This is a genomic window from Flavobacterium gelatinilyticum (genome assembly GCF_027111295.1).
Taxonomy (GTDB): domain Bacteria; phylum Bacteroidota; class Bacteroidia; order Flavobacteriales; family Flavobacteriaceae; genus Flavobacterium; species Flavobacterium gelatinilyticum.
Window position 1 is genome coordinate 3,114,260 of record NZ_CP114287.1, and the last position, 115,343, is coordinate 3,229,602.

Here is a 115,343-nt window from a genome sequence, read left to right on the forward strand (position 1 = left end):
CATAAAATGAAATTAGATAGAAAAGAAATTCTAAAGGCTTTAGAAACCATTACTATAGCCGGGGAAGGGAAAAACATGGTTGAAAGCGGTGCAGTTGCTAACGTACTGACTTTTGGCGACGAAGTGGTAGTCGATTTAGTATTACACACGCCGGCCATGCATATCAAAAAAAGAGCAGAAGATGATATTAAAAAAACCATTCATGATTTAATATCTCCTGAAGCTAAAATTAAAGTAAACATTAAAGTTGAAACGCCTGAGAAAGCCGAAATTAAAGGACGTGCTATTCCGGGAATTAAAAATATTATTGCTGTTGCCTCTGGAAAAGGAGGGGTTGGAAAATCTACTGTTACAGCAAACTTAGCCGTTACGCTTGCAAAAATGGGCTTTAAAGTAGGAGTTCTGGATGCTGATATTTACGGTCCTTCAATGCCTATTATGTTTGATGTTGAAAACGAAAAACCGGTTTCGATAACAGTTGACGGAAAATCTAAAATGAAACCAATTGAGAGCTACGAGATCAAAATGCTTTCTATTGGATTTTTTACTGCACCAAGCCAGGCTGTAATCTGGAGAGGTCCTATGGCCGCTAAAGCCTTAAATCAGATGATTTTTGATGCAGACTGGGGCGAACTGGATTTCATGCTTCTTGATTTACCTCCTGGAACAGGTGATATTCACCTTTCTATCATGCAGTCACTTCCTATTACAGGAGCGGTTGTAGTAAGTACACCACAGGCTGTTGCACTTGCCGATGCTAAAAAAGGAGTTTCGATGTTTATGCAGGACAATATCAATGTTCCGGTTTTAGGAATTATTGAGAACATGGCTTATTTTACTCCGGAAGAACTGCCAAATAACAAATATTATATTTTTGGACAGGAAGGTGCAAAAAACCTTGCTGCTGACTTAGATGTACCGTTTTTAGGTGAAGTGCCTATTGTACAGTCAATTCGTGAAGCGGGTGACTACGGACGTCCTGCAGCTTTGCAGACTGCATCGCCAATTGAAGGTGTTTTTGAAGAAATTACACGTAACGTAGTTCAGGAAGTGGTAAACAGAAACGAAAGTCTTCCTGCTACCGAAGCAATTAAAATTACAACAATGGCAGGATGTTCTGCTGTAAAAAAGAATTAGATAATTGAGATAATGTGTCAATTAGATATAATTCAAATTGACACATTCTTTTAAATTGACATAAATATCATGACAACAGAAGAATTAACAAATAATGTTTTATTGGCCTTAGACGAGATCAGGCCATTTTTAAAGTCCGATGGCGGAGATATTACATTAATCTCTATAGATGATGATAAACACGTTAAAGTACGTCTTGAAGGTGCCTGTATAAGCTGCAGTGTAAACCAGATGACGCTTAAAGCGGGTGTTGAAACTACAATAAAAAAATATGCGCCGCAAATTGAAACTGTAGTAAACATAATGTAACAATGCGCGTATAAGGCTTGTATACAAGGGTCATAAAATTAGCAAGAATAATAAGCCTTTTTTTAAATGTTTTCATAAAACAGCAATAAAACAGTTATAATTCCCCTCTTTTTTGAGGATTTCATAAAAAATAACACAAAGATTTAAGAGATTCAGTGAGTATTTTGTTACATTTTTAACTTAAATTTGTGACAAAACCCTTAAATCTTATATTTATGAAAAAATTTTACACTCTGTTTTTATTATTGAGTTTTGTAACTGTGAATTATGCACAAATCAGAACAGTTGTTGTTGATAAAGCGTGGGTAAGCGAATCTGAAGAATGGTCTGACTTTACTTATGCAGGAAAAATCGTATTTTCGATGAATGCGAATGACGAACCGGGAACTTTAAGAATTGGGAATTATGATTTCTTATACGATTTTGTAGAAGGAAGAGGGAAATTTTCAAATAAAGCTACATACAGCTCAGCAGAATTTACACACCCAAGAAAAGTTTCGGCAACGACAGACAAGCAAGGGGTTTTAAACACAACGTACGAAGGAACCTTAATCTTTCAGTCAGACAAAGATTATTTCTCTGTAATTGCAATTGTTACTATTCTTGAAAAAAGTGAAAGTGTTCTTGGTGTAAAAATGCGCTTAAAAGACACTGCCAGAAAAGAATACGCATTTAGTACTAAACCTACTAGCTAATATTAATAAAAAAGGATTTTTTCACGTTATAAAATCCTGCCAAAAAATTCCAATAATTAAAATGGATGTATTAATAAAGATTAAAGATCGAGAAGGAGTTATACACGAGTTACAGGCTCCGACCGATATGGCAATGAACATAATGGAGTTATGCAAAGCATACGAACTTCCTGTTGAAGGAACGTGCGGCGGAATGGCAATGTGCGCTTCCTGCCAGTGTTATGTTTTAAATGATGTCGCATTACCGGAAATGGGCGATGAAGAAGAAGCTATGCTGTCGGAAGCATTTTATGTTAAATCGAACAGTCGTTTAGGCTGCCAGATACCAATTACAGAAGATTTAGAAGGTCTTGAGTTAGAATTAGCTCCGGAATATTAAAAATATAAAAAAGGCGAGAATTAATTTTCCCGCCTTTTTTACGTTTGTTATTAAACCAGACAAGTTTTAAAACCTGCCGGGTTTCTTGTAGGTAGTAGACTTAGATCTCTATTTTTGATATTTATAATCATTAATCTTCAAATTAATTTCTGGATATTGTCTGCAGCCTTCTGTACTTCTCCAGTTTCATGACACCAGAAATAAACAGTATCACCTAGAATTTTATTGTTTTCACAAGGAAGAAGAATCAATTGATCTCCACACCCATTTCCTCCAACAGCAATCGCATTTAAAGGAAAATGACCCCATTCTTTAGCTTGTTTTGTTTCTAAAATAATGTGATTGCAGGTTCTGCTTATTCTCTTTTTATCACTCTTATCAAAAAACGGATAAAGATTCCAATCATAATCTTCTGTTTGAGCTTCTCCTCCATTTTCTTCTATCATTTTTTCTTTAAACAAAGGAGAAAATTTTAACCCTAGCTCTTCTTCTGTTTCTTGTACATATTTTATATCGACTGGAAATGCCATAAATTTTAATTTAAGTGTTCTTGGGGATCAAAAGGCTCAAAGTCTCTTTCTGAAAAGGCTTCTGTTAAAATACCAGACGAACACAACCAGGAAATAGTTTCTTCTAATGTATTTCCGGCTTTGTAAATCATTTCGCTGTATCTCGGCAGGATATAATAGTGATTATTTAGGAGAATAATTTCGTCTCCGTCGAATGTATCGCCTACTCTAATTGATTTTAAGACTTCATCTTTGGTCAAAACGTCTTTTCCTTCATCCCAAAACCAATATTCAGTTATACGGCCCCTCCATTCTTCAAGGGTTAGAATAATCGTTTCCGGAAGAAACATTCTAACGTAAGTACCTCCCAAAATCCCGCTTCCGTATGTCAGAACATATTCTTTATAATCTTCATCAAAAGTAACGTTCAATGTTTTTTCGCAGGCCAGAATATCTTCTTCATCAGCGGTAAACAAGTCGGTTTTATGCGTCTTATAGTTTGGGATTATTTTATAGTTGTCAAAATTCATAAGCTTTAAGTTTATCTGCTAATTTACTTGTTTAGCGGGTAAACTGAAAAGTTTTTAACGCAAAAAAGCCATAATTACTTAATCGCAATTACGGCTTTCTTTATAGCAATTTTCTTTAAATCTCTGGATTACACCAAACCTGCTTTAATTAAATATTCAGCGATTTGGATGGTGTTTGTTGCAGCACCTTTTCTTAAGTTATCAGCAACGATCCACATGTTTAATGTGTTTGGCTGGCTTTCATCGCGACGGATTCTTCCAACAAAAACATCGTTTTTACCTTCTGCATATAATGGCATTGGGTATGTAAATGTATCTAAGTTATCCTGTACCACTACTCCATCTGTATTGTGCAGAATCTCACGAACTTCACTTACATCAAAATCGTTTGTAAACTCAACGTTTACAGCCTCACTGTGTCCGCCAACAACCGGTACACGAACGGCAGTAGCCGTAACTCTGATCGTATTATCGCCAAGGATTTTTTGAGTTTCACGAACCAGTTTCATTTCTTCTTTTGTGTATCCGTTTTCCTCAAAGCTGTCACAATGTGGAATTGCATTACGGTGAATTGGGTATTTGTAAGCCATATCCCCCTGAACACCTGCATATTCATTCTCTAATTGTTTTACCGCTTTTACACCCGTTCCGGTGATCGATTGGTAAGTAGAAACGATGATTCTTTTAATGTTGTATTTTTTATGCAAAGGAGATAATGCCAATACCATTTGAATAGTTGAACAGTTTGGGTTTGCGATGATTTTATCTTCTTTAGTTAAAACGTCGGCATTGATTTCTGGAACTACCAATTTTTTAGTCGGGTCCATTCTCCATGCAGATGAGTTGTCGATTACAGTTGTTCCGGCAGCAGCAAATTTAGGAGCCCATTCTAACGAAGTATCGCCTCCGGCAGAAAAAACCGCGATATCAGCTTTCATATCAACAGCCGTCTGTAATCCTACTACTTTATATTTGGTTCCTTTGTATTCGATTTCTTTTCCTACTGATCTTTCAGATGCAACAGGAATTAATTCTGTAACAGGAAAATTTCTTTCTGCTAATACTTTAAGCATTACTTCGCCAACCATTCCGGTAGCACCTACAACTGCAATTCTCATTTTTATATTTTTAAATAATCAATTAATCTAATTTTACAGGACAAAAATAAGTATAAATAAAGTCTCAGCAAGGTGATTCACAAAAAATAACAAAATGTTATAAATTGAACAAATTTTGAAATTTAGATCCCTGTCTTCCTTTTCTAAAATTCGTTTTCTGCCCAAATCAGCTTTTGCTCAATATTTTCAATATCCAGTTTTTCTGACCGGTTAATTGCTTTAAGTCTTTCAGAAAGAACATGTAAGGATGTATCTGCTAAATCTATAGCAGATTGTAAATCTGATTTTTCAATTTCAAGAACATCAAAAAGACATGGCGGTGCAAAATTTTCTTTAACTTCAATATCAACAAAATCAAATCGGATTTTATTTCCATTTTCGGTTACCCGAGGAAAAGGGTGTCCTGCAAAAAATGAACTTGTTTTTCCGATTATCAAATCTTTCCATTCTTTTATATCAGCCAAAGAACCACAGCATTGCGGAAAATAAACAGCCATATCATCCAATTCTAAAATATACCCGCCGGAAAAAGGCGTAATAAAGTCAATTGCATCTGCTGTATCTGTTTCGTCAGATTCTTCAAAATCTATTTCTTTTTGAATTGCCCGCAGCAAATCAGCATCAGACAATTCATCAATAGCGTAAAAACGAGATGCTTTTTGATACGGTTTTAAATCATCTGAAAAACCAGCCGCTTTATTACATAAGCAATTATATGCTTCCCATTCGTCCTTGTATTCCCAGGAAGGTCCAAAATCAGGTAGTTTTATATTTTCATTACTGTTGAAAATTTCTATAACGGGTACTAATTTTACTTTCATAGTTCATTAAAAAAACCGCCTCTTTAGAAGGCGGTTAAGTTAGACTTAGTGCAGCGGTATTATATCTTATTTATTTTTTAATAAATCTCTAATCTCAGTTAACAATTCTTCCTGAGTTGGCGCTGCAGGCTGATTTGGTGCAGGCTCTTCTTTCTTTTTAAGACTGTTTAACCCTTTAATAAGCACGAACAAAACAAAAGCCACAATAATAAAATTAATTACTGCCGAAAGAAACATTCCGTATTTAACTCCGCCAAAAGCGGTTAAATCTTCAATTCTTGACAAATGAGCCGCATCTAAAGCCGGTTTTAAAACAAGCGGTGTAATTACGTCTTCAATAAATGAACTTACAATTTTACCAAAAGCGGCTCCAATAATTACTGCAACAGCAAGGTCAACTACATTGCCCTTCATTGCAAATGCCTTAAATTCTGAAAAAAATCCCATATCTGATTTGTTTAGTTTTTAATAATGAAGTATCGAAAATACGTAATTTTCCTGATAATTCCTTGCTCTACCTAAAAAACACTCTTTTAACGCGCTGCGAAATACTGGTCATTATTTCGTACGGAATTGTTTTTAAAACTTCTGCCATTTCTACAACTGTCGGGCTTTCGCCGAAAATTATTACCGAATCACCTTCTTTGCAGTCAATATGGGTTACGTTAACCATCAGCATATCCATGCATACGCTCCCAACGATTCTGGCTTTCTGGTTTTTAATCATCACGTATCCTGCTTCATTTCCCCATAATCTCGAAATACCATCAGCATAACCAATTGGGATAGTGGCGATTTTTGTTTCTTTCTCTGCCATAAAACGGCGTCCGTAACCTACGCTGTCGCCTGCAGGAATGGTGCGGACCTGAGAAATAATCGATTTTAATGTTCCTACGTTTTCGAGATATTTTTGTTCTGCCGGATCGTTTGAAACGCCGTATAATCCAATTCCTAAACGTACCATACTGTATTGTGCATCCGGAAAATTACTGATTCCGGAAGTGTTTAAGGTATGTCGGATTGGGTTTATGCTGAGTTCTGACATTAATTTTGACGATAATCTTTCGAACAATGCGATTTGTTTTCTCACGAAATCAAAATGTTTAGGATCATCGCTTGTAGCCAGATGCGATAAAATACTCTGAACTCGAACGGTTGAATTTCCTTTTAAAGTCGCGATGAGTTCGTCGATTGTATTGTCTTCAAACCCTAAACGATGCATTCCGGTGTCTATTTTTATGTGAATTGGATAATCCTGTAAATTCTTTTCTCGGGCAATTTTTAAAAAGGCTTTCAGCCCCTTTAAACTGTAAATTTCAGGTTCTAACTGATATTGAATTATCGAAGGAAAACTGGTTGACTCCGGATTTAAAACCATAATAGGCAGTTTGATACCGCCGTTTTTCAGCGAAATTCCTTCATCGGCGAAAGCCACACCTAAATAATTTACTTTATGATGTTCGAGTAATTTGGCAATTTCCAGTCCGCCGTTTCCGTAACCAAAAGCCTTTACCATCACCATCATTTTAACATCCGGTTTCAGCTTTGATTTAAAGTAATTAAAGTTATGGCTTATAGCATCCAGATTAATTTCCAGAACGGTTTCGTGTGTTTTTTCTTCAAGCAGCGATACGATTTCTTCAAACTGAAAAGATCTTGCTCCTTTTATCAGAATGGTTTCGTTATTAAAATCAAACCTTTCTATTTCGTTGATAAAATCGGCTGTATTTTGAAACATGGTGCTGTTGGCAAATTTATCTTTGAATGAAGAAATTGTCGGGCCAATACCAATTACACGATGTATTTTATTGTCTGAAATAAGCTGGGCTACTTTTGAATATAGCTCTTCGTTTGAAAAACCGCTTTGAAAAATATCAGACAAAATCACGGTTTTTGAGGCGTTCTTTTTCTGGCTTTCCAGAAAGTCCAGAGCAATTTTTAAGGATTGAAAATCGGAGCTGTAACTGTCGTCGATAATGCTGCAGTTTTGGATTCCGTTTTTTACCTCCAAACGCATTTCTACAGGATAAAGTCCTTTTACACGGTTCTGAATGACTTCAAAATCGTATTTAAAATACAACAAAACCAATAAACAGGAGATCGTATTTTCTATTGAAGCCGAATCGCTGAACGGGATTTCTAAATTGAAAATTTCATCATTGTATTGGTACTGAATGGTTGTAATATCATTTTGGGCTTCTTTTTTCAGAATATAAACTGAAGCTGTATCATCTGTAAAACTCCATGAAAAAAGCGTTCTGTCTTCCAGCGGATATTCGGCACTAAAATCAGACAGACAATCATCTACGAGTTTGTTTTTCTGGTAAACAATCACTTTTGATTTTTTGAAAAGCAGCAGCTTTTCTTTGATTTTCTGCTCAAGGTTTTCGAATCCCTCATCGTGCGCGGAACCAATACTGGTTAAAACACCAATATTGGGTTTTATGATTTTTTCGAGATTTGTCATTTCGTTTACGGTCGAAATTCCGGCTTCGAAAATCCCTAAATTGTGTTTTTCATTTATAGCAATTACAGACAACGGTACGCCAACCTGCGAATTGTAGCTTTTAGGGCTTCGGATAATGTTATAATCGGGGCTTAATAAGAAATTAAGCCATTCTTTTACGATGGTTTTTCCGTTGCTTCCGGTTAATCCAATTATCGGAATATTAAATAAATCACGATAATAAGCTGCCAGTTCCTGAAGTGCTTTCAGAGTATTTTTGACTATAAAAAAATTGGCTTTCCCTTTTACTTTTTCAGGAATATGCTGCACGACAAAATTTCGTACTCCTTTGTCTATAAGCTCGGAAATATACAAATGAGCGTCATTATTAACACCCGAAAGGGCAATAAACAATGTCTGCGACCCGTTTTGTAATGAACGGCTGTCAATCGAAATATGATCGACAAAAATGTCGGTTTGAGAACCTGTCCATTCAGCATTAAGTACTGAAACCAGGTTTTTTAAATTTATGCTCATTTTAAAATTACTTTTTGTCAAATTTAAAAAAAGGTTTGCCACGAATCTCTCAAATTTTAGCTAATTTATTTCTAGGATTTATAAAACGTTTAGCCGCAGATTAAAGGATTGTCCGGATTTCTGAATCTGTAAAATACTATATCCATATACAGCTGACGTCTTTTAAAAATAAATTATAATTTGTTGAAATTTGTGTAATGCGCCACGAAGAACATTATTTGACTATATTTGTTTAATACCCACAAAATACTGCGTTTTGAAAAAATTCCTGATCTTATTTTCCTATATATTCCATCCGATTTTTATATCGATGTACGCGACCTTGTTTTATCTGTATTGTAAAGAAGATATTTTTACTACTAACGAGAAATACTTTGTCTTATTTCAGATTCTGGTTATCACCTTTATTGTTCCAATATTGTTTTTTATGCTGCTTCGTTCAACAGGACATGTAAAATCTATGATGCTTCCGGAGACTTCGCAACGATTGATTCCACTGGTTTTACAGTGTTTTTTATATATTCTGCTGGTAAAAAGAAGTATTATAATTCTGCGTTACCCGGAATTGCATTTCTTTTTTCTGGGTGCTTTGTTTACCACTATTGCAGCATTGGTTTTGTCTCTTTTTAAAATCAAGGCCAGTCTTCACGTTGCTGCCATAAGCGGTTTTATGGTTTTTGCTGCGGGATTAAACATTCATCTTCAAATGCATAATCCGTATTGGGCTGCTTTTTTAATTTTAATAACCGGCATTGTAGCTTCTTCGAGATTAGAAATGGAGGCACATACTCCAAAAGAACTCCTTATTGGATTATTCATTGGTATATTTCCTCAGCTTTTGTTTTTATATCTTTGGTTATAAAATGTAGAAAATCAGTCCTGCATTAAGAGTTTTCAATTTAAGTCTTTCATCATCGATCGTAGTGGCTGTAGATTTAAACAACGGATTTACCCCGTAATAGATATACAAATTCCATGTGTTATAACCAGCTGAAAGATACGGACCGTATTGAAATTTATTAATATCGGGATTGTTTTTTATTCTATAAGTATTCTCTCCATCGTCCAGATTTGAGGCGTTTGAAAATACATAACTGAATTTTATTCCTGCATAAATTCTCCAGAATTTGGTGCTTTCGAAAGTCGAATTACGCCATCTGAATTCTATAGGAAGATCAACAGAATATTGTCTGTAACGATTAGAAACGAATTCATTATAACTGTTAACTCCGTAAAGAATTTCGCCTGCCGCGTCATCGTAAATATTAAGGTTCTGATAATAATTTTGATAACTGAATCCAAAACCCGCCGCGATCGCCACTGTTCTTGATTTGTTTACCGGCATGTCGCGCAGGAAACCTCCGGAAAGTCCCAAAGAGAATTTATTCTGTTTGAATTGACTTGGAATATCCGTAAACATATTATAGGTTACCGAAAAATAAAACTGATCTTCTCTGTACAAAGAGTCTATTTTAACTATCGGTTTTATTTCCGGTTTGGCATCGTCCTGCGAGAAAGCATTTAAAAACGAGATTAAAAACAAACAGCTAAAAAGTGATCGCATATATTTTTTTGATTTAAAACGGATTAATTAATGAAACGTTTTTCGGGATGGTTTTATTTCACTTACAAATATAATATAATGCCAGTTCAGGATAAGATTTGAATTTAAATATTCTGATTTTGATGAAGAATAAAGGAATTTACTGCGGTTTTTTCAAATAAAATGCAGCCGAAATCAAAAAATGGATTTGTATTTGCACGATCTTTTATACCTTTGCTTTTCATGAAGAAAAAGCAGCTCATACTTAGTCTTTCTTTTGCTGTTACAATATTGTTCTCGATATTGTTTCAGTCTATACACAGTTATGAGCATATCATAAAACAGCTTTCTGAGAAACAATGCCATCATGATTATAATGATCCAAACGGCGAAATAACGCATCAGCATCATAATTACGAGGTTTGTTTTGTTTGTAATTTTGCTTTTGAGTCCTTTATTCTTCCTCAGGATTTTTCTTTTCAGTTTTATTATTTCAACAGCGATATTCCGTATTTTTTTCCGCTGTCTGAAAAGATTTTTTCAGTTTCAAAAACCACGTATTTATTACGCGGACCTCCTGCTGTAGTTTCTTAAGCACCATTAAAAAAATCAATTTCTTTTTGTTCAAATTCAAAAGAACACTGCGTTTGCTAATCCTCATTCTCTGAATCAGGATCAGAATGCTTTGCTGTTTGTTTTTATTTGATGAAAAAGAAAATCAACAACTATAGCATCATTTTCAAATGAAAAAATTCATATTTGCCCTTATATTAGGGGTCTCGGGCATTCTTTCTGCTCAAAATTCGGTTTCAGGAACAGTAACCGATAATCAAAACCAGCCATTACCGGGCGTTTCTGTTTACGCACCGGAACTTCATAAAGGAACAACAACAGATGTAAACGGAAAGTACGAGTTAAACAACCTGCCAAACGGAAGTTTACGCATTGCTTTTTCGTATGTTGGATATGCCAATCAGAACAAAACTATTGTTAAATTAGTGAAACAAAATACTCTGGACATTGTTCTTGAAGAATCGATTCTGGAAATGGACGAGGTAGTGGTTTCAACTCCTTTTAACAAACTGCAATCGCAAAACGTAATGAAAATTGAGCACGAAAGCATCAAAACATTACAACAAAAAGGAACTTCAACTTTAATCGAAGGTTTAGCCACTATTCCGGGAGTTGCCCAGATTTCTACCGGAACTTCAATCGGGAAACCGGTTATCCGCGGACTCAGCGGGAATCGTGTTTTGGTTTATTCTCAGGGCGTTCGTATCGAAAATCAGCAGTTTGGAGACGAACATGGTTTAGGTTTAAACGATGCCGGAATCGAAAGCGTTGAAGTAATAAAAGGGCCGGCTTCTTTATTGTACGGTTCTGATGCTCTTGGAGGTGTCTTGTATTTCAATCCTGAAAAATTTGCCGATGCTGGTACTTTTAAAGCTAATTTCAGCCAAAAATATTTTACGAATACAGAAGGAAGTAATTCTTCTATAGGATTAAAAACATCTACAGACAATTGGAAATTCCTGGCAAGGGGAAGCTACAACACACATTCTGACTACAAAATCGCCGATGGCGACCGCGTTACAAACTCACGTTACAACGAAACTGATTTTAAAACCGGAATTGGCTACAGTAATTCAACTTTTTCAAGTGTTGTACGATACAATTACAATAAACTGGATATTGGAATTCCGGAAGAAGGAATTGCAGAACAGTCTTCAAGCAAGGACACACAATTTCCGAGACAGGGAATCTTTAATCATTTACTGAGTTTAAACAATGTTATCTTTTTTGAAAACTCAAAACTTGATGTTGATTTAGGGTATATCGCCAATGACCGAAGCGAATTTGAAGACAGCAACGAAGCTTCTTTGCACATGAAACTGAATACTTTCAATTATAATGCAAAATACCATTTCCCTAAATTCGGAAAAATCGAAACTATTTTGGGCGTTCAGGGAATGCATCAAACCAACAAAAATTCGGGTGAAGAATATTTGATTCCGGATGCCACTACAAATGATTTTGGTGTTTTTGGAACTGCTAATTACGAATGGGATAACAGCGTATTGCAGGCCGGATTGCGTTTCGATAACCGAAATATTACTTCAATCGCACACGGAACAGAAGGTGAAGAAGGGTATTTTCTTCCTCTTGACCGATCTTTTGACAGTTTTAATGCTTCTTTAGGGTATAAAACAAAATTAGCCGAGCCTTTAACCCTTCGTTTAAATGTGGCAACCGGATTTAGAGCGCCAAACTTAGCCGAATTAACTTCAAATGGAGTTCACGAAGGAACTAACCGATATGAAATTGGAAACGCTAATTTAAAAACAGAACAAAACGTTCAGACTGATTTGAATTTAGAATACAAAAACACGCATTTTGAATTTTTCGTAAACGGATTCTACAATCATGTAAACAATTACATTTATACGTCGCCAACCGGAGAAGTTTTAGAAGATAATGATGTTTTTGCTTATGTTCAGGATAATGCACAATTATATGGTGGTGAAGTTGGTCTGCACTTTCACCCTCACCCATTAGACTGGTTACATTTTGAAACTAGTTTTGAAACCGTTACAGGTAAAAAAGAAAACAAAGATTATCTGCCTTTAATTCCTGCAAACAACTGGAATAATACACTTAGAACTGAATTTAATATCCAAAACTGGTTAAGCGAAGGTTTTGCTTCTTTGAATGTATCTTCTACTTTTAGTCAGGATAATGTGAGTGGTTTCGAAACAGCTTCTAAAGGATATACTTTAGTAAACTTAGGTTTTGGCGGAACAGTAAAACTAGGAAAAACTGCTTTTGATATTAACTTAAACGGAAACAATTTATTTGATAAAAAATATATTGCACACCTTTCAAGATTAAAAACAGACGGTATTCCGAATATTGGAAGAAACATCGTTTTGGGAGTTAACTTTAATCTGTAACATTTTTAAACCATATAAGTCATATAAGTAAAAATAAGCGACGCTTTAAATTAAATGAACTTATATAACTTATATGGTTTATTTTTTCATCCTAAATTTTCACAACAAAAAGTGCTATTTTTGTTACAACAGAATAAAACTAACTATGAAAAAAACATTTTTATTAATGGCTATAACAACTGCAGGAATTTCATTTGGACAAAATAAAATTCAATATCCGCAAACTAAAAAAGGAGAAACTGTTGATGTGTATTTTGACACCAAAGTAAGCGATCCGTATCGTTGGTTAGAAGACGATAAATCTGCTGAAACGGGTGCATGGGTAAAGGCTGAAAATGAAGTAACTTACGGTTATTTAGATAAAATTCCGTTTAGAAATGAGCTGAAAGCCCGCATGGAAAAGCTATGGAATTTTGAAAAAATAGGCGCTCCGTCTAAAGAGGGAAAATTTACATATTATTCTAAAAATAACGGTCTTCAAAATCAATCTGTTATATACAGAAAAGACGAGAAAGGAAAAGAAGAAGTTTTCCTTGACCCGAATACATTCTCGAAAGACGGAACAACTTCGCTCAGCGGACTGGATTTTTCTAAAGACGGAAGTAAAGCAGCTTATTCTATTTCTGAAGGCGGAAGCGACTGGAGAAAAGTAATTATTATTGATGCTGTTTCTAAAAAAGTACTGGAAGATACTCTTGTTGATGTCAAATTCAGCGGTATTTCATGGCACGGAAATGACGGTTTTTATTATTCAAGTTATGAGAAACCAAAAGGAAGTGAACTGTCTGCCAAAACTGATCAGCATAAATTGTTTTTCCACAAACTGGGAACGGCTCAAAAAGACGATAAAATAATTTTTGGCGCCGATCAAAAAAGAAGATACGTAGGAGGCTATGTTACCGAAGACAATCGTTATTTAGTAATTACAGCTTCAAATTCTACTTACGGAAACGAATTGTACATTAAAGACCTCACGAAACCAAACAGCCCGATTGTTACCATTGTAGACAATTTTAACAGCGACAGTAATATTATTGAAAACGAAGGCAGTAAATTATTTATTGAAACTGATTTCAACGCTCCTAATAAACGCGTTGTAACGGTTGATGCCTCAAACCCGAAACCGGAAAACTGGAAAGATTTTATTAAAGAAACCAAAGATATTTTATCGCCTTCAACAGGTGCAGGTTATTTCTTTGCCAATTACACAAAAGATGCTGTTTCATTTGTACAGCAATACGATTATAACGGAAAATTAGTGCGCGAAATCAAACTTCCTGCTGTTGGAACTGCAGGCGGATTTGGCGGTAAAAAGAACGAAAAACTTCTGTATTACAGCTTTACCAACTACACTACTCCGGGAAGCATTTATTCTTTTGAACCAAAATCCGGTAAGTCTGAAATCTATGAGAAACCAAAAGTAGATTTCAAAAGCGAAGATTACGAATCTAAACAGGTTTTCTACACATCAAAAGATGGTACAAAAGTACCAATGATTATTACCTATAAAAAAGGAACAAAATTAGATGGTAAAAACCCAACAATCCTTTATGGTTACGGCGGATTCAACATCAGCTTAACACCAAGTTTCAGTATCGCAAATGCGGTTTGGATGGAAAACGGCGGTGTTTATGCTGTTGCCAACTTAAGAGGAGGCGGTGAATACGGAAAAAAATGGCACGATGCAGGAACAAAATTGCAAAAGCAAAATGTATTTGACGATTTTATCGCTGCTGCCGAATATCTAATCGCTCAAAAATATACCTCATCTGATTATTTGGCAATCCGCGGCGGATCTAATGGAGGTTTGCTGGTTGGTGCAGCTATGACACAGCGTCCTGAATTAATGAAAGTAGCTTTACCGGCTGTGGGCGTTATGGATATGCTCCGTTACAACGCTTTTACAGCGGGCGCAGGCTGGGCTTTTGATTACGGAACGGCTCAGGACAGCAAAGAAATGTTCGAGTATTTAAAAGGATATTCTCCTGTTCACAATGTTAAACAAGGAACGCATTATCCTGCTACAATGGTAACTACAGGAGATCATGATGATCGTGTTGTTCCGGCACATAGTTTTAAATTTGCATCTGAATTACAGGAAAAACAAGCCGGAGATAATCCTGTTTTAATTAGAATTGATGTTAAAGCCGGACACGGAGCAGGAAAATCTGTTGCAGCGTCTATTCAAGAAAATGTAGACATTCAAGCGTTTACGCTTTACAATATGGGTTTTACTTCTTTACCGAAAAAGTAAGACTTTAAGCTGAAATTTTTTAGCCGCGAATTCACGAATCTATTTTGTGAATCTCGTGGCTTTTTTATTTCACGCAGATTCAGCAGATTTTGGCAGATTTAAGATAATTTATTTTAAAAAATCTGTATGTATCTGCTCAAATCATCTTTAATCTGCGTGAAATAAATTCGTCCAATTCAACAAAACATCTTTAACCACGTAGATTAAAAATAAATTCGTGACTCGAGGACGAAGGATGAAAAGACGAAGTAATTCGTGGCTAACTTTTTTAAACAAAGCTTTTATACTAAATTTGAGAAACTTAAAACTTAAACAATGGAAATTATAAAATGGGGAATTATTGGCTGCGGAAATGTAACCGAAGTTAAAAGCGGACCTGCTTTTCAGAAGGCTCCAAACTCTGCTTTAGTTGCTGTTATGCGAAGAGATGCATCGCTTGCCGAAGATTACGCAAAACGACACAATGTTCCGAAATGGTATTCTAATGCTGAAGATTTAATTAATGATCCAGAAGTTGATGCCGTTTATATTGCCACTCCTCCATCTTCTCATAAAGAATATACCATTTTATGCGCCAAAGCAGGAAAACCTGTTTATGTTGAAAAACCAATGGCTTTAACTTTTGAAGAATGCAGCGAAATGATCAGCGCCTGCAAAGAACACAATGTTCCGTTATTTGTTGCTTATTACAGAAGAGCTCTGCCTCGCTTTTTAAAAATTAAAGAAATAATTGACGAAGGAAAATTAGGGAATATCAGGCACGTAAACTGTGTTTTATATCATCCTTTTGAGGAGCGCTACGATGACGAAATCAATCTTCCGTGGACTGTTTTACCGCATATTTCCGGAGGCGGTATTTTTGTTGATCTGGCCTGTCATACTTTGGATTTCCTGGATTTTGTTTTAGGTCCGATAAAGTCTGTTCGCGGACATGCAACTTCTCAACTTAAAGCGTATCCTGCTGAAGATGCCGTTTCGATGTCTTTTTTATTCGAAAACGGAATCCACGGATCGGGTATCTGGAATTTTGCAAGTTTTGAACGTTATGACAATACTGAAATTACAGGAGACAAAGGAAAAATTTCTTTCTCTACTTTTGGAAATGATCCTATTCACATTCAATATACAAATGGAGAAAAAGAAACAATTACAATAGAAAATCCGCTTCATATTCAGCAGCCATTTATTGAAACTGTTATTTCTGAACTTTTAGGCAGCGAAGGTGCTTCTCCATCAAAAGGAGTTTCTGGAGCAAGAACAACTTGGGTTATTGATGAAGTTTTAAAGGAGTTTAGAAATTCTAAATAAAGCTTGTGGATCTGAGCAAAGCGCTTAGAATAAGCACAATATTTATCATTTCGACCGAAGGGAGAAACCACACACGGGAATCTACATAGGGATTGACAATCTTTGCTGAATTACTAGTGTGATTTCTCCCTTCGGTCGAAATTGTAAAAGTTAGATAATTCGGTAACAAAATTTAACTTTAATAAATTTTGTTGGGATGAGAAACAATAGTCAGGATTCAACATTGGAAAGAAACTATTTAGAGAAGTACCGTTTTCTAATTAAAGAATATGAACAAGTTAAAAACAAGACCCATCCCTTGTACAAGAAGGCAATGGATTTTTATACGGCCAATGATACTTGCAGAAAGAGTTTTTTAAAGTATTATAATCGATATAAACAAAGTGGAAAGTCAGTAGATTTACTGCCTCAAAAACGTGGCCCAAAATATAAAACCAGACGCCCTTTGCCGTTCATAGAACAAAAAGTGGTTGAATTACGGGAAAAGGGAAACAATAAATATGAAATTGTTAGTATCTTAAATCCCAAATTGGGAAAATACACACCCTCATATTCTGGAGTTTACAATATTTTAAAGCGGCATAAAATAAACAGATTAACTCCGAAGATCAAAAAGAATCATCAGAAAATAATCAAAGAAAGAATGGGACAGCTGGGTCATATTGATTGTCATTATTTAAGCAAAAGCGTAATTCGCGGAGAAAACAAAAAACTCTATTTAGTCTGTGTAATTGATGATTACAGCCGTATTGCCTGGGCAGAATTAGTTCCGGACATCACGAGTTTAACAGTAATGTTTGCCTCATTAAAGTGCTTGAATATCTTAAGCAGTCATTATGAAATAAAATTTGAAGAGATATTGTCTGATAATGGGGCTGAATTTGGAATCAAAACAAGCAAGGTAAAAAATCAGCATCCATTTGAAAGAATGCTCATGGAATTAGGAATAGTTCACAGGTACACAAGACCTTACCGTCCGCAGACAAATGGCAAGGTTGAACGTTTTTGGAGAACTCTCGAAGAGGATTTATTACGGGATACTGATTTTGATTCGCAAGAAGAACTGAAAGAGGAATTATTACAATATTTGTATTATTACAATCATGAAAGACCACATCAGGGAATTGATGGAAAAAAGCCAATTGAAATGATAAATCCGTTACCGAAATAAGTAACCTTTACAGAAATGACAAAACTGCACACAAAAAAAAAGGATATCCTTCTGAATATCCTCTTTTTTTAAAACTGTAAAATTGTAAAAATTATAGGCTGTATTTTAAACCTACAGTTAGTCCAATACCTGAAATTCCAACAAAAGAACTTATATCATCAGTAGCTTTAGTATCATCAAAACCAGCTGCATTAGTTACTTTACTATTTGAACTTGTAGTTAATTGACTTACATAATTAGTATGAATAGCAGAATATGAAGCATCTTGTCTAAAAGTAGATGGAGTATGTAATTTATCTACTCCGTTTTCAGTGAAAACAGTAGTCTCTTTCGTTTTCCCATGAACAGTAAAGTTTCTGTATTCAATTTCAGCAAATACAGCGATCTTTTTCCCTAATTTATAAGAAGTTCCTACTGCTGCCATAAAACCAATAGTTGGATTAGGTTTTACAACGTCTTCAGAATATGTTTTAGCCATCACTCCTGCTGCTGTAGAATATTCACGATTTGTTTCAATTGTTAAGTCCCCATGTATCGGAACAATAACTCCAACTTTTGTATAAGGTTCAAAACCTTTAGATTCACCTAAAAACAACACTAATGAAGGTGATAAATCCCATGCTCTAATTTTTCCTACAGCATCACCTGTTACAAAAATATTTGTTGGAGCAGTTGCTACTAAACGATTTGTAGTCTCAACCATCAATTTATCAGCACTAGAATAATAGTTGATTCCCATCTCAACACCTACACGAGTTGAAAAACGGTAACCAGCAGTTAATCCAGAACGGAAACCTTCCCCAAAGGAACCGTGATTTGTTTTTCTCGAAATTAAAGTAGTTCCATTAGGTCCATAAACATCTGTATTTGGTAATTGACCATTTACAATTGGAAATTCGGTAGCTGCTGTCTGAAGGAAATATGATCCACCCAATTTAAAATACCAGGTTTCCGGCTTCTCTCCACTTGTTGTTTGCGCCATTGCAGTCATAGAGCAAACTAATAATCCTAATAAAAATAGGTTCTTTTTCATAATTCTGATTTAATTGATTTATACAAACTTAGAGTATTTTAACATATTCTTATAATTTGTATTGTTAGACTTGGTACGAAAACGTTGTAATTTCAGACAATATTACTAAAAAACTATTATGCGTGCATATTTTTAACATTAAAAATTAACAATCGTTTAAATTTTAACTGTTAATTTTTTAGTTCAGTTTAAAATTAATCTGCATTTTCTCCAATTCTGCCAACAATTCAGCTGAAATTCTTACTTTTAACCTTCGGCTTGGCATGGCTAATTTTGTTACCACTTTTATTTCCTCCACTTCTTTCATTTCCTGCATTTTAGCCTCACCAGAGACTGCTTCGCCTTCATCATTGTCATCTTCAAACACAGCATCGGATTCTTCGAACTCGCTTGTAGTTTCGACCTCAACTAATCGCTTGACGTTTTCGATTTCCATGATTTCAAAACTAACAGAATTCTCTCCTTTATTTTCATTGAATAAGTGACTCAGTCTATGAATAAATTCGGCTTGCAAATCTTTTATATCCAGCAGCAGAATCAGTTTTTTTGCAAATGCTTCCAGAATATCCTGTAATTGTCTTACCTCGACAAACTGCATTCTTGGATCTGATTTTTTACCTGTATCGTGATTTACCCATCCGTCCTTGATCAATATTTTCATGAAGGCAAAATTGTTCTGAATTAAAAAGTGGCGGAATTTCAAATATTCTTCACCAAAAATCTTAAACTCAAAACTTTCATCATATCCTTCTAAGTTAAATGCGGCCCAGCCTTTCCCGTTTTTCGCTACACGATGCTGTACGTTATTGATAATTCCGGCAACGGTAAGGTTTTTTCCAACATAATCATTCATATTTTTCAGTGCTTCCAGTCGGGCGTTGCAGAAATATTTCATTTCAAACCTGAAATCATCCAGCGGATGTCCGGAAATATAAATCCCTACAACCTCTTTTTCTTTTGCGAGTTTTTCCATTGTACTCCAGTCTTCACATGGCGGTACAATAGGTTCTGCAATCTGCACTTCACTGGTTTCTCCAAATAAACTTACCTGAGAGGAGTTTTCATTTTCCTGAAATTTCGACCCATAACGCATTGCTTTTTCGTAGAATGTAATTCCGTCGCCATCATCATGGAAATATTGCGCACGGCTTGTTCCTTCAAAAGAATCAAAACCGCCGGCCAATGCTAAGTTTTCTATCGCTTTTTTGTTGGCTGCACGAAGGTCAATTCGCTTCGCTAAATCAAAAATCGATTTATATCTTCCGTCTTTTCTGTTTTCTACAATTGTTTCTACCGCTCCAGAACCCACTCCTTTAATCGCTCCCATTCCGAAACGAACGGCGTAATCATCGTTTACGGTAAATTTATAGTACGACTCATTTACGTCTGGACCAAGAACTTGTAAGCCCATACGTTTACATTCTTCCATAAAGAACGAAACTTGTTTGATATCGTTCATGTTATTCGAAAGTACCGCTGCCATATATTCTGCAGGATAATGGGCTTTCAAATATGCTGTTTGATACGCAATCCAGGCATAACACGTCGAGTGCGATTTGTTGAAGGCGTAACTCGCAAAGGCTTCCCAGTCTTTCCAGATTTTCTCCAGAATTTTGGCATCGTGGCCTTTTGCTGCCGCTTGTTCAACAAACTTCGGCTTCATTTTATCCAGTACGTCTTTTTGTTTCTTACCCATCGCTTTACGCAAGACGTCGGCCTCACCCTTTGTAAATCCTGCCAAAGACTGAGACAAAAGCATTACCTGCTCCTGGTAAACTGTAATTCCGTAGGTTTCTGATAAATATTCGGCACAGGCATCTAAATCGTATTTAATTTCCTCGTCACCATTTTTTCTTCGAACGAAAGACGGAATGTACTCCAAAGGTCCCGGACGATACAAGGCGTTCATAGCAATTAAATCCCCGAATACCGTTGGTTTCAGATCTTTCATGTATTTCTGCATCCCAGGCGACTCGTATTGGAAGATTCCAACAGTTTCACCTCTTTGGAAAAGTGCATACGTTTCTTCATCATCAATTGGAAAAGTATCTGGATTTAGTTCAATTCCTGTTCTGTATTTTACCAGTTTTACGGTATCTTTTATCAGCGTAAGGGTCTTCAGACCCAAGAAGTCCATTTTCAGCAATCCGGCACTTTCTGCAACCGAGTTATCGAACTGTGTTACATATAAGTCCGAATCTTTTGCGGTTGTTACAGGAACGTAATTCGTAATATCCGACGGTGTAATAATTACCCCGCAGGCGTGAATACCCGTATTACGCATCGATCCTTCAAGGATTTTTGCCTGCTGAATGGTTTCTCCTGCCAAATCATCTTCATTGGCAATCGCGATTAGTTCTTTTACATTGTCAAATTCATCCGAACGAAGTGCTTTTTTAACCTCATCTTCACTTTCTGAAATAAAACGCGCCAAATTCCATTTTGACGGCATCATTCCCGGAATCAGTTTGGCAATCCTGTCGGCTTCAAATAATGGTAAATCCAGTACACGCGCCGTATCACGAATTGCCGATTTGGTTGCCATTTTACCATACGTGATAATCTGCGCCACCTGTTTTTGACCGTATTTGTTGATTACGTATTCCATTACACGTCCACGACCTTCGTCATCAAAGTCGATATCAATATCGGGCATCGATACACGGTCAGGATTTAGGAAACGCTCAAAAAGTAAGTCGTATTTAATTGGGTCAATATTGGTAATTCCTAGACAGTACGCAACGGCTGAACCCGCTGCAGAACCACGCCCAGGTCCTACCGAAACGTCCATATTTCTGGCTTCGGCGATGAAATCCTGTACAATCAGGAAATAACCCGGATATCCTGAATTTGAAATCGTCATTAATTCAAAATCCAAACGTTCCTGAATCGATTCGGTAATTTCGCCGTATCTTCTTTTCGCACCTTCCATTGTAAGATGACGTAAGTATTTATTTTCTCCACGAACACCGCCATCTTCCTCATCTTCGGGCACCATAAATTCGTCTGGAATTTCGAATTTCGGAAGTAATACATCACGATAAAGCGAATACCCTTCAACCTTATCTATAATTTCCTGAATGTTGATAATCGCTTCCGGCAGATCCGCAAAAAGCTTTTTCATCTCGTCTTGCGACTTGAAATAATATTCCTGATTTGGAAGTCCGTAACGGTAACCACGACCACGACCAATTGGCGTTGCTTGTTTTTCACCGTCTTTTACGCACAATAAAATGTCGTGTGCATTGGCATCTTCTTTATTTAAATAATAGGTATTGTTTGTCGCAATTAATTTGACATTGTGCTTTTGAGAAAACTCAATCAGGGTTTTGTTTACACGATTTTCATCTTCCTGATTATGGCGCATTACTTCCAAATAGAAATCCTCGCCAAATTGTTCCTTCCACCAAATCAAAGCTTCTTCGGCTTGGTTTTCACCAATATTCAGGATTTTACTCGGAATTTCTCCGTATAAATTCCCGGATAAAACCATAATATCTCCTTTGTATTGCTCAACAATTTTTCTGTCAATTCTCGGAACGTAATAAAATCCTTCTGTATAAGCAATCGAAGCCATTTTAGCCAGGTTGTGATAACCGGCTTTATTTTTAGCCATTAAAACAACCTGATAACCGTTGTCTTTTTTGCTTTTATCTAAATGATTGTCGCAGATATTAAATTCGCAGCCCACAATAGGTTTAACCTCTGTTTCTGTTGGTTCTTCGCCTGCTTCAACTAGGGCTTTGTTTTTTCCAGAAGCTGCTTTATTGTGATTCATAACAGCACTCACAAAATGGAAAGCTCCCATCATGTTTCCAGTATCGGTCATGGCCACGGCCGGCATTCCGTTTTTAGCGGCAGCAGCCACAATATTTCCGACTCCAATAGTCGACTGTAGAACCGAAAACTGTGTATGATTGTGCAAATGAGCAAATTTTGCTGCTTTAAAATCAGCTTTATCTTCTTCTGAAACAACAGTCTCTTTGCCTTCTCCGGCTAAAGCTTTAAGCTGTTCTCTAATTTTATCAGAAGCCGCTTTTAAGTTGATGTGTTTTAAACCAATTAACTTAAATGGCTCCGCATTTCTTTCCTGAAATTCTTTGAAATACTCTTTTGGAACATCCAGTTCTTCTTTGGTAAAAACTTCTCTTCTAACCAATTCCAAGAAACAACGCGTAGTTGCCTCAACGTCGGCAGTTGCGTTGTGCGCTTCAGCAAAAGGCTGGTCGAAAAGATAGCTGTGTAGTTCAGTCAAAGTTGGAAGCTTGAATTTTCCTCCACGACCTCCGGGAAGCTGCAATAACGAAGCCGTAACTTCGGTACAAGTATCCAGAACCGGGATTGAAGCCATAGTAGACTCTACGCCCATTCTATGGAATTCGGCTCCCATAATGTTAACGTCGAATCCTAAATTCTGACCTACAATAAACTTGGTTTTTCCTAATGCAATATTGAATTTCTCTAAAACTTCGGCCAGAGTGATTCCATCGGCTTCTGCCAATTCAGTCGAAATTCCGTGAATACGTTCAGCATCGTACGGAATATTAAATCCTTCCGGTTTTACCAAATAATCCTGATGTTCGACAAGCTGTCCCATTTCGTCATGAAGCTGCCACGCGATTTGTATACAGCGCGGCCAGTTATCAGAATCAGTTATCGGGGCGTCCCATCGTTTTGGTAATCCGGTGGTTTCGGTATCGAATATTAAATACATAGAATTATAAAAAAGTCAAATTTTAAAGTTCCAAATTTCAAAGCTTTCCTGTTGCAAAACATTGACAACATGAAACATAACAAAATGCGATATGAAAAATGGAGGAAGTTCAAATTTACGCTTTTTTTGTAGAAATTAAAGTCTGAAATTGTTAAACAAAACAACTTCTTTTGATAAAATAATATTAGTTTTAAACATTTTAACAATCTAATTTAGACAACAATTTACAATCAGACCTGATACTGAGGATTTAATTACATTTAAATCATAAAACTTGAATCAAGATTCTATGAAAAAACACTTTTTCTTTTTTCTAATATTATTGTTGACCGGATGTTCCGGAAAGAATCCAATTGAAAAAACATTAATCTCAAATTCAGATGAATACTGGACATACTACAGTTCTACTTCCAATCTGGTTACCTATTTTAAATTTAAAGATGATCAATTAAGTTATCGCTGTTACAGAGACCCGGACAGCAGTAAATTTTACGAATATTCAAAAAATACAGAACCACCACGAAAATGGTCTGTAACAAAAGACAGTGTATTGACCTGGAATGACTTTAATTATGATGTTGTAAGCTATAATGATAAAGCTGTTGTATTATTATACTTTACCAAAGAAGAACCGTATACATCTTATATTTTTTTAATTAAAGAAGATACAAAACCCAGAGAAACTGTTAGCGATTTTGACCAAAAAAGAATATTCAATCCCGAAAAATATCCTTTTTCAAAATAGTTAGAGTTAAGATGAAAAATAGTATAGTTAAAATAACCGGCTTCTTTTTCCTTTTACTTTCTATAAATGGCTGTGAGAAAAATATTGAATCCAAAATAAATCATTCCATTAACGCTTTGAACGAAAAATTCCCTCAGTTAAAAACAGGAAAAAAAAGACCTCAAAGTCAGTTTACATTTGAAAAGAGTGTCCGAAACGGAAAATACAATTTTGAGATTCTGCTTTATTCTCAACCTGAAGGTTATCCGGAAAGGAATCAAATAATTGTAATCAAAAATGCTAAAAACGAAGTTTATTCTCTTCCTCTTTTTAATAATAAATACAAGAATTACTGGCAGTTTCCTTTTGACAAACCAATACCAGGAGTTTCTAAAATTACCGCAACATTTACAGAACAAATGAATACCGCAATTGATACTTTAGTCCCTAATAATGATCGAAAGAAACGAATGAAGCAATATCATATAATTAATGAATTATTGACGTCTGTCTTAAATTGTAAAAACATTCAAGAAAAAGATTCTACGTTATTTTTTAACATCATAAGAGGAAACCCTGACCTGCCTGATGAAGACATTAAAACTGCTCTAATAAGAATTCGCAAAAATTACGAACTAATGAAAAAGCAGTGGAATCCTCAAAACCTTGGTTATTCTAATAGTTATTTTGACGAAAGAAACGCCCGGGTTTATCAGGTAAACTTCATTAAAAATAAAGTCAAAATCAGGACGTACAGAATAGATTACGGAATGCATTATATCGATCTTTAAAACTCTTCCATCTATTATTTTAAACTTTTAAAATACTTGAGATTCATAAAATTTCACCTCTTGGATGTCGTAGTATTTTGCTGTTTTATTGATTCTAAATAACAAGTAAAAAACAATATTTTACACCCTTAAAAAGCAAAGAAGCATCCATTTGCAAACAAAATCAAAATTAACAATTATTACTATTTTTATCCGTTTTGTTACATTTTTTCAAACAAAAACCCGTATTTTATAGTAGTTTTGAGATAAATTTGCAAACTATTAAAACAAAAAACAATCAAGGAAAATTAAAGCCAAAAAAGAAAAGTAAAATCAGTTTCTAAATCATTTTTCTTCCAAATTTTAGGTTACAAAAGCCAATTTTTAATTTGTAAATCAGTTTGGGCATCGTATATAATGAAATATTGAAATTGACGCTTTTTTATCTTTTTTTACTTTTGTTTTGCTATTATAATGAACAGGAAATTGCTGTGGTTATAGAAATTACAATTAAAAAAAATAAAAAATGAGTAAGACATTATTTGACAAAGTATGGGATTCACATGTTGTGCGTAAAATTGAAGATGGGCCAGATGTGTTTTTTATTGACCGCCATTTCATTCATGAAGTTACGAGTCCTGTTGCTTTTTTAGGATTAAAATCAAGAGGCGTTAACGTGTTATACCCACAACGTACTTTTGCAACTGCAGACCACAATACACCAACCATAAACCAACACTTACCAGTTCAGGATCCTCTTTCTGCAAATCAGTTAAAAGCTCTTGAAGACAATGCAAACGAATACGGTATTTCGCACTGGGGATTAGGTCACCAAAAAAATGGAATTGTACACGTAGTTGGTCCTGAAAACGGAATTACTTTGCCAGGTGCTACTATTGTATGCGGGGATTCACATACGTCTACTCACGGTGCTTTTGGAGCTATCGCTTTCGGTATCGGAACATCTGAGGTTGAAATGGTGCTTTCTACTCAATGTATTATGCAGCCTAAACCAAAGAAAATGCGTATTAACGTAAACGGACAACTAAGTAAAGGTGTTGGACCAAAAGACGTTGCGCTTTATATTATTGCTCAATTAACTACTTCTGGAGGAACGGGTTATTTTGTGGAATACGCTGGTAATGTTTTTGAAAACATGACTATGGAAGGTCGTATGACAGTTTGTAACTTAAGTATCGAAATGGGTGCTCGTGGAGGAATGATTGCTCCTGACCAAACTACTTTCGATTTCTTAGAAGGAAGATTATACGCTCCAAAAGGAGAAGCCTGGACTAAAGCTGTTGAATATTGGAAAACACTTAAAACGGATGCTGATGCTGTTTTTGATGCTGAATTAAACATCAAAGCGGAAGATATCGAACCAATGATTACGTATGGTACTAACCCTGGAATGGGAATTGGTATTACAAAACATATCCCAAATGCCAAAGAAGTTGAAGGCGGTGAGGAAACTTACAAAAAATCTTTAGCTTACATGGGCTTCAATGAAGATGATGTAATGATCGGAAAACAAATCGATTACGTTTTCTTAGGAAGCTGTACAAACGGACGTATTGAAGATTTTAGAGCTTTCGCTGAAATTGTAAAAGGAAGAAAAAAAGCGGATAATGTTACGGCTTGGTTAGTTCCTGGATCTCACGTTGTTGAAGCACAAATTAAAGAAGAAGGAATTTTAGATATCCTGACAGAAGCCGGTTTCGTATTACGTCAGCCTGGATGTTCTGCTTGTTTAGCTATGAACGATGATAAAGTTCCTGCTGGTAAATATGCAGTAAGTACTTCAAACAGAAACTTTGAAGGTCGTCAAGGTCCTGGTTCTAGAACTTTATTAGCAAGTCCGATTATGGCTGCTGCTGCTGCTGTTACAGGAAAATTAACAGATCCAAGGGAATTATTTTAGATTGAAGATTTTAGATTTTAGATTTCTCACTTTGCGTAATCTTTTTCTAAACTTCTTCAAATAAAAATTCATTTACATTATTTAATACAAAAATTTTAGCGTTTAGAATTCATCCCAGTGGTAAAATCTAAAATCTAAAATCCAAAATCTAAAATTAAAATGGCATACGATAAATTTAATATACTTACAAGCAGCGGAGTTCCGTTGCCAATTGAGAACGTAGATACAGATCAAATCATTCCAGCTCGTTTCTTAAAAGCTACAAAACGTGAAGGTTTTGGAGATAATCTTTTCAGAGACTGGAGATACAACGGAGATGACACTCCAAAAGCAGATTTCGTTTTAAACAACCCAACTTACAGCGGAAAAATCCTTGTAGGAGGAAAAAACTTCGGTTCCGGATCTTCCAGAGAGCACGCTGCATGGGCAGTTTACGATTACGGATTCCGTGCTGTAGTTTCTAGTTTCTTTGCAGATATCTTCAAAGGAAACTGTTTGAATATTGGGGTTTTACCAGTACAAATCAGCCCTGAATTTTTAGCTAATATCTTTAAAGCTATCGAAGCTGATCCAAACACAGAATTAGAAATCAATCTTCCTAACCAAACGATTACTTTATTATCAACCGGAGAGCAAGAGTCTTTCGCAATTAATGGTTATAAAAAGAACAACCTAATTAATGGTTTTGACGATATTGATTATTTACAAGACATGAAAGAAGATATTAAAGCTTTCGCTGATAAACTTCCTTACTAATAGCAATATCATTCAGTCTATTAGACCCGAAAGGCTTTAAAACCTCTCGGGTCTTTCTAGAATATAGAACGCGGATAAAACAGATTTGCTTTCGCAAAGACGCTGAAAAAAACAGATTCTTTTTTTAGCTAAAACAAAAATCCGCGTGAATCCGCGTCTTCGCGAAAGCGAATCCGTAAAATCCGCGTCAAATTAAAAACTGTTTATCGAGCACAGTTAGAATTATAGAATATCAATATGGAAAAAAGAAAAATTGAAATAATGGATACGACGCTTCGTGATGGTGAACAAACATCAGGAGTTTCATTTTCTGCTGCAGAAAAACTGACCATTGCGCAATTGTTGCTGGAGGAACTACATATTGATAGAATTGAAATTGCTTCTGCACGTGTAAGCGAAGGAGAATTTAATGCTGTAAAAGGCATCACTTCGTGGGCTGCATTAAAAGGATATACAAACAGAATTGAAGTTCTGACGTTTGTCGACGGAGGAGTTTCAATTGAATGGATGAAAAAAGCGGGTGCCAAAGTGCAAAATTTATTGACCAAAGGCTCAATGAATCACTTGACGCATCAATTGAAAAAAACGCCTGAACAGCACTTTTCTGAAATTGCTCAAATTATCACTTTAGCAAAAGAAAACGACATTGAAACCAATGTATATTTAGAAGACTGGAGCAACGGAATGCGAAATTCTCCTGAATATGTTTTTCAATTTTTAGAGTTTTTATCGACTCAGCCAATCAAAAGAGTTTTACTTCCTGATACTTTAGGAGTTTTAATTCCGTCTTTGACTTTTGAATTTATTTCGAAAATTAAAGAAAAATATCCGCAGATTCATTTTGACTTTCACGCTCACAACGATTACGATTTAAGCGTTGCCAATGTTATGGAAGCAATAAAAGCTGGAATCAACGGGCTTCATGTAACGGTAAACGGAATGGGAGAACGTGCCGGAAATGCACCTCTTGAAAGCACTGTGGCCGTTATCAACGATTATTTACCGCAAGTAAATATCAACGTAAAAGAAACTTCATTGTATTCTGTAAGCAAGCTGGTTGAAACGTTTACAGGTTACAGAATTCCTGCAAATAAGCCAATTGTAGGCGATAACGTTTTTACGCAGACAGCTGGGATTCACGCTGACGGGGACAACAAAAACAATCTTTATTTTAATGATCTTCTTCCGGAGCGTTTTGGAAGAAAACGTAAATATGCCCTTGGAAAAACTTCTGGAAAGGCCAATATCGAAAAAAATCTTCAGGAATTAGGTCTGCAATTAAATCAGGAAGATTTAAAACTGGTTACCCAAAGAATTATCGAATTGGGCGACAAAAAAGAAACCGTAACAAAGGAAGACCTTCCGTACATTATTTCGGATGTTTTGGACAGCCATACTTACGAAGAAAAAATCAAAATCGAATCTTATATATTAGTCCACTCAAAAGGAATGCGTCCGTCGACAACTTTGTCATTAAATCTTAATGGCGAAATAATCGAGGAAAATGCACAAGGAGACGGTCAGTTTGATGCTTTTATGAATGCTTTATCTAAAATTTACAAAAGCAAAAAACTAACGCTTCCAAAATTGATTGACTATGCCGTGAGAATTCCGCCGGGAAGCAGCTCTGATGCGTTGTGTGAAACCATTATTACATGGGTCAACAACGGAAAAGAATTCAAAACCCGCGGATTAGATTCAGATCAAACCGTTGCAGCGATTATTGCGACACAAAAAATGCTTAATATAATTACTTAATAATGTAGGGACAAAGGTTCGGAGGAACAAAGTGACAAAGGCTAAAAATAGCGTTTTCATCCCAACACCTTTGAACCTTTGTTACTTTGTCACTTTGAACCTTAATAACACATATAGAATGAAATTAAACATAGCTCTTTTAGCCGGAGACGGAATCGGACCAGAAGTAATTAATGAAGCTGTAAAAGTATCTGATGCTGTTGCACAAAAATTTGGACACGAAATCACCTGGAAACCAGCTTTAACAGGCGCTGCTGCAATTGATGCAGTGGGCGAACCTTATCCAGATTCAACACATGAAGTTTGTAAAAATGCTGATGCCGTTCTTTTCGGAGCAATTGGCCACCCTAAATACGACAACGATCCTTCTGCACCTGTACGACCAGAGCAAGGCTTGTTAAAAATGCGTAAAGCATTAGGTTTGTTCGCAAACGTAAGACCAACTTTTACATTCCCATCTTTATTAGACAAATCGCCGCTAAAAAGAGAAAGAATCGAAGGAACTGATTTAGTTTTCTTAAGAGAATTAACCGGCGGAATTTACTTTGGCGAAAAAGGAAGAAAAGACAACGGAGATACCGCTTACGACAATTGTGTTTACACAAGAGCAGAAGTACAGCGTCTGGCTAAAAAAGGTTTCGAACTGGCAATGACACGTTCTAAAAAATTATGCTGCGTTGATAAAGCAAACGTTTTGGAAACTTCTCGTTTATGGAGAGAAACAGTTCAGGCGATGGAAAAAGATTATCCGGAGGTTGAAGTGAGCTACGAATTTGTTGATGCTGTTGCCATGCGTTTGGTTCAATGGCCAAACTCTTATGATGTATTAATTACTGAAAACTTATTTGGAGATATCTTAACAGATGAGGCTTCTGTAATTTCAGGTTCAATGGGATTAATGCCTTCTGCATCTATGGGAGCTGAAGTGTCTTTATTTGAACCTATTCACGGTTCATACCCTCAAGCTACAGGATTAAACATTGCAAACCCAATGGCTACTATTTTATCTGCTGCCATGATGTTCGAAAACTTCGGATTAATGGAAGAAGGAAAAGCAATGAGAGCGGCTGTAAACAAGGCTTTAGAAGCTGGAGTAGTTACAGAGGATCTGGCAAATGGAGGCAAAGCATACGGCACTAAAGAAGTGGGCGACTGGTTAGCTGCAAACATATAATTTTTGTTTCAAGTTTTATTTGTTTCAGGTTGGCAAAACCTGAAAACAAAAAAAGGGATCAACTTTCGTTGATCCCTTTTATATTTTAGAAAAAAAACATTAATATTCTCTTCTGTTTCCGCGATCTCCTCCGCCGCGGTTGTTTCCATAACCGCCGCGATTGTTGTTTCCACCGCGATTGTTATTAAAACTTCTTCTTTCGCCTTCTGGTTTTGGCTCAGACTTGTTTACCACGATTGTACGTCCAGACACTACTGCCCCGTTCAATTCGTCGATTGCTTTCTGAGCTTCGTCATCATTTGGCATTTCAACAAAACCAAAGCCTTTACTTCTTCCAGTAAATTTATCAGTAATAATTTTAACAGAGTCAACTGTTCCATAAGCCTCAAAAGACTCTCTTAAATCTGCTTCCTCAATACTGAATGGAAGGCTTCCAACGAAAATATTCATAGATACTTTTTTATAATAATAACAAATGTAGTCTTAATTTTCTGTAATTTACTACAAAAGAGTTTATTTATGTTTTTATTTTGATTTCAAAAAAGTATACCTGAAATTTACGTTAAATTAGTTTTCAAAAACTATTGTTTGTGTAACAGGGACTTTATAGAAAACCCCTTCTGTAAAAGTTACTTTTTGTTTTTCTGCATCAGCGCTGTGAACATTTACAGCAGTAAACCTGAATGTTCCTGAAACCGTTTTATTTACCGCATCAAAATCAGTAATTGTTATTTGTCCGTTTGAAGCATTATCTTCTGTATTAAAAACCTCGCCGTCACCGCTGTCATTGAAATAAATTGCTGCCGAAGAACTTCTGCTGCCAAGAGTATATGTTTTAGCTTGTGTCGATTCGATTTGAAGAATAACCTGTTCGCTGCCTAATTTTCCGGTTACAATCAATGTACCGCTGGAAAAAACGCCTGCTTCGTAAGTTGGAGCCCTCCAGAAAACATTGTCTTTTAAGGCCTGAAATGCAGGATTATTAAATTTAACGTCTTCTGTACAAGATACTGTTATAAAGAGAAGGAATAAAAAGTAAAAGTATTTTTTCATAAGATGAAATTTAACACAAAAGTATTGTATTACAGATGGTTTTTAAAAATTATAGTCAAAAAAATGCAAAAAAAACACCATAAATATATTTAATGTTTTTTGAACCGTATTATTGATAAAAAAATTATATCTTTGCGCCCTTAATTAACAGAGGTCGAGTACCTCAAAATTTAATCATAAGATTATGTCAGTAAAAATTAGATTACAAAGACACGGTAAAAAAGGAAAACCTTTTTACTGGGTAGTAGCTGCAGATGCACGCTCAAAAAGAGATGGTAAATACTTAGAGAAAATCGGTACTTACAATCCAAACACTAACCCAGCAACTGTTGAGTTAAACCTTGACAGCGCAGTTAAATGGTTACACAATGGTGCTCAGCCAACTGATACTGCAAGAGCTATCCTTTCTTACAAAGGTGCTTTATTGAAACACCACCTTGATGGAGGAGTTCGTAAAGGAGCTTTAACTCAAGAACAGGCTGATGCTAAACTAACTGCTTGGTTAGAAGCTAAAGCTGGAAAAGTTGATGCTAAAAAAGATGGTTTATCAAAAGCACAAGCTGATGCTAAAGCTAAAGCTTTAAAAGCTGAAAAAGAAGTTAACGCTAAGCGTGTGGCTGCTGCTGCACAAGCTGAAGCTGACGCTATCGCTGCTGCATCTGCAACAGAAGAAGCTGCTGGTGAAGAAGTTGCTGAAGCAACTGAAGAAGCTCCTGCTGCTGAAGAGAATAACGAAACAACTGAGGCATAATTTTACTTAGCGATAATGCGTAAAGAAGAATGTTTTTATTTAGGTAAAATCGCTAAAAAATTTAGTTTCAAGGGGGAAGTTCTGATCTATCTGGATACGGACGAACCTGAGTTATACGAAAATCTGGAATCAGTGTTTGTTGAACACAACAAACACTTGGTTCCTTTTTTTATTGAAACAAGTTCTTTACACAAAAACGACTTTTTAAGGGTTCGTTTTGAAGATGTAAATACCGAAGAAGATGCCGATGCCCTTGTTGGTAATTCTATCTATCTTCCTCTTACCATGCTGCCAAAACTTACCGGCAACAAATTTTATTTCCACGAAGTTATTGGTTTTGAAATCGAAGACAAACGTCTGGGGGTTTTCGGAAAAATTACTTCTATTAATGATTCTTCTGCTCAGCCTCTTTTTGAAGTTTTAAACGGAGAGGTAGAAATCTTAATCCCAATGATCGATCATTTTCTTGTAAAAATCGACCGCGAAAACAAAAAAGTTATCATGGATCTTCCTGAAGGTCTTGTGGAGATGTATCTTTAGTTTAAATTTCAATTTTTTAAATTCCAAATTCCAACCTTGAAAGGGAAATTCCAAATTCTAATATGGGGACGAATTTTAATGGAAAAATTCTAAATTTGAATCTTTATATCATTTAAACATGTTGAAAGAAAAAACTTATTTTTACCTGCGCGTTTTTTATATTTACGTTATCAAATATTGGAATTTGGAATTTGATTATTGGAATTTAAAATGAAACCCTATAATCTGGAAGAGAGAACATTTTTGTTTGCGAAAGAATGTCGAATTTATACAAGATCTTTACAGAAAAATACTTCAAACATCGAAGACGGCAAACAACTCATAAGATCCTCTGGTTCAATTGGCGCTAATTATATTGAAGCAAATGAAAAATTAGGTGATAAAGATTTCATTTTTAGACTTAAAATAGCCCGAAAAGAAGCTAAAGAATCTAAATTTTGGCTTCAGCTGTTAAATGATTTAAATCCTGATCAAAAATCACTTTCAGAATCTTTATTATTCGAAATTGAAGAGTTAAGAAAAATTCTTTCTGCTATAATTACCAAAACCTCTAAGCAGTAAATTAATATTTAGTCTTACTTTTGCAGTTCAACAAAATTATCCACTTCAATTAGAATTTCATTTTGAAATTTTTACTCTAAGATTGGAATTTGGAATTTAAAAATTGGGATTTTATTTATGTTTTCATTCAAGCAATTTTCGGTAAAACAAGACAAAACCGCTATGAAAGTCGGTACAGACGGTGTATTACTTGGCGCCTGGGCTCCTGTTTCTCATAATCCTTTTAGTGTTTTAGATATTGGTGCAGGAACTGGAATCGTGGCCTTAATGCTGGCACAACGAACTTATGCGGAACAAATTGATGCTCTTGAAATTGATGAAGATGCTTATGAGCAGGCTGTAGAAAACTTTGAAAGTTCTCCGTGGGGCGATCGCTTATTTTGTTTTCATGCGGGTTTGGATGAATTTATTGAAGAACCGGAAGAAGAATATGACCTGATTGTTTCAAATCCTCCTTTTTATGCAGAAGATTATAAATCTGAAAATGAACAACGCGACTTAGCGCGATTTCAGGATGCAATGCCATTTGAAGAACTGGTTGAAGCGGCTGATTTGCTTTTATCAGAAAACGGTATTTTTGCCTTAATAATTCCGTATAAAGAGGAAGAAAAATTTATTGCTTTAGCAAAAGAAGCCGAATTATATCCTCTAAAAATTACCCGCGTAAAAGGACATTTAACATCTCCTGTTAAACGCAGTTTACTGGCTTTCAGTCGAAATGAAGTTTCTGAAATTAAAATCGATGAATTAGTTATTGAAATTGACAGACATGTTTATACACCGGAATATATTGAACTGACTAAGGATTTTTATTTGAAGATGTAAAAAAACATCTTTATCAAAGGTTTTAGACTTTGACAAAGATGCTATTCAGCTTATTTTATTTACCATTTTTATTGAAATAATAGCAACAGAGTAACAAGCAGTGTTTTTTTCATCTAAATTTTGTGGTTTTGGTTAGTTAGATTAAGTATTAAACCTGTTCAAAAATACTTTTAAACTGATATAGGATTCTTTCTATTAAGCGCAGATCTTCGGTTACAATCTCGGCGCTTCCTTTCATTTCCTGCTGAAATACAATTTGTTTGTGATACGAAGTCGTTAAACCATTCGGAAGGGCAACATCTATCAGCAGATTACCATCTTTATCCGGTACTAAGGATATATTTTTGATTTCACCTTTCAGTACGCCAAATTCTCTGTCCGGAAAATTGGCCAGACGAATATTTACTCTCTGCCCTACTTTTATTTTACCAGAATTTAATGCCGGTGCTTTTACTTTACCCACAAAACTGTTTTTGGCATCTGGAATTACCGAGAAAACATTATCACCTGTCGTGATCGTCTGATTTTCTGTCCATACCTGCAGAAACGTTACTTTTCCGCTGATGGAAGATTTTAAGGCATACGCCAGTTCCCAGTCCTTTATTACTTTTTTCAGCTGATAAAATGACTGCGACACGCTTCGTCCGAGATTAACTTCTTCTTTTGTGCTGTTTATCTGCGAATTCTGACTCGATTTTGTGTTGTCTATTAAAGAGGACCTTAACTGCGAAATTGACGAAAGGAGACTTCTGTAATTCTTCTGAGCCTGAAGAAAGCCCAGTTTCTTGGTTTCCATTTCCTGAGCCGAGATAATGCCTTTATTAAACAGGGTTTCAAAACGGGCCACATCGTTTTTCTGGAGTTCTAATTCTCTTTCGTTGATTCCTTTTTGCTGCTGCAGGATTTCGAGTCTTTCCTTAATTTGTATTTTCTCCGACTGCTGTGCTCTGCTTTCCACTTCAAACGGATGCAGGTCTTTATTTAACTCCTGTGCCTGATAGTCTTTTTGAAAAACAGCATAAGCACTTTCTATTTCGCCTAACTGTGTGTTTTTTAATTTCGAAAACGGAAATTCTGTTTTGGGATCATTAATATTATAGTTGTCCGTGATGCTTTTCAGCAGAAAAACATCTTTGTAATTGGCTGTATTTTCAATAATGGCAAGGGTGCTGTTTTTAGGAATTATGGTTTTGTTTTTTACCAGTACAGCTTCGATACGGCCTGTAGATTTTGCCACAATTTTCTCGGGCGGAATATTGGTCGTAATGATGATTTCGGTATTAACAACATCCGGATATTTTATAAACCAGGAAATAAAAAACAACATCACAATGATTACAAATATCAAAACGGTTCCCCATCGAATCATCCAATGCGGTACTTTGGTGAGAATATCCTGCACTTCTTCACTTCTTAACTCGAATGTAGTATTTTCTTCTGCCATGTTTAATTCCCTAACTGCAATTGGTTTTTAACCAGTTCAAAATAATTTCCTTTTTGTTCTATCAATTCTGAATGGGATCCTATTTCTATAATTTTTCCTTTGTCCAGAACTACTATCTGGTCTGCATTCATCACTGTACTAAGTCTGTGTGCGATCACAATAACGGTTTTGTTTTTAAAAAAGATATCCAGTTTCTGCATAATCGCTTTTTCGTTATTGGCATCAAGCGCCGATGTGGCTTCGTCAAAAAACAAAATTTCAGGGTTTTTGTAGACCGCCCTTGCGATTAAAAGCCTTTGTTTTTGTCCGGTGCTCATTCCGAGTCCTTCGGCGCCAATTTTGGTATTGTAGCCAAGCGGAAGTTCACTTATGTATTCTTTTATATTGGCAACATCTGAAGCATAAACAAGTCTTTCTTTATCGATTCTGTCTTCTCCAAAAGCAATATTATTGGCAATGGTATCGCTGAAAACAAATCCTTCCTGCATAACAGAACCTATACAGGATCTCCAGGCTTTCTGCGAAATATTTTTAAGCTGTGAATTGCCAATGGTTATCTCCCCTTTTTCGGGATCATAAAACTTAAGAAGCAGTTTCATGAGGGTTGTTTTACCACTCCCGCTGACTCCCACTATTGCTGTTACTTTATTGGCGGGAATGGTCAGGTTTAAATTGGCCAGAACCGGAATATCCGAACCAAGGTAACGATAGGAAAGATTTTTTATCTGGATATCAGAATCAAACGGAACATCATTGCTTTGATGGACTTCCTGTTGTGTTTCATCTTCTTTTTCGTGAATTTCAGATAATCTCGCCAATGATATTTTGGCATCCTGAAGTTCGCGCACAAACTGGATAAGCTGTACAACGGGGCCGTTTAAACTCCCAACAATTGAGTTTACTGCCAGCATCATTCCAAGTGTAATTTGTCCGTCGATAACCAGTTTGGCAGAAAGAAACGTGATGAGGATATTCTTTAATTCATTAATAACCGAAGATCCTGTAGATTGTGTCTGTTCTAGAATAAGACCTTTTATAGAAACTCTGAAAAGTCTTGCCTGAACATATTCCCAGCTCCAGCGTTTTTGTTTCTCGGCATTGTGAAGTTTGATTTCCTGCATGCCGTTTATAAGTTCCATTACTTTGCTCTGTTCATTAGAAACTTCTGCAAAACGTTTGTAATCCAGCACTTCCCTTCTTTTCAAAAACAATGTAATCCAGACGAAATACAGGACGCTTCCTGCAAAAAACACCAGAAAGATCTGCAGGTTAAAATATGCCAGAACGGCTCCCATAACAAACATATTGATAACCGAAAACAATACATTTAAGGATGATGTGGTCAGGATCTTTTCGATCCTGTGATGATCATTAATACGCTGCATGATATCTCCGGTCATCCTGACATCGAAAAAGGAAATGGGCAGGTTCATCAATTTAATGAAGAAATCCGAAATTAACGAGATGTTTATTCTTGTTGAAAGATGCAGCAGAATCCAGCTTCTGATAAGTTCCAGGCCTGTCCTTCCCGCAAAAAGAAATAACTGCGCGAAGAGTATTAAATAAATAAAATTAATATTCTGGTTTTGTATCCCAATATCGACAATACTCTGGGTCAGGAACGGAAATATGAGCTGCAGTAAACTCCCCGCCAGAAGTCCGATGCTGAGCTGTATTAAAAACGATTTATATCGAAGGACGTATTGCGACAGAAGTGCAAATCCAAGTCCTTTATTGTCTTCTTTATCAAATTCCGACTGAAAAAATTTCGGCGAAGCTTCTATTAAAAGTGCAACCCCTTCCTGCGTCTGGTCATCTGCATTATTACCGATCCAGAATTTCAAAAAATCCTCTTTGTTGTATTGAATAAGTCCAAAAGCAGGATCTGAAATATAATAAATCCCTTTTCTGATTTTATACAGGACAACGTAATGGTTTTTATTCCAGTGCAGAATACAGGGCAGCGGAGCTTCTTCTAACCTCTCAGCGCTTAATTTTACTCCTAATGTCCTGAAACCTATTTTCTCGGCTGCATCGCTTAAAAACAGCAGATTACTTCCCTCACGTGTGGTCTCGCTGCTGTCGCGCAGTTCCTGAATACTAATTGTTTTCCCATAATGTTTAGCAATTATCTTTAAACATGTAGGTCCGCAGTCTTTAAAATCTGCCTGTTTGTAATGAGGGAATTTTTTCAATTCTTATTTTGGGTTTATTTTTAGCAATATTATACAAAAATTCTTAAAAATATAAAAGTTAATCCAAATTATATCAATTCAAATTACTATAGTTATTATTTTTATTTTTTTTCTGCAGGTACTTTATTAAACACACTTAAAACAATTTTTAAAATGTATAAAATGAGAAAGCTTTGCTAAATAAATAACAAAGCTTTCTTTAGTATTATTCAATGAAATCTTAAGATTCTAACGGGCAGTTCTCCTCAATAACCGACTGGCAGGTTTCGCCCTCTCCCGGATGTATAACACCTGCAAAAATGCCTGTATTAGGACAATAACAAGCTTCGACACCAGGTCCGCCGCCAATTATGTTTTTTCTTTCGTTAATACTTAAAATTTCAACTCCTGCAAGGTTTTTTAATTTTTTCATAATTTGATATTTGTTTGATGTTAAATAAACTTGTTAATAATCAGCAAAGTCCTGATTCGATTTCAACAATACACATGTTTTGCGTTGTATTCCATTTTCCTCCAACTGCTGTGCATTCGGCTTTAGAAATTGGAGCATAACAATGGTATTGATCAATTCCTCCTTTTATTCCTTTCTGCTCATTTTTAGTCAGAACCTGAACGCCATTTAAACTTTTCAATGTTTTCATGTTTAGATTATTTAATTAAACCAATTAATTTACTGCACAATGTCCTTCATTGGCACCATCTTCTATTACACAATGAAATCCTTTTTTGCAGGGAACACTTGCAGAACATGCAATTCCTCCTTTAATTGTTTGCTGCTGTTGTCTTGTTAACTCCTGAGCTCCTTCTAGTTTTAAAATTTTCTTTAACATGGTTTTATTGTTTTTTGGGTTTTGTTATTGCTTCAATCATTTTAAGACATTTGAAGCTTCTGTCTTTTATTGTAAAAAAAATCTTAACTATTTAATTTTTGGCAAAAAAAAGAGAGAAGCAACCTTCTCTCTTTTCAATATGTATTTTTGTAATATACTTTTTTTTCTCTAGGAAGATGGCACTTGATCAGCCCTAACCAAATAAAACCAATCCAAGTGGCCAATTATCCTGAGAATCCCGACACCAATCATCAATGTTGGGATAATTTGCTCAATGTTCCACGATCGAGCGCCTACGAATTAAAAAAAACATGACTAAATTTTAAAAAGGCTTTATTGTATATTACTTCTGGTAATTTTCATTTTTAACAGCAAAGTCTGTTTGTATCGCAAATACCGGCTTCAGTATTCATGGGACAAACTTCCCCGCTTCGAATAAGTACACATCCTGCTTCTATGGCGTACACCCAGCATTCCGGAATACCTCCTTTTATCATTTTCTGCTCATATTTTGTTATTCTTTGAGCATTTTCCAAATTCAAAATATTCTTTAACATAATTAACCTATTTTTCTCCATCATTTAGCGAGGAGCTTTACTCGTCACTTCAGTTTTTTTAAACAGAGAAGCTTTTTATTCTTCTCTGTTTTTGCTTTATCTTTTACAGAAATTTAGCATTTATACTCTTTTGCTGTTACGTAATCATAACATATTCCCGGAGGCATATTCCCTCCTGAGATGTTTTTTTGTTCTTCTTGTGACAATTTCTGAGTTCCTTCTGCGTTTAAAAATTTTTCTAACATGGTTTTTTGGGTTTTATTTGATAGCAAACACTTCAATCATTTAAAGACATTTGAAGTTTATGTCTATCCCTGCGCAAGAATCTCGTAAAGCATTTATTGCTGTATTTTTATAAAATAAATTTTCTTCGATAAAAGTCACTTAAAAGTTTTTCATTCTGCTCCTTAATTCATTTCTGAATAATAATCAGCACAATCTTCGTTTACTAATGATGCCATGTAGCTGGATGAATCGCATTTCAGCACCGTTTCCATAACATTAATTCCAATTATTTTTTTCTGCTCGCTGGCGGTAATTTCCTGAGTACCTTCCAGATCCAATATATTTTTTAACATAATAATTTCGTTTACTTTTTTAGTAATCCGGTTCATTTAAGCTATTCTTTCCAGAACAGTTTCTTTTTCCTCTACAAAGTCGTTTAAAAAGTATTTCAACTCGTTTAGTTCGTATTCATTTGGAAATAATTTTTCGTTTACGATTTTTACCGGTGTGTAATTAAAATTGTTCTTAGAACACCATTCGTATTGCTTATTTATTTCCTGGCTTATCATCATGCTCACTGTATCTGTATGCCATTTTTTCAACCATTTTTTCAGACTCATTTTTTTAATATGCCAGTCTGATATTGCTTCTACCGTTTTACCCGGTGTGGTTCTGTTTATGGTTAAAAGTCTTTCTACTACGATTTTATATGGATTATCTGCGTTTTCAGGATTGATATTAAATAAAACCGTTAAATATATCTTATCAGGAAATTTCAAAACCAAATCAAAAGCTTCCTGAAATGTTTTATGACAGTGCCCGCAGCTTGGACTTATGATTACTGTAAGTTTTACAACTGCATTTCGGTTTCCAAAATTCAATCCTCTTAAATCTTCAAATCCGTTAGTGTAGGTAACTTTTTTCGATAAGAAATTCAGCAGCGAATAGTTTCTTTTAAACTTCTTAAGTTCTTTTAATGCATATTCATTATCGAGAACATTTTTTGAAACTGATTTAATAACAAACCAGATTGGAACTAAAAGAATTAAAGAAAATAAGAATGGAAAAACTATTCCGAAACTAAAACTTAACGTAAATAAATCCGAAGAAAACCAAATAACACTTTGTGTAAATATTAAAGCTGAAACCATTAAACACATCACACACCATTTTTGAAGTTCAAATTTTTGAATCCATATTGAAGAAACAATAACGGGAATTGCCAATAAACTCAAAAAACCAACAAAAATAGAAGAGCTTAAAGGCTGTACTAAAATTGCTATAAAGCCTGCGCTGAAAAAAAGCAATGGAAGATCAGAGAAACTTATCCATTTATCGCCGTAATTTTCATTAAAGTTAATTACTGAATTGCAGGAAGAGTTTGTACTTAGGTCACATAATTTTGAAATTATACTATTTTTAAAACCAAGTTTTTCCTGAACGATAAAAATACTTACCAATAGTCCTAAACTGGATGTCAGTAAAAATATAATACTAATAACATTATATGTATTGTAAAAAAAGGATAAGCCGGTAAATAATACAAACGGAACAAGGTACTTAAGCCAGTTTAATTCGACTTTTAAGTTTTCTCTTGCTACGACATTGTTTGGCTCTATAGCTACAATTACACCATTCCAGTCCAAAAGGAATTTTTCATACGAAATTTTCAGAGCGCCTTTTTTAACTGTGTTTATTCTAACATGATTTTTAGCCTTTTCAACCAAAATCAATTCGTCTTTAAAATAAGCCAGAAAGTTTGATGGTAAATCTACGATTTGTTCTTTCGGAACTCGTATTGCTGCATTCTCGATCGAAAGCAGATCAAACGAATCTGTAATAGCAAACAGACTTGGAAAATTAGGATGCGACAAAAACAAATCCTTGAACTCATCTTTTACTTCTGAGTAACGATTAATTTGAAGAAATTTTTGAATAAGTTTTAGCATCTTTCGAACTGTTTTACATCATAACTACACTGCAAATATTGGTGTTTTTATTCAACAAAATATTTCAAAAGCATACAATTTATTAATTATACTACATACAATTTATAAATTATAGCATTCAACACACACACGACAATGCCTTAAAAAACAATAAGTTACAAACAAAAAACACCTTCAAAAAACTCCAAAACCGCATTTTCGATCAAGCGTATGGCATTTTACATAGTTTTGATAAATCAGTAACCCAAACATTTAGAACAATGAAAAAAATGCAATTAAAATTTGAAGATTTCCAAGTTGAAAAACTAACAAAAGAGCAGCAAAAAACAGTAAGAGGAGGAGATGCACCACCAACTGATCCAGTTGATCCAAACAAAGGAACCGGAGGAAACGGAGTAGGATAGTTTTCTGTTTTTTAAACTATCTTACCTAAAAAAAATTATTCTGAAAAGTATTAAATATTATTCGCAAACTGAGCTGGAGATACTCCAGTTCTTTTGCGAAATGATTTTGCAAAAGACACTGCATTTTTAAAACCTACACTTTCTGCAATAGCCTGCGTAGAATATTTTCTGTACATGTGGTTGGTAATCATTTCGTTGATTACGTAGTTAATTTTAAGCTCATTAGAGTATTCCCCAAAAGATTTACCAAAGCGTTTGTTTACCACATACGATAAATAAGTTGTGTTGGTTTTGATCTTTTTAGCTACATAAGGCAGAGTAAAATCGGCGTTTAAGTATTCTAACTTGCTTTCGAGAGCAAGTAATTTCTCGACAATCTTATTCTCTTTTGCTTCATCAATACTTAAATTGACGTTTTCTTTCTTAAGCTGTACTTCTTCTATTTCTTCAAATACAGGCACTGGCTCGGCTTCAACACTGCTTTTCTTTTCCAGGTTAGCTTTGAATTCTTCAATTAAGGCATTCATTTTCTTATGCGCCTTATTTTTATCCCGAATGTTTTTAATCAGTAAAAAGACAATTGCGACCACAAGCAGAACGTAAAATATTTTTAATGCTCTTCCTACAAAAACATCGTATTTATATTTTTCCTGAATGCTGATCATTTCACCACTAAGATTCTCTACACCAAGCTGATAATTAACCTCTAGAGCCTCATCGCGCAGTTTGGTTTCGGTTTTCTCAAAATTATCCAGATAGATTTTAGAATATTTATAAGCCAGCTCAGGTTCGTTATTTCTACTGTAGATTTTTGCCAGATAGTAATTCGCTTTCAAAAAATTATCATCCCTTAAATCCGTTTTGGCAGAAATTGAATCGACTTTCTTTAAAAATACAAGCGCTTTGTCGTACTTTTTTATATCATAGTACAAATTGCCCAGATTGTAGTTTGCGGTAATATATTCTTTTTCGAAGTTGTTTTGTCTGGCAAAATACGAAACATCATAATATGTCTTTTCTGCATTTTTATAATCTGCTTTTCTAAAATAAATGTTACCCAGACTAATCTTAGCGTTTATTTTATTGTTTGCAAAATTTTGAGAATAGGTAATAGCTCTTTTATAATAATACTCTGCAGAATCCAACAGCTGTTTCTGCGTTTCGTTTTTTACAAAATAGCTTTCATACGAACCTGCTAAACTTAAACTGACATTACTTTTAAAATTTTGATACTGTTCTTTGGTGTATGCATTTTCGTTTTGATCTATAAAATTGCTTACTTCGCGCAAATTAAGTATCGCAAGCTGATAGTTCCCAACCGCTTCGTTAACCAGCGCAATGTTGATTTTAAATTTAATGACCTGAACAGCATCATTAATTTGCAGTGAATATTTTACGCCCTGCTGGTAATTCTCCAGAGCTTTACCAAAATTACCTCTCTTCCACTCTGTCAAACCTCCGTAATTATATAAATAAGAAGTAAGCTGTGTCTTATCGCGGGACTCCGGCACTTTGTCTAAATAAACAAATGCCTGTCTATATTTTTCTTTAGATTTTTTAGAATCGCCTTTAAGCTCCATTAAGTATGACAATGCAACGTTTGCAAAAGCGAGATGTTTCGGATTGTCTGATTTTGCCATTTTATTAGCATATACTACAGAACTGTCGACATTTACATTTAAATTAAGTCGAATTTTATCCTGCAATATCAGATACTCTTGTTCAGTCAATTGATTTGACTTTTGAGCAAATGAAGAATTTAAAATTAAAAAGAGAACAAAAGAAATGATCAGCCTCATTCAATTTATGTTTTTGGAATCTCAAAATTAGTTCATAAATTATCAATAAACTAAAATTAATCTATATTATTTGTGATTATTTTATAACCAATATGTAAAAATATAACATTTTTACTTTGTTTTGTTATATTTTTATTGCTTAAATTTGTTTTGCAAAATTAATCAAAAATGAAACCAGACTTATTTCAAGCTCCAGATTATTATAACCTTGACGATTTGTTAACAGAAGAACACAAATTAGTCCGTGATTCAGCACGTGCGTGGGTTAAAAGAGAAGTATCTCCTATAATAGAAGAGTACGCTCAAAAAGCAGAATTTCCAAAACAACTTATAAAAGGACTTGGAGAAATTGGCGGCTTCGGGCCTTATATTCCTGTTGAATATGGCGGTGCAGGTCTTGACCAGATTTCGTACGGTTTGATTATGCAGGAAATCGAAAGAGGAGATTCAGGTGTAAGATCCACCTCATCTGTCCAATCATCGCTGGTTATGTATCCTATCTGGAAATACGGAAACGAAGAACAGCGCATGAAATATTTACCAAAGCTATCGACTGGTGAATTCATTGGCTGTTTTGGTTTAACAGAGCCCGATCACGGTTCTGATCCCGGAAGTATGATTACCAATTTTAAAGATATGGGGGATCATTATCTTTTAAACGGGGCAAAAATGTGGATTTCAAACGCTCCTTTTGCAGATATTGCCGTTGTCTGGGCCAAAAATGAAGAAGGAAGAATTCACGGCTTAATTGTAGAACGAGGCATGGAAGGGTTCTCAACCCCTGAAACCCATAACAAATGGTCGCTTCGTGCATCTGCAACCGGCGAATTAATTTTTGATAATGTAAAAGTTCCTAAAGAAAATCTTCTGCCAAATAAATCAGGACTTGGTGCTCCGCTTGGCTGCTTAGATTCTGCCCGTTACGGAATTGCCTGGGGTGCTATAGGCGCCGCAATGGATTGTTATGATACTGCTTTACGCTATGCCAAAGAAAGAATCCAGTTTGGAAAACCTATTGGAGGAACGCAATTGCAGCAGAAAAAACTGGCCGAAATGATTACCGAAATCACAAAAGCACAATTATTAACCTGGCGATTAGGTGTTTTAAGAAACGAAGGAAAAGCAACTACAGCTCAGATTTCGATGGCAAAACGAAACAATGTAAACATGGCCATAACCATCGCACGCGAAGCAAGACAAATGCTGGGAGGTATGGGAATTACCGGCGAGTACTCGATTATGCGCCACATGATGAACCTCGAAAGCGTTATAACATACGAAGGAACACACGATATTCATTTACTGATAACGGGAATGGATGTAACTGGAATTCCAGCGTTTAAATCGTAAATAATTATTAAATTATATACAAAATCAATTCAAAAAAGCTTCTTCTAACGAGGAAGCTTTTTATCTTTGCACCAAAATTTATATAAATGAATATTGAAACTATACACAATAGCATTCAACCTCAAAAAGATCAGCTTTTAAATCATTCACTATACAAAAAAATCCAAAGTATCGATGACTTACATAGTTTTACAGAAAACCATGTTTTTGCCGTTTGGGATTTTATGTCATTATTAAAAGCATTACAAGCCAAACTTACCTGCACAACAACGCCATGGTTTGCCACAAAAAACCCTGAAACAAGATATTTGATTAACGAAATTGTACTGGCCGAAGAAACAGATTTAAGCATCGACGGCAGAAGACAAAGCCATTACGAAATGTATCTTGAAGCAATGGAAGCCTGCGGTGCCGACACAACTCCTATAAACAAGTTTTTATCTGAAGTAAATTCGCTTCACAATATATTTGTTGCCATTAAACAAAGTTCACTTCATCCTGAGGTTAAATCATTCTTAGATTTTACCTTTAGAGTTATCGAAGAAGGAAAACCGCACGAAATTGCTGCTGCTTTTACCTTTGGAAGAGAAGATTTGATTCCGAGCATGTTTACCGAAATCCTTAAAAACTTTCAAAAAAACCTGCCAAATGTCGATTTAACAAAACTGCTTTATTATTTCGAAAGACATATCGAATTAGACGCAGACGAACACGGACCAATGGCAATGCAGATGATTACCGATTTATGCGAAGACGATGCCCAGAAATGGAAAGAAGTTGAAGAAGTTTCGATCCTGGCATTAGAAAAACGCATCGGATTATGGAATGCCATTGAAGAAGAAATCGTTTTAAAAGCAGAAATGGTTTAAAACCGAAACAATACTTTTAACGTAACTATTTGTTTAAAGAAGCCCTAATTAATTTAAACAAATTATGAAACCGCAATTCAAACAAATAGTTATCGTTATACTTTCCATTTTTTTACTTAGCTGTAATTCAGACGAAACCCCGGCAGATAAACCTGTAGTTAAAAATCCCGTTACCCCTGTCCCGCCCGTAAAACCCATTTCGGGCACAATACATTATCTGGCTTTGGGCGACAGTTATACAATTGGCCACAGCGTATGCGAAACCTGCCGTTTTCCTGAACAGCTTAAAGCAAGCCTGCAGCAAACGTATTCGAGCAATTTCTCTTTGCAGATAATCGCAAAAACAGGCTGGACTACCACAAATTTACTTTCGGCAATAAAAGATCAAAATCCGGAACCAAACTACGATCTGGTTACGCTTTTAATTGGTGTAAACAACCAATATCAGGGAAGGGATTTTTCGCTTTATGAAAAAGAATTTCCACAGCTGGCAGAAAAAGCCGTTCTATTAGCCAAAGGAGATAAGAAAAATGTAATCGTTATTTCGATTCCGGATTATGCGTACACGCCTTACGGAAATGCCGTCGCCGGAAATGAACGCACCAGAATTTCAGCCGAAATCGATAAATACAATGCCTTTGCCGAAAAATACTGTACAAACAACGGAATCACCTTTGTATCGATAACAGACATAACACGCATGGGACTTGATAATAAAGATCTGGTTGCCTCAGACGGTCTTCATCCTTCACAACTGGCTTATTCAAAATTCGTTGACCGCATGATGCCGAAGGTTAAAAAAGCACTCGAAGATTAATATTTTATTTTTCAGGAGCAGAAAAACCGTTTCCAAAACACCTTTAGTCCCGCTATCTGCTGTATCTTTTGTAGTGAACCCCACTACAAAAGGATGCCGCTTCTATCGGGGCTGATCAATTATTTATAATTTTCAAAATCAACCTCAAATTTTTCAAAAAGTGATGCTTTTTCTAAAATCGAGTTAATCCTAGCAAGCCCTTCCTGATTGTTTTCGGCTGTTATAAAAGCAAATCCCCAAATGTCTTTTGAAAGCGCAAATGCTCCTGCTTCTGAATCGTAAAACATTTCTATTTCGTCATTCATCCATAAATCCAGAACATCATTCAGTTTTGGATTTATCTCGCAGACCGCATCCAGAAAATCCGAAACAAAGGTTTCATTTTCTGTACCTTCAAAAATCTCTATCAAAAGATTTTCAGACCCATATCCGGGACGGAAATAATATTTATACATTTAAAATAAACAAAATTATGACACTTTTTTCATCCTCCAGGTTCCTCTTCCGGGACTGTATAAAACTGGTAAAAAACCATATCGAAATCCGATTTTCCGTTTAAAATACCATTTTCCGCCGGCTTCTGATTTATCCTGAGAAAAAGTTCCTTCATAATAAAGCGTTGGGTGTTTTTTATCCAATGTTTCTCTGTTTCCGCTGCCATCAATTGTACAATTCTTTGGCATAAATTTTTGAAACTTTATAACATTATTCCTCACTTTCCCAATAACATTCCCTGTTTCTTTCATACCGCCGGTAGAAACATCATCGTTTACTTTTCCCTGAAAATCTGCTCCTTCGCAATTTTCGATTACAATTGTAAAATTTGTTTTTTCAAAACCCATAGCGTTCTGAATTATCTCATTATCAAACTTGTAATACCCGTTCCAGTTTCCGGTCATTCTTGTAGTTTTTAGTTAGTGATATTAGATGCGTTTGTAGTGAAAACCTAAATTATAACTCGATCCGGCCCAAAATAGAAACAAAATCGCTCCGGAATTATCATAGGCATAATTCACCAAAAGTCCATTGTCTTTTGCAAGTCCTATTCTGGTTTTGTGATTATTGTAGCCTCCGGCAAGATAAGGAATTCCATTTCTTTTCAGGTATTTATTGTCCGGATAAAAAAATCCGCTTTTTAGTTTACCCGTTAATTCCACGCGGTCAGTTACAGCATCATTCTTTTTTGTGACAAATCTTATTTTGTTTTCACTCAAAACCTTTACTTCAACTACATAAAAATCATCATAATCGTATTTTGAATCTTCAGATTTTACAAAATAATTCAGGTTATATCGTGTTTTAGAATCCTGAGAATCTATGTTTTGTACATTTCCCTTTTCATCATACTTCAAATCCGGAAACAATTCATACTTCCCTTCGAGTTTTGATAAGTCGTTTTCAGACAATGCTGCCTTGTTTTCTTTTATCATTTTATCTGAAAATGAAGCACAGGAAGACAAAAACAGAATTAAAAAAAATGTAGAGAGAATTGTTTTCATACTTTGATATTTTTTTATTTCCAAAACTGCCACCAGTATTTTGTTTTTTCATCTCTTAGATCAATAGTTACATCGCCCGATTCTTCAATTTCCCAAACCGAAGCACTTTCGATATCGACAGCATTTAAGTTAAGGAAAGAATCCATTTTTGAAAGCAGTTCTTCTTCTGCTAATTCACCAAATCTTCGAACAGCCAATATAGAGCTGTCATCGTTTTCTATACGCTGCATTCTGTCTGCCAGCAATTTTAAAGTTCCTTCTGAGTAATTAGTCGAAGTTTTTTTATCTATCTCAAAACCATCCTCGAAAATAAAATAATCTGTTATGAGGAGAGAAAAAAACTGATTATCTCTTTTATCAAAATAAAACATTTCTGAAAATCTTTCAGGAGACTGACTCAATCCTGTTTTCAGCCAATTCTCTATTTGTTCCAAATTTTCGTTCTCGTACATAAAAGCTTTTATGATAGTTCTTTACGAAGATAAGTAATAGGATTTCTCAAAACAAAAAAACCGCAATCTCATACTATGAAATTGCGGTTTTTATTTCGCAGAAAGGAAGGGATTCGAACCCTCGATACAGTTACCCATATACTAGCTTTCCAGGCTAGCTCCTTAAACCACTCGGACACCTTTCTATTTTAGGACTGCAAAGAACACAAAAAAAATTGAGTTTACAAAAAGTAAACTAAAAGTTTACTTAAATACTTTTCTTAAATTCTTCCATAAACAGTTTTACAGCCTTTTTTTGATAGCCTCCCATTGTAAGCATATACGAATCTCTTTTGGTTGTAACTCCCGTAATCTGAATCGCTTTTAGATCGTCCCAGCCTTTTAGGGCTTTTTCGGCTACTATAGTTGCCCAATCACTGTTTTCGACCATTTGCAGCAAGGCGTGAATCGAATTTAATTCAATCGAAATTTTGGGTTTCATATGGTGTTTTACGAATAAAATCTCTACATATTCTCTTGAATTTGATCCTCTTCCGGGCAAAATAAGCGATACTTCTTCTATTTTCTTGAACGGAATTTTATCTAAAACCGCCAGCGGATGCGATTTCGAAACCGCCATAACCATATTAGATCTGAACAAAGGCACTTTTTGGATCGACGGCCCAATTTCGTGTGAGGAAATAACCAAAACCAAATCGAGTTCGTTGTGAATTAATTTTTGTTCCAAAGATTCTGTTGTGCCGTATTCTACAACGATTTTGAGATTTTGGTACGTTTTGGCAAATGCGTTTACAACGGGCAGGATCAGTAATCCAAAAATATAGGTTACTCCTATTCGAAGCTCACCGCCAATCATTTGGTTCAAATCTTCAATTGCCTGCTTGCCATTCTGTACATTTTCGAGCACTTTTTTGGCATGAATCAGGAAAACAGAACCGGCTTCTGTAAGCTGTATTTTTTTGCCAATCCTGACAAACAAAGGCATTCCGAGCTCTTCTTCCAGTTTTTTAATTTGCTGCGAAAGCCCCGATTGTGTTACAAAACACAATTCGGCTGCTTTTGTAAAATGCAGAACCTCAGCAGTTTTAATAAAATACTCCAGTTGATAGATTTCCATATTAATAAGTTTAACTACTCATTATCAGTAAAATTATTAATTTTTCTAATGCAATCCTAATTCCGAACTTTGTATCAAATAATATAATCATGTTCAAAGCCTTAAAATCTAGAAACTTCAAGCTGTTCTTTTACGGACAATCTGTTTCTGTTATTGGAACCTGGATGCAGAAAACAGCCGTAAGCTGGATGGTCTACAGCATAACAGGATCTGTTTTTTTACTGGGACTGGCTACTTTTCTTAGTATGATTCCGTCTCTTTTTTTAGCGCCTCTCGCAGGAAGTATCATAGGGCGTTACGACCGACATAAAACGATGATCCTATTGCAGTCTATGGCAATGGTACAAGCGGGTACACTGGCACTTTTAATCTATTTTAAAGTTTATAATATTACTTTTATTCTGGCTCTGACGCTTATTCAGGGAATCATTAATGCGTTTGACATGACCTGCCGCCAGACGATGATGATTGATATAGTCGATAATAAGGAAGATCTGCCTAACGCAGTAGCTCTAAACTCAACACTAAACAATTTTGCCCGAATTGCCGGCCCTGCGCTTGCAGGAATTATTTTGCATGAATATGGCGAAGATGTCTGCTTTATGGGGAATTTCGTGAGTTACATTCCGGTTTTAATTTCATTACTAATGATGAAAATTACCCCGCATATTAAAGCTGAAAACAAACTTAAAATGCTGGATGATTTAATTGAAGGTCTGGACTACGTTAAAAAAGAGACCGAAATGTCCAAAATGCTTTTAATGTTAACCTGCAGCAGTTTGTTCGTTATTTCTTTTAATACTTTGATGCCGGTTTTTGCAAAAGATATTTTTAGCGGTAATGCCGAAACATTCAGCTGGTTTGAAAGTGCTGCGGGTATTGGTTCTGTTTTATCTGCTATTTATCTGGCCAATTTAAAATCGGCTGAAAATATGAACAAGCTGGTTATTGGTGCCAGTTTACTTTTGGGTTTCAGCGTTATTATTTTAGCCGTTTCCAGCAGTATGACCATCGCACTGATCTGTATGACTTTGAGCGGTATTGGAATGATGGGACAAACTTCGTCTATTAACATTTACATTCAGACTCACAGTAGTGTTAATATGCGTTCGAGAAGTATCAGTTATTATATGATGGCATATCAGGGAATGATTCCGGTAGGAAGTTTAATTATTGGTTACGTTTCACACTTTCTGGGAGTGAGAACAACAGTTGCCATTCAGGGTGTTATTTGTATACTTTCGGTGATTGTATATGTGTATTACAAAAAGCATAAATCTTTATACCGATTGGAAAATTTTTATGCGCTGCTACGATTTCTTCATGTAAAGTCTTAGAAAAGAAATTCCAGTTTATCCGCAAACTTGTCATTCCGAGGAACGAGGAATCTCACGCGGGATTCGACAAAGGTTATTACTCATATTGTGGAATTTCTAGTGTGATTTCTCCTTACGTCGAAATGACAATATTGTGAATATTGTTATATACAAACTATGTCTTCAACTTTAACAAAGCTTTTACCCCCAAACATTTGGAATCTAAAAAAATTGGAATTTTAAATTAAGATATTTCCCCGCGAAGTGCGGTTTCAAAAACATCTTTAAATTCGTTTTGAGGAATATTGTGTCCCAGCAGATACATTAATTTTGTAATTGCCGCTTCTGTCGTAATGTCTTTTCCTGAGATAACTCCCAGTGATTTTAAGGCAGTACTCGTTTCGTATTGTCCCATATTTACACTTCCGCCGGAACATTGGGTTACGTTTACGATATGCATTCCTGATTTTATGGCTTTTTCGATTAGATTTAAAAACCATTCTTCAGTTGGCGCATTTCCAGAACCATAGGTTTCTAAAACAATACCGCGAAGGCCGGCTGTTGCCAGGATTGAAGCCAGGACAATTTCGCTCATTCCCGGGAATATTTTAATGATCGCTACGTGATTGTCCAGATTTTTATGAACAATTAATCCGGCGTCTTTTTTTACAGGAAGGAATAAATGCGAATTGAGTTTTAAATGCACTCCAGATTCTACCAATTCAGGATAATTAGGCGCTGTAAACGCTCTGAAATGTTCGGCATTTACTTTTGAGGTTCTGTTTCCTCTGTATAATTTGTATTCAAAATAAAGGCATACTTCGTTGATAACCGGTTTTCCGTTTTCAAGAAGTGATGCGATCTGAATGGCTGTAATTAAATTTTCTTTAGCATCGGTACGTAAATCTCCAATTGGCAGCTGAGAGCCTGTAAACACAACCGGTTTTGCTAAATTCTCGAGCATAAAACTCAATGCCGAAGCTGAATATGACATCGTATCTGATCCGTGAAGAACTACAAATCCGTCATATTTTGCATAATTTTCCTCGATAATGTCGGCAATTTTTGTCCACATTTGAGGATTCATATTTGATGAATCTATAGGAGTTTCAAAAGAAACCGTTTCAATCTCACAATCCAATTGCTTGATTTCGGGAATCTGCTGTAATAAATTACTAAAATTAAATGCTTTAAGAGCTCCGGTTTCGAAGTCTTTACTCATACCGATGGTTCCTCCGGTATAAATTAAAAGTATTTTAGCTTTAGAGGACATCTTGGTATTTTAATTTATTTACTACCGGATTGGCATACATAGACAGGAATCCTTGTCTGGTAACAGGATTATCGCTTCCGATTCTCATTTCTAAACGACGCTCAAATAATGATTTTTCGCTTTCTTTATACTTATCAGCAAATCGATCTGTTTCGTTTAAAATATCGTACGCAATGAAGTTTGTAGGCCATAATTGATAGTTTTTCAGAATTACATCATCAATAGTCTGCGCCAAAGCCTGAACTTGTTTGTTTGCATTGTCATTTTCTGCGACAATCTGATCGATTTCTGTATCTAAAACATCTCCTACCGAAATATGTATTCTTTTTTTAGTTCCCATGATACCGCTTAAAATGGTCATGAAATCTTCGTTTTTGTCTTTTACGTAAACTTCATTGTTTGCTTCTGCCATTAATTGCGGCATTTTCAAAACATCAGTCGGGTCGTATTCATAAGAAATTGAAACCGGAACGATTTTTAATTTCTTAAAATAATTCATCAGATCTTCTTCATCAGAAGCCATTCCAATCATTTTTAAAACGCCTGGATTGGTTTCGTCGTTTCCGTCTTTTGTTCTTCCTTCTCTTTGAGCAATCCAAACTGAGCGGTTTTCGCGAAGCAGTAACTGTCCCATATATTCTGAAAGCAGTTTAGAGCTTTGCAGCATTTCGCGGGGTGTTAATCCTCTTAAAACCAAAAAGTTTCTATTTAATTTAGCCAAAGTTGCCAGGAAAGCTTTCTTTACTAAATTATCTCCAATTGCCGAAGCGGTCATTACCAAACCGTGTTCAAATAAACAAACGTTTAATAATGTAGTATCCAAAAGAATATCTCTGTGATTGGAAATAAACAAATAAGAAGTATTAGGTTCCAGTTTTTCAAAACCTGAAGTGGTTAATCCTTCAGAGCTTTTTTCCAGGACTTTTTGTATGGTATTATAAATGAAGTTGCATTGAAAATCACGAATAGAATGTGTTTTCTTTAATTGATCCTTCCAAACCTCATCTTCAACTTCCGGAAAAGTAAAGTTCATCATGGTTTTCATCATTGGGTGATTTACAACATCATGAAGGGCTTCATTTATTTCGGAGTCATAAAAAGGTCGAATGGCATCAAATTTCTGCATTATTTATATCGGTTTTAAGTGGGCAAAAGAACAAAAAAAAAATTAAAGTTTTGTAAGGACTGGGTTAAATCCCAAAAACGTCTTTTGAATTTTTTGTTGTTATTGCTGCAATTTCTTCTGTCGAAACACCATAAATATCACTCAATTTGGCAATTACGTTTATCAGATAACTGCTTTCATTTCTTTTTCCTCTGTACGGAATAGGCGCTAAATAAGGCGAATCTGTCTCCAGCACAATGTGTTTCAAATCGATTTGATTTAGAAACTGGTCGATTTTTCCGTTTTTAAAAGTTACGACACCTCCAATTCCTAATTTCATCTTATACGAAATGGCACGCTGTGCTTGTTCTAAAGTTCCGGAAAAACAATGAAATATCCCAAACAAATCTTCAGAATTTTCTTCTTCTAAAACTTCAAAAATTTCATCAAAAGCTTCACGGCAGTGAATTACGATAGGAAGTTTGTATTGTTTTGCCAGCTGAATCTGTCTTTTAAAAGCGATCTGTTGTTCTTTTAGGTGGGTTTTATCCCAATACAAATCGATCCCGATTTCGCCTACAGCATAAAATTTTCGTTTTGACAATTCGGTTTCTACATGTGCTAATTCTTCGAGATAATTGTCTTTTACGTACGTAGGATGAAGTCCCATCATTAAAAATACATTATCCGGGTAGTTTATCTCTAAATCGTACATAGACTGGGTTGCTGCAGCATCGATAGCGGGAATAAAAAAGCGGGTTACTCCTGCGTCGATGGCGCGTTGTATCATTTCGTTACGATCCTGATCAAATTCTTCAGAATATAAATGCGTATGTGTATCGGTAATAATGGGTGTTGAATTCAAGGCTGTAATTTTAAGTGGTCAAAATTACGACAATATTAAAAGAATAGCAATTACTTGCAAAGATGGGACACGGATGCACACGGATTTTTTCTGATTGTTACTTAAAAACGAAAACCTTTGTCAAGGTTTTGAAACTTTGATAAAGGTCTGCGTAATGAAATTTGGATTTTAACCCTCCCTAATCCAGCTGATGCAATAGTTCCTCTACCTGATCGTAATCTTCGTAATCTTCAGATATGGTTTCCAGTATTTTTTTAGATCCTTCGTAATCTTTTTGTTTTAATTTGGACAGTGCCAGATACCAAATTGCTTTTTCTTTATACACAGATGTTCCTTCTTTTAGTTTATTAAAGACAGCTTCTGCTTTTAAATAATGACTTTCTTCTAATAACGAAACGCCGTAGAAAAACTGTATTTCGGCTGTGTTTTGTTTTTGAAGCACTTTTTCAAAAAGCGGAATTGCAGTATTATATCTTTTTCTGTTATAGGCCGTTTCAGCTTCTTTCAAAGTTTCATCGATCGTTCCTCTTTCTGTAAAAGACGCTTGTTCAGGATTATTATAATCGGCAAAAACCGGATTTTGATTGTAATTAAAAAAGAACAGTCCAAACAGGACCGCAACCGACGCCGCAACGGCCAGATACCATGGTTTTAAGCCTATTACTTTTACTTTTTCTCCAAAATGCTTCTCTGATATCTGAGTCAGATTTTCTTTGAACGCTTGTCTCTCCTGCTCAATTCCAAATTTGGTATTCAACTGGACCTGAACGTTTTTAAAAGTTTCAAACTGCGATGCAAATTCGGCATCCTGAGACAATTGTTTCTCAAAATCGGTTTTTGCATCAGCGTTTAATTCGTCCTGAAGATATTGATCAAATAGTATATAGCGTTCTTCATTCATGACTAATTGTTTTTTAAAGAGTTAAAGTTTTTTGCTTCCTGAATCCATTGTGTTAACTGTCCCACACATAACGATTTTTTCTTGCGGACATAGCCGTACGTTACGTTTAGTTTTTCGGCGACTTCTTCCATCGATTTAATTTCAAAACTCAGCTTTAATAATTCTTTGCATTTGTCTCCCAGTTTTTGGAACATGGTGTCAAAAAGCTGTTGTTTTTCGTCAAATTCTTCGGTTTGTCCAATCAGTTCATGTGCAGATTCATTAATAGATAAAACGTCTTCGAGAATTGTTACCTCTTTATTAGAAGTCTTTTTGAGCTCGTTCAGCCATTTTCTTTTACACAGTAAAAAAAAGTAAGCATCGAACGGACAGGTTAATCGCAGCGATCCTGCTTTGGCCTGATTAAAAAGTAAAATCAAAACTTCCTGAACCACATCCTTTGCCTGATCTCTTCCGCCGGAATTGTTCATGACGAAGGTGACCACTTTGGGAACAAACTTTTTGTAGATAGACTTTATAATGGCCGAGTCATTTGCAGCAAGTCCCTCAATATATTTTTGATCAGGATGTGTTTTCGTTTTATTCATAAAAAAACTTTTAATCAGATAAAGTTAAAAAAAGAATCTCAAATAATTTTCATAATAAAGGGTAACAATTGATGATGCAAACGGATATAAGGAAACAAAAATCTTTTAAAACAGTTAAAATTAAGAGAAATGGAAACCTATCAGTTTACAGATGAAAAAGCCCTGACCCAATTCTATGAAATGATTTCGGCCAAAAAACGAAATGGTTTTGTGGTTGTAGAACATAATGAAAAACTACCGTATGTGGTTTTGTCAAGAGAGAAAAAAATCATCAAGCATACTTTTCATTTGTTTCTTACCTGCATCACTTTGGGTCTCTGGTCTATTGTATGGATCTATTTGATTGTTACGTTTTCGCAGAAGAAAAGCATTCTTGTAGCTGTTGACGAAGACGGAAATCTGTTTGAAGACAAATGTCTTTCGGTATAAATAAAAATTTTTCAAAAAGAGGGGTAACACTTTTCAAGCCCAGAACATCTATCCATATAATAATCATTAAAAACCAGAAATTATGAATACAAATTTTAAAACAATCGGACTTTTATTCCTTCTTCTAATCTCTTTTGTAAACTGTGATAACAGCGATGGAGATGATATTAAACTTTCGCCTCCAACGGCAGCGGCTTTTAAAAGCATCAGCGAAAAGGGGTTAAAAAGAAATACTCAAAACTTTACTATGACTGCCGGAGATGGTGTGGTAACACTGACTTCTGCCAAAGGGGTAAAATTATACATTAACGGGGACTGTTTAACCAAAAACGGAAATCCGGTAACAGGAGAAGTAAATATTGAATATATCGAACTTTTTGATAAAGGAAATATGCTGGTAACCAACAAACCAACAATGGGAATCATGCCTGACGGAAAGAAAAATCTATTGATTTCGGGGGGAGAATTCTTCATCAAGGCAACTCAGGGAGGAGTCGAATTACAAACTTCATGCAATATGAACATGATTGTTCCAACTGCACTGACAAATGGGTTTGATAACTTAATGACTTTATGGACTGGAGTTATTGATGAAGAGGGTGAACTGGCCTGGAAAGATGCCAGAGGTGCCGACGGAAAAGGCGGTGTACAAGGAGAGGGCAACAATTATTATGTAACTTTTGGAAACTTCGGCTGGACAAATGTAGATCGTTTTTACAGCGATCCAAGACCAAAAACAACCATTTTAGTTGATGTTCCTGAAGGTTATAATAATACAAACAGCGCCGTTTATCTTTCGTATGACGGAGAAGGCACCAATGCGCTTGCAAAACTGGATACGTATACTGCTGCAGGATTGTTCAGCGAACATTACGGACAAATTCCGATTGGCCTTGCGTGTCACATTATTTTCGCTACCGAGGATAACGGAAACTGGCGATATGCCATAAAAGGAGTAACCACAACTGCAGATGCCGTTTATACTTTTACATTTGCCGAAACAACAGTAGGAACCGAAGCGCAATTGGTAGCAGCAATCAATGCTATTCAGTAACTTACGAATGCTTTTTTAAGAAAAAGTGGTGATTTGCTCATCACTTTTTTTTACATTTAAACCTGTTTTAAAATTAATTCTGATGATTTTAAGGCTAAAAACTGTCTCGTTATGAAACCACAACTGTCTATTTTTCTGATGCTGTTTTCGATTCTTTTAACAGGTCAAACCAAAGTAAAAGACACCATAACCCGAAGAGCCGTTATTGGTTTTATCCAAAACGGAAATGCTGTATCCTATAAACCCGAAACACCGCCTTTGATCCCGATAGCGGGTGCACCAAAACCAAGTTATTCCTATTTGTGGGAACTGGGCGACGGGCATTACAGCAAAGAACCTGAACCGAAACATGTTTATAAAAAGAAAGGTACTTATACAACGAGACTGGCTGTAACAAACAATTACGACAACGGAAAACCTCCGGCAACACGCCCAAAAAAAGTGGTGGTGAACGATATAACAGACAATAATTATAAAGATATCGCTTCTATTGCAGATCACAATGGGTTTGCGATTATTAAAAACTGCGATCCTATTCCGGAGCAGGAAATGGTAGTCGTAGTGAGTTATCAAAATCTGGAGAATTATGTTTCGAGCGGCAAATTGTATCTTTTTTACAATGAAAAACAATTCAGGCACAACAACTTCGAATTAAGTGATTTCAGGACCTATGCAGGCGAACGCGAAGTAAAAGAAAATCTTGTGGCTTCTGTAAATGATCTTGACGATTCGGATAATTTTACGGCTTCCGCCGAAGGGAATTTCAAACCTAAAAAATACCGAAACACAACAACCGAAGAAGATCTTGACGCCTCGCTTTTAGATGCCGGTAAAACCTATCATAATGTATCGGTTTTAGAATTTGATGATGCTGATCCCGGAGAAACACGGAATGTTTTTTATACTTTTAAAACTACGCCCGAAATGATTAAGGATACCAGTGCAACAGTTACAATGCGCGGTATTTTTGTTCCGAACCGAAGTTATAAAAACCATAAGATTAAAAACCTTGAAATGGAAATTGTAACGTCTCATGATCCTAACAAAATGGGGTCTAACGGAAGGTTTATGAATTATAGACTAGTGCGTTTTAAGAGGGTAAATTTTAAAACCCGTTTCCAAAATAATGGCGAAGGTCCGGCGCGAAAAATTCGTTTAGAGACTGATATTCCGGATATGTTCGACAAAAAAACTTTCCAGATTGAAAGCATGTATCCTGAATGTCCTATCTGCCCGAAAGGCGAAGAACCAACCGTAAGCTGCCTCGATACCATTATCAAACAAAAGCAGATCATTTTTACTTTTAAAAATATTTATCTGCCGGGAACGGAGCAGAAAAATGTGAAGGAAAAAGACAGCACGAAAGGATTTGTAAAATATTCGATGAAGTTTGGCGAAGATTTTCATAAAGTAAAAACCAAAAGCCGGACTTCGATTATTTTCGACAAGAATGAACCTATTATCACGAACTATGCCACTACACGATTCCTTCCCGGAATTTCGATTGGCGTAAAAGCGGGTTATAATTTTTATTCAGATCTGGATAAGTCAACAAGTTATTTTGTGGGTGCGACAATTTCGCCTTTTAAATCGTATCGTTTTTACTGGCAGGTCGAATGGGTAAATGCTTTAAACCAGTACAATAGTGCTGCCAATGTTACAGAACAATTCAATACAAATGCCAACGGAACAAGACAGTTTCAGCGTATTACGACCACAACCGAAAATAAAAACATCAATTGGGAAGTTCCCATTTTGATTCGGTACAACCTAAATAATTATATCGGAATCGGCGCAGGAATTCAGGCAAATGTCAATGTTTCATCAGAACAGAATCAAAATATACAAACCGATACGTATGAGGGAGACAAAGAAAACTTTCTGATAAGCTCTGTTACCAGTTCAAGCAGTGTAAAAAACACCTTTACGGACATTAAAACCGGGCTTTTGTTTGATTTAACGGCAGGTTTCGCGAGAATCGGTCCGAGTTTAGGAGCGCGCTATGTAATTAATTTTGAGCAGAATTTTAACTATTTTCAGATTTATGGGATTTGGAAGTTTTAGGATTATTTGACAGAGATGCACAAAACTTTTTATTCTTTACGAATCCGTGTATAAACTTTGTGTATCTGTGAAATCAAAAACAACATAATATGAACTTACATCACTTATATGGTTTAATTTTTCTTTTTATAAATCTGAATATTTTTGGACAGAATCAGGAAGATAAAATTTATCATGCAATTGATGTTTTTACGGCTCATCCTTCTGCGAAAGCGATACAGGATTTATCAAATGCCGAAGCTGTTTTCTGGAAAAACCCCAATCCAAAAACCAAAGACGAATTACTCGCCATTGTGGTTTTAAACTGCAACAAAGCGTATTATGAAAATCAATTTGGACAGATTCAGAATGCGGTTTGGAGTTACGAAAAAGCCTGGCAGGTTTATCAAAAAAACAAACTCGGCGATTATGATATAGTCGAATACTGCCTTAAACCTCTTGGCAATTTATATACGGTTTTGGGCGATTATGACAATGCAGAAAATACGATTAAACAGTATTTCTTTATTGTTAATACTTCCAAAAATTATCCCGATGCTTCAAGGCAGAAGTTTGCTGCAATCCTGAATTTATCGAATGTCTATCAGAATTCAGGCAAAATCGCACAGGCAATTGAGTTGTTAGAGAATATCTTAAAAACAGAAAAATTATCGAACGTTCAAAAAGGCATTTTACTGAACAATCTGGGCAATAACTACTGGCTGGGATCTAAACAGTTTGTAATAGTTAAAAATGCTCCGGACGGTGCAGAAAAAGCATTTAATGCTTCTATACAATACCTTGAAAAGGAGAAAAATCAGTTTGAAACTTTATCCAATTCATACCGAAATCTGGCTTCGATGAACAGGCAGTGGCAGCGCTTTGATATTGCTGAATTGTATATGGAAAAGGCAGAAAAACTGTTTCTAGAAATTCCTAATCAGCAGCCGCGAAAACTGGCTAAATTATATTACGAAAAAGCGTTACTTCTTTTTGATGAAGGGAAGTATGACGAAAGTTCAAAGCAGATTGCTGTTATTTTTAAAACATTGATTCCGAATTACAATTCAAAAAACAACCTTCCAAATCAGGATCAATTGTATGCCGAAACTGTTCTGGCGGATGCGCTGGATTTACAGGCAGACATTTTAATGTTAAACGATCCTAAAAAAGCGCTCAAAGCTTTTGATCTTTCTTTTTATATCGAAGAGATGCTGATGAATGCTTTGATAGCTGAAAATTCTAAAATCCTGATGCAGTTACGATCTCGCAATCGTACAGAAAAATGCCTTTCGATTTACGATCTATTATTTAAAAAAGAAGGTAAAAGCCACTATATCGAAGATGCTTTTCAGCTATCTGAAAGGACAAAGTCCGGTATTTTAAAAAGTTACAGATCGAATATTAAAAATGCTTCGGCAGAAGAAAAAAAACTTTTGCAGCAGCTTCAGAATTTAAATACGAATATTTTAAAAGAACAGCAGAAAGGGGATTTGGCTGCTATTTCAAAAATCAATCAGTTTATAAAAAAACAGCACGAACTGATGATTTCGCTGAAAAAAATCCAATCGCAAAATCCGGATTTTATTCCTGAAAAATGCGATATAAAAGCTTTGTTATTCAAATTAGAAAATGACAAGGCGATGATGGTGTATTATTTTATGGGTTCAGAAAGGTTGTATTATTTTGTATTACAGAATAATCGAATTGCTTTAAGCCAAATTTATATTGCTCATCGCGGCATTCCCAGAATTGCTCAGTTTATAAATTATTTTAATAGTCCTGATGAAATTACAAATGATATTTCGGGTTATAATCATTACGGAAAAGGAGTTTATGATTTATTAAAACTACCCCGAATTTATGATTATCCTAACTTAATTATTGTTCCTGACGGCATTTTGAATTTTCTGCCATTTGAAGCTTTAATTACACAAGAATCGAGCACTACAAATTTTGCTAAAATGCATTATTTACTTCATGATTTTAAGATTGCTTATAATACCTCAGCCAATATTTACCTGAATTCCAAACCGCTGTCTAAATCTGAAAAAACAGTTTTGGGCGTTTTTCCTGTTTTTGAGAAAACGGCTTTTGAACTAAGTTATTCCAAAAAAGAACTGGAATCCATCCGGAATAATTTTAAAGGAAAGTATTTAGAAAATACTGATGCGAGTTTCGGAAATTTTAAAAATAGCGCCTCACAATATTCTATTCTACATTTGAGTACGCATGCTTCTTCCGGCGATATAGAAACTCCGGCGAGCATTAAATTTTACGATCAGGAAGTTTTGTACTCTGAATTGTACAATCTGCATATCAATCCTGATTTGGTAGTTTTGAGTGCCTGCGAAACGGGAATTGGCAAATTGTATAAAGCCGAAGGTGCCATGAGTATTGCCAGAGGTTTTCAGTTTGCGGGAGCAGAGAATTTACTGTTTTCGTTATGGAAAGTGAATGACTTTACGACTTCGGTTTTTATGTCGGATTTCTACAAAAACATAAAAAATGATGTTTCTTATTTTGAGGCCAATTCAAATGCAAAACTGGATTATCTGAATAACAAATCGATTCCGAATGCGAAGAAATCTCCGTATTACTGGAGTTCGTTTGTGTATTACGGTTCAATTTCGGAAGAAAATAAATCAACAGATTATATCTATTATGGAATTAGTTTATTGATCGTAATTGCCTTATTTTTGGTTTTCAATCAGTACAATAAATGGAAAATCTTCACGAGATTCTCAAAAAAGAGAAATATAAAAAAATAAAATTCAAGGTTACCAAAACCCAGCATTTGTCTATAAAAGCAAAAATTAATGGTGTTTCCGGAAATTTCATTCTGGATACCGGCGCATCAAACACCTGTATTGGTTTTGAAAGTATTGAGCGTTTTGAGTTGTCTGCCAAAAAATCAAAAACCAAAGCATCCGGAGCCGGAGGAACGGGAATGAAAACCCAGATTTCATCGCAAAATGAATTGCAGTTAGGCAGCTGGAAAAACAAGAATTTCAGCATTGTTATTTTTGACCTTTCGCATGTCAATGAAGCTTTAGAATCGTACAAAGCAAAAACGGTTCACGGTATTATAGGCGCAGATGTTTTACTGGAAGGAAAGGCTATTATTGATTATTTTAACAATTATTTGTATTTAAAATAGAAAAACTTCAAATTCCTAATCAGAATAAAAATCTTAAACCTGAACTCATAAATCTGAAATTAAAAAATCCCAAACTCCTTTCGGAATCTGGGATTTTTCGTCTAAAATCAAATCAATTAATTAATGGGTATGTTTAGGATTAAAACCGTCTTCGCTTAATTCTGTGTGCTCGTAATCGGCAACCATTTCAGCTTCGTAATCGATTTTTTCTCCTTTAGAGAATTTTCTAATAATTTTCTCCATAATATCATAGATAACCGGCACTACAATCAAGGTAAGGAATAATGATGAAATCAAACCTCCAATGATTACCCATGCCAATCCGTTTTTCCATTCTGCTCCTGCTCCTGCTGCTAATGCAATTGGGAACATACCAAATACCATCGCAATTGTGGTCATCAAGATCGGACGTAAACGCGCGTGGTTTGCCTGGATTAATGCTCTTCTGATCGATTCTCCGGCAGCTCTTCGCTGATTGGTATAATCGACAAGCATGATCGCATTCTTACACACCAGACCAATCAACATGATTACCCCTAAAATGGTAAAGATATTCAATGTGTTGTTCGTAAGTGCCAGAGCGAATAATACTCCAATGAACGAAAGCGGAATAGCAAATAATACGACAAACGGGTGAACGAAACTGTCATATAATCCAACCATTACTAGGTAAACCAAAATAATAGCGGCCAATAATGCGATTCCTAAAGTACCAAAACCTTCTGACTGGTTTTCCTGGTCTCCACCCCAGATATAGTTTACTCCGGTTGGTTTTTGTAATTTATCCAGTTTTTCCTGCCATTGCGTAACGATTGTTCCGGCTGGAACCCCAACGTTTTGACCTTGTACGGTTACAGAAGCTGTTTTATCTCTACGTTCTAATTTACTTGGTCCTGAACCTTCAGTAATAGTAGCAAATTGGTTTAATTTAATCTGCTGGCCTGCATTGTTTATGAAAATCAAGTTGCTGACATCTGTGATATTTTTTCTGTCAAATTCGTTGTATTTGATGTTGATATCATATTCGTATTCACCAGCTCTAAATTTACCATCAGTATTACCACTGTAAGCTGTCTGCATTGTTAAACCAACCGTTTGAAGTGTTAATCCTAATGCTGCCATTTTATCTCTGTCTACCTGAACGTTGATCTCAGGGTTTCCATCTTCAACTGTTAATTTAATCTCAGTTGTTCCCGGAATTGTACGCAATTCAGCTTCGGCCATTTTAGCAAACTTCATAGCACTTTCTACGTTTGGACCTGTTACGATCAAACCTAAAGTTGCATCTTCGGCAGTACCTAAGATACCTACCGGAACTGTCTTAACTTTAGCACCAACCAGAACTTTTTCCAGTTTACGTTTTGTTTTTGCAGCATAAACGTTGGCATCGTCTGTACGATCTTTTTGATCGATCATTTTAACGTCAATCTCTGCTTTATAAGCCGTTGCCTGAGCTGCTCCTAAACCTTCACTGGTTTGACCAACTGTTGTAATCTGGCTTAAAACATATTTCTCTCCTTTTAAGAAAGCTTCTGCTTTTTGCGTCATAAAGTTAGTCTGCTCTAATGAAGCATCTTTTGGCATCTCGATTTGTACTAAGAACTCACCACTATCAGATGATGCGAAGAATTCTCCTCCAATGTATCCGCCTCCCATTAACCAGAAGATCGAGCCAAAGAACATTACTAATACAACCACAATAGTTTTAATATAGTGATCTAAACACCAGTTTAGTAAGTTTGATACCCAGTCCGTAAAACGGGTTAAGTAGCTTTCGAATCCAAGGATAACTTTTCCGAAAAGGTTTTTACCTTCAATATGCTCTAATTTTCCAAAACGTGAAGACAACCAAGGAATAATTGTAAACGAAGCCAATAAAGAGAACATGGTTGATATAATTACCGTAACACAGAACTGTGTGATAATGTTAGATACCAATCCGGTACTCATTGCAATTGGCAGGAACACCACCACAATTACCAATGTAATCGAAGTTACTGTACCGCCAATTTCGGCAGTTCCGTCGTAAGCGGCACGGATTCGGCTTTTACCCATCTCCATGTGTCGGTAAATATTCTCAAGTACCACAATCGCATCATCCACAAGAATACCAACAACAAGAGATAAACCAAGTAAAGACATTAAGTTAAGTGTATAACCTAATAAATAGATACCAATAAAGGTTGCGATCAAAGATGCAGGAATAGACACCATTACGATCAACGAGTTTCTAATACTGTGCAGGAAAAATAACATTACAAATGCTACCAGAATAACCGCAATTAATAAATCGTGTACAACAGAGTCTGCTGCTTCAAGAGTAAAGACTGTACTGTCTTTTGCTACTTCTAATTTTAACTGAGCCGATTTGTAATCCTGCTCTAACGTTTTGATTGTTTTAATCAACTGCTCGCTTACCGCAACGGCATTGGCATCTGATTGTTTTACAATTTGAAGTACAATCGCACTTTTTTGATCTACACGCGCAATTTTCTCCGCGATTTTTTGTGTATCCTGGACATCGGCGATATCACCTAAACGAACCTGGATTCCGTTTTGAGAAGAAACTACAAGGTTTCTTAATTCTTCAACGTTTTTATATTTACCCGCTAAACGGATTAAGATTTTTTGGTTACGAGTCTGGATGTTACCTGTAGGGAAATCAAGATTCGAACTTAAAATTGTTTGTTGTACTTGTGGAACAGAAAGTCCGTAACCCTGCATTTTAACAGCGTCAAGGTTTACCTGAATCTCACGTTCCTGACCACCAATAATATTTACCTGAGCAACCCCTTGTACACGGGATAAAACCGGTGCAATCTTTTTATCGATCAAATCGTAGAAAGCTGCTTCGTCCATTTTACCGTTGGCACCAAGTGTCATAATTGGTAAATCACTCAAAGAGAATTTAGTCAGCGACGGCGGATCGGCATCATCCGGAAGATCACTCAAAATTGCATTAATTTTACGCTGCGCATCATTCATTGAAATATCTACATTGGCAGTAGAAAGTAATGTAATAGACACTACAGAAAGACTCTCGTAGGATTTTGAATCAATTTTCTTGATATTTTCCAGAGACGCAATCGCATCCTCTATCTTTTTGGTTACTGTATTTTCAACCTCACTTGGAGAAGCTCCCGGATAAACAGTTGAAACCGTAATTACGTTGGTTTCGAATTTTGGGATCAGCTCGTAGCCTAATTGGCTGTAGCTGAACAATCCACCTAGTGTCAGAATTGTAAACAATACAATTACCAACGACGGACGTTTTATGGATATTTCGGCTAATTTCATATATCTTATTTTTGGCTGTAGGCAGTGTGCTGTAGGCTTTAGGCTTTTATTAAAAGGCTTAAAGCTTATCGCTTACGGCTTAAAGCGGTATAATTATTTAATAATTTCTACTGTATTTCCGTCTTGTAAGTTAATCTGACCAGTTACAATTACTGTTTCTCCGTCATTTAAACCGTTGATGATTTCAACTTTATCTCCTAAGATTCTTCCTGCTACTACTTTTTTCAACTTAGCAGTATTGTTTTCGACAACAAAGATTTCATTGCTGCTTACACTTCCAACAAATGCATTTCTAGGAACTACTTTTAAGTTTTGTTTTTGGCTGTTAGATCCAAAGTTTGCTGTTCCGTACATACCTGCTTTCAGGTCGTTGTTTGCATTGTTTGTAATTTCAATTTCAACAGGGAAGTTTAAAGAAGCATCTGCTTTTGCAGCGATAAAAGTAATTTTTCCTGAGAATGTTTTATCAGGATAAACACTTGCTGTAATGTTTACTGTGTTTCCTAATTTTAAACTAGCTACCTGACTTTCGTTTACGGTAACAGTTAATTTTAATTTAGAAACGTTTACAATATCAAATAAAGCAGTTGCAGGCATTCCGGCTAAAATAGATCCCGGTTCGATATATTTTTTGTTGATGTATCCGTTAATTGGAGCTTTAACTTTAGTATCTCCAACATTGATGTTTGCTTGTTTCAAATTAGATTCTGCATTTGTTAAAGCTAATTTTGCCTGATCTAATTGTTGTCTTGTCACACCGCCGGTTTGAAATGCATTTTCGTATCTTGTATAATCTGATTTTGCATTTTGGTAAGCAGCCTGTGCTTGCTGTGCATTTACATTAATAACATCTCCTCTCATAGTTAATAATGTCTGTCCTACTCTTACATAATCACCTTCTTTAACTAAAACGCTGATTACTTTTCCTGATTTTTCGGCAGAGTACGTCAATTCCTGAATTGGCACAAAATTTCCGTTTGCAGCAAAACCAAGATTTACATCTTCTGTTTTAACTGTTGCTACTTTTACAGAAACTGCAGCATTTTTTTCGGCTACAATTGCCGTTTTGCCTTCGTTTTCCGCTTTGTTTTTATTTAAGATATAGCTAATCCCGAAAAAAGCTGCAGCTATGATTACGATTGTTATAATTATTTTCTTCATTGTAATTAGTTATTTAATAAGAGATTTAAGTTCGCCTTTTGATTTGATTAGAGATATTTCGGCAATTTTGTAATTTAAAACTGCTCTTGTGTAATTATTCTGAGCTTCAAGTGATGCATTTTCTGCGTCTAATAAATCCGTTAAAGATGCTAATCCCTGAAGGTAATTGTTTTTGGTATTACTTAAGATTTCACTTGCCAGACGCATATTTTCTTTTTGATTTTCGATAGTTACAAGATTGTTTTCAATCTGCGTCATTGCATTTCTGTAGTCTAAATCAAGAGAAAGTTTTGTGTCTTTGATGTCTTCCTGAAGCGATCTGATTTCAACATCGGCCTGTCTTACTTTTGCACGTGTTCCAAAACCTGTAAAAATTGGGACACGTAAGTTTAAAGCAATCGCAGAGAAATCTGACCAATACACTCCTTTTTCAGGTTTTGCAAACCAAGGAAATTCTGGTCCCTGCCCAATATAGTTGTAACCGGCAGATAAAGAAAGTGATGGGTAATAACCTGCCTGAACTGCTTTTTTATTGAATACCAAAAGTTCTTCCTGTTTTTTCAAAAGCAGGTATTCGGTTCTGTTTTCAATATTAGGTTCCTGAGTTAAAGCTGCAGGAACTACTTCAAATTCTTCTTTAGGCAATACAATTTGAGATTCTATTGGCATTCCCATATAAAACTTCAACGCATTTTCCTGTAACTGGATTTGATTGATAATCTGCTGACGCTCTGTACTAATGTTGGATAATTTAACAATGATACGATCAAGATCAATTTTTTTAGCCAGTCCGTTATCAAATTGCCCCTGTACAATATCACGAACTTTTGTTGTGTTAACGTAGTTACTGTCTAAAAGCATTAATCTTTCCTGCTGTACATAAACTGAATAGTAGTTATTTGCTACTCGCTCGATAACCTGCTCTTCTGTTAACTGATCGTTGATCTGATAAAACTCACGAGTAGATCTTGCCGCTCTTAATCCTGTAAAAACAGACTGATCGAAGATGGTCTGAGTTAAAGAAACTCCCGCTGTAGAAGTCCATTTTTGACCAAATGCCGCCTGAATTGCAGTTCCCGGAGCACCAAAAGCAGCTCCGTCAATAATAGTGGTCTGGATAATTGGGTTGTATGTTAAATTTCCGTTTGCAGAAATTTGAGGCAATGCTCTGGAACGCACTTCCTGAATTTTATATTCACTATTTTCAACCTGTAATTTCGCTTTTTTAGCATCGGCTTTATTTTGAAGCGCGTAGGTAACGGCGTCCTTCAAAGTTAAAGTTGTCTGTGCATTGGACGCTAAACCCATTGTGCACAAAAAAATAAGAAATATTCGTTTCATATTATATTACAATTTGTTTTTAACTGATGATTTAAAAAATCATACTTATTTATATAGATTGATGATTATGCTTTTATTTTTTGAAGCTGTTTTTGCAGCTCTTCTACACCTTTTTCTGTTGCCATTGCTCTGGTATGATACTCCAGTGCTTCTAACTCAATTCTTTGCGCCTCACTTTCAGAAACGGTGTTTTCGTTAATATGAAAAATCAAAGTGTAATAAAACTTTACGTATACATCTACATTGAGGTCGCTTCTGTAAAGTCCTTCTCTGATTCCTTTTTCAATATTATCCCTGAAACATTGTGTACATTGGTCAATTTCATGAGACAGGATATTTTGATAAATCTCCGGATAATGTTTTTTAAGCTGATAGATAGGCGAACTGTCTATGTTGTTTTTAAACATATCACGAAACATTTCTCTAATTTCAAAATTCTCGTGAATGGCATTATAATTTTTTGCTACGATGGTATCCATAATTTCATGGACTTGCCTGTGGACCAATGAGGTGCTCTCTTCGATCAAAACTTCTTTGTTGCAGAAATATTTATAGATCGTTTTTTTTGAAATACACATCTCGCCGGCAATATCATCCATCGTAACACTCTTAAAACCAAGCTTTAAAAAAAGTTCACTTGCTTTTGATATTATTTTCTCTTTCATTTTTAATTTTGGCATTTGCGATACAAATATAGTCAGGAAACTAAAATCAAAAAAAATAGTTTCCTAAAAATTTGTAATAATTTTACATTAATTTATTTCAACCTGTAAGATTTATATACTAAATTCCAAATTAGCAATAAGCTTAATGTCTTTTCCAAGAGCTAAACCTCCGTTATGATGAAAAGAATTGTAGTCCAGACCAAAGTCCTGACGCTTAATATCTCCTTTAATTTCAAAAGCAACTTTTTTCTCTCCGTTGTATGTATTTACACCAATAAATTCCGCATCAAGTTCTACAACTCTTGTTACATCTTTTATGGTTAAATCACCTTTAAAGAAATTGATATTGTTATTTACTTTTTGAAACGAAGTAGATTTAAAACTGATAATTGGATGCTCATCTACATCAAAAAAATCCTGAAGCTTCAAATTGGTATCAATCTGCTGAAAGCTTTCGTTTTTATTATTTATATCTAATGAAAATTCAACCGATGCATCCTCAATTTCATTGTCTTCGATATTCACATAACCGCCAAACTTATTTGTCGTTCCTCCTAAATAGGCAATTATCGAATGTCTCATTTTTATTAAAACATCTGATTGTGTCGAATCTAAAGTCCATGTTGTTTTCATAAATTAGTGATTTTGTTGAGTTTATAATTTTCTCAATTGTTTGCGGAAACTTTTACGGTGTTTTAAGTTTCCAAACAACGGTGCAAATATAGACAGGAAACTGTAAATACCAAAAAAGTTTCCAAGTTTTTTAGAAAATATTTTAACGAATTAATTCTGAGTCCGTTCAGAATTCTGGATTAAATATTTCGCAGCAATTATTATTTCTAAAGCAAAAATTCATAATTGAATTGTATCTTTGAGGCTCGACAATCAGAATTTCATTTTATGCACGATATTAGTCAGTACCAGGATTTTTTTATTGAATATTTAAAAAAACAAAACATACAAAAGGAACCTAAAAATCTTTACGAACCTATTGAATACATATTAGGACTTGGCGGAAAACGTATACGTCCGGTACTTACTTTAATGGCTGCAGAAGTTTTTGACGCTGATTATAAAGCAGCCCTTCCAGCGGCTATGGCGGTTGAAGTTTTTCATAATTTCTCACTTGTTCATGATGACATTATGGATGACGCTCCTTTGCGAAGAGGCCAGGTAACTGTTCATGAAAAGTGGGATTTAAACACCGGAATTCTTTCGGGAGATGCCATGCTGATTCTGGCGTATCAATATTTTGAGCAATATGAACCGGAAGTTTTCAGGGATCTGGCAAAGCTTTTCAGTAAAACAGCTCTTGAAGTTTGTGAAGGACAACAGTGGGATGTTGATTTTGAAGAACGAAATAACGTGAAAGTTTCTGAGTACTTAAAAATGATTGAATACAAAACGGCTGTTTTAGTAGCTGCTGCCATGAAAATGGGCGCTATCGTAGCAAAAGCTTCCGAAAAAGAAGCTGACCTGATCTACGAATTTGGATTGAATCTAGGAATTGCTTTCCAGCTTCAGGACGATTATCTGGATGCTTTTGGTGATCCTGAAACATTTGGAAAACAGGTTGGAGGCGATATCATTGAAAACAAAAAAACCTATTTGTACTTACGCGCACTGAAACTGGCAACTCCCGAAAAAGGTGCAGAATTGCAGTATTTATACGGTCTTGAATTAGAAGATAATACTAAAAAAATAGAGGCCTCTAAAGCTATTTTTAACGAATCAGGCGCTTCAAAATCTACTCAGGAAGCGATTGAAATGTATACTTTTAAAGCTTTTGAGACTTTGGATAAAATGGATATCAGCACTGAAAAGAAAGATATTCTAAGAACGTTTGGCGAAAACTTAATGGGACGAAAAGTTTAAAAAATACAATTTCAATGTCAAAAATCAATATCAAAATTCAACCAAAATGATTTGATTTTGAAACTGAAATTATCATGAATTGTTTGTAATTGTCATTGATTTTTGAAATTGAAAAATTATGTTTGAAGCACCTGTAAATACCGAATCTTTGCTGGCTCAGGCACAAGCAGAGACTTTATATCTGAACCTTATTGAACAGATTAACAAAGATTTTAATTTGGCTAATGAAGGAATTGACTTTCCGTTGAGCATTTCGCCAGACGAACTAAAAATTCAGCTTCACGAAAAAATCTACCGAATGATTCAGTATAAATTTGCTGAATATTTAAACCTACTTTATATAATTGACGTTCCAGAAAACGAAATCAAACAACTTGACGGATCTGATTTGGTTATTCTGGCCGAACAAGTGGCTTTCTTGATTTTAAAAAGAGAATGGCAGAAGGTTTGGTTTAGGAATTACTACAAGTAACTTTAATTGTTTATTAAAACACTATAATTTTCAGGTCTTACGATTTTTTGCAGTTTATCTAACTCCGTCCAAAGACCAAAACCTTCAGTATCAATTTTGTTCCCTACAAATTGAACGCGGCCACATTTAAAGCACATCTTAACTATTCCTACCGTTTCTTTTTTCTCTTTAAAAATAAAAATATCACGATATTCTGCTGCACAGGCTGCAAAAGTATCTTGCAATGAATCTTTTTCACTAAACACATTTTCAATCTCTTTTTGCTGCTTGTGCGATAAATTTGATTTTTTGTAATTATAATTCAACAGAATTTTTTCGAAATTTTCTTTTGGAATAGTTTCCGGAAAATGATGAACGAATAAATCTATAAACTCTAATTCTTTTGGAGTATTCTTCTCTTTCATCATGATTTTTGTAAAATCTTCATCAGAAAAATTCAAATAATAATGATCGATTTCATCAGAATCAAAAAAAGGCCGCAATTCTTTTTTTGCAACCTTGTCATTGTCAACATCTGTTTTCTTTGAATTATTACAGCTTAAAAATATAATTACCGTAATTATAAAAATAACTTTCTTCAAATTTTCGCTTTTAAAAACTTAGAATCTCAGCATCTCAGAACCTTAGCACCTTTTAAAAATATACCCTCACAAAAGGCATAAATCCGGAACCGTACAAGCTGGTTCGCTCATTATACAAAACATCGTAACGTGCTCCAATGGTAACATTTCCGGTTCTGTAACCGGCTCCTAAATATAAAGCAGTATTCCAAAAATTATCAGAGTAAGCAGGACGGTAACTTGTTGCATCATAACTGGTATTAACGCGAACCTGTTCTAACTCGGCCGATAACTGAAGTTCCGGAATAGGGTTTACCAGCGTTATTAAACTGCCGCCATAAACAAAAGAATCGTAATAGTTTTTTGAAGCCAGATAGCCAAATTGTAATCCAACACCAACAGCTACAATCTGGTTAACATTGTAAATTGCACTTGGCATTACCGAAATATCTGTATAACCGGAGCCAATTCCTAAGCCGAGACCGCCTCCAAACTGAACCCTGTCCCAAAAATGACTTTTGTTATCAATGATATACGTTTGCTGTGCAAATGTGTAACTTGAGAATAAGACTGCCAAAATCACAAAAATATTTTTGCAATCGATTGAAAAGTGAATTTTATTCATAGTTAACGTTTATTTTAACAAATTTTTACGTAAAAGTACGTAAAAAAAAGATTTAAATAAAGGTGATTGTTGTACTTTTGCCTTTCTATATAACAAAAAGTATATTCACTCATATTATGGATAGGTTTTCATTTTTAAATGCAGCGCATACCGAGTTTTTTGCACAATTATACGATCAGTACTTAGTAAACCCAGACAGCGTTGAGCCAAGCTGGAGAAGTTTTTTTCAGGGTTTTGACTTTGGAATGACTACTTACAATGACGAAAATCCTGTGCAGCAAATCGTTGAGTACGTGACTAGCCCAAGTACAGATTATAGTCAGGTTTCAGAAAAACTTCAAAAAGAATTTAATGTTCTAAAATTAATTGATGGATACCGTACACGCGGGCATTTGTTTACCAAAACAAACCCTGTTCGTGACCGCAGAACTTCATCTCCAACTTTAGACATTGAAAATTTCGGATTATCAACAGCTGATCTTTCAACTGTTTTTGATGCTGCTCAGACAATCGGAATGGCACCTTCTTCATTACAGGATATCGTAAATCGCCTTAAAGCTATTTACTGCCAGCATATCGGTATTGAATACATGTATATTAGAAATCCTCATGTTGTAAAATGGATTCAGGAGAAATTGGCCGTAAATACAAATCAGCCTAGTTTTTCTACAGAAGAAAAGAAAACAATCTTAAATAAATTAAACGAAGCAGTATCTTTTGAAAACTTCCTTCATACTAAATATGTAGGGCAGAAACGTTTCTCATTAGAAGGCGGGGAATCTATCATCCCGGCTCTTGATGCTTTAATCGAGCAGGCTGCAGAAAAAGGTGTTGAACAGTTCGTAATGGGAATGGCTCACCGCGGCCGTTTGAATGTTCTGGCAAACATCTTCGGAAAATCTACTCAGGATATCTTTGGTGAGTTTGACGGAAAAGATTACGATCAGGAATATTTTGACGGTGACGTAAAATACCACTTAGGTCTTACTGCCGACAGAAAAACAAGATCAGGAAAAAGCATCAACATCAATTTAGCACCAAATCCTTCTCACTTAGAAACGGTTGGAGCCGTAATTGAAGGTATTACAAGAGCAAAACAAGAAAGACATTTCCCGGAAAATATTTCAAAAGTATTACCAATCGCTGTTCATGGTGATGCAGCTATCGCAGGTCAGGGAATTTTGTATGAGATCATTCAGATGTCTTTACTTGACGGATACAAAACAGGAGGTACAATCCATATCGTAATTAACAACCAGGTTGGATTTACAACAAACTACTTAGACGCTCGTTCATCTACTTACTGTACAGACGTTGCCAAAGTAACTCTTTCTCCGGTATTACACGTAAATGCTGATGATGCCGAGGCTGTTGTACACGCTATGTCTTTTGCATTGGATTACAGAATGCAGTTTGGACGTGACGTATTTATTGACTTATTAGGATATAGAAAATACGGACATAACGAAGGTGATGAACCTCGTTTTACTCAGCCGGTTTTATATAAAATCATTGCTAAACATAAAAACCCAAGAGACATTTATGCTGAAAAATTACTTTCTGAAGGCGTAATTGATGCTTCTTATGTTAATGCTTTAGAAAAAGAATACAAATCTGCTTTGGAGGAAAACTTAGAAGCTTCCCGTAAAAAAGATTTAACTATCATTACACCATTCATGAAAAACGAATGGGACGGATTTGTTCAGGTAACTGATACGCAGATGTTGGAAAAAGTTGACACTTCTTATCCAAAAGAAAACTTAACACAGATTGCAACTGCACTTTCTAACTTACCTGAAGACAAAAAATTCATCAGCAAAATCCAGAAATTAATCAACGACAGAAAAACAATGTTCTTCGAAACCAATTTATTAGATTGGGGAATGGCAGAGCATTTAGCATACGGATCATTGTTACAAGAAGGTTATGATGTTCGTATTTCTGGACAGGACGTAGAAAGAGGAACTTTCTCTCACCGTCACGCTGTTGTTAAAGTTGAAGATTCTGAAGAAGAAGTAATCTTAATCAATAACCTTGAAGGTAAAAAAGGAAACTTCAACATCTACAACTCTCACTTATCTGAGTACGGAGTATTAGGTTTTGATTACGGATACGCATTAGCTAGTCCGAAAGCCTTAACTATCTGGGAAGCACAGTTTGGAGATTTCTCTAACGGAGCTCAAATTATGATTGACCAGTATATTTCTTGTGGCGAAGACAAATGGAACAACCAAAATGGTATTGTTTTATTATTACCTCACGGATACGAAGGACAAGGTGCTGAACACTCTTCTGCAAGAATGGAGCGTTACTTACAACTTTGCGCAAGACACAATATGTATGTTGCAGACTGTACAACGCCTGCAAACTTCTTCCACTTATTAAGAAGACAATTAAAAACAAACTTCCGTAAACCATTGGTTGTATTTACTCCAAAAAGTTTACTTCGTGATCCAAGATGCGTATCTCCGGTAGAAGATTTAGTAAACGGAAGCTTCCAGGAAACAATTGACGATACTACAGTAAACAAAAAAGACGTTAAAACTTTAGTTTTCGTTACAGGTAAATTTTACTACGATATTACAGCAGAAAGAGAAAACAACGGAAGAAAAGATGTTGCTGTTGTTCGTATCGAACAATTATTCCCTTTCCCTGTTGAGCAGATTAAAGCAATCATTGCACAATATCCAAATGCAGATGATTATGTCTGGGCTCAGGAAGAACCTAAAAACATGGGAGCTTACAGCTATATGTTAATGAACTTTGATCTAGTTAAATGGAGATTAGCTTCATTAAAAGCTTACGCTGCTCCTGCATCAGGAAGTTATACACGTGCTAAACGCCGTCATGCAGATGCAATTAGAATGGTATTCGATAAAAATTTATTCAGATAAAAAAAAATGTTTCAAGTTTAGAGTTTCAGGTTTAACAACCTTGAAACTTTAAACAACACAAACCTTAAACAAAAACAAAGATGATTTTAGAAATGAAAGTCCCATCACCAGGGGAGTCAATAAAAGAAGTTGAGATTGCAACTTGGTTAGTAAAAGACGGAGATTATGTAGAAAAAGATCAAGCGATTGCTGAAGTTGATTCAGATAAAGCTACTCTTGAATTACCTGCTGAAATGAGCGGTGTAATTACTCTAAAAGCTGAAGAAGGTGATACAGTAGCAGTTGGCGCTGTGGTTTGTTTAATTGATACAGATGCTGCAAAACCAGCCGGAAGTGCAGCTCCAGCAGCAGAAGCTCCAAAAGCTGAGGCTCCTAAGGCAGAAGTAAAAACAGAAGCACCAAAAGCAGAAGCAGTTCAGGCTCCTGCAGCTACAAGTTATGCAGCGGGAACTCCATCACCGGCAGCCAGAAAAATATTAGACGAAAAAAATATTGCTCCATCAACAGTTACAGGAACTGGCAAAGGAGGAAGAATTACTAAAGATGATGCTGTAAACGCTGTACCTTCTATGGGAACTCCAACAGGAGGAAACCGTGGAACTGAGCGTACTAAATTATCTATGTTACGTCGTAAAGTAGCAGAAAGACTAGTTTCGGCTAAAAACGAAACAGCTATGCTTACTACTTTCAATGAAGTAAACATGACACCTATCAACAATATCCGTAACGAATACAAAGATGCTTTCAAAGCAAAACACGGCGGTCTTGGTTTAGGATTTATGTCATTCTTTACAAAAGCAGTTACAAGAGCTTTACAATTATATCCTGATGTTAACTCAATGATGGATGGTGATTACAAAATCGGATACGATTTTTGTGATATCTCTATCGCGGTTTCAGGACCAAAAGGTTTAATGGTTCCTGTTGTTCGTAATGCAGAAAACCTAACTTTCCGCGGTATCGAAGCTGAAATCAAAAGATTAGCTTTAAGAGCTCGTGATGGTCAGATTACAGTTGACGATATGACCGGAGGAACTTTCACAATCACAAACGGTGGTGTTTTCGGAAGTATGTTATCTACTCCAATCATCAACCCTCCTCAGTCAGGAATCTTAGGAATGCACAACATCATCGAGCGTCCTATTGCTGTAAACGGAAAAGTTGAGATTCACCCAATGATGTACGTGGCTCTTTCTTATGACCACAGAATCATTGACGGACGTGAGTCTGTTGGTTTCTTAGTGGCTGTAAAAGAAGCTTTAGAAAATCCTGTAGAATTATTGATGAACGGCGATGCTAAACGTGCTTTAGAATTGTAATCAGAAATAATCTTAAATTATATAAAACCTGTTCATTTTTTGAGCAGGTTTTTTTGTTTTTTATTATCCCATTTTCTGATTAAAAACCTGTCTCATGGAAAATTATTTAGAATAAATAACAATAATTTGCATTGTTTGAGTTCATAACTTACATTTGCTTTATTAAAACCAATTCTAAATAATATGAAACCTAATTTTATCATATCCCTTTTGAGTTTGTTCTTTGTTTTGTTATCCTCTACAACAGCATGGGCTCAGGAAAAAGCTGTTATCAAAGGGCAGATAAGTTTATCCAACAATGACGCGGCCGATAATGTTTCGGTAGTATTAAAAGGAACAAAAATAGGAACCGTAACAGACAGTCAGGGATTTTACGAAATCAAAAATATTACACCGGGAAATTACACCATCAGAATATCTGCTGTTGGGCATACCACAAAAGAAGAAAATATAACTGTAAATGAAGGAGAATCTTTAACAAGAAACTTTATCATCATCAATAATTCAGAGCAGTTAGAAGAAATTTTTGTAAAAGGAAACGCAAATAAATACACAAAATCTGAAAGTAGTTACGTTTCTAAAATGTCAATCAAAAATCTCGAAAACTCACAAGTTTACAGCGTAGTTACAAAAGATTTAATGAAAGACCAGCTGGTTGTAAATCAGGACGAAGCTTTAAAAAATGTTCCCGGTTTATACCAATTATGGGCTTCAACAGGACGTGTTGGCGATGGAGGATCATTCTTTGCTTCCCGCGGATTTATTACACAAAGTTTATTAAGAAACGGAATTGCTGGTAAAATAACCAATAATGTTGATGCTTCGAACTTAGAAAGATTAGAAAGCATCAAAGGGCCTTCTGCAACATTGTTCGGAAGTTTATTAACTTCTTACGGAGGTCTGATCAATCGTGTTACTAAAAAACCTTACGATCGTTTTGGTGGTGAAATCTCATATCAATCAGGAAGTTATGGTTTAAACCGATTAACTGCTGATGTAAATACTTCACTAAATGATGACGATACTGCATTGTTAAGAATCAATGCAGCTTACAATAACGCAAATACCTTTCAGGATTACGGGCATACAAGAAGCTATTTCTTCGCCCCATCATTCTCTTATAAAGTGAATGATAAATTAACAATCTCTATTGACGCAGAATTATCAAATGTTGATGCTTCTTCAATGTCGTTAATTTATATTCCGTTTGATGCAACTCCAAGCAGTTTAGGTTTATATGATGCCAAAGACATCAAAATGAACTGGAAAAGATCTTTTACAGGCGATGAATTCATGATGAATACCAAAACCAGCAACATTTTTGCACAGGCTAATTATGAGATGTCAGACAAATGGAAATCCCAAACGGTATTAAGCACTAGCTCAAACCAATCTGTAGGACCGCAAACTTGGTTCTACTTATCAGGAAATAATCAAATGTCTCGAAATGCATGGAACATTAACGGACGAGATAATATTATAGAATTCCAACAAAATTTCAATGGCGAATTTGAATTGTTTGGAATGAAACACAGAACTTTAGCTGGTGGTGATATTTATCGATTAGAAAGTAAAAGCGGATTTGGATACCTTAGCGGAGATATAAATAATATTTTTAAATCAGATTATGACGTAGTAGATTATAGTGCATCAAATGCAAACTACTATAATTTTAATCCGAAAAATGTTGATGCACTATTTGTAAATGGTTATCAATATAAAGCAATAACGTCTCTTACAACTTATAGTGCATATGCAGCTGATGTTATCAATGTTACTGACAAATTAATCGTTTCTGCGGCACTTCGTTTCGATCACTTCCAAAATGATGGAACTTTTAATCCAGCTGCAAATACAAAAACAGGAAATTATTCTCAGAACGCATTATCTCCGAAATTTGGTTTAGTTTATCAGATTGTAAAAGATCAGGTATCTATTTTTGGAAATTACCAAAACAGCTTTAAAAATGTTGGTTTTACAATGGCAGATGTTGGAGGAACAGCACAATTAAAGGCATTTGATCCTGAAAAAGCGAACCAGTTTGAAGGAGGAGTAAAAATAAATGCTTTTTCTAATAAAGTAAGTGCTACTTTTAGTTATTATAACATTGAAGTAAAAGATATTGTAAGAGCCGGAGTACTTGCAAATACCAATATACAGGATGGAAATCAAACCAGTAAAGGTTTTGAAGCTGAAATCACGGCAAATCCAATTTCAGGATTAAACTTCATTTTTGGATATGCTTTCAACAACAGTAAACTAAACAATGCAAATGCAAATGTAAACGGATTACGTCCTGAAACAGCAGGACCTGAGAATTTAATAAATTACTGGATCAGCTACAGTTTACAGACTTCTAAATTCAAAGGTTTAGGAATTGGTTTTGGAGGAAACTATGCTGACAAGACGTTTATTTACAACAAAAATGTAGTCAACGCAACAACCAATGCTACTGAAAATCAAACATTCACATTACCATCTTACGCTGTTGTAAATGCAGCTATTTATTACGATCAGCCAAAATACAGATTGTCAATAAAAGTAAATAACTTAACAGATGAATTATATTTTAACGGATATACTACAATAAATGTTCAGGCACCAAGAACATTCATGGGATCTGTTGCATATAAATTCTAACATAAAATAATATCAAAAAACACCTTTCAAATTTTAGAAAGGTGTTTTTTAAATTTCAAAGATCATGATAACAATTGCCAGCCTTATCGTCTTTTTAGCTTTTTACACCTTATATTATACTTCAAAAAGAGCGGTTTTGTCTTATGATTTAGGTTTTGAAAAATGGATGAAAAATAATCCAAAACCAACCAAAATTATTGGACTTGCATTATTGTTAACAGCTTATGTAATGTGGCTTCTTACACAATCTTTAGGCTGTGGCACTTTAATGTTTTTTATTCAGCTAATGACAATTGGAAGTTTAATCATTATTCTTAGTCCTTTAAAAAAAGTAAACAGTAAAGCACTTTTAGCCTTACTTCTTCTAATTGCTTTATTAGAATTATATTATAACTAATATTCTTTTTCAAATTACAATATGCCAGCTAATTCTAAATATTTAAATCCTGCTTTTTGGCCTCGTTTTTCTAAAATTACGGCAGCTATTTTGGGAGGATATTTTGTGTCTGTTACTTTTCATTTGGCTTTAGCGTCTTGGTTTAGTCGCGCAGATGTATTGATCACAATGGCTTTCAGCGGATTCATTCTTTGGGTTGCTTTAATGGTAGTTGCATTTTTAGCAAAAAGCGGCTGGAAAATCTGGGGAATATACATTTTACTGTCTTTGCTTTTTTGTCTTTTTATTTATCTAGGTCAAACCTATAACACGGCACAATAATATTTCTATGAACAACCGTCATTATAATATCTATTTTCATACTCATACTGTCAGCGGTATCGTTATCAGTGTAGCTCTTTTTGTAATTTTCTTTGCTGGATCTTTTTCTTTTTTTAGAGACGAAATTGTCAATTGGGAAAGAAGTGAATCTACAGCAATTACAAAAGAGATTCAATTAGACTACAATAAAGCGCTAAAGCATCTGGATGAAAAATATGTTTTGCACGGCAGAAACATTACAATTTCCAAACCTTCAATTGAAGAAAGAGTTGGTGTTTATATGGAAGGAACCAAAGATACTTTGGCTCCAGCCAAACAAAAAGAAGGTCAATACTTTTATTTAAATACCAAAAATTTTAAAACTTCAACCTACGAAGAATCTTATTCGTTAGCTGAACTTTTGTACCGTTTACACTTTTTTGCTCAAATTCCGTATCCTGTTGGTTACTATTTATCTGGTTTTGTGGCATTATTTTTCTTATTTGCTATCGTCACTGGAGTTTTACTTCATTGGAACAAAATTGTCTCTAACTTTTACATTTTCCGTCCAAAAGAAAAATTAAAAACACTTTGGACAGATGCTCATACCGCATTAGGAATGATTGGTCTGCCTTTTCAATTTGTTTATGCAGTTACCGGTGCTTTCTTTATGATTAAACTGCTAATTGTTGCGCCGGCAGTAATGGCACTTTACAAAGGCGATCAAGACAAATTATATAAAGAATTAGAATATACTGATGCTGATTATAAATTTGAAAACAAAAAACTGGCTAATCCTTTTAACATTAATGAACTAGTTTCCAAAACCAAAAAGAACTGGTCCGATTTTGAAATTACTCGTGTCATTATTCAAAATTATGGTGATGTTAATATGCATCTTTTGGTTGAAGGGGAATTATTAAGTAATAAAAAATTCACCGGAATTGGTAAAGTCGTTTACAGAATTGCTGATGGAAAAGAAATCGCAAAAAAAGACCCCGTTGCCCAAACCACTTATTTGGATGTTGTAAAAAATGTGCTGTACAAAATTCACTTTGCCGATTATGGCGGATACGCATTAAGAATCGTAAGCTTCATTTTAGGAATTATCACCTGTTTTGTAATTATTTCAGGAGTTATGATCTGGCTTACAGCCCGACAAAAAAATAATATGCCGGAAAAGAAAAGACGATTCAATGCAGCTGTTGTCCGCATTTACCTTGCCATTTGTTTAAGCATGTACCCTATTACCGCTTTGGCTTTTATTGGAAGTAAAATTTTCTATCCCTTAAGTAAATCAAATTTGTTTGCTCTCTATTTTGGCGGATGGCTGGTGTTAGCAATATTCTTTGTTATTAAAAAGAATGATTCGTTTACTAATAAATTCTGTTTAATTTCAGGAAGCATTTTAGGATTCTTAATTCCTGTAACAAACGGAATTGTAACAGGAGACTGGTTTTGGAATTCATTCATGCAAAACAAAATTCAGATTTTCTTTATCGATGTTTTCTGGATTACTCTCGCTTCAATATCATTGTACACAGCCTATCATTTAAAACCAAAAAAAGCAGTTTCATAAAAATTAGCTTAAATAATTTGCCCTCTATTGATTTTGCGTCTACATTTACGCTTTTAATCAAAAAAATGGGATTTAAAACTAAAATTCGTTTTCTACATAAATGGCTCGGATTAATTTCCGGGCTAATTGTTTTTATAGTATGCATCACAGGCTGTATCTTTTGTTTTCATGATGAAATAAAAGACATTACCAGAAAAGAATGGCGCTTGGTTGAACCTCAAAACAAAGCATTCATCCCTCCTTCTGAATTGCAGCAAAAAGCAAAAGAAGCTGCACCAAAAAACAAAGCCAGTATGGTGGCGTACTACGGAAAAAACCGCTCGGCTATTGTATATACGTATTCAGATACTGACAATCTGTATCTTTACTTTAATCCATACACCGGCAAATATTTAAAAACCGAAAATCCGGAAACTGATTTCTTTATTATTGTCGAATACATTCATTTATATCTGCTTCTTCCTGATTATATCGGAAAACATATTATTGGCGGTGCAACCATCATTTTCATTCTGTTATTAATTTCAGGAATAATTCAGTGGTGGCCAAAAAGAAAAAGCGACATTAAAAGAAGTTTCACCATAAAATGGTCTGCAAAATGGCGCAGGGTTAATTATGACTGGCACAATACTTCCGGTTTTTACATTTCTCTAATTGTCCTTATTCTGGCAATTACCGGTTTAACTTTTACTTACGAATGGGTTGGCGACGGAATTTACAAAACCTTCAATTTTGGCGGAGATAAAGAAGCCGAAACCAAATTACCTGTAATTGACACCACCAAATTCAAAGCAAATTCAATTACTGCAATTGACAAAGCTTTTGAGCAGACTATGAAATTACAGCCTGAAGCCGAAATGTTTTTTGTGATGATACCGCAGCAAAAAGGAGATGTTGTAAGTACAGGCGCTTATCCGCATACCTTACGATACGATCAGCAGAGTAATTATTATTTTCATCCTTCAGACGGAAAATTAATTGAAAGCCAGACTTTCGATAAAAAAAGTTTAGGGCTGCAGGTTGTAGAAATGAATTATGGAATCCATACAGGGCAGGTTTTAGACCTGCCCGGAAAAATTATTGCATTTTCTGTCAGTTTAATTGCTTCTGCCCTGCCTGTAACGGGATTTATAATTTGGTTTGGACGAAATAAGAAAAATAAAGACACAAAAAAACCGCTCAGATAAAGCGGTTTTTTATAGTTGGTTTGGTGAAATCATATTAATTTCTGTTTGCTAATGCGTTTTTCTGCAAATTTTTAATTGAGCTGATTTTGTTGTCTACAAAAGCAACTTCGCTTAAGTTATTTTCATTAAAGAAAATCCATTTTCCGGTTTTAACTCCGTCTGTATATTCTCCAACAGCTTTTTTATTTCCATTTACGTCATAAGATACCCAAACACCGTCTAATTTACCATCTTTAAAAAAGCCTTCTTGCTGCACTTTACCATTTTCATAGTAATACGTAGCTTTTACCTTGTTTCCAGCAGCTTCTAATTCAGGCTTTACTTCTTGTGCAGCTAAAATTCCTGAGAACAAAACTGCAGCTAAAATTACACTCTTTTTCATATCTTGTAGGTATTAATGTTAAGAAATCTTTATCAAATATACTCAATTGTTTACATTTAAAAAACTTTTACTTAACAATTTGGTAACATTGAGTAAAAACTTAACATTGGAAACCTCCCAAAAACAACAAAACCAGTGCTCAGGCACTGGTTTTACTGGTATTTCGCTAAAAAACCAGATTTTATTAGTATTTTAAATTTCGTAATAAATTACTTCAATAAGCCGTTTAACTGCTGCTCAAGCTGTGGGTCTGAAGGTCTTGAAGCATCAGAACTCACTATATTTCCTTTAGGATCAATTAGAATAAACCTCGGAATTCCCGTTACGCCATAACTCATAACAAACTCAGATTCCCAGTCCTTATCTGCAAATAACTGAACGCCTCCTAAATTTTTATCCGCAACAAATTTTTTCCATTTTTCATGATCTTTCGCTTTATCAATCGAAATGCTTACAAACTCAATATTCTTCCCATGATATTTTTCTTCCATTTTTTGCAGATACGGGATTTCAGCACGGCATGGTGCACACCAGGTTGCCCAAAGATCGATATAAACATATTTGCCTTTTAGATCAGCAAGTTTAGTGGTTCCTCCTTTATAATTTTCATAATTAAATTCCGGAGATGCTTTTCCTGTCATTTTATTTGCCTGAAAAGCTCTTTCATATTCCTGAGCAGCATACTGGCTGAAACTCTCAAAGCTCATTTTTAATGCTGTTTTAAATTCAGGATCAAAATCACCTTTTTCTAAACTTTCTAAATCTGTTTTCTTTTTTGTTTCTAAAAGTGATGCAAATGCAGCCGGTTCTTTAGTAAAAGCTTCATTTTGAAATTTCTCATCTTTTAATGCCTGCTGCGCCAAAAAGTTGCTTTCGTTTACCCCTTTACCATTAAATACAATAGTTTCATCAAATTCTCTGGCATTCATTGTTAAGTTGATTTCTGCATTTGGTTTTAAATACAAATTAGAAGATTCCCTTCCGTCAGAAAACATGTAAAAACCCTTCGGAGCTTCAAAATTGGCAGCAAAAACTTCCTTATTATTAATTGGAATAACCTGAACAAAGTTATTTCGCCCTCTAATTACTAAAGTATCACTGTTTCTGTTTGCAATTTTCGCCGTAAATTTTATTTGATTCTGAGTTTGACCCATAACGCTAAAAGTGCTAAAAATCAACAGACCTGTAATAAAAAGATTTTTCATAAATAATTAAGTTTGTTTTTTCAGATTCAAATCTAAATAAATAAGCGCTTCAAAATTTCAGAATTAACAAAATATTTAAAATTATAAGCATCAAGTTTATCACTTTACTATATTATCTTGAATTTTGTATTTACTTTTGCAGTCTAAAATTGAGATCATGTATAGAAGTCATAATTGCGGCGAACTAAACGCTTCAAATATTAATACCGAAGTTACACTTGCGGGATGGGTTCAAAAATCACGCGATAAAGGATTTATGAACTGGGTCGATCTACGCGACCGTTACGGAATTACTCAACTTATTTTTGACGAAAGCCGTACAGATAAAACCGTTTTTGAATTAGCCAAAACTCTTGGACGTGAATTCGTAATTCAGGTAAAAGGAACCGTTATTGAGCGTGAAGCAAAAAACAAAAACATTCCGACTGGCGAAATTGAAATTTTAGTTTCTGAATTAACGATTTTAAATTCTGCTTTAACACCTCCTTTTACAATTGAAGATGAAACTGACGGTGGTGAAGATATCAGAATGAAATACCGTTATTTGGATATTCGTAGAAATCCTGTAAAAAACAGTTTACTATTCCGTCACAAAGTAGCGATGGAAGTTCGTAAATATTTATCTGATTTAGATTTCTGTGAAGTTGAAACACCTTACTTGATTAAATCTACTCCTGAAGGGGCAAGAGATTTCGTTGTGCCAAGCCGTATGAACGAAGGACAGTTTTACGCATTGCCGCAATCTCCACAGACTTTCAAACAATTATTGATGGTGGGTGGAATGGATAAATATTTCCAGATTGTAAAATGTTTCCGTGACGAAGATTTACGTGCAGACCGTCAGCCTGAGTTTACTCAGATCGACTGCGAAATGGCGTTTGTAGAGCAGGAAGACATTTTAAATGTATTTGAGGGCTTAACAAGACATTTATTAAAAGAAATTAAAGGCATCGAAGTAGATAAATTTCCAAGAATTACCTACGATTATGCCATGAAAACATACGGAAATGACAAACCGGACATTCGTTTCGGAATGAAGTTTGGTGAATTGAACCAATTTGCACAGCACAAGGAATTCCCTGTATTCAATGCAGCTGAATTAGTTGTTGGAATTGCCGTTCCGGGAGCAGGAAATTACACTCGTAAAGAAATCGACGGATTAATTGACTGGGTGAAGCGTCCGCAAGTTGGAGCATCAGGAATGGTTTACGTAAAATGTAACGAAGACGGAACCTATAAATCATCTGTAGATAAATTCTACGATCAGGATGATTTAACAAACTGGGCAAAAGCAACAGAAGCAAATCCTGGCGATATGATTTTTGTACTTTCTGGTCCTGCAAACAAAACACGCGCACAACTTTCAGCTTTACGTATGGAATTAGCAGCTCGTTTAGGTTTGCGTAATCCTGAAGAATTTGCTCCACTTTGGGTTGTAGATTTCCCATTATTAGAATTGGATGAAGAAAGCGGTCGTTACCACGCAATGCACCATCCATTTACTTCTCCAAAACCGGAAGACATGGCTTTACTGGAAACAGAACCTGGAAAAGTTCGCGCAAACGCATACGATATGGTTTTAAACGGAAACGAAATTGGAGGTGGATCTATTCGTATTCACGATAAGGCAACACAACAGTTAATGTTTAAATATTTAGGATTTACTGAAGAAGAAGCAAAGGCACAATTTGGGTTCCTAATGGATGCTTTTCAGTTTGGAGCACCGCCTCACGGAGGATTAGCATTTGGTCTTGACAGGCTGGTTGCCATTTTAGGAGGTCAGGAAACCATCAGAGACTTTATCGCATTCCCTAAAAACAATTCGGGACGTGACGTTATGATTGATGCTCCTGCAGCAATTGATGATGCGCAGTTAAAAGAACTTCGTATTAAAATTGACACTATATAATTTACAAAATTAATACCGATATAAAAAAGCAGCTAAAATCTTAGCTGCTTTTTCTATTTTAAATAAACGTTAAGAAAAATCTTAAATAACAAATTCTTTAGAATTATCAAATTCTTACAATTGAGTCATTTTTATATTCTTACAATTAATGATTCTCAAATAATGGTATTCTATAAATAAATTGATGCAATAAACTAGGTAAAAACACTGTAAATCAATAATTTTTACAAAAAATTAACACCTTCATGTCTTTTGTATGAATTTATATGTTACATTTGCTTTATTATAAATTATTATTACAATTACAATGCGTACAGGTACAGTAAAATTTTTCAATGAATCTAAAGGTTATGGATTCATTACAGACGAAGAAACAGGAAAGGACATCTTCGTTCACGCTTCAGGAATTAACGCGGAAGAATTACGCGAAGGTGACCGTGTAAGCTATGAAGAAGAAGAAGGAAGAAAAGGGAAAGTTGCTGCTAAAGTAGCAGTAATCTAAGAAAAATATAGCAATTTATTTTTTTTGCCTCTGAATGGTTTAAGAAACGTTCCGATTAATTTCGGGACGTTTTTTTTGCCCAATTCTTAAAAAAATATTAAAAAACAACAATCTTATTTATAATCAATAAAAATTACATATAAACCCCGATTTATAGCCTACTTAAATCCTTCTTTAACTTGTGATTTACATCATCGAAAGCTATCTTTGTGCCTTATTCTTTAAGTAAAAAATCGAAGTTTATGCAATCCGATCAATACAGTTACATTCCTATTTTAATGCAGTTGATTCTGGCTGTTGGTTTTGTGGTAGGAACAATCATTATTTCTGGAAAATTAGGCCCAAAAAGAAGCTCTGAAGTTAAAGATAAAAACTTTGAGTGCGGTATCGAATCTGTTGGTAATGCCCGTATTCCTTTTTCTGTAAAATACTTCTTAGTAGCCATTTTATTTGTATTGTTTGATGTAGAGGTTATTTTCCTTTACCCTTGGGCAGTAAACTTTAAAGATCTTGGTGTTGAAGGAATGCTGAAAATGCTTGTTTTCATGTCATTGCTTTTAGTGGGTTTCTTCTACATCATCAAAAAGAAAGCATTAGAATGGGAATAATTCCGATTTTAGATTTTAAATTTCTGATTTTAGATTAAATCTGAACCAAAAATTTAAAATTTAATCTCATCAAATAAAACTGATTTAAAAAATTGATTTTATTTTCTACGATTTCAAAAAATCTAAAATCTAAAATCAGAAATCTAAAATAAAAATGAGCGATTCAAAAGTAAATATGGTGTCACCTCCGGAAGGTCTTGTTGGAGAAGGTTTCTTCGCTACAAAACTTAATGACGTTGTAGGTCTGGCACGCGCGAATTCTCTTTGGCCTTTACCTTTTGCAACATCTTGCTGCGGAATTGAGTTTATGGCAACAATGGCATCACATTACGATTTAGCACGATTTGGATCTGAGCGTGTAAGTTTCTCACCTCGTCAGGCAGATATGCTGTTAGTAATGGGAACCATCTCTAAAAAAATGGCACCAATCTTAAGACAGGTTTACGAGCAGATGTCTGAACCTCGCTGGGTAGTTGCAGTAGGAGCTTGTGCTTCATCTGGAGGTGTATTTGATACTTACTCGGTTCTTCAGGGAATTGACAAAGTTATCCCTGTTGACGTTTACGTTCCGGGATGTCCTCCAAGACCAGAGCAGATCGTTGACGGAGTAATGAGATTACAAGAATTGGTAAAAAGCGAATCTGTTAGACGCAGAAGCTCACCAGAATACCAGGAACTATTAGCTTCCTATAATATTTCATAAGATGGCTTTAGAAAATACCCAGATTCAAAATAAACTTGTAGAAACATTTAATAACGATGTTTTTAACTTTCGTGAGGAAAGAGACATTTTTACATTAGAAGCTTCAGCTGATAAAATTACAGCCTTGATTCTATTCTTAAAAAATGATTCTGAACTGCAATTTCACTTTTTAACAGATGTATGCGGCATTCACTATCCTGACAACGAATCAGAGCGTCAGTTTGCAGTTGTATATCATTTACACAACTGGTTTACAAACAAACGTATTAGAATCAAAGTTTATCTAAATGGTGAAAAACCTGAGATCAAATCTATTTCAAATATCTTCTTAAGTTCAAACTGGATGGAAAGAGAAACATACGATTTCTTCGGAATCGATTTTATCGGCCACCCACAGTTAAAACGTATTTTGAACATGGATGAAATGGTGTCTTTCCCAATGAGAAAAGAATTCCCAATGGAAGACAGCGGAAGAACTGATAAAGACGACAGATTCTTCGGAAGAACAGTATCAAATTGCTAAATAATTCAACATTATAAAATGTCAGAACTATTACTACCACCAGAGCATCGTTATGCTAAAATAATTAAGGAGCGACACAATGAAGACGGAAGCGAGCTTTCGGTTCTTAACTTAGGTCCGACTCACCCGGCTACTCACGGTATTTTTCAAAATATCCTATTGATGGATGGTGAAAGAATTTTAGAAGCTGAACCAACTATTGGTTACATTCACAGAGCTTTTGAAAAAATCGCCGAAAATCGTCCTTTTTATCAAATCACACCTCTTACAGACCGTATGAACTATTGTTCCTCTCCTATCAACAATATGGGATGGTGGATGACAGTAGAAAAACTATTAGGTATTGAAGTTCCAAAAAGAGCGCAGTATTTAAGAGTTATCGTTATGGAGCTGGCTCGTATTACAGACCACATTATCTGTAACGGAATTCTAGGTGTAGATACCGGTGCGTATACTGGTTTCTTATACGTTTTTCAATTTAGAGAAAAAATCTACGAAATCTACGAAGAAATTTGTGGAGCCCGTTTGACTACAAATATGGGAAGAATCGGTGGTTTTGAAAGAGACTGGTCTCCAGAAGTTTTCAAAAAACTAGATAAATTCATGGAAGAATTCCCTCCGGTTTGGCAAGAATTCCAAAATCTGTTCGAAAGAAACAGAATTTTCCTTGACAGAACTGTAAACGTAGGCGGAATTACTGCCGAAAAAGCAATGGCTTACGGATTTACAGGACCAAACTTACGTGCAGCCGGTATCGATTACGACGTTCGTGTAGCACAGCCTTATTCATCTTACGAAGATTTTGACTTTATTGTTCCTGTTGGAAAATCAGGTGACACTTACGATCGTTTCTGTGTTCGTAATGCTGAAGTTTGGGAAAGTTTGAGCATTATTCGTCAGGCCTTAGAAAAAATGCCTCCAGGAAACGAATACCATGCAGAAGTTCCGGATTATTACCTTCCTCCAAAAGAAGATGTATATAATTCAATGGAATCCCTAATCTATCACTTTAAAATCGTTATGGGAGAAGTTCCTGTTCCGGTTGCCGAAATTTACCACGCTGTAGAAGGAGGAAATGGAGAATTAGGTTTCTATTTAACAACAGACGGAAGCAGAACTCCATACAGATTACATTTCAGAAGACCTTGTTTCATTTACTATCAGGCATTCCCGGAAATGATTAAAGGGGCATTACTTTCTGATGCAATTATCATTTTATCAAGTTTAAATGTAATTGCGGGCGAATTAGACGCGTAAACAGATTGCAGATTTTAGATTTCGGACTGGAACTCTAAAATCAGAAATCTAAAATTAATAAGATTGCAGAATACGGATTATGGACAAAGATTGAAAAAATCTAAAATCTAAAATCCAAAATCTAAAACAAAAATGGAACGTAAACATTACAAACAAGAAATAAATATGACCGAGGCATTGATGAACCGCATCAATGAATTGATCAGTCATTATCCGGAAGGCAAACAAAAATCGGCATTACTGCCTGTTCTGCATGAAGTACAGGATGCACATAACAACTGGCTGAGCATTGAACTGCAGGACAAAGTTGCCGAAATCCTTCAGATCAAACCTATTGAGGTTTATGAAGTGGTAACTTTTTATACCATGTTCAACCAAAAGCCAATTGGTAAGTACATGTTTGAATTCTGCCAGACGTCTTGTTGTTGTTTAAACGGTGCCGAAAATTTAATGGATTATACTTCTGAAAAATTAGGCATTAAAATGGGCGAAACTACTCCTGACGGAATGTTTACCATTGCCGGTGTAGAATGTTTAGGTGCCTGTGGATATGCTCCAATGATGCAGTTAGGCGATTTTTACAAAGAAAAACTGACAGAAGAGAAAATCGATCAGATCATTGCTGATTGTAGAGATGATAAAATAATATTACACGATAAATAAGATGTCACAAAAAATATTATTAGATAAAATCAATATCCCGGGAATAAAAACCTACGAAGTATATCGTCAAAACGGCGGTTATGCATCTGTAGAAAAAGCTTTAAAAACACTTACTCCTGACGAAGTTACGGAAGAAGTAAAAAAATCAGGTCTTCGCGGACGTGGTGGTGCCGGTTTCCCTGCCGGAATGAAATGGAGCTTTATTGATAAAAAATCAGGAAGACCAAGACACTTAGTTTGTAACGCCGACGAATCTGAGCCGGGAACATTCAAAGACCGCTATTTGATGGAATTTATCCCTCACTTACTAATCGAAGGAATGATCACTTCAAGCTACGCTTTGGGAGCTAACCTATCGTACATCTACATCCGTGGAGAATACATGTGGGTTTTCAAAATTTTAGAAAGAGCAATCGCCGAAGCAAGAGCTGCAGGCTGGTTAGGAAAAAATATATTAGGTTCTGGTTACGATCTTGACCTTCATGTTCACTGTGGGGCTGGAGCTTATATCTGTGGAGAAGAAACTGCACTTATAGAATCTCTGGAAGGAAAAAGAGGAAATCCTCGTATTAAACCGCCATTCCCTGCTGTTTCAGGACTTTGGGCAAACCCAACAGTAGTAAACAACGTTGAAACTATTGCGACAGTGCCTTGGATTATCAACAATTCTGGTGATGATTATGCTAAAATTGGTATTGGCCGTTCTACAGGAACTAAATTAATCTCTGCTTCAGGACACATCAAAAATCCTGGTGTTTACGAAATTGAATTAGGGTTAAGCGTAGACGAATTCATGAATTCTGATGAATATTTAGGAGGAATGTCTTCAAGCCGACCTTTAAAAGCATTTGTACCGGGAGGTTCTTCTGTGCCGATTTTACCTGCTGAATTGATTTTCAAAACAGCAAACGGCGAAGATAGGTTAATGACTTACGAATCTTTAAGCGATGGAGGTTTTGCAACCGGATCAATGTTAGGTTCAGGAGGATTTATCGTTTACAACGACACAGCTTGTATCGTGAGAAACACATGGAATTTTGCCCGTTTCTACCACCATGAATCATGCGGACAATGTACACCTTGCCGTGAAGGAACAGGATGGTTAGAAAAAGTATTACACCGAATTGAAAACGGTCACGGTCGTGAAGAAGATATTGAATTATTGTGGAGCATTCAAAGTAAAATTGAAGGAAACACAATCTGCCCTCTTGGTGATGCTGCTTCCTGGCCGGTAGCTGCTGCGATCCGTCACTTTAGAGATGAATTTGAATATCACGTTCGTTTCCCTGAAAAAATTAAAAACAGAGAACACTTTGTTGCCGAACCTTTTTCTCAGGTTAAGCATTTAGTAGGTAAACAAACAGTTTAAAATATAGTTTCGAGTTTCATGTTTTTTTAGTTTCAGATCCAATAACCTGAGACATTAAACCTGAAACTAAAAAAACAAAGCAAAGATGAAAGTAACAATAGACGGTCAAAGTATAGACGTAGAGCCAGGAACAACGATCCTGCAGGCTGCACGTATGATTGGTGGAGATTTGGTGCCGCCAGCCATGTGCTATTACTCAAAATTAAAAGGCAGCGGCGGTAAATGTCGTTGTTGTTTAGTTGAAGTTTCGAAAGGAAGCGAAGCTGACCCAAGACCAATGCCAAAATTAATGGCATCTTGTGTAACAGGATGTATGGACGGAATGGAAGTAAACAGTAAATCTTCTGCCAGAGTTACGGAAGCACGTAAGTCTGTAACAGAATTTTTATTGATCAACCACCCATTAGACTGTCCTATTTGTGATCAGGCCGGTGAATGTGATCTTCAAAACTTAAGTTTTGAACACGGTAACCCAAAATCACGTTTTATTGAAGAAAAAAGAACGTTTGAGCCGGAAGATATCGGTCCAAATATTCAACTGCATATGAACCGTTGTATTTTATGCCAAAGATGTGTACAAGTTGCAGATCAATTGACAGACAACCGCGTTCACGGAGTATTAGACCGTGGTGACCACGCTAATATTTCTACCGGAATTTCTAAAGCAATCGACAATGAATTTTCAGGAAACATGATTGACGTTTGTCCGGTTGGAGCTTTAACAGACAAAACTTTCCGTTTTAAATCAAGAGTTTGGTTTAACAAACCTTACAACGCACACAGAGAATGTACAACTCCGGGATGCTGCGGTAAAACTACCGTTTGGATGTTTGGAGGTGAAATTCAACGTGTAACAGGCCGTAAAGACGAATACCATGAAGTTGAAGAATTCATCTGCAACAGCTGTCGTTTCGATCATAAAGATGTGAATGACTGGGTTATTGAGGGTCCAAGAGAATTTGAAAAAGATTCTGTAATCAACCAAAATAACTACGTTACGAAATTAGAGAAAGTTGAAATCGATACCGAAAAGAACATTCTTTTAGGCCGTGATATTGATCGTAAAAAAATTAGTATGGCATCAATTCCATTAACTGATAAAGATAAAAAATAGTAAGAAATGGAAAGTGCATTTATTATAGAAAAGAGTGTTGTTATTGTTGTCGTTTTTGCGATCACAATGATTATGGCGATGTATTCTACCTGGGCTGAACGTAAAGTTGCAGCTTTCCTTCAGGATCGTGTAGGACCAAACCGCGCAGGATGGGGAGGTTTATTACAGCCGCTTGCCGATGGTATGAAATTATTCTCTAAAGAAGAATTTTTTCCAAACACGCCAAATAGATTTTTATTTGTTGTAGGACCGGCAATTGCCATGAGTACAGCCTTAATGACAAGTGCTGTAATTCCTTGGGGAGACAGACTTCATTTTTTTGGAAGAGACATTATACTTCAGGCAACTGATGTAAACATTGCTTTATTATACATTTTTGGTGTTCTTTCTGTTGGAGTTTACGGCATCATGATTGGTGGATGGGCTTCTAACAATAAATTTTCATTAATGGGAGCAGTTCGTGCCGCTTCTCAAATGGTTTCTTACGAAATCGCAATGGGATTGTCTATGATCGCTTTATTAATGATGACAGGAACGATGAGTTTGAAAGTAATTTCTGAACAGCAAGCCGGAATGAACTGGAATGTTTTCTATCAGCCATTATCTTTCTTAATTTTCTTAATCTGTTCATTTGCAGAAACGAACAGAACACCATTTGACTTAGCAGAATGTGAAAATGAGCTGATTGGAGGTTATCATACAGAATATTCATCAATGAAAATGGGATTCTATTTGTTTGCTGAATATGCAAGTATGTTCATCTCTTCAACAATTATCTCAGTATTGTTTTTTGGAGGATACAACTATCCTGGGATGCAGTGGATGGTAGAAAACGTTGGCGTTAATACAGCTAACTTATTAGGAATTGCAGTATTATTTGTAAAAATATGTTTCTTCATATTTTTCTACATGTGGGTACGCTGGACGATTCCTAGATTTAGATATGACCAGTTAATGAACTTAGGCTGGAGAATTTTAATTCCGCTTTCAATTATTAATATCATGATTACAGGTGCTGTTATATTAAGACACGATATCGCAGCAGCCTTAGGATTCTAAAAAACGATTAGCTTCAAATAAAAACAAAATAGATTTTGAATTTGAGATCAAATTTTGAATCATAAATTATAACAGTAAAAATGTCAATAGAAACTATATCATTATCGGGAAGAAAAAAGGTGGTGTCAAATAAGGACATGACTTTTATTGAACGATTGTATCTTGTGGCGATTGTAAAAGGTCTGTTTATTACAGTTAAGCACCTTTTTAGAAAAAAAGTTACGATTCATTACCCTGAACAGGTTCGTGAAATGAGTCCTGTTTATCGAGGCCAGCACATGCTGAAACGTGATGAGCAGGGTCGCGAAAACTGTACAGCCTGCGGATTATGCGCTTTATCATGTCCTGCAGAAGCCATTACAATGAAAGCTGCAGAGAGAAAAGCAGATGAAAAACACTTATACAGAGAAGAAAAGTATGCTGAAATCTATGAGATCAATATGCTTCGTTGTATTTTCTGCGGATTGTGTGAAGAAGCCTGTCCTAAAGATGCAATCTATTTGACAAAATCTAAAGTACTGGTTCCTGCAAATTATGACAGAGAAGATTTCATTTTTGGAAAAGACAAATTAGTGATGCCTTTAGAAATGGCAATTAAAAATACACAACTTAATAACGCTAACTAAATGATACACATTCCAGATCTTGCAAACGCAACTCCTGTAGGAGTGATATTTTGTATCTTAGCGTTTATTACAGTAATCACTGCTTTCCTAACTATATTCAGCAGAAACCCAATTCACTCAGCTATTTACTTAGTGATTTGTTTCTTCTCTATTGCCGGTCATTATTTGCTGTTAAACTCTCAATTTTTAGCAATTGTACATATAATAGTGTATTCCGGAGCCATCATGATTTTGTTCCTGTTTACTATCATGTTAATGAACCTGAATGAACAAAAAGATGTTCACAGACCTAGAATTACACGCTTAGGAGCTATTGTTTCTTTCTGCTTAATTGTAATGATTTTAATCGCAATCTTCATCAACTCTAAACCAATTGTGGGTGATTACGATTCAACAGGAGAAGATTTCCAGTCTATTGAAGTATTGGGTAAAATATTATTGAATGAATATATGGTGCCGTTTGAATTTGCTTCGATCTTACTTTTAGTAGCAATGATTGGAACTGTATTATTGTCTAAAAAAGAAAAATCAAATAAGTAATGGGTAATATATTAAATCAGATAGGTATTGAAAATTACATCTTTTTAAGTGTTGTACTTTTTTGTATTGGTGTTTTTGGTGTGTTATACAGACGAAATTCTATCATCGTTTTTATGTCAATCGAGATCATGCTTAATGCGGTAAACCTTTTGTTTGTGGCTTTTTCTACTTATCATCAGGATGCACAGGGACAAGTATTTGTATTCTTCTCCATGGCCGTTGCCGCTGCCGAAGTTGCAGTTGGATTGGCAATTCTGGTAGCTATATTTAGAAACATCGGCTCAATTAGTATCGATAACTTAAAAAATTTAAAAGGATAAAAAGAAATGGATATTAATTTAGCTTTACTTTTAGTATTAACTCCTTTTTTAGGATTTTTAATCAATGTTTTCTTTGGAAAAAGCTTAGGTAAAACGGTTTCCGGTGCAATCGGAACTATTGCTGTGGCAATTTCTTTCATTGTTACTCTTGTACTTTTTAATCAAATTACTTCAACCGGAAAAGCAATTGAAGTTACTTTATTTGATTGGATTCAAATTAGTAACATCAAAATCAATCTTGGATTTTTATTAGATCAATTATCAGTTCTTTGGTTATTGTTTGTAACCGGAATTGGATCTTTGATTCACCTATACTCTATCAGTTACATGCATGATGATGAGAATATGCATAAATTCTTTGCCTATTTAAATCTGTTTGTATTCTTTATGATTACACTTGTAATTGGAAGCAGCTTATTAGTTCTTTTCATCGGATGGGAAGGTGTTGGACTTTGTTCTTATTTACTTATCGGATTCTGGCATAAAAACCAGGATTATAATGATGCTGCAAAAAAGGCTTTCATTATGAACAGAATTGGAGATTTAGGTCTTTTAATTGGTATGTTCATAATTGGTTCAATGTTTTCTACTTTAGACTACGCAACATTAAAAACAGCTATTGCCGGAGCAACAAACTTAGATGTATCATTACTTTCTTTAGCTGCTTTATGCTTATTTATTGGAGCTTGTGGTAAATCTGCACAAATTCCGTTATACACTTGGCTGCCTGATGCGATGGCAGGACCAACTCCTGTTTCTGCTTTGATTCACGCAGCTACGATGGTTACTGCTGGTATTTTCATGTTAACGAGATTAAACTTTGTTTTTGACTTAACTCATGATGTACAAACTGTAATTGCAGTTATTGGAGCCATCACTTCATTAGTTGCGGCTACAATTGGTTTAGTTCAGACAGATATTAAAAAAGTATTGGCTTATTCTACAGTTTCACAATTAGGATTAATGTTTTTAGCGTTAGGATTTGGAGCTTACGAAGTAGCAGTTTTTCACGTAATCACTCACGCCTTCTTTAAAGCTTGTTTATTCTTAGGCTCAGGTTCTGTAATTCACGGATTACATGGTGAACAGGATATGCGTAATATGGGAGGCCTTCGCAAAGCAATGCCAATTACTTTCTGGACAATGATGATTTCTTCATTAGCAATCTCAGGAGTTCCATTTTTCTCAGGGTTTTTCTCTAAAGACGAAATCTTATTAACTGCTTTCCACCACAGTATTCCATTATACGTTGTTGGATCGATTGCTTCAATTATGACAGCTTTCTATATGTTCCGTTTGATGTTCTTAACTTTCTTTAAAGAATTTAGAGGAACTGAAGAGCAAAAACATCATTTGCATGAAAGTGGTTCATTAATTACTATTCCACTTATCATCTTAGCTATATTAGCAACTTTTGGAGGATTGATCAGTTTACCTGGAAACAGCTGGTTAAATGAATATCTTGCTCCTCTTTTCACAAAAGCTGCAGGCGAAGAACATCATTTAGGAGCAACAGAATATACTCTTATGGGAGTTGCTGTATTAGGTGGATTGTTAGGCATTTTGATTGCTTATATTAAATACTTTAAACAAGACAATGTTCCTGAATCTGATGAAAACATTACTGGTTTAAGTAAACTTTTATATAACAAATATTATGTAGATGAAATTTACGATGCCATATTTGTTCGTACCATAAATGGATTATCAAAATTCTTTAGAGACAAAATTGAAACCGGCTTATCAGTACTTATTTTCGGATTAGGAAAAGTAACCAATGAACTGGCTTTTCAGGGTAGAAAACTACAGACCGGAAGTATTGGATTATATCTGTTTGTTTTCGTGTTGGGTCTTTGTGCCATTGTATCTTATATATTTTTAGCTCAATAATTTTATAACTATGAACGTTTCTCTTATATTAATTATTCTTTTAGTTGGTGCATTTGTCACTTTTATTTCTGGTGACAAACTCGCTTCAAAAGTAGCTTTGTTCTTTAGTTTGACAGCTTTAGGCTGTTCGGTTGTATTGTTAAACCATTTTAATGCTGGTGAAAATATCAGCCTTATTAATGCATGGATCAATCAGCCTAAAATTTCATTCGCGCTAAATGCTGACGGATTAGGAATTGCAATGCTTTTATTGACAACAGCCTTAACTCCTATTATTATATTCTCATCTTTCGGGAATGATTATAAAAATGCAAAAGCTTTTTATGCACTGATTTTATTTATGGCATTTGCAATGACAGGAACTTTCCTTGCTGCAGATGGTCTTTTATATTACATTTTTTGGGAGTTAGCCCTTATTCCTATTTACTTTATTGCGCTTATCTGGGGTAATGGTGATGCTGAGGAACGCAGAAAAGCAGTAGTTAAATTCTTTATTTACACACTTGCTGGTTCTCTATTCATGCTGGTTGGTTTTATTTATCTGTATCAAAAAGCAGGAAGCTTCTTAATTGAAGATTTATATAAAGTAGATTTATCAGCTTGCGAACAGCTTTGGATTTTCCTTGCTTTCTTCCTGGCGTATGCAATCAAAATTCCAATCATTCCTTTCCATACATGGCAGGCAAATGTTTACCAAAAAGCTCCAACAGTTGGAACGATGCTTTTATCTGGTATCATGCTTAAAATGGGATTGTACAGTGTTATCCGCTGGCAGTTACCTATCGCACCGCTTGCAGCAAAAGAGTACATGAACATTTTCATTGTATTAGGAATTGCAGGAGTTATTTACGGATCGATTGTAGCTTTAAGACAAAAAGATTTAAAAAAATTATTAGCCTATTCTTCTCTTGCTCACGTTGGATTAATTGCAGCCGGATCTTATACATTAACTCTTGATGGTTTACGCGGATCTGTTTTACAAATGATCGCGCACGGTTTTGTTGTAGTAGGTTTATTCTTTGCTGCTGAAATCATCTTTAGAAGATTTGAAACAAGAGAAATTGCTGAATTAGGCGGTATTCGCACCCAGTCTCCAAAATTTACTTCTATGTTTTTAATTTTGGTTCTGGCTTCTGTTGCTTTACCGGGTACATTTAATTTCGTTGGAGAGTTTACTGTTTTATACAGTCTTTCTCAGGCTAATATATGGTTTGCCGTTTTAGGAGGAACTACTATCATTCTTGGAGCCTACTATATGCTTAAGATGTTCCAAAATGTAATGTTGGGAGAAACTAATTCTAAAACTTTTGCAGACGTTTCTGTAAACGAAGGTATTTCTATGGTCGTAATAATTGCTGTTTTACTATTCTTTGGATTCTATCCAAAACCTATTACAGATTTGATTACACCAAGTTTAGAAACGATTTTAAACGTTATCAACAAAAATTAATATTTTAAATAAAATAAATTAGGGCGTTTTAGATTTCCTAAATCAAAAAAACAAAAATGAATACATTAATAGCTATAACAGGATTGGGTATTTTATGCCTATTGTTTGAAATTCTAAATTTTAGAAAAGGCATCGTTCCGTTTACCATTTTAGGTTTGCTGGGTGTCTTAGCACTTAATTTCTGCGAATTTGGATCAACGGCAAGTTATTACAATAATATGATTGCAGTAAGCAGGTTCTCAACTGCGTTTTCATCATTATTTATTATTTTAACTATTTTCCTAGTAGCATTAAGCCATAATTTCTATGAAAATCATCAGACAAAAATCTCTGATTTTATAGCTATAAAAATATTTTTACTGGCAGGAGCTGTTGCTATGGTTTCTTTTGGAAACTTAGCCATGTTCTTCCTTGGAATCGAAATTTTATCTATTGCCTTATATGTACTTGCTGCAAGTGATCGTTTGAACATTAAAAGCAATGAAGCAGGTATGAAATATTTCCTTATGGGATCTTTTGCATCTGGAATTATCTTGTTCGGAATTTGTTTGATTTACGGAGCAATGGGAACTTTTGATATCTCAGAAATCCACGATAGTGCCTTATCTGCAGAATTACCAATCTGGTTTCCTATCGGAATGATTTTAATGACTATTGGAATGTTCTTTAAAATTGCCGCTGTGCCTTTCCATTTCTGGGCACCGGACGTTTACGAAGGTTCTCCGGCTTTAACAACTGCTTTAATGAGTACTCTGGCAAAAGTAGTTGCTATTGCTACGCTTTATAAATTAGCTGAAGGATTAAATTTACTTCCATCATTGGAAAATCAGGACCTTTCTAACACATTTACAAATGTTATTCTGGCTGTTTCAATCGCTTCGATGACCGTTGGAAATATAATGGCATTACGTCAGGTAAATGTAAAACGTATGCTTGCATTTTCGGGAATCTCTCACGCAGGTTTTATGTTAATGACATTTTTAACAATTGCATCTTCTGCTGGAGTTCTTTTATACTATACTGCCGCTTATGCTTTAGCAGGTATCGCTGCATTTAGTGTTATTTTATATGTATGCAAAAATCAGGATAATGAAGACATTACAAACTTCCACGGTTTAGGAAAAACAAATCCGTTATTGGCTGCGATATTGACTGGTTCATTATTATCTATGGCCGGTATTCCTATTTTCTCAGGATTCTTTGCTAAATTATTCTTGTTTGACCAGGCGCTTCATGCGGGTTATGTGGCTATCGTAATTGTTGGTGTAATCAACTCTATTATTAGTGTCGGCTATTACTTCAAATTAATATTAGCTATGTATTCTAAAGAACCTAATGAAGTTCGTACAGGAAAACCATTTCTTATTTACGCTGTTGCCATAGTTTCGATTGGTTTAAATATTGCTTTAGGTTTATTCCCTTCTTTGGTTTTAGACTTACTAAACTAAAAAATACGATTTAAAAAATAACGAATCCATTCTGGTAAAACGGAATGGATTTTTTTATTTTTCAATATGAGCAATTTGCAAGAAAATCTCATGTTAAAATTTTAACGTAAAAAATTGAAACTCAAAAAAACTCCATATATTTGGGGCAAATCAAAGCATAAAAATCATGAACTTTAATTCAAAAAATCCATTTTTAAGCAACAAGCGTTTCTCATCAAATGCTGTTTCAAGAGCTGAACAGGGATCACAAATTATTGATTACAATCAGGAAATGACTTTATCCGGAACAATCAATAAAACGGCGATTTTATTTTTAATACTATGCGGATCTGCAATGATTACATGGTGGATGGCATTCAATCAAATGAATGTGCTTTTACCGGCTATTGGAGGTGCAATCGTAGGATTTATTCTGGTTTTGATCTCAGCATTCAAACCACATTTATCGCCTTACCTGGCTCCTGGTTATGCCTTATTTGAAGGATTATTTATTGGAGGAATATCGGCTATTTTTGAAGCAATGTACCCTGGAATTGTAATTAATGCTGTTGGTGCAACATTAGTTACGTTTTTAGTTTGTCTGGGTCTCTATAAATATAAAATCGTAAAAGTTACGGAACAATTTAAATCGATTGTAATCGCTGCTACTTTAGCCATTGCTACCTATTACCTTATTTCATGGATTGTTTCGATGTTTACAAGCTTTACGCCTGTTCATCATGGAAATTCTTTAATGAGCATTGGTATCAGTGTCTTTGTTATTATTATTGCTGCTTTAAATTTATTCCTTGATTTCGATCAAATCGAAAGAGGTGTTCAGGAAAGAATGCCAAAATTTATGGAATGGTTTGGCGCAATGGGATTAATGATCACATTGGTATGGTTGTATATAGAATTCTTAAGATTATTATCTAAGCTGTCAAGCAGAGACTAATTCTTAAAACATTATAGTAAGAAAGCCTTTTTGAAAATTCAAAAAGGCTTTCTTCTTTTTTATAGAGGCAAGTTTTACAAGATACAGACAACTTACTTAACATATTATTACTCAGATATCTGACTTCTAAAATCTTTATTTGTCTTTTTCTCTCGGGCAAAACCATTCGTTTTTGATATTTAAAATCAAAAAAATCCAACCTATTTATAAATATAACAAAAATGAGAGAAAAAGTCATAAAAATACATTTTAACAAATGATGTACTTTTTTAATTATAAAACGTCAGCAAATTAAAGGCTTTACAGAAATATAGGAATTATGTAATAAATTACAATTAATGCAATAAATTACATTTTAAATAAAATAACGCAATATTTTTTTCATTATACATTTTTTTAAATTAAAAATAATACGAATAATAAAATTTTATATAATTTTGTGTAATCGATTACAATTAATCGTAAAACCACAATCACAAAAAACCACAAAACTTTATTAACGTTTTAACTTAAACAATTATGAAAAAACACCTACTTTTTCTGACGTTATTTCTTTTTGCCGTACAATCATGGTCACAGCAAATCAACGAAGCCAGCGGATGGCTTGAATCTGTTTTTGTAAAATGGCAGCCTGTAAGCAATGCCCAAACCTATAATGTCTATTATACAGGCGGAGGCATAACGGATCGTAAAATTGACAATCAGCTTATAAGAAGCTACGGAAGCTATTTTAGAGCCGATATTCCGGGCTTAAAAGCCGGAACCTATACCGTTAAAATTAAACCGGTTATTTCCGGGGTTGAAGGAAACGGAACCACTACAGGATCTTTAACCGTTAAAGCTCATGACCGATCCGGATTTGCTTTTGCCAACTCACGTGTTCCGGGAGCTTATAATGCAGACGGAACTCCTAAAAGCAATGCCGTAATTATTTACATCACACAACAGACTAAGAATACTGTTTCTCTTGATGTAACCGGAGCAACTTCAAATCCCTGCGTTGGGCTTCAAACTATTCTGGACGGATACAAAAAAGGAAAGGATTTAAGGCCTCTTATTATTCGTATGGTAGGGCAGATAACTGATCCTTCGTATATGCTGAATGGCGATATCGTGATCGAAAACAATAAAAATGCTTCTAGTTATATAACATTGGAAGGAATTGGAGACGACGCTGTAGCAGACGGCTGGGGAATTAGAGTTAAAAATGCTTCTAACATAGAAATTAGAAATATCGGTACTATGAACTGCGACAGCGGTGAAGGTGATAATATTGGACTGCAGCAGGACAACGATTATGTCTGGGTTCACAATTGTGATTTCTTTTACGGAAACGCCGGAAGCGATGCCGATCAAATAAAAGGAGACGGTGCTCTGGACTGCAAAAAATCAACGTATATTACTTTTTCATACAATCATTTTTGGGATTCAGGAAAATCAAATCTGTTAGGTTTAAGCGAAGGAACAACAACAGGTTTATATATCACCTATCACCACAACTGGTATGACCATTCAGATTCGCGTCATCCCCGCGTGAGATATTATTCTGCACACGTTTACAACAATTATTATGATGGGAATTCTAAATACGGAGTTGGATCTACTTTAGGTTCATCTGTATTTGTAGAAGCTAATTATTTTAGAAATTGTAAATACCCTATGCTGACTTCAATGCAGGGAACAGATGTATACAATGGCGCAACAGGAACATTCTCTAGCGAGGATGGAGGAACGATTAAAGCTTTCAATAATACTATGAGCGGTCAGACAAGATTTGTAGGTTATAATGCCTCATCATATCCTGTTGAATTTGATGCCTACGTTGCTTCTACCCGAAATGAAACCATAAGCAGCAGTATTACTTCTAAAAAAGGAGCTAAAACCTATAACAATTTTGACACAAATTCAAGCATAATGTATTCTTATACTCCTGACAGTCCGGAAACTGCCAGAACAAATGTAATGCAGTATGCCGGACGCGTTTCAGGAGGCGATTTAAAATGGACTTTCAACAATGCCGTAGATGATACTGCCGATGCTGTAAATACAGGTTTAAAGGCTGCACTCACAAATTATCAAACTAATTTAGTTTATGTTCAGGACGGAACCACTCAACCGGCAGGAAGCCAAACTTTAACCTCAACAAATAACAACAGTCAGACAGTTGTAAACGGTACAGCTATCAATACGATCGTATTTACCTGGGGAGGAACTGCAACAGATGCTTCTGTAACAGGACTGCCGGCTTCCGGACTTAATTTTGTAAAAAATACTTCGGCAAAAACCATTACCATTACCGGAACTCCAACTGCAAATGTTTCCTATTCTGTTACTACCAGCGGTACAGGAACTGCCTCAACAGCATCAGGAACAATAACAGTAACTACAAGTACGCCATCAAGTGCTGAAATCCACAATTTTACTGCTTCTGGAAAAACGAGCTCTTTTTATAACATAACCGGAAATCTTTCGACCACAAAAGGAACCGTAAACTATAACGGACTCACACTTACACAATGTCTAAAAATAGAATCCTCTACAAGCATAACCTTTACCACGACTCAGGCCAGCACACTGACTCTTGTATTTGTAGAAAGTGCTGCAACTATCAAAGTGGATAATGTTGACAGAACGGCTTCGGGAGGAATTGTAACTGTATCTTTAGCAGCCGGAAGTCATACAATTACGAAAAAAGACACTTCAAACTTATTCTATATGAGCACTTCATACAATAGCGGAACGCTTAGAATTGCCAAAACAGAAGAAGTTTCAGAGCCAGCTGATGCAAAAATATTCTTGTATCCAAACCCGGTTTCCGGAACTTTATATGTATCTGACCCAAATCAGAAAATTGAAAAAGTTTTGATTTATAATATCTCAGGTTTACTTGTAAAAACGATCCAAAAGGGCACAGAAAGTCTGCACATAAACGAACTTCCTACAGGAACTTATTTAGCCAAAATTTTTACTGCTGGAGGCACTGCAAATCAGACTCTTCTTAAAAATTAAGATTAAAAGCAAAAGGCTTCCGGAAATTCGGAAGCCTTTTATTTAAAACTTTACGCATCTGGATTAATTGAAAAACATAAATCAGTTATTATTTCAAATTATTACCAATCTGCCTGCGGTAATTTCTTTAATACTCTTTCCGGACTGTCATTTACAAAAAGCTGTTTATCCAGTTTAAATTTTTTAGTCTCGTGTGTACTTGGCATACTATCCACCATTGTATTAACTAATTCCATATCAGCAGTTCCAGAAAGCAAATTATAATCAACTTCGATATGTGATCCTGCCCCCATATTAAACAAATGTATTTTTGTTAGTACAAAATCATTGCCTATATATTTATATGATGTTTCCTGCGTACCTGTGGGACCAATTCCGTTTAATGTAATTGTAAGCGCTCTATCATTATCAATACTGATGTTCTCGTATTCATAAATTTTATTTCCTTCATACGAATATTCCGGGTCTACAGCCTGCCAGGAAGTTTCCTTCAACTTGTATTCTCCTGAACTTTGTTTTATAAGAACTAAAACGGCACGGACATCTGTATTATCATTTTTATTCTGTAAAACCAAAACCATATCTTTCAGGAGATCATCATTCAATAAACCTTCAGCCTGATACTGTATTTCATAAGGTTTAATCAGGAAGTCCTGAATGCTTTTACCTGTCGCCGGAAAAACCGGTAATTGGCTGTTTTCCACAAAATCACCGTCCGTTTGATCTGTTACGGTATCAGAAGCTATCTCTTTATTTATAGTCTTGTTTTTTGTGTTTTTCTCAGTTTCTTTTTTACAGCTTACTGCAAAAAGGATCAGTAATCCAAAGATTATAGGCTTCATTCGTTTGGTTTTATGGTAAAAATAGAACAATTTTAAGACAAAGAACATTAAAAAAACCGCTTTTCCTAAATAATAGAAAAAGCGGTTTTAAAATACCTTATATAGTTTTACAAATCAAACTTGATTCCTTGTGCCAAAGGAAGATTCGTTGTATAATTGATTGTATTGGTCTGACGGCGCATATAGATTTTCCATGCATCAGAACCAGATTCACGTCCGCCTCCGGTTTCTTTTTCACCTCCAAAAGCACCTCCAATTTCTGCACCCGAAGTTCCAATGTTTACGTTTGCAATACCACAGTCAGAACCGGTAACTGATAAAAATCTTTCGGCTTCGCGCAAATTATTTGTCATAATTGCAGAAGATAGTCCCTGAGCAACACCATTTTGAAGTTCAATAGCATTCTCAACCTCTCCGGAATATTTAATTAAATATAAAACCGGAGCAAAAGTTTCGTGCTGTACAATTTCAAATGAATTTTCAGCTTCTGCAATAGCCGGTTTAACATAACAGCCACTTTCGTAACCTTCGCCTGAAAGAACACCCCCTTCAACCAGAATTTTACCTCCTTCAGCTGCTACTCTATTCAAAGCAACTGCATACATTTCGACTGCATGTGTATCGATAAGCGGGCCAACGTGATTATTCTCATCAAGCGGATTCCCAATTCGCAATTGTTTATAAGCTGTCACTAAAGCATCTTTTACCTTATCATAAATGCTTTCGTGAATGATTAATCTTCGTGTTGAAGTACAACGTTGTCCAGCTGTTCCAACGGCTCCAAAAACCGCTCCTATAACCGTCATTTTAATATCTGCATCCGGAGTAACAATTATCGCATTGTTTCCTCCTAATTCAAGCAGCGATTTACCTAATCGGGCTGCAACGGCCTGAGCCACAATTTTACCCATTCTCGTAGATCCTGTTGCTGAAATTAACGGAATACGAGTGTCTTTTGTCAATAACTCTCCTATTTGGTAATCTCCGTTTACTAAACACGAAATTCCTTCCGGAAGATTGTTTTCTTTAATAACCTGAGCAATTATATTCTGACAGGCAATACCGCAAAGAGGCGTTTTCTCCGAAGGTTTCCAAACGCATACATCACCGGAAATCCAGGCTAAAGCTGTATTCCATGACCATACTGCAACCGGAAAATTAAAAGCCGAGATAATTCCAACAATTCCAAGCGGATGATATTGCTCATACATTCTGTGTCCCGGTCTTTCAGAATGCATTGTTAAGCCGTGTAACTGACGAGATAATCCCACGGCAAAATCACAGATATCGATCATTTCCTGAACTTCGCCATATCCTTCCTGCAGTGATTTTCCCATTTCATACGAAACCAGTTTTCCAAGAGCTTCTTTGTTCTGACGCAATTTTTCTCCAAACTGACGTACAATTTCACCTCGCTGCGGTGCAGGAATCAATCTAAAAGTTTTAAAAGCTTCTGTTGCAGAACGCATTACTTTTTCATAATCTTCGAGTGTTGAAGTTTTTACAGAAGCAATCAATTTTCCGTCAACAGGAGAAAAGCTGTCTAAAATTTCACCCGATGAAAAATTTTCACTTCCAGTTGAAGTTCCTTCATTAACCAGTTTAATTCCCAGTTGTTCCAAAGCTTCATTCATGCCAAATTGTGATGCTATTGTTGTCATTGTAACTTTTTTAGTTAAAATTGTTATATTTTTATGTAAAGATATCGTTTTAGAATTAATTTCAAATTGATTTGAAATTTTAAAAACAAGGTAAATTTAGTGTTATTATATAAGTATTAACGCAAACTAACGGTGATTTATTCACTAAATTTGATGAAATTTGCATTCTTAAAATTATAAAAATGACTTATTTCAGCCGGCTTTTACTTTGTTTTTTATTGATTTCTTTTAATGCATTTTCACAAAAAGAACAAAAATCTTCTTTTCAGGTTGTGCCATTAGGAATAAAAGGCGGTATTGACGAAAAAAATCTTTCTGCTTATTTATTAGCACCGTCTAATACAAAGGATTTCATTTGTCTGGATGCAGGAACCGTAAATGCAGGAATTGAAAAAGCGATCGAAAATAAAGTATTCAAAGTGCCTACAAGCGAAGTACTTCGTAAATACATAAAAGGTTACTTAATTTCTCACGCACATCTGGATCATGTTTCGGGTTTGATTATCAACTCTCCTGCTGATTCTTCTAAAACGGTTTATGCTACAGAAAAATGCATGGAAATGATGGAAAACCATTATTTCAACGATCAGACCTGGGCTAATTTTGGCGATAAAGGTCCGGGATTTCCTTTAAAAAAATACCATTTCCAAAATTTGAATTTAAATGAAGAAACACCTCTTTCAAACACCACAATGACGGTGAAAGCTTTTGCTTTAAGTCACGTAAATCCTTTTGAAAGTACTGCCTTCTTAATTAAAAACAATGATTCTTATGCTTTATATTTAGGTGATACAGGACCGGATTCTGTAGAAAAAAGTAATAAGCTGGAAGCTTTATGGACCGCTGTTGCACCATTAGTTCAAAACAAACAATTAAAAGGTATTTTTATCGAAGTTTCTTTTCCAAATGAACAGCCTGACCAATTTTTATTTGGTCATTTAACGCCAAATCATCTAATGAAGGAACTTCATACTCTGGAAGATTTAGCAGGGAAAGGTTCGCTAAAGAATTTCAAAATTATTATTACGCATTTAAAACCGCCTGCTAAAAATATTATCAAAATTAAAGAGCAGTTAAAAAGCCAAAATGATTTAGGCGTACAGATTATTTATCCTGAACAAGGGAAGAAATTTGCGTTGTAATTATTTGCCGCATATTTAAGATTTAAGAAATATTTCTTTTCTTATTATTAATTAAAATATGCATTTCTTATGAAAACAAATGCCCTAGCCCTGATGGAAGCGACATCCTTTTGTGGTCTCGTTTTTTTCTAACGAGACCACAAAAGATATAGCGTACAGCAGGAAATAGCTCCTAATGGTTATTAATATTATTTCTTAGCTGTAAATCTCGGATCTGTTCCCATTACGGTACCACATTTATCACAGGTTCTTAATTCTTCTGAATTGTAAAAGTGTTCGAAATGAGGAAGGAAATCTTTCTCGATATTATGAAGTTCAAAATACACCTCATAAAGCTTATGATTGCAGTTGTCGCAATGCCAAAGCAATCCGTCTGTGTAACCTAATCCGGCACGTTTACGCTCGATCACCAGCCCAATTGACCCCTCTGAGCGAACAGGAGAATGCGGTACTTTTGCAGGATGCAGATACATATCGCCGGCATTTAATTCCATTTCCTTACGCTCACCATCTTCCTGAATTACTACTTTAATGCTTCCTTCTAACTGATAAAAAAGTTCTTCGGTTTCGTTATAATGATAATCCTTCCGTGCGTTTGGTCCGGCAACAATCATTACGATATAATCACCAGAATCTACATAGAGGTTTTTATTCCCAACAGGCGGTTTTAATAATTGTCGGTTTTCTTCAATCCATTTAGTAAGATTGAAAGGTTTTGCTATAGCCATTTTTTAGAGTCTAAATTTATGAAAAGCTAAGGTAGTGAATTTGTAGAGACGCACTGCAGTGCGTCTTATTGGTTTTGATCATAGGAACGCAGACGCACCGCAGTGCGCCTCTACCTCGAAAATTCTTTTATCAAATAAACATAAACCGCAAAATGATCGCTAAACCCAGCTTCTGCCAATGTATTTCGAAGCGGATATCCTTTATATTTTCCTAAAGCCTGAATGAGATATGGCGGATTAAAAATCCCAGCTTTCCAGAATTTGTATCCTGAAGAATCCGGTTTTAAAAAAGACTGTGTCATGATAATCTGGTCAAAAATATCCCAGGAATCCCGAAAGGCAAGTGTTCCCATCCCCTTCTCTGCCATTTCTTCAAACGGATTGTAAGTCTCAAATTCTAAGGTTTCTGATTTTTTACCTTTTGCTCCCAATGCTGTTTTTACACTTTTATTAAAAGGTCCATCGTTCAAATCTCCCATCGTTATTACTTTGGCAAGCGGATTTATTTGTTGCAGCGAATCGATAATTTTTCTGTTTAATCTCCCCGCAGCTGCTCTGTAAGGACTGCTCGCTTTTTCCCCGCCCGATCTCGAAGGCCAGTGATTTACGATTATATGAATTTCCTCATCTTCCAAAAATCCCGTTACCAAAAGCTGATCCCTTGTGAAAATCCGATTCTTATCAACTTTGATTTCAACATCACCTAAATCTTCATTTTGAATTTCCTGAACAGGTTCTTTCTTGTAAATTACTAAGGGAATATTAGAAAAAGAGGTTGGTCGGAAATACTTTTTTTGATACAAAAGCGCCACATCAATTCCACGCTGATCCGGTGAATCAAAATGAATGATTCCGTAATCATAATTCGCTGTTTTTTCCTGTTTTATTAAATCTTCGATCACACCACGGTTTTCAACTTCGGAACAGCCTATTAAAGTTGGCGGATTAGGGTTTTCAGGCGTTCCTATTTCAGAAATTACCCTTGAAAGATTTCTTAATTTTTGTTCGTATTTTTCTTTTGTCCAATGCTGTTTTCCGGTCGGAGTCCATTCGTCGTCATTTGTACTGGGGTCATTGATGGTATCAAAAAGATTTTCGAAATTATAGAATGCCGCGGTATGGATTTTATACTTTTTGGACTGAGCAGTTAAAGATGAAACCGAAAAAAGAGAAAGAAAATAAATTTTGATAATAGTACGCATAGATCATTGGCATTAAAAAAAGACGCAATTTAAACAAATAATAATTTGTAAGAAATTTATACTTTTTATTTTAAAACTATATCTTTGATACTCTCTAAAAGTCATGTACCTTTCCGTCAAAATCTGATATCTTCATAAATGAAAAAAATCCTTGTTTTCGTCTTTTTTCTTAGCTTCTTTTCTTCCTTTTATGCACAAAACAGCACATTCGCAGAGAACATCCGGATTCAGTATAAAATTCCGGAACTCGTTTATGCTGTAGTTTCTTCAGATTCTATATTCGAAATGGAAACTTTGGGATATCAGCGGTACAATTCCTCTTTTAAGGCAAAAATAAATGACAAATTTCGTTTAGGTTCTTTAACCAAAACGGTTACAAGTTATATTGCTGCAATATTAGTTAAAGAAGGAAAAATCAAATGGGACACGGGATTCTTTGATTTATATCCGGAACTAAAAGCAAAAAGCAATCCTAAAATTTATAATTTCACTTTACAAGACCTTATAACTTTTAGAGCCCATATTCCGACATGGTCGTATGGAAACGAAACTCCAGTCCAAAAAGAAATTAAAGGAAACGATCAGCAGCAACGATATGAATTTATGGCGTGGTTTTTAAAACAAAACTTCACTATCTCTGAAAAACAAGATGTTTACTGGTCAAATCCAAGTTATGTTGCTGCCGGATTAATGCTCGAAAAAGCAACGGGTAAAAGCTATGAAACACTGGTAAAAGAGTTGGGCATGAGCTTAAACATTGATTTTGGTTTTGGACAGCCGAATTTAATGGATGAAAACGAGCCCTGGGGACATGATGAAAATTTAAAACCTGAAAAACCTGCTCTAAATTACAAACTAAACTGGCTTTCATCTGCAGGAAATATCAATTGCAGCCTGCCTGATTATTGCAAATTTGCACAGATGCATCTGCAGGGTTTACTGGGGAAATCCAAAATGTTTACGGCCGAAGAATTTGCTTTGATGCATAACGGTTTACCTGAATTTTCATTTGGATGGTATCCTGAAACGGATATGAAAACCGGCTTAAACTATTCTTTTCACTACGGAAATCCCGGAACATTTTTAACCAAAGTGTATCTTTGTAAAACAATCAATAAAGCTTTCGTCATTTTTGCCAATGTACAGTCTGAGGAAGCTGACAAAGGACTAATGCTTCTTCTGGAGAAATTAAAGAAACAATATGGCGGCTGATTCTATTTTAAACCTAAAAAATAATTCATAATTTTAAGTAAAAGAACACTATGAACTTAAATATTCAGGACATAAAGAAACGTTTTACCTTTTGTAAACTCGTATTTTTTACTTTTGCTTTACAATCATTCAACTGTCAATCTCAACAAATCATGATAACACCGCCTTATTTACAAAAAGGAGATACTGTAGCCCTGGTAGCGACAGCCAGAAAAAACATCGACGACAATTTAAAACCTACAATAGATTTGCTTAAAAGCTGGGGAATTGAGGCTGTAATTGGAAGTTCAATTGGTTTGGATTACCATCAATTGGCCGGAACCGACGAACAGCGCGCCGCCGATTTTCAAAAGCAGTTAGACAATCCCAATATTAAAGCCATCTGGTGTGTCCGTGGTGGTTATGGAACCGTTAGAATGCTGGATCTTTTAGATTTTACCAAATTCAAACAACATCCAAAATGGGTTATTGGTTTTAGTGATGTTACGGTTCTGCACAATCATTTAAATACAATGGGATATAAATCTATTCATGGTGTAATGCCGGTTACGATACCGCGTGCAACTCCTGCGGCGATAAGTACCATGAAATCAAGTTTATTTGGCGAACCACTTTCTTACTCTGTTCCTCCTCATGCTATGAACCGCTTTGGTCAGGGAACAGGCAAATTAGTTGGAGGAAACCTTTCTATATTATACAGTTTATTAGGATCGCCATCTGCAATTGACTGTAAGGATAAAATTTTATTTATCGAAGATTTAGATGAATACCTGTATCATATTGACCGTATGATGATGAATTTACGTCGAAACGGCTGTATCGAAAACCTAAAAGGTATTATGATTGGCGGTATGACCAAAATGAAAGACAATGAAATTCCGTGGGGAAAAAATGCTCTTGAAATCATTGATGATGTTACCAAAAAATACAATATTCCCGTAATTTTTAATTTTCCTGCCGGTCATATCCAGGACAATAGAGCTTTAATTATGGGAAGTACTATTTCAATAGATGTAAACGCATCAGGAAGCACGGTTACTTTTCAGAAATAATACACAAGAATCCTTTTAAGGAAATCTAAAAAATACCACATAAAAATTCACGCGAAAGACGCGAAGCTGCAAAGCATTTAAACTTTGTGACTTCGCGTCTTTGCATGCAATAAACCAATAAAACTCAAAGATTCAGCAAAACCTGAAACCTAAAACAAAAATAGAATGGCCCAACACAATGAACTAGGAAAAAAAGGAGAAGAACTTGCTGTAGAACATCTGCAGCAAAACGGATATGAAATTCTGGATCGCAACTGGGAGTATCAAAAAGCAGAAATTGATATTATTGCGAAAAAAGAAAATATCCTGGCGGTTGTAGAAGTAAAGACAAGATCTAGTTTGGATTTTGGTTCTCCGCAGGATTTTGTGAAACAAAAAAAAATCCGTCTGCTCATAAAAGCAGTAAATGCCTACATAAACGATAGGGAAAAGGATTTTGAAGACGATTTAGAAATTCGTTTTGACATAATTGCCATCCATAAAACCGAGGAAATACTTGCTATTGAACATCTTACTGATGCTTTTTATCACTTTTAACATATTTTTTTATTGTTATAATTGTAACAATTTGTTTTTATATTTATATTTGCAAAGATTTATAACATCAAATTAACTAAACCAACCCAATTAAGTTACAAAAAAAAAGAAAAAAAAATTATGAAAACTGTTTCTTCCATCGTCGAGAATTACATCAAAACAAAACCATTTCTTTTAAACGCGTTATCGCTTGGAATTATCAATTTAACTTCTCTTTCACGGAACATTATGACCGAACTGGAAAGTGAGTTTGGTAAAGAAGTGAAACAAGGTGCTGTCGTAATGTCTCTAAAAAGATTAACAGAAGAACTGGATTTTAAATTAAACCATAAAATCAATAAAGTAATCAAAAACATTGGCGAGATTACCGTTAGATCTGAGCTTACCGATTACACATTTGCCGCTTCGGAAACCGTTTTAAATAAACAGGCCGATTTAATTTCTGATATCAATGCTTTATCTGATATTTTTTATACCTCATCACGTGGTGTAAATGAGACCAATATCGTAGTCAGCAGCAGTGTGAACCATTTAGTTGAAAAACACTTTATGAGAGAAAAACTAATTCAGAAATTAGATAATCTTGCTTCAATTACCGTTAAATTACCAAAAGAAAATATTGTCGTTCCGGGTATTTATTATTTCATTTTCCAACGTTTGGCATGGGAAGGAATTATCATCAATGAGGTAATTTCGACTTCAAATGAATTTACGATTTTAGTTGGAGAAGATCAGGTTGATGTTGCTTTTAAAGTGATTAAAGACCTGAAAAACTAATTAAAATAAATCTAAATTTTTAGATCTTATTAATATTCAATTTCGAAAATCCTTTTGTCTTTTTTTAGAAAGATGAAAGGATTTTTTGTTTTCAGAATCGTTTCAAAATACTTGAATTGAAATTTTCATCAATAGGAATATTCTCAAAAACACAGACCTAAAATAGTTAATTTTAAAATTTCATCCAAAAAACCACCAACTTCATAAAATGCATTCTTCCTGCGTGTTTACTGAGATTTTACGTAAAATTAACTTCAAAAAACACAAATAAGTTTTTTTTAGCATTTTTTTATGAGAATAATATTTTTATATATTTGTTAACCTCTCAAGGCATTAGAGTATCGATTTTTGATAGTATCGCAATATAATTAGATTAAAATAGAAACTAATTAACTTAATGTTGGAAGCCAAAGACTATAGCGGCAAATTATTGGTCAGCGAATTAAAAAATGGCAGCGAAAAAGCATTTCGTTCCCTTTTTGATTTGTATTATCAGGATATTTATGGTTATAGTATAAGCTTATTAAAATCGAAAGAAGCAGCCGAAGAAAATGTTCAGGATGTTTTTATGAAGGTATGGCAGCACCGCGAAAACCTCAACACTGAACAATCTTTTAAAGCTTATATTTTTACTATTGCCCGAAATCAGGCTTTTAATTTATTAAACAAAGCAGCAAATGATCTTGAGCTAAAGGAAGCTGTTTTTTATGAAAGCCAGAAATCGCATGAGTACGGAGATTATTCCATTCGCGAGGAAGACTGTAAAAAACTGCGGAAAGGAGCCATGAAACAATTACCGCCAAAGCGGAAACAAATATTTAAAATGTCACGAAAGAAAGGCATGAGTTACGAAGAAATAAGTCAGGAACTCGGCATCTCTATAAATACTGTCAGGAACCAAATGAGCAAAGCATTAGAATCGATGCGGGTCTTTTTTCAGGTTCATGATGAAATTATCTAACCAAAACCACATGTTAACCAATTAAATCACTCTTTTTTAAGAGTGATTTTTTTTTATAATCATTTCCCTTAAATCTGTTTAATCTGCGTAAAAAAACAGTTTAAACAGCTTTTTCTTCAAAAAGAAACCTTTTCAATTAACTACAAATCAATTAGTTAAACGATTATTTCTATTTATAAATGTTAAAATTTGAAAATTTATAACGTTTGAATAGTACTCAAATCCTTTTCAACTGTATTATATCAAAAACCCATTCAAAACAATTCGTAATGAATTCAAATCCGGAAATAAAAAGTCTTTTACAAAAGTTTGTTCTAAACCAGTGCACGCCCGAAGAAACAAACGAAGTAATTGTTTATTATAAAAAAAACCAGCTTACAGATGATTTCCCGACTGTAGAAGATATTCAAAATCTTTTGGAGGAAATGCCTAAAATGGAAAAGCAGAAAGCCGATGACATTTTCATGAACATCTTAAGCGCATCAAAAGAAGAAGAATCTTCAACAGAATCTGTAATTGAAATGCCTGAACGAAGATTAAATTACAAAAAATACATTTCGATTGCCGCTTCTATAATTGTTTTATTGGGAATTGGCTTTTTCTACAAACAAAACATGACCAGCACAGCTGTTGCTGCTGAACAAAAATTTGACTTTAAAAGCACCGACATTGTACTGCAGTTAGAAAACGGAGAAACTCAGGTTATTTCTGAGCATAATTCCTCTCAGGTAAAAGATGCAAAAGGAAATGTAATTGGAAACCAGAACGGAGACAAACTGGTTTATGAAAACAGTTCAGATCCTGAAAAACTGGTTTACAATACGATTAAAATTCCGTACGGAAAAAAATTCCGTCTTCAGTTATCAGACGGAACCTTT

Annotated in this window: 108 protein-coding genes and 1 tRNA gene (1 of these 109 cut by a window edge); 64 read left to right on the plus strand and 45 right to left on the minus strand. The window is 35.3% G+C overall.

Annotation, left to right across the window (positions count from 1 at the left end):
* Nucleotides 1–6 precede the first annotated feature (6 nt).
* The 4 genes from OZP11_RS13180 (at nt 7) to OZP11_RS13195 (ending at nt 2,520) form a co-directional block, all read left to right on the plus strand.
* Nucleotides 7–1,137 carry an Mrp/NBP35 family ATP-binding protein gene (locus OZP11_RS13180; protein ID WP_281231024.1) on the plus strand — a complete coding sequence of 377 codons (1,131 nt, stop codon included), beginning with the start codon at nt 7–9 and terminating at the stop codon, nt 1,135–1,137.
* A 69-nt stretch (nt 1,138–1,206) separates the two neighbouring features.
* Nucleotides 1,207–1,446: a NifU family protein gene (locus OZP11_RS13185; protein WP_012023406.1), complete on the plus strand. Its 240-nt coding sequence runs from the start codon at nt 1,207–1,209 to the stop codon at nt 1,444–1,446.
* A gap of 215 nt (nt 1,447–1,661) precedes the next feature.
* Complete coding sequence (locus OZP11_RS13190) at nt 1,662–2,141, plus strand: hypothetical protein (RefSeq protein ID WP_281231025.1); 480 nt, start codon at nt 1,662–1,664, stop codon at nt 2,139–2,141.
* Nucleotides 2,142–2,202: 61 nt separating this feature from the next.
* Nucleotides 2,203–2,520: a 2Fe-2S iron-sulfur cluster-binding family protein gene (locus tag OZP11_RS13195; RefSeq protein ID WP_057121545.1), complete on the plus strand. Its 318-nt coding sequence runs from the start codon at nt 2,203–2,205 to the stop codon at nt 2,518–2,520.
* 137 nt (nt 2,521–2,657) lie between these two features.
* Here the strand turns inward: OZP11_RS13195 and OZP11_RS13200 are convergent, their stop codons facing one another.
* The 6 genes from OZP11_RS13200 to OZP11_RS13225 all read right to left on the minus strand — a co-directional run bounded on the left by OZP11_RS13200 (nt 2,658) and on the right by OZP11_RS13225 (nt 8,481).
* Nucleotides 2,658–3,050, minus strand: a complete 393-nt coding sequence (locus OZP11_RS13200; protein WP_281231026.1) for an SMI1/KNR4 family protein — start codon at nt 3,048–3,050, stop codon at nt 2,658–2,660.
* Nucleotides 3,051–3,055: 5 nt separating this feature from the next.
* Complete coding sequence (locus tag OZP11_RS13205; RefSeq protein WP_281231027.1) at nt 3,056–3,559, minus strand: SMI1/KNR4 family protein; 504 nt, start codon at nt 3,557–3,559, stop codon at nt 3,056–3,058.
* A 128-nt stretch (nt 3,560–3,687) separates the two neighbouring features.
* Nucleotides 3,688–4,677, minus strand: a complete 990-nt coding sequence (locus OZP11_RS13210) for an aspartate-semialdehyde dehydrogenase (RefSeq protein WP_281231028.1) — start codon at nt 4,675–4,677, stop codon at nt 3,688–3,690.
* Between the two features lie 143 nt (nt 4,678–4,820).
* On the minus strand, nt 4,821–5,498 hold the full coding sequence (locus tag OZP11_RS13215) for a hypothetical protein (RefSeq protein WP_281231029.1): 678 nt from the start codon (nt 5,496–5,498) through the stop codon (nt 4,821–4,823).
* 66 nt (nt 5,499–5,564) lie between these two features.
* Nucleotides 5,565–5,945, minus strand: coding sequence for a large conductance mechanosensitive channel protein MscL (gene mscL / locus OZP11_RS13220; protein WP_281231030.1), 381 nt, complete (start codon nt 5,943–5,945; stop codon nt 5,565–5,567).
* A 67-nt stretch (nt 5,946–6,012) separates the two neighbouring features.
* Entirely contained in the window at nt 6,013–8,481 is a 2,469-nt protein-coding gene (locus OZP11_RS13225) for a bifunctional UDP-N-acetylmuramoyl-tripeptide:D-alanyl-D-alanine ligase/alanine racemase (RefSeq protein ID WP_281231031.1), read from the minus strand.
* A gap of 256 nt (nt 8,482–8,737) precedes the next feature.
* Here OZP11_RS13225 and OZP11_RS13230 point away from each other — a divergent pair, with 256 nt between their 5' ends.
* Nucleotides 8,738–9,343 (plus strand): hypothetical protein, encoded by a 606-nt coding sequence (locus OZP11_RS13230; protein WP_281231032.1) that lies wholly within the window; start codon nt 8,738–8,740, stop codon nt 9,341–9,343.
* Here OZP11_RS13230 and OZP11_RS13235 read toward each other — a convergent pair.
* Nucleotides 9,338–10,045 (minus strand): porin family protein, encoded by a 708-nt coding sequence (locus OZP11_RS13235; protein WP_281231033.1) that lies wholly within the window; start codon nt 10,043–10,045, stop codon nt 9,338–9,340. The genes OZP11_RS13230 and OZP11_RS13235 overlap by 6 nt on opposite strands.
* A gap of 162 nt (nt 10,046–10,207) precedes the next feature.
* Between OZP11_RS13235 and OZP11_RS13240 the strand changes: the two genes are divergently transcribed.
* From OZP11_RS13240 to OZP11_RS13260, 5 genes are all read left to right on the plus strand, one after another.
* Entirely contained in the window at nt 10,208–10,618 is a 411-nt protein-coding gene (locus tag OZP11_RS13240) for a hypothetical protein (protein ID WP_281231034.1), read from the plus strand.
* A gap of 149 nt (nt 10,619–10,767) precedes the next feature.
* Nucleotides 10,768–12,975 (plus strand): TonB-dependent receptor, encoded by a 2,208-nt coding sequence (locus OZP11_RS13245; protein ID WP_281231035.1) that lies wholly within the window; start codon nt 10,768–10,770, stop codon nt 12,973–12,975.
* Between the two features lie 145 nt (nt 12,976–13,120).
* Nucleotides 13,121–15,229, plus strand: a complete 2,109-nt coding sequence (locus OZP11_RS13250; RefSeq protein WP_281231036.1) for a prolyl oligopeptidase family serine peptidase — start codon at nt 13,121–13,123, stop codon at nt 15,227–15,229.
* A gap of 315 nt (nt 15,230–15,544) precedes the next feature.
* Entirely contained in the window at nt 15,545–16,537 is a 993-nt protein-coding gene (locus OZP11_RS13255; RefSeq protein ID WP_281231037.1) for a Gfo/Idh/MocA family protein, read from the plus strand.
* Nucleotides 16,538–16,733: 196 nt separating this feature from the next.
* Complete coding sequence (locus OZP11_RS13260; RefSeq protein WP_281231038.1) at nt 16,734–17,708, plus strand: integrase core domain-containing protein; 975 nt, start codon at nt 16,734–16,736, stop codon at nt 17,706–17,708.
* 91 nt (nt 17,709–17,799) lie between these two features.
* Here the strand turns inward: OZP11_RS13260 and OZP11_RS13265 are convergent, their stop codons facing one another.
* Together OZP11_RS13265 and dnaE are read right to left on the minus strand one after the other, a co-directional pair.
* Nucleotides 17,800–18,741 (minus strand): outer membrane beta-barrel protein, encoded by a 942-nt coding sequence (locus OZP11_RS13265; RefSeq protein WP_281231039.1) that lies wholly within the window; start codon nt 18,739–18,741, stop codon nt 17,800–17,802.
* A 178-nt stretch (nt 18,742–18,919) separates the two neighbouring features.
* Complete coding sequence (gene dnaE, locus OZP11_RS13270) at nt 18,920–23,455, minus strand: DNA polymerase III subunit alpha (protein WP_281231040.1); 4,536 nt, start codon at nt 23,453–23,455, stop codon at nt 18,920–18,922.
* Nucleotides 23,456–23,744: 289 nt separating this feature from the next.
* On the opposite strand from dnaE, the gene OZP11_RS13275 reads away from it, so the two are divergent.
* The 6 genes from OZP11_RS13275 (at nt 23,745) to leuB (ending at nt 30,558) form a co-directional block, all read left to right on the plus strand.
* The gene (locus OZP11_RS13275) at nt 23,745–24,200 is read left to right on the plus strand and encodes a hypothetical protein (RefSeq protein ID WP_281231041.1); all 456 of its coding nucleotides are present in this window, start codon (nt 23,745–23,747) and stop codon (nt 24,198–24,200) included.
* A gap of 11 nt (nt 24,201–24,211) precedes the next feature.
* Complete coding sequence (locus tag OZP11_RS13280; protein WP_281231042.1) at nt 24,212–24,970, plus strand: hypothetical protein; 759 nt, start codon at nt 24,212–24,214, stop codon at nt 24,968–24,970.
* A gap of 505 nt (nt 24,971–25,475) precedes the next feature.
* The gene (leuC, locus tag OZP11_RS13285) at nt 25,476–26,870 is read left to right on the plus strand and encodes a 3-isopropylmalate dehydratase large subunit (protein ID WP_281231043.1); all 1,395 of its coding nucleotides are present in this window, start codon (nt 25,476–25,478) and stop codon (nt 26,868–26,870) included.
* A 159-nt stretch (nt 26,871–27,029) separates the two neighbouring features.
* Entirely contained in the window at nt 27,030–27,626 is a 597-nt protein-coding gene (gene leuD / locus OZP11_RS13290) for a 3-isopropylmalate dehydratase small subunit (protein WP_026727052.1), read from the plus strand.
* A gap of 237 nt (nt 27,627–27,863) precedes the next feature.
* On the plus strand, nt 27,864–29,384 hold the full coding sequence (locus tag OZP11_RS13295; RefSeq protein ID WP_281231044.1) for an alpha-isopropylmalate synthase regulatory domain-containing protein: 1,521 nt from the start codon (nt 27,864–27,866) through the stop codon (nt 29,382–29,384).
* A gap of 118 nt (nt 29,385–29,502) precedes the next feature.
* Nucleotides 29,503–30,558: a 3-isopropylmalate dehydrogenase gene (gene leuB / locus OZP11_RS13300; RefSeq protein ID WP_281231045.1), complete on the plus strand. Its 1,056-nt coding sequence runs from the start codon at nt 29,503–29,505 to the stop codon at nt 30,556–30,558.
* Nucleotides 30,559–30,657: 99 nt separating this feature from the next.
* Here the strand turns inward: leuB and rbp are convergent, their stop codons facing one another.
* Nucleotides 30,658–31,008 (minus strand): RNA-binding regulator, encoded by a 351-nt coding sequence (rbp, locus tag OZP11_RS13305; protein WP_281231046.1) that lies wholly within the window; start codon nt 31,006–31,008, stop codon nt 30,658–30,660.
* Between the two features lie 117 nt (nt 31,009–31,125).
* Nucleotides 31,126–31,611, minus strand: a complete 486-nt coding sequence (locus tag OZP11_RS13310; protein WP_281231047.1) for a DUF6252 domain-containing protein — start codon at nt 31,609–31,611, stop codon at nt 31,126–31,128.
* A 184-nt stretch (nt 31,612–31,795) separates the two neighbouring features.
* On the opposite strand from OZP11_RS13310, the gene OZP11_RS13315 reads away from it, so the two are divergent.
* From OZP11_RS13315 to OZP11_RS13330, 4 genes are all read left to right on the plus strand, one after another.
* Nucleotides 31,796–32,362 (plus strand): 30S ribosomal protein S16, encoded by a 567-nt coding sequence (locus OZP11_RS13315; protein WP_281231048.1) that lies wholly within the window; start codon nt 31,796–31,798, stop codon nt 32,360–32,362.
* Between the two features lie 15 nt (nt 32,363–32,377).
* Nucleotides 32,378–32,902 carry a ribosome maturation factor RimM gene (rimM, locus tag OZP11_RS13320; RefSeq protein ID WP_281231049.1) on the plus strand — a complete coding sequence of 175 codons (525 nt, stop codon included), beginning with the start codon at nt 32,378–32,380 and terminating at the stop codon, nt 32,900–32,902.
* A gap of 210 nt (nt 32,903–33,112) precedes the next feature.
* Nucleotides 33,113–33,463, plus strand: a complete 351-nt coding sequence (locus OZP11_RS13325; RefSeq protein ID WP_281231050.1) for a four helix bundle protein — start codon at nt 33,113–33,115, stop codon at nt 33,461–33,463.
* A 117-nt stretch (nt 33,464–33,580) separates the two neighbouring features.
* Nucleotides 33,581–34,288: a tRNA1(Val) (adenine(37)-N6)-methyltransferase gene (locus tag OZP11_RS13330; protein ID WP_281231051.1), complete on the plus strand. Its 708-nt coding sequence runs from the start codon at nt 33,581–33,583 to the stop codon at nt 34,286–34,288.
* Nucleotides 34,289–34,436: 148 nt separating this feature from the next.
* On the opposite strand, the gene OZP11_RS13335 is transcribed toward OZP11_RS13330, so the two are convergent.
* The 9 genes from OZP11_RS13335 to OZP11_RS13375 all read right to left on the minus strand — a co-directional run bounded on the left by OZP11_RS13335 (nt 34,437) and on the right by OZP11_RS13375 (nt 41,488).
* Nucleotides 34,437–35,732, minus strand: a complete 1,296-nt coding sequence (locus OZP11_RS13335) for an HlyD family secretion protein (protein WP_281231052.1) — start codon at nt 35,730–35,732, stop codon at nt 34,437–34,439.
* 2 nt (nt 35,733–35,734) lie between these two features.
* Nucleotides 35,735–37,927, minus strand: coding sequence for a peptidase domain-containing ABC transporter (locus OZP11_RS13340; protein ID WP_281231053.1), 2,193 nt, complete (start codon nt 37,925–37,927; stop codon nt 35,735–35,737).
* A 220-nt stretch (nt 37,928–38,147) separates the two neighbouring features.
* Nucleotides 38,148–38,339: a hypothetical protein gene (locus OZP11_RS13345; RefSeq protein ID WP_281231054.1), complete on the minus strand. Its 192-nt coding sequence runs from the start codon at nt 38,337–38,339 to the stop codon at nt 38,148–38,150.
* A gap of 40 nt (nt 38,340–38,379) precedes the next feature.
* Nucleotides 38,380–38,568, minus strand: a complete 189-nt coding sequence (locus OZP11_RS13350; RefSeq protein WP_281231055.1) for a hypothetical protein — start codon at nt 38,566–38,568, stop codon at nt 38,380–38,382.
* A 24-nt stretch (nt 38,569–38,592) separates the two neighbouring features.
* Nucleotides 38,593–38,757, minus strand: a complete 165-nt coding sequence (locus OZP11_RS13355) for a hypothetical protein (RefSeq protein ID WP_281231056.1) — start codon at nt 38,755–38,757, stop codon at nt 38,593–38,595.
* Between the two features lie 365 nt (nt 38,758–39,122).
* The gene (locus OZP11_RS13360; protein ID WP_281231057.1) at nt 39,123–39,314 is read right to left on the minus strand and encodes a hypothetical protein; all 192 of its coding nucleotides are present in this window, start codon (nt 39,312–39,314) and stop codon (nt 39,123–39,125) included.
* Between the two features lie 113 nt (nt 39,315–39,427).
* Nucleotides 39,428–39,559 carry a hypothetical protein gene (locus OZP11_RS13365; protein ID WP_281231058.1) on the minus strand — a complete coding sequence of 44 codons (132 nt, stop codon included), beginning with the start codon at nt 39,557–39,559 and terminating at the stop codon, nt 39,428–39,430.
* A 162-nt stretch (nt 39,560–39,721) separates the two neighbouring features.
* Entirely contained in the window at nt 39,722–39,892 is a 171-nt protein-coding gene (locus tag OZP11_RS13370; RefSeq protein WP_281231059.1) for a hypothetical protein, read from the minus strand.
* A 36-nt stretch (nt 39,893–39,928) separates the two neighbouring features.
* Nucleotides 39,929–41,488, minus strand: a complete 1,560-nt coding sequence (locus OZP11_RS13375) for a vitamin K epoxide reductase family protein (RefSeq protein ID WP_281231060.1) — start codon at nt 41,486–41,488, stop codon at nt 39,929–39,931.
* Nucleotides 41,489–41,748: 260 nt separating this feature from the next.
* On the opposite strand from OZP11_RS13375, the gene OZP11_RS13380 reads away from it, so the two are divergent.
* Nucleotides 41,749–41,892 (plus strand): rSAM-modified peptide, encoded by a 144-nt coding sequence (locus OZP11_RS13380; RefSeq protein ID WP_281231061.1) that lies wholly within the window; start codon nt 41,749–41,751, stop codon nt 41,890–41,892.
* Nucleotides 41,893–41,942: 50 nt separating this feature from the next.
* Here OZP11_RS13380 and OZP11_RS13385 read toward each other — a convergent pair whose 3' ends face one another.
* Entirely contained in the window at nt 41,943–43,691 is a 1,749-nt protein-coding gene (locus tag OZP11_RS13385) for a helix-turn-helix domain-containing protein (RefSeq protein ID WP_281231062.1), read from the minus strand.
* Nucleotides 43,692–43,859: 168 nt separating this feature from the next.
* Here OZP11_RS13385 and OZP11_RS13390 point away from each other — a divergent pair, with 168 nt between their 5' ends.
* The 3 genes from OZP11_RS13390 (at nt 43,860) to OZP11_RS13400 (ending at nt 46,727) form a co-directional block, all read left to right on the plus strand.
* Nucleotides 43,860–45,041, plus strand: coding sequence for an acyl-CoA dehydrogenase family protein (locus OZP11_RS13390; RefSeq protein ID WP_281231063.1), 1,182 nt, complete (start codon nt 43,860–43,862; stop codon nt 45,039–45,041).
* Nucleotides 45,042–45,127: 86 nt separating this feature from the next.
* A complete protein-coding gene (locus OZP11_RS13395) occupies nt 45,128–45,910 on the plus strand; it encodes a DUF3050 domain-containing protein (protein WP_281231064.1) in 783 nt (260 codons plus the stop codon).
* A 64-nt stretch (nt 45,911–45,974) separates the two neighbouring features.
* Nucleotides 45,975–46,727 carry an SGNH/GDSL hydrolase family protein gene (locus OZP11_RS13400; RefSeq protein ID WP_281231065.1) on the plus strand — a complete coding sequence of 251 codons (753 nt, stop codon included), beginning with the start codon at nt 45,975–45,977 and terminating at the stop codon, nt 46,725–46,727.
* A 119-nt stretch (nt 46,728–46,846) separates the two neighbouring features.
* Here the strand turns inward: OZP11_RS13400 and OZP11_RS13405 are convergent, their stop codons facing one another.
* The 6 genes from OZP11_RS13405 to OZP11_RS13430 form a co-directional block, all read right to left on the minus strand.
* Nucleotides 46,847–47,182, minus strand: coding sequence for a hypothetical protein (locus tag OZP11_RS13405; protein WP_281231066.1), 336 nt, complete (start codon nt 47,180–47,182; stop codon nt 46,847–46,849).
* Between the two features lie 15 nt (nt 47,183–47,197).
* Nucleotides 47,198–47,626, minus strand: a complete 429-nt coding sequence (locus OZP11_RS13410) for a hypothetical protein (protein ID WP_281231067.1) — start codon at nt 47,624–47,626, stop codon at nt 47,198–47,200.
* Nucleotides 47,627–47,650: 24 nt separating this feature from the next.
* Nucleotides 47,651–48,226, minus strand: coding sequence for a hypothetical protein (locus tag OZP11_RS13415; RefSeq protein WP_281231068.1), 576 nt, complete (start codon nt 48,224–48,226; stop codon nt 47,651–47,653).
* A gap of 14 nt (nt 48,227–48,240) precedes the next feature.
* Nucleotides 48,241–48,678 (minus strand): hypothetical protein, encoded by a 438-nt coding sequence (locus OZP11_RS13420; protein ID WP_281231069.1) that lies wholly within the window; start codon nt 48,676–48,678, stop codon nt 48,241–48,243.
* A 98-nt stretch (nt 48,679–48,776) separates the two neighbouring features.
* Nucleotides 48,777–48,863, minus strand: a tRNA-Ser gene (locus OZP11_RS13425).
* 62 nt (nt 48,864–48,925) lie between these two features.
* Complete coding sequence (locus tag OZP11_RS13430; protein WP_281231070.1) at nt 48,926–49,795, minus strand: LysR family transcriptional regulator; 870 nt, start codon at nt 49,793–49,795, stop codon at nt 48,926–48,928.
* A gap of 89 nt (nt 49,796–49,884) precedes the next feature.
* On the opposite strand from OZP11_RS13430, the gene OZP11_RS13435 reads away from it, so the two are divergent.
* Nucleotides 49,885–51,132: an MFS transporter gene (locus OZP11_RS13435; protein ID WP_281231071.1), complete on the plus strand. Its 1,248-nt coding sequence runs from the start codon at nt 49,885–49,887 to the stop codon at nt 51,130–51,132.
* Nucleotides 51,133–51,355: 223 nt separating this feature from the next.
* Here the strand turns inward: OZP11_RS13435 and OZP11_RS13440 are convergent, their stop codons facing one another.
* The 5 genes from OZP11_RS13440 to OZP11_RS13460 form a co-directional block, all read right to left on the minus strand.
* Nucleotides 51,356–52,384 carry an asparaginase gene (locus tag OZP11_RS13440; protein WP_281231072.1) on the minus strand — a complete coding sequence of 343 codons (1,029 nt, stop codon included), beginning with the start codon at nt 52,382–52,384 and terminating at the stop codon, nt 51,356–51,358.
* The gene (locus OZP11_RS13445) at nt 52,374–53,510 is read right to left on the minus strand and encodes a 1-acyl-sn-glycerol-3-phosphate acyltransferase (RefSeq protein ID WP_281231073.1); all 1,137 of its coding nucleotides are present in this window, start codon (nt 53,508–53,510) and stop codon (nt 52,374–52,376) included. The genes OZP11_RS13440 and OZP11_RS13445 overlap by 11 nt, the downstream gene beginning before the upstream one ends.
* A 64-nt stretch (nt 53,511–53,574) precedes the next feature.
* Entirely contained in the window at nt 53,575–54,354 is a 780-nt protein-coding gene (locus tag OZP11_RS13450) for a TatD family hydrolase (protein ID WP_281231074.1), read from the minus strand.
* Between the two features lie 178 nt (nt 54,355–54,532).
* Nucleotides 54,533–55,255, minus strand: a complete 723-nt coding sequence (locus OZP11_RS13455; RefSeq protein WP_281231075.1) for a tetratricopeptide repeat protein — start codon at nt 55,253–55,255, stop codon at nt 54,533–54,535.
* 2 nt (nt 55,256–55,257) lie between these two features.
* Entirely contained in the window at nt 55,258–55,842 is a 585-nt protein-coding gene (locus OZP11_RS13460) for an RNA polymerase sigma factor (RefSeq protein ID WP_281231076.1), read from the minus strand.
* Between the two features lie 129 nt (nt 55,843–55,971).
* On the opposite strand from OZP11_RS13460, the gene OZP11_RS13465 reads away from it, so the two are divergent.
* The 5 genes from OZP11_RS13465 to OZP11_RS13485 all read left to right on the plus strand — a co-directional run bounded on the left by OZP11_RS13465 (nt 55,972) and on the right by OZP11_RS13485 (nt 62,528).
* A complete protein-coding gene (locus OZP11_RS13465) occupies nt 55,972–56,271 on the plus strand; it encodes a hypothetical protein (protein ID WP_281231077.1) in 300 nt (99 codons plus the stop codon).
* Nucleotides 56,272–56,353: 82 nt separating this feature from the next.
* Nucleotides 56,354–57,325: a hypothetical protein gene (locus tag OZP11_RS13470; RefSeq protein WP_281231078.1), complete on the plus strand. Its 972-nt coding sequence runs from the start codon at nt 56,354–56,356 to the stop codon at nt 57,323–57,325.
* Between the two features lie 111 nt (nt 57,326–57,436).
* Nucleotides 57,437–59,389 carry a PKD domain-containing protein gene (locus OZP11_RS13475; RefSeq protein ID WP_281231079.1) on the plus strand — a complete coding sequence of 651 codons (1,953 nt, stop codon included), beginning with the start codon at nt 57,437–57,439 and terminating at the stop codon, nt 59,387–59,389.
* An 89-nt stretch (nt 59,390–59,478) separates the two neighbouring features.
* Nucleotides 59,479–62,139, plus strand: coding sequence for a CHAT domain-containing protein (locus OZP11_RS13480; protein ID WP_281231080.1), 2,661 nt, complete (start codon nt 59,479–59,481; stop codon nt 62,137–62,139).
* On the plus strand, nt 62,091–62,528 hold the full coding sequence (locus OZP11_RS13485) for a retropepsin-like aspartic protease (protein ID WP_281231081.1): 438 nt from the start codon (nt 62,091–62,093) through the stop codon (nt 62,526–62,528). Before OZP11_RS13480 ends, OZP11_RS13485 begins: the two co-directional genes overlap by 49 nt.
* Nucleotides 62,529–62,648: 120 nt before the next feature.
* Here the strand turns inward: OZP11_RS13485 and OZP11_RS13490 are convergent, their stop codons facing one another.
* From OZP11_RS13490 to OZP11_RS13510, 5 genes are all read right to left on the minus strand, one after another.
* On the minus strand, nt 62,649–65,825 hold the full coding sequence (locus tag OZP11_RS13490) for an efflux RND transporter permease subunit (protein ID WP_281231082.1): 3,177 nt from the start codon (nt 65,823–65,825) through the stop codon (nt 62,649–62,651).
* Nucleotides 65,826–65,918: 93 nt separating this feature from the next.
* Nucleotides 65,919–66,986 (minus strand): efflux RND transporter periplasmic adaptor subunit, encoded by a 1,068-nt coding sequence (locus OZP11_RS13495; protein ID WP_281231083.1) that lies wholly within the window; start codon nt 66,984–66,986, stop codon nt 65,919–65,921.
* Nucleotides 66,987–66,995: 9 nt separating this feature from the next.
* Nucleotides 66,996–68,327 carry a TolC family protein gene (locus tag OZP11_RS13500; RefSeq protein ID WP_281231084.1) on the minus strand — a complete coding sequence of 444 codons (1,332 nt, stop codon included), beginning with the start codon at nt 68,325–68,327 and terminating at the stop codon, nt 66,996–66,998.
* Between the two features lie 65 nt (nt 68,328–68,392).
* A complete protein-coding gene (locus OZP11_RS13505) occupies nt 68,393–68,992 on the minus strand; it encodes a TetR/AcrR family transcriptional regulator (protein WP_281231085.1) in 600 nt (199 codons plus the stop codon).
* A gap of 111 nt (nt 68,993–69,103) precedes the next feature.
* Nucleotides 69,104–69,625: a YceI family protein gene (locus OZP11_RS13510; RefSeq protein WP_281231086.1), complete on the minus strand. Its 522-nt coding sequence runs from the start codon at nt 69,623–69,625 to the stop codon at nt 69,104–69,106.
* A 267-nt stretch (nt 69,626–69,892) separates the two neighbouring features.
* Here OZP11_RS13510 and OZP11_RS13515 point away from each other — a divergent pair, with 267 nt between their 5' ends.
* Nucleotides 69,893–70,867, plus strand: coding sequence for a polyprenyl synthetase family protein (locus OZP11_RS13515; protein ID WP_281231087.1), 975 nt, complete (start codon nt 69,893–69,895; stop codon nt 70,865–70,867).
* A gap of 118 nt (nt 70,868–70,985) precedes the next feature.
* Nucleotides 70,986–71,339 carry a hypothetical protein gene (locus OZP11_RS13520; protein WP_281231088.1) on the plus strand — a complete coding sequence of 118 codons (354 nt, stop codon included), beginning with the start codon at nt 70,986–70,988 and terminating at the stop codon, nt 71,337–71,339.
* Nucleotides 71,340–71,341: 2 nt separating this feature from the next.
* Here OZP11_RS13520 and OZP11_RS13525 read toward each other — a convergent pair whose 3' ends face one another.
* Both OZP11_RS13525 and OZP11_RS13530 read right to left on the minus strand, forming a co-directional pair.
* Nucleotides 71,342–71,920 carry a hypothetical protein gene (locus OZP11_RS13525; protein ID WP_281231089.1) on the minus strand — a complete coding sequence of 193 codons (579 nt, stop codon included), beginning with the start codon at nt 71,918–71,920 and terminating at the stop codon, nt 71,342–71,344.
* 52 nt (nt 71,921–71,972) lie between these two features.
* Nucleotides 71,973–72,524: a hypothetical protein gene (locus OZP11_RS13530; RefSeq protein WP_281231090.1), complete on the minus strand. Its 552-nt coding sequence runs from the start codon at nt 72,522–72,524 to the stop codon at nt 71,973–71,975.
* A 116-nt stretch (nt 72,525–72,640) separates the two neighbouring features.
* Between OZP11_RS13530 and OZP11_RS13535 the strand changes: the two genes are divergently transcribed.
* The 7 genes from OZP11_RS13535 to OZP11_RS13565 all read left to right on the plus strand — a co-directional run bounded on the left by OZP11_RS13535 (nt 72,641) and on the right by OZP11_RS13565 (nt 82,840).
* Nucleotides 72,641–75,418, plus strand: coding sequence for a 2-oxoglutarate dehydrogenase E1 component (locus OZP11_RS13535; RefSeq protein ID WP_281231091.1), 2,778 nt, complete (start codon nt 72,641–72,643; stop codon nt 75,416–75,418).
* An 80-nt stretch (nt 75,419–75,498) separates the two neighbouring features.
* Entirely contained in the window at nt 75,499–76,737 is a 1,239-nt protein-coding gene (odhB, locus tag OZP11_RS13540) for a 2-oxoglutarate dehydrogenase complex dihydrolipoyllysine-residue succinyltransferase (protein ID WP_281231092.1), read from the plus strand.
* Between the two features lie 183 nt (nt 76,738–76,920).
* Nucleotides 76,921–79,377, plus strand: coding sequence for a TonB-dependent receptor (locus OZP11_RS13545; RefSeq protein WP_281231093.1), 2,457 nt, complete (start codon nt 76,921–76,923; stop codon nt 79,375–79,377).
* Between the two features lie 64 nt (nt 79,378–79,441).
* Complete coding sequence (locus OZP11_RS13550; RefSeq protein ID WP_281231094.1) at nt 79,442–79,774, plus strand: hypothetical protein; 333 nt, start codon at nt 79,442–79,444, stop codon at nt 79,772–79,774.
* 21 nt (nt 79,775–79,795) lie between these two features.
* Entirely contained in the window at nt 79,796–80,095 is a 300-nt protein-coding gene (locus tag OZP11_RS13555; protein ID WP_281231095.1) for a hypothetical protein, read from the plus strand.
* Nucleotides 80,096–80,102: 7 nt separating this feature from the next.
* Nucleotides 80,103–81,653: a PepSY-associated TM helix domain-containing protein gene (locus OZP11_RS13560; protein ID WP_281231096.1), complete on the plus strand. Its 1,551-nt coding sequence runs from the start codon at nt 80,103–80,105 to the stop codon at nt 81,651–81,653.
* 65 nt (nt 81,654–81,718) lie between these two features.
* Entirely contained in the window at nt 81,719–82,840 is a 1,122-nt protein-coding gene (locus tag OZP11_RS13565; protein ID WP_281231097.1) for a PepSY-associated TM helix domain-containing protein, read from the plus strand.
* Between the two features lie 34 nt (nt 82,841–82,874).
* Here the strand turns inward: OZP11_RS13565 and OZP11_RS13570 are convergent, their stop codons facing one another.
* Both OZP11_RS13570 and OZP11_RS13575 read right to left on the minus strand, forming a co-directional pair.
* On the minus strand, nt 82,875–83,222 hold the full coding sequence (locus OZP11_RS13570; protein ID WP_281231098.1) for a toxin-antitoxin system YwqK family antitoxin: 348 nt from the start codon (nt 83,220–83,222) through the stop codon (nt 82,875–82,877).
* A 209-nt stretch (nt 83,223–83,431) separates the two neighbouring features.
* Nucleotides 83,432–84,427, minus strand: coding sequence for a TlpA family protein disulfide reductase (locus tag OZP11_RS13575; protein WP_281231099.1), 996 nt, complete (start codon nt 84,425–84,427; stop codon nt 83,432–83,434).
* 157 nt (nt 84,428–84,584) lie between these two features.
* On the opposite strand from OZP11_RS13575, the gene aspS reads away from it, so the two are divergent.
* From aspS to OZP11_RS13665, 18 genes are all read left to right on the plus strand, one after another.
* Nucleotides 84,585–86,336, plus strand: coding sequence for an aspartate--tRNA ligase (gene aspS / locus OZP11_RS13580; RefSeq protein WP_281231100.1), 1,752 nt, complete (start codon nt 84,585–84,587; stop codon nt 86,334–86,336).
* Nucleotides 86,337–86,643: 307 nt separating this feature from the next.
* Entirely contained in the window at nt 86,644–86,838 is a 195-nt protein-coding gene (locus tag OZP11_RS13585; protein ID WP_007137066.1) for a cold-shock protein, read from the plus strand.
* A gap of 242 nt (nt 86,839–87,080) precedes the next feature.
* Nucleotides 87,081–87,446, plus strand: a complete 366-nt coding sequence (locus OZP11_RS13590; protein ID WP_281231101.1) for an NADH-quinone oxidoreductase subunit A — start codon at nt 87,081–87,083, stop codon at nt 87,444–87,446.
* Nucleotides 87,447–87,600: 154 nt separating this feature from the next.
* A complete protein-coding gene (locus OZP11_RS13595) occupies nt 87,601–88,149 on the plus strand; it encodes an NADH-quinone oxidoreductase subunit B (protein ID WP_281231102.1) in 549 nt (182 codons plus the stop codon).
* 1 nt (nt 88,150) lies between these two features.
* Nucleotides 88,151–88,672 (plus strand): NADH-quinone oxidoreductase subunit C, encoded by a 522-nt coding sequence (locus OZP11_RS13600; protein ID WP_281231103.1) that lies wholly within the window; start codon nt 88,151–88,153, stop codon nt 88,670–88,672.
* An 18-nt stretch (nt 88,673–88,690) separates the two neighbouring features.
* Entirely contained in the window at nt 88,691–89,929 is a 1,239-nt protein-coding gene (locus OZP11_RS13605) for an NADH-quinone oxidoreductase subunit D (protein ID WP_281231104.1), read from the plus strand.
* 132 nt (nt 89,930–90,061) lie between these two features.
* Nucleotides 90,062–90,592: a complex I 24 kDa subunit family protein gene (locus OZP11_RS13610; RefSeq protein ID WP_281231105.1), complete on the plus strand. Its 531-nt coding sequence runs from the start codon at nt 90,062–90,064 to the stop codon at nt 90,590–90,592.
* A 1-nt stretch (nt 90,593) separates the two neighbouring features.
* Nucleotides 90,594–91,961: an NADH-quinone oxidoreductase subunit NuoF gene (gene nuoF, locus OZP11_RS13615; protein WP_281231106.1), complete on the plus strand. Its 1,368-nt coding sequence runs from the start codon at nt 90,594–90,596 to the stop codon at nt 91,959–91,961.
* 85 nt (nt 91,962–92,046) lie between these two features.
* Entirely contained in the window at nt 92,047–93,075 is a 1,029-nt protein-coding gene (locus OZP11_RS13620) for an NADH-quinone oxidoreductase subunit G (protein WP_281231107.1), read from the plus strand.
* Nucleotides 93,076–93,081: 6 nt separating this feature from the next.
* The gene (nuoH, locus tag OZP11_RS13625) at nt 93,082–94,134 is read left to right on the plus strand and encodes an NADH-quinone oxidoreductase subunit NuoH (RefSeq protein WP_281231108.1); all 1,053 of its coding nucleotides are present in this window, start codon (nt 93,082–93,084) and stop codon (nt 94,132–94,134) included.
* 80 nt (nt 94,135–94,214) lie between these two features.
* On the plus strand, nt 94,215–94,760 hold the full coding sequence (locus OZP11_RS13630) for a NuoI/complex I 23 kDa subunit family protein (RefSeq protein ID WP_281231109.1): 546 nt from the start codon (nt 94,215–94,217) through the stop codon (nt 94,758–94,760).
* Nucleotides 94,761–95,300: an NADH-quinone oxidoreductase subunit J family protein gene (locus tag OZP11_RS13635; RefSeq protein ID WP_281231110.1), complete on the plus strand. Its 540-nt coding sequence runs from the start codon at nt 94,761–94,763 to the stop codon at nt 95,298–95,300. It abuts the gene before it with no gap.
* The gene (gene nuoK / locus OZP11_RS13640) at nt 95,300–95,620 is read left to right on the plus strand and encodes an NADH-quinone oxidoreductase subunit NuoK (protein WP_057121630.1); all 321 of its coding nucleotides are present in this window, start codon (nt 95,300–95,302) and stop codon (nt 95,618–95,620) included. The genes OZP11_RS13635 and nuoK overlap by 1 nt, the downstream gene beginning before the upstream one ends.
* A gap of 6 nt (nt 95,621–95,626) precedes the next feature.
* Entirely contained in the window at nt 95,627–97,510 is a 1,884-nt protein-coding gene (nuoL, locus tag OZP11_RS13645) for an NADH-quinone oxidoreductase subunit L (RefSeq protein WP_281231111.1), read from the plus strand.
* 10 nt (nt 97,511–97,520) lie between these two features.
* Entirely contained in the window at nt 97,521–98,960 is a 1,440-nt protein-coding gene (locus tag OZP11_RS13650; RefSeq protein WP_281231112.1) for a complex I subunit 4 family protein, read from the plus strand.
* A 56-nt stretch (nt 98,961–99,016) separates the two neighbouring features.
* The gene (locus OZP11_RS13655) at nt 99,017–100,408 is read left to right on the plus strand and encodes an NADH-quinone oxidoreductase subunit N (RefSeq protein ID WP_281231113.1); all 1,392 of its coding nucleotides are present in this window, start codon (nt 99,017–99,019) and stop codon (nt 100,406–100,408) included.
* Nucleotides 100,409–100,574: 166 nt separating this feature from the next.
* Nucleotides 100,575–101,342, plus strand: a complete 768-nt coding sequence (locus OZP11_RS13660; RefSeq protein ID WP_281231114.1) for a Bax inhibitor-1/YccA family protein — start codon at nt 100,575–100,577, stop codon at nt 101,340–101,342.
* A 519-nt stretch (nt 101,343–101,861) separates the two neighbouring features.
* Nucleotides 101,862–104,351 carry a pectate lyase family protein gene (locus OZP11_RS13665; RefSeq protein ID WP_281231115.1) on the plus strand — a complete coding sequence of 830 codons (2,490 nt, stop codon included), beginning with the start codon at nt 101,862–101,864 and terminating at the stop codon, nt 104,349–104,351.
* Nucleotides 104,352–104,452: 101 nt separating this feature from the next.
* On the opposite strand, the gene OZP11_RS13670 is transcribed toward OZP11_RS13665, so the two are convergent.
* Together OZP11_RS13670 and amaB are read right to left on the minus strand one after the other, a co-directional pair.
* Nucleotides 104,453–105,193, minus strand: a complete 741-nt coding sequence (locus OZP11_RS13670) for a hypothetical protein (RefSeq protein WP_281231116.1) — start codon at nt 105,191–105,193, stop codon at nt 104,453–104,455.
* A 107-nt stretch (nt 105,194–105,300) separates the two neighbouring features.
* Nucleotides 105,301–106,854 carry an L-piperidine-6-carboxylate dehydrogenase gene (amaB, locus tag OZP11_RS13675; RefSeq protein WP_281231117.1) on the minus strand — a complete coding sequence of 518 codons (1,554 nt, stop codon included), beginning with the start codon at nt 106,852–106,854 and terminating at the stop codon, nt 105,301–105,303.
* A gap of 182 nt (nt 106,855–107,036) precedes the next feature.
* On the opposite strand from amaB, the gene OZP11_RS13680 reads away from it, so the two are divergent.
* Nucleotides 107,037–107,996, plus strand: coding sequence for an MBL fold metallo-hydrolase (locus tag OZP11_RS13680; protein WP_281231118.1), 960 nt, complete (start codon nt 107,037–107,039; stop codon nt 107,994–107,996).
* 188 nt (nt 107,997–108,184) lie between these two features.
* On the opposite strand, the gene OZP11_RS13685 is transcribed toward OZP11_RS13680, so the two are convergent.
* Nucleotides 108,185–108,724 carry a 3-hydroxyanthranilate 3,4-dioxygenase gene (locus OZP11_RS13685; protein ID WP_281231119.1) on the minus strand — a complete coding sequence of 180 codons (540 nt, stop codon included), beginning with the start codon at nt 108,722–108,724 and terminating at the stop codon, nt 108,185–108,187.
* A 110-nt stretch (nt 108,725–108,834) separates the two neighbouring features.
* On the minus strand, nt 108,835–109,926 hold the full coding sequence (locus tag OZP11_RS13690) for an endonuclease/exonuclease/phosphatase family protein (RefSeq protein ID WP_281231120.1): 1,092 nt from the start codon (nt 109,924–109,926) through the stop codon (nt 108,835–108,837).
* Nucleotides 109,927–110,064: 138 nt separating this feature from the next.
* Between OZP11_RS13690 and OZP11_RS13695 the strand changes: the two genes are divergently transcribed.
* The 6 genes from OZP11_RS13695 to OZP11_RS13720 all read left to right on the plus strand — a co-directional run.
* A complete protein-coding gene (locus tag OZP11_RS13695; protein WP_281231121.1) occupies nt 110,065–111,138 on the plus strand; it encodes a serine hydrolase domain-containing protein in 1,074 nt (357 codons plus the stop codon).
* A 152-nt stretch (nt 111,139–111,290) separates the two neighbouring features.
* On the plus strand, nt 111,291–112,190 hold the full coding sequence (locus OZP11_RS13700) for a S66 peptidase family protein (RefSeq protein ID WP_281235528.1): 900 nt from the start codon (nt 111,291–111,293) through the stop codon (nt 112,188–112,190).
* Nucleotides 112,191–112,355: 165 nt separating this feature from the next.
* Nucleotides 112,356–112,727 (plus strand): YraN family protein, encoded by a 372-nt coding sequence (locus OZP11_RS13705; RefSeq protein WP_281231122.1) that lies wholly within the window; start codon nt 112,356–112,358, stop codon nt 112,725–112,727.
* A 120-nt stretch (nt 112,728–112,847) separates the two neighbouring features.
* The gene (locus OZP11_RS13710; RefSeq protein ID WP_008466087.1) at nt 112,848–113,504 is read left to right on the plus strand and encodes a hypothetical protein; all 657 of its coding nucleotides are present in this window, start codon (nt 112,848–112,850) and stop codon (nt 113,502–113,504) included.
* A gap of 397 nt (nt 113,505–113,901) precedes the next feature.
* Entirely contained in the window at nt 113,902–114,465 is a 564-nt protein-coding gene (locus OZP11_RS13715) for an RNA polymerase sigma factor (RefSeq protein ID WP_281231123.1), read from the plus strand.
* A 269-nt stretch (nt 114,466–114,734) separates the two neighbouring features.
* A protein-coding gene (locus OZP11_RS13720) for a FecR family protein (RefSeq protein WP_281231124.1) crosses the window boundary here: on the plus strand, nt 114,735–115,343 show its 5' portion. Its footprint extends 588 nt past the window's final position; only the first 609 of its 1,197 coding nucleotides appear in the window; its start codon is at nt 114,735–114,737; the stop codon falls past the right edge of the window.

Coding starts and splice junctions, on each gene's coding strand:
- nuoL (WP_281231111.1), top strand. CDS start 95,627: ATGGATATTAATTTAGCTTTACTTTTAGTATTAACTCCTTTTTTAGGA.
- OZP11_RS13335 (WP_281231052.1), bottom strand. CDS start 35,732: ATGGCAGAAGAAAATACTACATTCGAGTTAAGAAGTGAAGAAGTGCAG.
- OZP11_RS13545 (WP_281231093.1), top strand. CDS start 76,921: ATGAAACCTAATTTTATCATATCCCTTTTGAGTTTGTTCTTTGTTTTG.
- nuoF (WP_281231106.1), top strand. CDS start 90,594: ATGTCACAAAAAATATTATTAGATAAAATCAATATCCCGGGAATAAAA.
- OZP11_RS13535 (WP_281231091.1), top strand. CDS start 72,641: ATGGATAGGTTTTCATTTTTAAATGCAGCGCATACCGAGTTTTTTGCA.
- OZP11_RS13350 (WP_281231055.1), bottom strand. CDS start 38,568: ATGAAAACATTGAAAAGTTTAAATGGCGTTCAGGTTCTGACTAAAAAT.
- OZP11_RS13550 (WP_281231094.1), top strand. CDS start 79,442: ATGATAACAATTGCCAGCCTTATCGTCTTTTTAGCTTTTTACACCTTA.
- OZP11_RS13620 (WP_281231107.1), top strand. CDS start 92,047: ATGAAAGTAACAATAGACGGTCAAAGTATAGACGTAGAGCCAGGAACA.
- amaB (WP_281231117.1), bottom strand. CDS start 106,854: ATGACAACAATAGCATCACAATTTGGCATGAATGAAGCTTTGGAACAA.
- OZP11_RS13415 (WP_281231068.1), bottom strand. CDS start 48,226: ATGAAAACAATTCTCTCTACATTTTTTTTAATTCTGTTTTTGTCTTCC.
- dnaE (WP_281231040.1), bottom strand. CDS start 23,455: ATGTATTTAATATTCGATACCGAAACCACCGGATTACCAAAACGATGG.
- OZP11_RS13370 (WP_281231059.1), bottom strand. CDS start 39,892: ATGTTAAAAAATATATTGGATCTGGAAGGTACTCAGGAAATTACCGCC.
- OZP11_RS13200 (WP_281231026.1), bottom strand. CDS start 3,050: ATGGCATTTCCAGTCGATATAAAATATGTACAAGAAACAGAAGAAGAG.
- OZP11_RS13315 (WP_281231048.1), top strand. CDS start 31,796: ATGTCAGTAAAAATTAGATTACAAAGACACGGTAAAAAAGGAAAACCT.
- OZP11_RS13715 (WP_281231123.1), top strand. CDS start 113,902: ATGTTGGAAGCCAAAGACTATAGCGGCAAATTATTGGTCAGCGAATTA.
- OZP11_RS13245 (WP_281231035.1), top strand. CDS start 10,768: ATGAAAAAATTCATATTTGCCCTTATATTAGGGGTCTCGGGCATTCTT.
- OZP11_RS13345 (WP_281231054.1), bottom strand. CDS start 38,339: ATGAAAAAATTAAAAAACCTTGCAGGAGTTGAAATTTTAAGTATTAAC.
- OZP11_RS13225 (WP_281231031.1), bottom strand. CDS start 8,481: ATGAGCATAAATTTAAAAAACCTGGTTTCAGTACTTAATGCTGAATGG.
- OZP11_RS13530 (WP_281231090.1), bottom strand. CDS start 72,524: ATGAATAAAATTCACTTTTCAATCGATTGCAAAAATATTTTTGTGATT.
- OZP11_RS13685 (WP_281231119.1), bottom strand. CDS start 108,724: ATGGCTATAGCAAAACCTTTCAATCTTACTAAATGGATTGAAGAAAAC.
- OZP11_RS13265 (WP_281231039.1), bottom strand. CDS start 18,741: ATGAAAAAGAACCTATTTTTATTAGGATTATTAGTTTGCTCTATGACT.
- OZP11_RS13250 (WP_281231036.1), top strand. CDS start 13,121: ATGAAAAAAACATTTTTATTAATGGCTATAACAACTGCAGGAATTTCA.
- OZP11_RS13605 (WP_281231104.1), top strand. CDS start 88,691: ATGTCAGAACTATTACTACCACCAGAGCATCGTTATGCTAAAATAATT.
- OZP11_RS13235 (WP_281231033.1), bottom strand. CDS start 10,045: ATGCGATCACTTTTTAGCTGTTTGTTTTTAATCTCGTTTTTAAATGCT.
- OZP11_RS13465 (WP_281231077.1), top strand. CDS start 55,972: ATGGAAACCTATCAGTTTACAGATGAAAAAGCCCTGACCCAATTCTAT.
- OZP11_RS13670 (WP_281231116.1), bottom strand. CDS start 105,193: ATGAAGCCTATAATCTTTGGATTACTGATCCTTTTTGCAGTAAGCTGT.
- OZP11_RS13700 (WP_281235528.1), top strand. CDS start 111,291: ATGATAACACCGCCTTATTTACAAAAAGGAGATACTGTAGCCCTGGTA.
- OZP11_RS13555 (WP_281231095.1), top strand. CDS start 79,796: ATGCCAGCTAATTCTAAATATTTAAATCCTGCTTTTTGGCCTCGTTTT.
- OZP11_RS13570 (WP_281231098.1), bottom strand. CDS start 83,222: ATGAAAAAGAGTGTAATTTTAGCTGCAGTTTTGTTCTCAGGAATTTTA.
- OZP11_RS13215 (WP_281231029.1), bottom strand. CDS start 5,498: ATGAAAGTAAAATTAGTACCCGTTATAGAAATTTTCAACAGTAATGAA.
- OZP11_RS13485 (WP_281231081.1), top strand. CDS start 62,091: ATGGAAAATCTTCACGAGATTCTCAAAAAAGAGAAATATAAAAAAATA.
- OZP11_RS13410 (WP_281231067.1), bottom strand. CDS start 47,626: ATGACCGGAAACTGGAACGGGTATTACAAGTTTGATAATGAGATAATT.
- OZP11_RS13455 (WP_281231075.1), bottom strand. CDS start 55,255: ATGAATGAAGAACGCTATATACTATTTGATCAATATCTTCAGGACGAA.
- OZP11_RS13575 (WP_281231099.1), bottom strand. CDS start 84,427: ATGAAAAATCTTTTTATTACAGGTCTGTTGATTTTTAGCACTTTTAGC.
- OZP11_RS13510 (WP_281231086.1), bottom strand. CDS start 69,625: ATGAAAACAACATGGACTTTAGATTCGACACAATCAGATGTTTTAATA.
- OZP11_RS13635 (WP_281231110.1), top strand. CDS start 94,761: ATGATACACATTCCAGATCTTGCAAACGCAACTCCTGTAGGAGTGATA.
- OZP11_RS13565 (WP_281231097.1), top strand. CDS start 81,719: ATGGGATTTAAAACTAAAATTCGTTTTCTACATAAATGGCTCGGATTA.
- OZP11_RS13310 (WP_281231047.1), bottom strand. CDS start 31,611: ATGAAAAAATACTTTTACTTTTTATTCCTTCTCTTTATAACAGTATCT.
- odhB (WP_281231092.1), top strand. CDS start 75,499: ATGATTTTAGAAATGAAAGTCCCATCACCAGGGGAGTCAATAAAAGAA.
- rimM (WP_281231049.1), top strand. CDS start 32,378: ATGCGTAAAGAAGAATGTTTTTATTTAGGTAAAATCGCTAAAAAATTT.
- OZP11_RS13500 (WP_281231084.1), bottom strand. CDS start 68,327: ATGAAACGAATATTTCTTATTTTTTTGTGCACAATGGGTTTAGCGTCC.
- OZP11_RS13590 (WP_281231101.1), top strand. CDS start 87,081: ATGCAATCCGATCAATACAGTTACATTCCTATTTTAATGCAGTTGATT.
- aspS (WP_281231100.1), top strand. CDS start 84,585: ATGTATAGAAGTCATAATTGCGGCGAACTAAACGCTTCAAATATTAAT.
- OZP11_RS13490 (WP_281231082.1), bottom strand. CDS start 65,825: ATGAAATTAGCCGAAATATCCATAAAACGTCCGTCGTTGGTAATTGTA.
- OZP11_RS13695 (WP_281231121.1), top strand. CDS start 110,065: ATGAAAAAAATCCTTGTTTTCGTCTTTTTTCTTAGCTTCTTTTCTTCC.
- OZP11_RS13360 (WP_281231057.1), bottom strand. CDS start 39,314: ATGTTAAAGAATATTTTGAATTTGGAAAATGCTCAAAGAATAACAAAA.
- OZP11_RS13705 (WP_281231122.1), top strand. CDS start 112,356: ATGGCCCAACACAATGAACTAGGAAAAAAAGGAGAAGAACTTGCTGTA.
- OZP11_RS13480 (WP_281231080.1), top strand. CDS start 59,479: ATGAACTTACATCACTTATATGGTTTAATTTTTCTTTTTATAAATCTG.
- OZP11_RS13660 (WP_281231114.1), top strand. CDS start 100,575: ATGAACTTTAATTCAAAAAATCCATTTTTAAGCAACAAGCGTTTCTCA.
- OZP11_RS13460 (WP_281231076.1), bottom strand. CDS start 55,842: ATGAATAAAACGAAAACACATCCTGATCAAAAATATATTGAGGGACTT.
- OZP11_RS13380 (WP_281231061.1), top strand. CDS start 41,749: ATGAAAAAAATGCAATTAAAATTTGAAGATTTCCAAGTTGAAAAACTA.
- OZP11_RS13255 (WP_281231037.1), top strand. CDS start 15,545: ATGGAAATTATAAAATGGGGAATTATTGGCTGCGGAAATGTAACCGAA.
- OZP11_RS13205 (WP_281231027.1), bottom strand. CDS start 3,559: ATGAATTTTGACAACTATAAAATAATCCCAAACTATAAGACGCATAAA.
- OZP11_RS13180 (WP_281231024.1), top strand. CDS start 7: ATGAAATTAGATAGAAAAGAAATTCTAAAGGCTTTAGAAACCATTACT.
- OZP11_RS13495 (WP_281231083.1), bottom strand. CDS start 66,986: ATGAAGAAAATAATTATAACAATCGTAATCATAGCTGCAGCTTTTTTC.
- OZP11_RS13470 (WP_281231078.1), top strand. CDS start 56,354: ATGAATACAAATTTTAAAACAATCGGACTTTTATTCCTTCTTCTAATC.
- OZP11_RS13330 (WP_281231051.1), top strand. CDS start 33,581: ATGTTTTCATTCAAGCAATTTTCGGTAAAACAAGACAAAACCGCTATG.
- OZP11_RS13560 (WP_281231096.1), top strand. CDS start 80,103: ATGAACAACCGTCATTATAATATCTATTTTCATACTCATACTGTCAGC.
- OZP11_RS13520 (WP_281231088.1), top strand. CDS start 70,986: ATGTTTGAAGCACCTGTAAATACCGAATCTTTGCTGGCTCAGGCACAA.
- OZP11_RS13505 (WP_281231085.1), bottom strand. CDS start 68,992: ATGAAAGAGAAAATAATATCAAAAGCAAGTGAACTTTTTTTAAAGCTT.
- OZP11_RS13325 (WP_281231050.1), top strand. CDS start 33,113: ATGAAACCCTATAATCTGGAAGAGAGAACATTTTTGTTTGCGAAAGAA.
- OZP11_RS13400 (WP_281231065.1), top strand. CDS start 45,975: ATGAAACCGCAATTCAAACAAATAGTTATCGTTATACTTTCCATTTTT.
- OZP11_RS13515 (WP_281231087.1), top strand. CDS start 69,893: ATGCACGATATTAGTCAGTACCAGGATTTTTTTATTGAATATTTAAAA.
- OZP11_RS13440 (WP_281231072.1), bottom strand. CDS start 52,384: ATGTCCTCTAAAGCTAAAATACTTTTAATTTATACCGGAGGAACCATC.
- OZP11_RS13710 (WP_008466087.1), top strand. CDS start 112,848: ATGAAAACTGTTTCTTCCATCGTCGAGAATTACATCAAAACAAAACCA.
- nuoK (WP_057121630.1), top strand. CDS start 95,300: ATGGGTAATATATTAAATCAGATAGGTATTGAAAATTACATCTTTTTA.
- OZP11_RS13665 (WP_281231115.1), top strand. CDS start 101,862: ATGAAAAAACACCTACTTTTTCTGACGTTATTTCTTTTTGCCGTACAA.
- rbp (WP_281231046.1), bottom strand. CDS start 31,008: ATGAATATTTTCGTTGGAAGCCTTCCATTCAGTATTGAGGAAGCAGAT.
- OZP11_RS13595 (WP_281231102.1), top strand. CDS start 87,601: ATGAGCGATTCAAAAGTAAATATGGTGTCACCTCCGGAAGGTCTTGTT.
- OZP11_RS13405 (WP_281231066.1), bottom strand. CDS start 47,182: ATGTATAAATATTATTTCCGTCCCGGATATGGGTCTGAAAATCTTTTG.
- OZP11_RS13375 (WP_281231060.1), bottom strand. CDS start 41,488: ATGCTAAAACTTATTCAAAAATTTCTTCAAATTAATCGTTACTCAGAA.
- leuD (WP_026727052.1), top strand. CDS start 27,030: ATGGCATACGATAAATTTAATATACTTACAAGCAGCGGAGTTCCGTTG.
- OZP11_RS13395 (WP_281231064.1), top strand. CDS start 45,128: ATGAATATTGAAACTATACACAATAGCATTCAACCTCAAAAAGATCAG.
- OZP11_RS13630 (WP_281231109.1), top strand. CDS start 94,215: ATGTCAATAGAAACTATATCATTATCGGGAAGAAAAAAGGTGGTGTCA.
- nuoH (WP_281231108.1), top strand. CDS start 93,082: ATGGAAAGTGCATTTATTATAGAAAAGAGTGTTGTTATTGTTGTCGTT.
- OZP11_RS13275 (WP_281231041.1), top strand. CDS start 23,745: ATGAAAAAACACTTTTTCTTTTTTCTAATATTATTGTTGACCGGATGT.
- OZP11_RS13585 (WP_007137066.1), top strand. CDS start 86,644: ATGCGTACAGGTACAGTAAAATTTTTCAATGAATCTAAAGGTTATGGA.
- OZP11_RS13195 (WP_057121545.1), top strand. CDS start 2,203: ATGGATGTATTAATAAAGATTAAAGATCGAGAAGGAGTTATACACGAG.
- OZP11_RS13600 (WP_281231103.1), top strand. CDS start 88,151: ATGGCTTTAGAAAATACCCAGATTCAAAATAAACTTGTAGAAACATTT.
- OZP11_RS13680 (WP_281231118.1), top strand. CDS start 107,037: ATGACTTATTTCAGCCGGCTTTTACTTTGTTTTTTATTGATTTCTTTT.
- OZP11_RS13295 (WP_281231044.1), top strand. CDS start 27,864: ATGGAAAAAAGAAAAATTGAAATAATGGATACGACGCTTCGTGATGGT.
- OZP11_RS13610 (WP_281231105.1), top strand. CDS start 90,062: ATGGAACGTAAACATTACAAACAAGAAATAAATATGACCGAGGCATTG.
- OZP11_RS13185 (WP_012023406.1), top strand. CDS start 1,207: ATGACAACAGAAGAATTAACAAATAATGTTTTATTGGCCTTAGACGAG.
- OZP11_RS13240 (WP_281231034.1), top strand. CDS start 10,208: ATGCAGCCGAAATCAAAAAATGGATTTGTATTTGCACGATCTTTTATA.
- OZP11_RS13355 (WP_281231056.1), bottom strand. CDS start 38,757: ATGTTAAAGAAAATTTTAAAACTAGAAGGAGCTCAGGAGTTAACAAGA.
- OZP11_RS13435 (WP_281231071.1), top strand. CDS start 49,885: ATGTTCAAAGCCTTAAAATCTAGAAACTTCAAGCTGTTCTTTTACGGA.
- leuB (WP_281231045.1), top strand. CDS start 29,503: ATGAAATTAAACATAGCTCTTTTAGCCGGAGACGGAATCGGACCAGAA.
- OZP11_RS13365 (WP_281231058.1), bottom strand. CDS start 39,559: ATGTTAGAAAAATTTTTAAACGCAGAAGGAACTCAGAAATTGTCACAA.
- OZP11_RS13655 (WP_281231113.1), top strand. CDS start 99,017: ATGAATACATTAATAGCTATAACAGGATTGGGTATTTTATGCCTATTG.
- OZP11_RS13430 (WP_281231070.1), bottom strand. CDS start 49,795: ATGGAAATCTATCAACTGGAGTATTTTATTAAAACTGCTGAGGTTCTG.
- OZP11_RS13690 (WP_281231120.1), bottom strand. CDS start 109,926: ATGCGTACTATTATCAAAATTTATTTTCTTTCTCTTTTTTCGGTTTCA.
- leuC (WP_281231043.1), top strand. CDS start 25,476: ATGAGTAAGACATTATTTGACAAAGTATGGGATTCACATGTTGTGCGT.
- OZP11_RS13385 (WP_281231062.1), bottom strand. CDS start 43,691: ATGAGGCTGATCATTTCTTTTGTTCTCTTTTTAATTTTAAATTCTTCA.
- mscL (WP_281231030.1), bottom strand. CDS start 5,945: ATGGGATTTTTTTCAGAATTTAAGGCATTTGCAATGAAGGGCAATGTA.
- OZP11_RS13210 (WP_281231028.1), bottom strand. CDS start 4,677: ATGAGAATTGCAGTTGTAGGTGCTACCGGAATGGTTGGCGAAGTAATG.
- OZP11_RS13280 (WP_281231042.1), top strand. CDS start 24,212: ATGAAAAATAGTATAGTTAAAATAACCGGCTTCTTTTTCCTTTTACTT.
- OZP11_RS13260 (WP_281231038.1), top strand. CDS start 16,734: ATGAGAAACAATAGTCAGGATTCAACATTGGAAAGAAACTATTTAGAG.
- OZP11_RS13390 (WP_281231063.1), top strand. CDS start 43,860: ATGAAACCAGACTTATTTCAAGCTCCAGATTATTATAACCTTGACGAT.
- OZP11_RS13650 (WP_281231112.1), top strand. CDS start 97,521: ATGAACGTTTCTCTTATATTAATTATTCTTTTAGTTGGTGCATTTGTC.
- OZP11_RS13190 (WP_281231025.1), top strand. CDS start 1,662: ATGAAAAAATTTTACACTCTGTTTTTATTATTGAGTTTTGTAACTGTG.
- OZP11_RS13445 (WP_281231073.1), bottom strand. CDS start 53,510: ATGCAGAAATTTGATGCCATTCGACCTTTTTATGACTCCGAAATAAAT.
- OZP11_RS13475 (WP_281231079.1), top strand. CDS start 57,437: ATGAAACCACAACTGTCTATTTTTCTGATGCTGTTTTCGATTCTTTTA.
- OZP11_RS13420 (WP_281231069.1), bottom strand. CDS start 48,678: ATGTACGAGAACGAAAATTTGGAACAAATAGAGAATTGGCTGAAAACA.